Origin of the sequence: Prevotellamassilia timonensis (assembly GCF_900106785.1) — a bacterium.
In the GTDB taxonomy this organism is placed as follows: domain Bacteria; phylum Bacteroidota; class Bacteroidia; order Bacteroidales; family Bacteroidaceae; genus Alloprevotella; species Alloprevotella timonensis.
The window spans coordinates 529,234-633,808 of the sequence record NZ_LT629845.1 but is presented as its reverse complement, the minus strand read 5'-3'; the positions used below and the strand labels follow the sequence as shown (position 1 = coordinate 633,808).

The window sequence follows — 104,575 nt, the reverse complement described above, 5'->3', positions numbered from 1 at the left end:
GGCGCACCCGACAAACCCTGTGGAGTAGGCCGTGCAGATGCTAACCCAAAACTGTTGCTAAACGATACATGAAGAATGGTATGTCTATGACTCCTTTTACTTGTGCACGAAAGCATTTGATCTTTGAGTTCAACGATTCAGCTGAAGCGTTAGTCTTACGTCCGTCAAAGTAGTTCAGGATTTCATCCTCATAGAATCTGATGGTATCGCGTACGGACTTGATTTCACGCAGAGTGCAGGAAGCCACTTTCTCATACCACCCCTTGAAATTCTGTTTGGCAGTCTCCTTTGTGAGTTTCTTGTTTCTGAATATGGCTCTAAGGGAGTTGATCAGATTGTATGCTTCTTCAAGTTTTGGGTAGAGTGCGAAAAGTATCTTCGCACGCTTTTTCTGCGTTGCGCTCCACTTCTCTCGGCTCATGGACAATTGCTTGCGACATCGTGTCTGTGCCTCTACAAGAGTCTCGCCATTTTCAAGCCTTTTGGGTTCAAAGCGAGTGTTCAGCCTCATAGGCTTTCTTCCGCGCTTGCTCTTCTTCCAGTTCTTCCCATGCCTTTTCCTCATTCGCTCGCGGTAAGCCTTTCTCTGCGCTGCCAGATTTTCGAGGTATTTGCGAAACTCTGCCTTCTGTCTGTTCGCCTCCTTTACGGCTTTTCGTTTCAGGCGCAGGCGTATCTCTTCGCAGCCCTCTCCACCGCGTTTTACGACATGGAAGCAGTCACGTATGACTGTGGCTTTAGGGAATGCCTCTCGGGCTATGACACGCATGCAATCTGAGAGATCCATCGTGATATTCTCAACCATTTCACGCTTATCTGCAGGTAGTTGCATGAGAACCTTCAGTACGTCAGCAGGATTCGTTCCCTTGACTACTGCTATGATTGCACCCTTGCGACCATGGGCATCCTTGTTGTGAACGATAGTGTACAGTTCGCCCTGGAGGGAGGTCTCGTCTATGCCTTGCTCCTTACCTACGTTTTGCGGAATAAGAATCCACTTGGATGCGTGATCCTTCTGCTCCCACGTCTCGAAGTTACTCAGGGCGTCCTTGTATCTTTTGGCAAACGTGGAGCTGTTAATCATGTACGTATAACCAATCTGACGAGCGGTTATCGTCTCAGAGTCCATTCGCCCTCTTTAAAAAAAGCGCGAAGTCCTTCGCGTATCGAGTGCCCTTATGCTTCAGTTCAAACTCCTTGTCAAGGTCAACACTTCTTGTTGTGCCATCCGGCATTGTCCAACGCCTTCTTCGTATGTGAAGTACCGCCTTCTTGTCTCGGGCTGGATAGTCAAGTAAACATGATTCTTCCCCAAAACCATTGCTCACGGAATCCTTCATGTCTGGTGTGCGATTGTCGCGCTCATCCAGATAGATGTGAAGCTCTGTTGTGTAAAGAACATCCTTGTCCAGAGTACGCTGTGTTGCAAAGTCTGTCACCTCGAAATATTTAAGAACTCCTTCGGGGAGGAAATATGAGGCGAGGCCCTCATACATATTTTTATTGCCATTCTGATTCATAGTGCAAAGGTACTACTTTTGGGCAATCATGTATCGTTTGGCAACTCAGTTTTTGGGTTAGCATCTGCACAGCCCTCCACAGGGTTTGTCGGGTGCGCCCTTTCAGCGAAGTGATAGCATCAAGTTTGGCTTGACCATAGCGATGAGCCAATGAAGAACCAATAGAATTCTCATTGATTTCAACCTGCCCGACCTCTGTATCATAGAACAAAGGCTCACCTATGTGCTCTCTCCACCACTTTTCAGCAGCCCTTCGTGCAGACATTTCTTCCGTCTTCACAATTTGGTTGCTTTCTACATTCACCGCTGGAACACTCAAAAGCTGATTACCACGACTTGATTTCTCCTCCTCAGACATTTCAGCCGGATTCTTCACATTGTCCTCTCTGAAACGAACATCTTCCACATTCTCGTCAAAACGCTTCGAAGGAGCAATAATCTCGCCATTATCATCACGCGTCACAAGGTCATTCAACTTGCGGCTGTTCTCCACATTCTTATACTTGTAGCCCTTGCCATCGTCAAAGCCCCATTCACGGCTGTCATTTCCGTCCCACCAAAGCTCATTCACTGGCACCTCATCTTCTATAATGCGGTAGTCACCCTCCAACCGGTGCTCACCGTGCATCTTAGCATACGCTCTCGACGGAGTCACCCAGTCACCATTGCGCAACTTGCCCTCCTTCACCGAGCTGGGCACAGCACGATACACCTTCACCTTCACATCTTTCTCACCACGCCTTATTGCAGCCATGGCATCATTTATCGCGTTTACCGACTCCACAGCAGTAGCGTCAGTCTGCATGTACTTGCGAGGCTCATGCCAATAATTCTCGTCAACAAGCGAATACCCCAAAGCAATGTCCTCCACATTCACATCAGGAGCATTATCCTCCACATCAGCCCTGCGCGCTGCATCACTCTCATACCCTGGGTTCGACGGTGCCACCCATGCACCCACACCCTGGTAGCCGCTTTCAGTGTCATCATACCCCTTGCGGCGTGCAGCCTCGTCAAGCATCTCGCGGGCAGCAGCATCGTCACCACGCTCAACCGCCTCAAAATAACGCCTGTCAAGTTCCTCAGCCGGCAACAAACGCAACTCGTCAGCACGAGCCTTACGCTTTGCCGCCTCCTCCTCGGCACGCTTGCGGGCAGCCTCCATAACGCCACGCTCACGCATCTCAGCATCAATATGCTCCTGACGCAACTTCTCTATGTCACCATAACGTTCAGCCAACTCCTTTTGCACAGGGCGGAACAACTTGCCAAACTCCGAAAGCTTCATGCCACGGTTTGCCACACGCATCGTACGGCGTATCTCAGCCAATGCAAAATCAGCCTTATGCAAGTTGCCAGTCTCCATGCCCAACGCATAATCCTTCACCATATCCGCGCTGACACCATACCGGCTGGCAAATGCCGTGTAGTCCTCTACAGCACCCATCTCGCCAGCACCATTGCCACGTCCCAAATGCGCACTGCCGTCCTTCCTCGCAGGCTCACCACCATTAAACACATCTGCAAGCAGCGGACCAATAACATGCTCCGACAACTGAGTCGGAATGCCATTGCCCACCACCGTATGCGCCAAGTCATCAGTCTCTGGCATCTCATAGTCATCTGCCAACCCCGTCACACGAGCCAGCACCCTCGGTGTCACCTTCAACACACGGCCGTCAGGCATAATTATCATATCACCACCCTTCGTCCGCAACGTCGGCAGCAACTCATCGGCAAAAGCATGAGGTATCGAAGTACGGCTGTTACCCTGCCCAAACACATACAACGGCTTGTCTATGTGACGGTAGTCTATACCCTCACCCTTCAACCGCTCGTTAACCCACTTGGGCACACCACTCTTCTTCTCCGGCAGACCATCAATAAGGTCCGACACAGCCTCTATCCAGCCACCCTTGCGCTCACCTTCTGGCAGAGCCTCAGGCTTAGGCGGCAACTTCCCATCACGCACAGCACGCACTATCAAACGCTCACGATTAGTGTAGCCACCATAGTCCGCCGCATTATACACACCCATGTCCCAGTCATAACCCTGGGCAGTCAGCTCGTCAGTTATAATCTTCAAGGCATCACTATTCTTGTAGCCCTTCACATTCTCAATCGTCACCACCTTCGGGCGAGTCTCACCAATAAACTGCGCTGTCGACCTTGCAGTCTCCTTGTCAAGTTCCACCTCACCGCCGTCACGCTTCGCTGTCGAAAAATTCTTGCACACCGGCGACGCATGGAAATACTGCACAGGCCCGTCAATGTCCTTCACAAGTTCCTTCGGGTCCACATCACGCACATCAGCAGTCACAATATGGTTGCCAAAGTTATCCCTGTACACACCCGAAATCTTCTTGTTAAACTCCACAGCCACCTTGGGGTCAAGATAATCCTTCAACCCCTCCTCAAGCAATCCGCCACCGCTAAAGTAACTGCCCGAGCGAAGGAACGAACCATCTTTCAGCGAATATCTGATGCCATCTATTTCCTTTACATTCTCCTTCTTGACAAACTTTCTCGGGTCCACACCGTCAAGCAAATCCTTCATCACTCTGTCAGCCACCTCCTCGGCACTCGTGTAGTGAATGTGAAGGAAGTCTGCCACAGCCTTCCAGAACTTGTCTATGGCACGCTTCACACGCTGCAGCGCACTCACCGCCTCAGCCTTGCCCATCACACCATCACCCTCAGCAGCAGCCTTGCGCATCTCCTCACGAAGTCGCTCAGCGCCCCGTCGGCCCGAATACGTGGCAAGCACCTCGTCAGCAATCTCATCGTCCGTTTCAAGTTCGGGATAGGCCTTCTTCACCTCCTCCCAAACCTTGGTGCCCTTCATCAAGTCAACCACATTCTTCCACTCCTTCGCATTGTTCGCCTTCAGCGCACTCGCCCACAAGTGGGCATACTCATGCACAGGTGTCTCAGCATTCGCAATCCTCGGGTCATAGTAAATCTTGCCGCCAACAGTAAAGCCATAAGCCTCGCCATTCTTGGTCTTGAAAAAGCGCACATGGTCAGTTATCTCCGCGTCATTCTCGTTAAAGATAACATAGTTCTTCGCATCGTCCTTACGGCCGCCACTGCGATAGTCTGCTGGATATTTAATGCCGGCATAGCCAAGAGAAGAAAGGAACTTCGATACAGCCTTGGCACTGCCGAACCAGCCCTGCAACCTTCTGTAAACTCCGCCAGAATCATTTATTTCTCTACCGCCATCATACATTGTAGACCTGCTTAGCACATTGCCCTTAGCCAAGACAGGAACAAACTGCGCCTTATCATTAATTTTAATCAGGTCATACAAAATATGTTTGAACGTATAATCACGTTTAGCCATCTCCTCAATATCCGAAGAAGGCAAATCAAACAGGCCACTTATAATTCTACCTGAATCTTCCACACTTAATGGTTCATTCCATGCAAGATAGTTACTTCCATTGTCATCGGGAATTTCTACCGTGTAGAGGTTCCTTGTTTTGTCCACGACAATGGAAATATCAGAAGGATTTAGCAATGACGCGTCTTTTGCTAAAGATTGACAATATTCATCGCGTTTGCTACTATACCAATCCAACGCATCATTATACTCACTTACAACATGTCCTTCTGAAGGCTTTGCGTCTAAAAAGACTTCCAATATCTCATTGATACGTTCCTCACTAAGTCCATGCGTGTCACCGCTATATACATAATGTTCTCTTGCATTCTCGCTATTCTGAATGGCATACGTCCTGCCAATACCTTCTACCTCGGTCACATAAGTGCCCCAGCCATAAGCCTGCACACCTTCACCCTCGCCCATGTGGGTATGGTCAAAGTGGTCAAACTCAGCACCGCTGCCGTGGTACACGCGGTGCTCCTTCGCACCGTCATCGTTCGCCATGTCAAGCACACGCTGGCCATCTTCCGTGCCAATCACATCAAGACCACTGCCTTTCATGTGCTCTATCACCACATCACGAAGAACAGTCTCCTCTTTCGACGGCTTGTGCACCATCTCAACACTATGTGCCGTTTCACCACCATCACCACTCGTCAAGAATATCTGGTCCTCACGGCTCACGTCCTCAGTCTCAGCAGCAAGGCTCGCACGGCGCTCCTCCGCGCTCATGCCCATACGGCTCTCCACATTGCGGCTCTCCACCTCACCGGCAAGCGACTTATAACTGCCAAAGTCATCATCACCTACAGATGCCTCGTAAAGCCCTCTGTTCTTCTTGATGAGCTCCTTCGCCTCAGCCTCCTTGCCCTCAGCACGCAACTGCCTTATCTGCTTCGTCACCTCGGCCATCTGCTTCTTTATCTCCGACCGCACCATCGCAGGACTGCCACCTCTGGCAAAACCCTCAATCTTCTGAATAGCATGTTGTATCTCATGATTGAGAATTTCAACGGCAGGCTTAGTTAAATACCCGTCATCGTCCGTAAGCAAATAGGTATTAAGACGAATTGTTTCCTTTCCGTAGTTATATTCTCCGACTCCCTTATACCCCATATCTTCAAGAACCACGGGCATATTTTTCAATGAGGGATAGCTCGCGAATAAAGCCTCTTTATCTTTATTATCTTCAAGCAAATCATCAAGCGTTGCTTCCGTTTTTACGCTTCTATTTATAAGCTGAAGACCGTCATAAAACCTTACATCTCCAACTTCATAACGCCACTTGCCGTCTGCACCACGTTCCCAGCCAGTAGCCATCTTGATAGCCTTCGCGTCCTTCTTCTCAGCCTCCATCTCGCGAGCCACACTTAGGTTGTCAAGTCGCGTGTTCACCTCATCGGCATGGTCGGCACGCTCCGCACCCTTCTCGCCAATAAATTGCTCACGAATTTTGTTGTAATCCTCAAAAAACTTACCGCCATCGTAGGATTTCTCAACACCATTCAGTAAATTTGCAGCAGTTATAGAGTTGTTTGTATTGGGGTCATCACCTTCGGGCTTGACCAATGTTCCTGCAAGCAACTCTATTTTTGTTGCTTCATAGCTATATGCTTTCTTTGCAGGCCGTTCGCTCTTGACATCCTCCTTCAGCGTAACCTTAACCCTATACAGCTTTCCGTCCATACGTACTGCGCCATACAATCTGTGTATGGTTACATTGGGATTGACACCATTCGCTGCCGAGCGCACACCATCTTCACCCTTCTTAAAGTCCGCATGCTGTTCTGCATCTACACTTTCACGGATAACATCAGGCAACACCTTCAACACAGCCAAGTGAACGTCCTTGCTCTCACTCTTGTCAACTGCACTCTGCGACAGATATTTGTCAACGGCCGCATTACTGATGCGAATGTCGCCCTTGCCACCAGTCTCTTCACCGCTATAAGTGCGTGCTATATGCTCCTTAGCCCAAGCCTTGGCTTCAGCATAATTCTTAAAGCCATGCCCGGCCTCAGCCTCCACTACATTGACACGCGTCTCAGGACGAAGGCTCTTGCCACCGTCCATCATGCTGCGCGGGTCCACACCGTCAAGCAAATCCTTCATCACTCTGTCAGCCACTTCCTCAGCACTCGTATAGTGAATGTGAAGGAAGTCTGCCACAGCCTTCCAAAACTTGTCTATGGCACGCTTCACACGCTGCAGCGCACTCACCGCCTCAGCCTTGCCCATCACGCCATCGCCCTCGGCAGCAGCCTTGCGCATCTCCTCACGAAGTCGCTCCGCACCCCGTCGGCCCGAATACGTGGCAAGCACCTCGTCAGCAATCTCATCGTCTGTCTCAAGTTCGGGATAGGCCTTCTTCACCTCCTCCCAAACCTTGGTGCCCTTCATCAAGTCAACCACATTCTTCCACTCCTTCGCATTGTTCGCCTTCAGCGCACTCGCCCACAAGTGGGCATACTCATGCACAGGTGTCTCAGCATTCGCAATCCTCGGGTCATAGTAAATCTTGCCGCCAACAGTAAAGCCATAAGCCTCACCATTCTTGGTCTTAAAAAAGCGCACATGGTCAGTTATCTCCGCGTCATTCTCGTTAAAGATAACATAGTTCTTCGCATCGTCCTTACGGCCGCCACTGCGAAATTCTGCCGGATATTTAATGCCGGCATAACCTAACGACGATAGTAATTGCGATGCCTTCTTGTCACTGCCAAGAGCACGTTCCAACTGACGGTAGATGGCAGCACCATTCCTTGACGAAACGTCCACGCCCTTGCTTGACAACAAAGGATTAGACAACCATCTCCCATTCACCACCTCATCACCATACTTTTCTCTCAGATACTCTGTAATGCGGTCAATAGTTTCAGCTGGCACAGGCCCATTCCAATCCAAATAATTTCCACCATTGTCATCGGGAATTTCAACAGTGTAAAGGTAATTATGTGGTTCATAATCCTTTAACTGTTCCTCCCATTCCGAGATTTGAGCTTCCACTTCTGCCTTATATTCCCCTTTAAGGAAAGGCAACTGCTCCTTGGCACGATAGATATTCGATTCAAGTTCACTACGTTTCAAAGACCACTCCTCACGACTCATTGAAATTCCGTTCTTTGAACGTATCGCATACCCCTCGCCAATGCCTCTCACCTCGGTCACATAAGTGCCCCAGCCATAAGCCTGCGCACCTTCACCCTCGCCCATGTGACTATGGTCAAAGTGGTCAAACTCAGCACCGCTGCCATGGTACACGCGGTGCTCCTTCGCACCGTCATCATTCGCCATGTCAAGCACACGCTGGCCATCTTCCGTGCCAATCACATCAAGGCCACTGCCTTTCATGTGCTCTATCACCACATCACGAAGTATAGACTCCTCACGCGTAGGAGGTTGTGCAGACTTTCCGACAGCCTTTTGTTGACGCAAATCTTCTGGCAAAGCACTATACTTCTGCGTTACCATTTCATCTGCGGCATCTATTTCCTTCTTTGCCTCTACATACATCTGCTTTAGCACGGGGTCAGCCTTCATTGCTTTGCGCTCCTGCAATCCTTTTTCTGAAGTGCTTTCTGCCGATGTCGTAGCCTGAGTAGGATAATGCTCATATACATAGTCCTGTATTTTATCCCCCCATTTCTGTTCCACGTCTTCCAGATGGTCTAAAGCCTTTTCATATTCAAGGACTTCATTCCGTTCCACACTCTCGTCCTTACCCGAAGGCACAACACCATTCTTCACCGACGAGTACTCACCAAAAGGCTTTGTCTTGCGCTTGCTTGATGCAATCCACTTCTCAAAGTCTTCGAGGCTCACAGCAGTCACGTCAATTCTACGACCATTCTCCCAACCATTCTCATAGTTAGCAAGATAGTCGCTCTTTGCTTCATCAGCATCGTTGAAACCAAGCATCACCTTATGCTCGTCAAAACTGCCATCTGGGTTGTACTGGTCCACTACAAACACCTTGCGTCCGTTCCAACCATCAATGTCATTAGAGAGGAACACGTCTATATGGTCACCATCAACACCCACTGCACCACGAATGTAGCCATAAGTGTTGTTCATCTTGCTTTCCCACTGCTTGCCGTCAGCATCAGTGCCTTTACGCACACTGCCCTGCGGCTGCTCAATGGTGATGTCGAACGTACCAACTTGCACATGCCCCTTCTTATAATTGCCGGCTTCTTTCTGCGCCTCTGTCGGTTCGGTGTTCACTTCGGCTGAGGCGGTGGCTATCTTCTCACTCAACGGGGTGTCACCCTTACCCGAAGGCACAGCATCTCCTGTGCCCGACGATTTCTCACCATCGGTCACACCAACTTTAGCACCCTCTTCCGAAGGAGCCGCTACTTCCTTGCCTTCACTTACTGTTGAGCGTCCCCGCTCTGCTGTTCCTTCAAGATGTCCATCGCCTTCAGAGCTGCCTCCGAGCTGTCCATCTCCGGGTGTTCCTCCCGCAACTGCTTCATTATCGGAACTATTTCTGCCGGAACTCGGAACCGTCTTATCTGCCCGCTCGGCATTTCTATTGGAATAAAGATTGTGTTGTCGTTCATTTTCTCTTTCTTTATATGCACGTTTAATGAAAAATTGCAGCGTCGGATTCTTTGTTATGCCGTCAAGTGCCTGCTCACCTTCCACCACCATGCGGCCCACAGAATGAGCTATAACCTCATCTGCAAGCATCGGGTTAGCATTCTTACCATCTGCCTCTAACTGCTCAGCCTTTTCCTCATAGACGGTAGAGTCTGACAGCTTTTCAAGAATGTCAACCAACTCATCTTGTGAAACCTCATGCGTGTCCTCAACAGCATACACTATGGCATTCACATTCTCGGGAAACTCCGCATTATCAGCATGAGTATACTCATGGGCAAGCGTTTCAGCTACATCTTTGTCAAAATTATCACAACCTTCTACAAAATAATAAACCTTCTTATTTTCATAGTAGGCAGGCATACGCATGCCCTTTTCAAGCATTTCAACATACTTCGCCCTGTCCTTCTCGGGCACAGCCGCCAAAAAGTCCTCACGCGTCAGCAAGAACTCCGGCACAGGGTAACCATTCTCCTCAGCAAAACGCGCAATACCATCACGCATCTCACCAAGCACACGCTTACGTTCCTCACCCTCAGCAGTCTTCAGCTGCGCTGCAAGGCCGTCAAAAGCCTCACTTAATCTCCGCTCGCTGCCCTCGCCGCCTTGATGGCTCGGGCCAGCAACATCGCCTTGTTCGCCGCCTTCGCCTCCGACGCCTTGTCCGTCTGCAACCGACGGGGTTCTTCTATCGTATTCTTGTCCATTGTTTAATAACTCATTTACCTCGTTAATAATCTGTCCCTTACTCTTCACACCACCGGCAAACATGTCACCAATGCCCTGGGCAGAGTCTGCCGCCTGCGTGTTATAAAACGACAGCACCTTCTTCAGCTGCGTCACACGCCCATCGTTCATCACGTCTGCCAGCATCATCACAGCAGCATTGTTGTAGTCTGCCACCGTCGCACCATCGTCCAGCTGGAACAAGTTACCCTGTCGCGCATGCTGGCTCACATGCTGACCAAGCTTAAAACCAGCCTTGCGGGCCTTATACACCAAGTCTACAGCAGCAGCCAACTCCTTCGACAAGTCATAGCCACCACCCAGGCGGTGACAAGCCACCACCTCAGGCAAAGCAGCCATCACAGCCTTGCGCATGCTCTTCACCTCAGTAATCTGACGCACAGCATCAGGGCTGCCCTGGAACACCTTGCCCACAAGCACACCCTCAACCATAGCCTGACCGCTCTCGCTCAAACGGCCACCGTCAAACAACTGCGCCATCTCTGTCTGAGGTATCACGCCAGCATCAGCCAACTCCTTCACCACAGCAGCAGTAGCAGCATCATCAGCATAAAACTCAGCCAACGACTCATGACGCCCTATCACGTCCATCACACGGCCAAACAAAGCATCGTCCACCACCTTGCCAAGCTTCACAGCCATCTCAGTACGGCTCTGACTCTTCTGCTCACGCTGGTTGAACTTCGCAAAGGTCTCCGACGTGTAAGGCATCTCACCATCAGGCACAAACACCACACGCGGGTGCTTAAACCCTTCCACCTGCTCCGTCGTAAAACCAAACTTGCCGGCATGCCCGCGAAGATACGCATTATATTTCGCATCACTACCATTCAAAGCCGCAATTTCACCAGCCATGGTACGGCCGTTACCCGACAGCACCACACCATCACCACTCACCACAACAGGGCTTTGCAGCGCACGGCTGTCATAATCTGCCGCCATGCCACGCGTCACCTGCTGGGCCTCAGCGTCACGCTTATAGTCACGGTCATTCACCGTCTCACCATTCACGTCCACAGGGTAACCCTCAGTCTCCGCAAACCCATTCGTAGCCTGGTGCGAAGCACTCGCCGCACCACTCTCCGTCAGCACATAATGACCGGCCACCACCTCACCATTAGGCAAAGTAATCTCATCTGCACCACCATCTACCTTCGGAGCATTCTCCCACTTCTCCTTAATGGCAGGAGCCACAGCGTTACTGCCCAAAGCCTCCTGCTCGGCAGCCTTCTGCGCCATCTCAGCCTTGCGCTGCTCCTCCTGCGCCACGGCATCGTCATACAACGCCTTGTCCTTCTCCTTGCGCGCACGCCGTTCCTCAAGCAACACCTTGTCACGCTCAGCCTTCACCGCATGCCAGTAGTCCACAGCCTTCTGAGCCTCAGCCACACGAGCCTCATAGTCTGCCTTAGCCTCCTTGTAAGCCGCAATGTTAGTACCCATCTTAGGAGCCTTGCCCTTAACCTTTTCAAGATTCTTCTCAGCCTCAGCCACCTTGTTCTCCACAAAAGCATTCGCCTCCTCAGCATCAAGACCACTCTCCTTGAACACATAGTCATGACCACGCTTCGGAGTCGTCGCAAGCCAGTCCTCCTCCTGCGCCGCATTCTTCCCCTTGCCAACAACACGCATCGGCATAGGAGCATTTTCCTGCACACCAACTTGCACACTTGAAGATTGTTCCGTACCTTTGCTCTCAGAAGACAAGTCGGTTTGAGGAGTGGAAAGGCTTTCCACCTTATCCTTCGGGGATAACATAACGAGTTCGCCGCCGTTCTTCTCGGCTTGTCTTTTTATTCTGTTTAAGTTTCGTTCATCAAGCGTATACCAACCGACAATTTCTATATTATCCTTATTCTCGTTTACTTCAAGTACTACGATAGGACTTTTGTCGTCAATTTTAATGGCAACCCAATGCAGCGGTTTGTTGTTGGGTTGTGTCTGACCTACTAAATCTGTATTATATAGAGCAGCATTTAATATGGCTCTACTTTCCTCAAACGGGAACCTATGGGCGTTCCAATTCTTTTCAAAAATATTTTTCTTTATAATGACTGGCTTCCCATTCGCACCAATAGCTGCGTCCACATTCTGAGGCAAAGCAGGCAACTGCACATTACGTGTAGGAGCAGAGAAATCCTCGTCCGTCAGTTCATCTACAGACTTCACCTCCTCCACCTTCAATGTTCCATTTTCATTGACAGGATTACCCTGGTTGTCAGTTAAAACGTAATTCTTATTATCAATCAAACGTGCATCACCTTCATTGAAAGCAATGCAAATTCCAGAATATGACCAGAGTGCAGTTTCGCCTTCAACATTCTCTAAGTAAACGGTATCATCTTCTTTGTCCACGCGAAGCAGCTTATATTCATGCCCTTCGAGTTCAATTACAGAACCAACGCCAAATGCAGGAACACCATCACCTTCAGAACTACCAGCCTGAGCTGCGTTCAGGTCAGTCGTTTTACGCTTCAGCACACCGCTTTCCACCATCTGCTCAAACATGCCATCTTCATACGTCTGCTCCTTCCCGTCTGCGCCAACAGCAACAACCTTGTCGCCATCAACGCGCTTAACGGTCAGCGCATTACCATCGCTGTCTTCAAACACGTCACCAACCTTCAAACCCTCCGTTGCTACATCAGGAGCAGCCTCCGCCTTGGGTTCAAGCACCTCAGCATCACCACTCTCCAACTTCGCATCAAGCGCACTACGGGTCCAAGCAAGCTCCTTCCCGTGCTCGTCAACAAGCACCACAGTCTTCTCACCTGCCGACTTTACGTCATACTCATGCCCATTTATCTCAACACGACTGCCATCTGTGTAGGCAGGCTCCTCAACTTCCGCCTTGCCACCATCAGCAGACACATCGCCATTGGCAGCAGCATTACTCTCGGCAGCCGCATTACCCTCGGCAGTTCCCTCGCCATTGGCAGCAGCCTCCTTCGCACGCTCGTTCGCCATATACGCCTCCGACAGTGTGCTCGGGTCCGCCGGCTCACCAACATTCATTAGCTGGTCCGGACTCGTATACTCATACTTGCCCGTCTCAGCATCACACACAACAATACTCTTGTCCGACTTCGCCACATCTATGCCAGACTTGTCCGCATATTGCACCACATCGCCATCAATAACATACACATTTCTGTCACCAGCCTTCATCGTAGCTGGCACCACCTGTCCGCTGCCCTTGTGCGGTAACCCTCAGTCTCCGCAAACCCGTTAGTAGCTTTCCACCTTGTAACAATCATTCTACATCTACTAATAGGCACCAGTCCCCACTCCAAAAATATATTTTGCAGCATATTTTGCAAAAATAATCTTGATTTGCGCTTGCGTTCTCAAAATAAAGGCCGCAACTTTACAACGTAATTAAATGGGACAATTCTTCTACAAGTGCGAAAAACACACATCATAATCTAAAAATAACAGTTATGGAAATTACAACAATAAACAAAAACCTTAGATTAGTCAAGCACAACTATATAGCTAACAATAGACTATGCATTGACTATGCAGCGTTATACACCAAAAATGGTGAAGAAAGGTTCTGCGGCTACTATCATAGCATACCAACCATTGATGAAATAGACTACGAGCAGTTACATAAGCATTACGAGCAGAATGCACAAATGCCATCGTGGATAAAAGAGTAAAAATTATGAACAAAAGCAACACATGGGGCGGCAGACGCCCCAATGCAAGGCGAAAAAAAGTCGGTAATGCCGTACTATAATGCCGAATGCCGCAAGTGGCATTAGACGCAATAAAAAACGCTGCAAAAGAAGAGAAGCTTGAAGTAGGCTCATACTTAATCAAGCAACTCGGATTATGAATAAAAGCGTGACACCCCGTCACGCTTTTATTTTCTCTGCGCTTCCTCGTATTCATGTATGGCGTCAATGTATGCGCCCTCGGTCACATAAGTACCCCTGCCATAAGCCTGCGTACCTTCGCCCTTGCCCATGTGCGAGCGGTCAAAGTGGGCAAACTCCGCACCACTGCCGTGGTACACGCGGTGCTCCTTCGTACCATCATCGTTCGCCATGTCAAGCACACGCTGGCCATCTTCCGTACCAATCACATCAAGGCCACTACCATTCATGTGCTCTATCACCACATCACGAAGTATAGACTCCTCACGCGTAGGGGGTTGTGCAGACTTTCCGACAGTCTTCTGTTGACGCGGATTATCTGTCACACCTTCCTCCGAAGGCACAGCATCTCCAGTGGCCGACGACTTCTCACCATCGGTCACACCAACTTTAGCACCCTCCAACGAAGGAGCCGCTACTTCCTTGCCATCACTTACTGCTGAGAGTCCCCGCTCTGACGAGACTTCACCTCCTTCAGAGCCATTGACAGGGCGTCCGACTCCTCCATTTGCGGATTCTCCTTCAACATTCGCTCCATTATTTGAGCCACCTCTGTTGTCACCCTCACTCGCATTGTCATGCCGCTCGGCATTCTCACGGGCACGAATATTGTATTGTCGTTCATTTTCTCTTACTTCAGATGCACGTCTAATGAAAAATTGCAGTGTCGAAATCTTTGAGGAGCTTTCTGTAAGAGCAATTATCTACGCCCTTACATTCAACATACCTAACGAAGGGTATGGATCATGCTCATTGTTATGCCATCAGCGTCCTTTGAATGTTCTGCAAGGAAACGCTGCCACAATGTTTCCAATTTTATGGCGTCCTCATTACCAAGCAGACGACCAGAATGGCCACCAGTCCAATCAAAAGAAGGCATTGCTTCTTGCAAAGCCTCTGTTGTTAACATAGAAACCTCTTCCGGGTCAAGAATAACATTTGGAAGCATATCCATATAGTACACACTTCTGCCTTTGCCGCTCCAATCTTCACCCTCGTACGGTTGAGAGTCAAAAACGCCACTCATCACAATCCCTGTATTTCCTTTGCCTACCCTAACGAGGAAGAATCTGTCACCACATCTGGCCTTATCATAATCCCAAACACTCCAATTAAAATATTCTGTCAAGTTGTACTCTACGCCAAAGCAATGATCCTCAAGCGATACGCTTGATATGTCGGGATTCCACATCAAAATAAACGTGCGCTGCTTCTCATCAAAACCCTCTCCAGGATAAGTAGGTTTATAATGCAAGTCGTCGGGTTGTAAATGGCGGGCAGCGTCCATCATATCATGCACCATATCCACCGTTAACGCTTCCGTACGTCTAAATTGCATTTCGTCCAAACGTTCAAACGCGTCATTCGGCAAAATCTTCCAGATTTCCCTAAAAGGAATAAATACCGGGGGGATAGCATCATCATCCATATCTATAATTCCCAACAAATCGGCCTCTGATATGTAATTAAACTCGTCCACCTGGCCATTTCTGATACAAATTGCAGAGATAGTGAGCCCATTTTCAACATCTCCATCAGACGAAGGCATAACCATGCGAGTGCTTGTGTCTTTCCAATTTACACTATCCCATTGCATTGAACAAAGGCTGTCAAAAAGGCTATCTACGTCCTCCTTATCCACATCATCGGACAATGGGATATCAAAAGATTCAAACAAATGCGCTCCCAAGCAGAATTTGCAGAAAAGACCATACATAACAATATGCTGCCCTGTATGTTTTACTAACGCTCGGGCTGCATCAAGCCCGGCCTCTTGCTCACGTTCAATCCATTCGTCATTAAATGTAGACAAGGGTGCAATTACCTCCCCTTCATCTTCAAGGTATGCTTTGGCACCAGTCAGCTGCATTATAGCATCTATGGCTTTGACAAACAGCTGATAATCTGCCTTGGTCGAGAATGAGCAAACTCGCACCTCCAGTCCATCTTCTTCCTCATTCACCTCTATACCACGAAGTGCCTTATTGAGGAAGCCGAATTTTAGAGATGGGTATTCATTCGAGGTGGTTACAATTTCAGTTCCCTTATCTGCCACACGACGCAAAATAGCATCTGGTTCTGGAACATCTTTAGTTCTGATCTTTACACTAACGCTCATATAAATGCCGTTTTTAATATTAAACTTAGTTGAAACAAAATTCTGTTCTGCAAATATGCAACATTTCCCCGGAAAGCACAACAATAGTATCACTAATTTACTGATGTGACTATTTACTCTAGTTTGAGTTTAATACGGAACTTGAGTTATCTTACTTCGGTCGTTCAACGTGCTTACTTCGTTCGAAGTAAATGCTTACTACGTTCGGAGTAAACACTTACTACGTTCGAAGTAAGCATATATTCCGGTCGTTCCACATGTTTTCTACGGTCGATGTGGCATGACTTAGGCTTGATTTCGTGTTCTCATCACTCCCGCGCGTGCATCATTTAATTTAGAACACCTACTTATAAAAACATTCGTATAAATGCCCGTGCATAGTTTTTTTTGCGTAAGTTTGTATAGTTGTAACATTGAATGCACATTATATCCATGTCAAGACTTTAATAACAGTTTGATTATCAACAGGTCTTGAACTAATGAACTACGAGTTGTGAGGTGTTAGAGGTATACGCAACAATATTTTGTCAAACACAGAAGTTTGCGTGTCATGATGCTTTTCTGCACCGTCCGGAATGGAGTTCCTTTTTTATAATAGAAGTGCGCGCCCCCTCGCTCAAGCAGGGATAGTTACAGTCTTGAACTCTAAGCATAACGAACTGATGAAGATAATGTTAGATGTTGTACTGGCATACACACCCGGTACCCCTCACCTGCCGCAGGTGGTTGAAGATATTAAGAGCTGCGATTGCGTTAACAAACTGCTTTTGGCTTGCACCGACGAGCAAAAGGCTGACGCAGAGAAAATGGCAGACGACAAATGCGAACTGCTTGTTACAGACAATGTAACAAGTGCCAAGTTTTTACGTACAGCCGCGCAACGCGTAACGGCACAGTATGTGGCATTCTACCTAAGCAACCATACCTTGCGCATAGGCTACCGGGCGTTCGACAGAATGTTGCAAATTGCAGCTGCGTATGATACGGATAGCGAAAAAGCCCTCATGGTGTACAGTGACCGATACGATGAACAAGGTCTGCACCCTACTATTGACTACCAGGAAGGTGCTCTGAGAGATGACTTCGACTTTGGATCATTGGTGCTTTTCCGTTCAGCGGACGTGAAAAACTTTTTGAAGCACCGACGTGGCATGCAATACACTTATGCCGCAATGTATGCCTTACGACTATACGTAAGCGCCCATGGCGAAATAATACACCTAAAGGAGCCCTTGTACACAGAGTTGGAAACTGACTTGCGCACATCTGGGCAAAAGCAATTTGACTATGTCAATCCACGCAACAAGGTGGTGCAAACCGAAATGGAACGTGCTTGCATAGAGCATCTTAAGGAAATTGGTGCTTGGCTGGCTCCCGACGAATACGACGAATTGCCGAATGACAACACTCGCTACCCAGTTGAGGCAAGTGTCATCATACCTGTGCGCAACAGGGCACGAACCATTGGCGACGCCATTGACAGTGTATTAGGACAAAAGGCCTATTTTGACTTTAATGTGATTGTTGTGGACAACCATTCTGACGATGGAACGGCCGAAGTCGTTAATAAGTATCACGACAACAACCACGTGGTGCTACTCCAACCAGAACGCACTGATCTTGGCATCGGAGGGTGCTGGGATATGGCCATTCGCAGCAAATGGTGCGGAAAGTATGCCATACAATTAGATTCAGATGACTTATACTCGTCTGATGACACCTTGACACGCATTGTGGCTGCCTTTGAAGAGCAAAATGCAGCCATGGTCATTGGCAGTTACCGCATGGTAAACTTTGCACTCGAGACGCTGCCACCAGGACTGATTGCACACACAGAATGGACTGCTGACAATGGACGCAATAACGCACTCCGAATTAACGGATTAGGTGCGCCACGCGCTTTCCGCACAGACATTTTGCGCAAGATCGGATTTCCCAACACGAGCTATGGCGAAGACTATGCTCTCGGACTGGCCTTTTCAAGACATTACCGCATAGCGCGCATTTTTGACGAACTGTACTTGTGCCGCCGATGGGAGGGAAATTCTGACGCTGCACTGAGCATTGACAAGCAAAACAAAAATAACGCATATAAGGACGCGCTAAGAACTATTGAACTCAGAACCAGACGAGCCATGATCGAACGCTGGAATTCGCCCGTCAGAAAATGCGACGTTGAAGATTTCTTCAAAAAACAGCTGGACCAATGGCACGACGTGGCAGAAAGGTGTGAGCAACTCAAAACTTGCGTAAAAGTGAAAGAGTTGCCGCTTGAATATGGCACACTCAATGTACAATACAACCCGGCACGCATAGTAAGCACTGCTGCAAAAATAGATAAGGCTGCCCTAAAAAAAAGGCCTTGCTTCTTGTGCGACACCAACCGTCCTTCATGCCAAACATCTATGCCTGTACTTGGTAAGTTTCAATTATTAGTAAACCCCTACCCCATTCTGCCATTGCACCTTACAATACCAACGCGCCGGCACACTGCACAAAGATTGTCACATTTCAGCAAAATGCTTGACACAATTACATGGAACTTGCCTGGAATGTTTGTGTTCTACAATGGCGCAAGATGTGGTGCCTCTGCTCCTGACCACGCCCATCTGCAAGCAGGCCAACGAGGATTGGTACCTATCGAAAGGGATTGGAAGTTGTACGAAAACAATCTGCAACGCGTATACCCGTCACTTAAAAAAGAAGAGGCAGCCCTTGAGGATCTTGGGTATGATCCTAAGACAAGCGGCATATACTTGCTTAAAAATTATGCCTGCCCGGCCTTTGTTATACAAGGTCCGGCAAGCAACGATGTACCCTTACTTTTGCAAAAGTTGATGAGCGTTTTACCAGTTGCATCGGGTACGTCGGAACCTGACATAAACATACTGAGCTGGCGACAAGAGGGCACGCCAAACACGCCTGATCACATTGTAATGGTTGTGTTTGTACGCAAAAAACATCGTCCAAACTGTTATTTTGCAGATGGCGATGCGCAAATATTAGTTAGTCCGGGAGCTGTTGACATGGGAGGCCTCATCATTACACCACGTGAGGAGGACTTTGAAAAGATGACAGCCCACATTGCCACAAACATTCTGCGTGAAGTGGCCATTAGCAATAGCGAAATTAACAACATTGCCAAATTGCTGCATAACAAACGTGCTGACCACAAGAGTAAAGGTTGCATGACAAATGAAACCAAGGCTTTGAAATCATTGGCAAACCGTGACATCTGTGTGGGAATTTTACACGCCGAGGAAATTGACTTTGCATTAAACGGCAACTTCCAAGCCAAGGGCGAGACTGTCAGCGGTATGCAACACGTGCAGTGTACCGAGGGCGCTATTAAATGGAAAGACAACATTTATAGCGAACTCAACTTCATACCCGAGAACGACGACACGTGCTTTTTTACCCTGCGAGGCGTAACAATTGGCATTGGATTTCATTGGCAAAGACAAGAAGAGCAGAGTTTTAAGGGCAAATTGCGACTTATAGTTGACGAGGGCAAACTCGTTGTGATTAACGAACTGCCAGTTGAGGCTTATCTCGAAAGTGTTATTTCATCTGAAATGAATGCAACATCTTCGCTCGAACTGCTTAAAACGCATGCTGTGGTGTCACGCAGTTGGGTGTATAGTCAGATGTTGCATCACATGATGGGTGAAAGTGGTACCACCAACTACTTCAACTTTGTGCATAAACACGGTGAGATACTTAAATGGCATGACCGCTCTGACCACGCACTATACGATGTGTGCGCTGACGATCACTGCCAGCGGTATCAGGGCATAACTAAGTCAGCCCTGCCACAAGTGAAGAAAGCTGTTAGCGCTACAAAACATGAAGTGTTGATGTACAACGGCAGTTTGTGTGATGCACGCTTTTCAAAATGTTGCGGTGGCGTGAGCGAATTATACAGTTCATGCTGGGACAATGACGATAAGCCTTACCTGGCAGTCGTACGCGATGCTGCAGACGGTGATATACCCGATTTGACAGACGAACAAACTGCCGAAAAATGGATTAAGAGTGCTCCCATCAGCTACTGCAACACCCACGACAAGCGTTTGCTGAGCCAGGTGCTGAACAACTATGACCAGGAAACTACAGACTTTTATCGTTGGCGAGTAGAATTATCACAAGACAAAATTCGTTCACTCATTGAGGAAAAGACCGAACAGACCTTTGGCCATATTATTGCTCTGGAGCCTGTTCAACGCGGCCCTGGCGGTAGAATTATCAAACTTAGAATTGTTGGCACAGAAAACGAACTCATTGTAGGCAAGGAATTAGAAATCAGAAGAATGCTTTCCGACACCCACCTGTACAGTTCGGCTTTTGTCGTAGATACAATATATGGTGCTGACAAAGCCGTACCTACAAAATTTGTGCTTACCGGTGCCGGTTGGGGACATGGTGTAGGCCTATGCCAAATAGGCGCTGCGGTTATGGCGGACAAAGGGAGTAGTTATGACGAAATATTGACTCATTACTACAAAGGATCTGTTAAACGTGATTTGACTGAATTGTAAAATCCAGTGACTTTATGACGGGGCAAGCACCTCACCATAAAGTCACTTCCTAAGCCTTTCAATCTGCGGTTATTGATATGGACGGCGCAATGACAGCGTCTGAATGTGTACACTTTAGATTCTACCACACACCAACCATTCTTTACCCATCCCCCTCGCAAACAACCAATTATCAAACAGTAGAGGCTTCCACAAGACTATTATTTAGCCTTGTAGAAGCCTCAACTTTTGCTCATTTCTTGTGTTGATTAAGAGTCGTTACAGAGGCACAGGGACATTTACCTATATGATGTACCCATGCTTGATGGGTATTTCATCAATTCTGTTCCTCCTCAAAATCCATGTGGGCTTGTACCACAAATAGTAAATCCTCTACTGAGAAATTGCCCATGCCCTCTTTCTTGGCTTTTTTGGCCAGATGGGCAGCTATTGCCTCTTCGTCTATTTCGATGTAGCCTTCTTTGTCGGGGGTTGCATCAAGTATTCCACTCTCTGTGTAATACTCAACAATCACGTCTATAAAGTAATAGAGCAACACCTCAGTAAATACATCTTTTAGCTCTTGTGGCAAATGCTGCTTGATGTAGGCCACAGCTGCAGCGTCCTGCTGCGCATCAAGCATTAATTCTTCGTCGAGATTCATTTCAACAAGTTTTCAATTTTCTCAGCGAACTCTGACTTGGGTCCTGCACCTACATGCTTGTCAACCACCTCACCATTCTTGATAAAAAGCACAGTGGGCACATTGCGAATGCCAAACTTTGACGTCAGTTCTTCGTTATCGTCTACGTCACACTTACCTACGTTTACACGACCTGCGTACTCTTCAGCCAATTCGGCAATATAAGGCGCAATTTTTTTGCAAGGTCCACACCATGTGGCAGAGAAGTCTAACACAATGGGGAGTCCCTCTGCTAAAACACTTTCGAAGTTTGAGTCTGTAATGATCTTTTCCATTTTCTAATGTATAATTGGTTTAAGTTTTATATTGAAGCAAATATTATGCCATCAGTTAATCTGATATGTGAAGTCAACCTTTTTTAAGTAGTTTATCAACAAGCTGTCAACAGACACATGACACAACTTACTTTGTAACATCACTTGCGAATGCTCGTCATTGTCAAGTATATTAAAGAACACGTCTGTCGGACCTGGTGATTTGCGAATGATAGAGGCAAGTTCGTTGACGACCTCAAGCGTGAGTTTCTCAGTAGCCACATTGATGGTTATCGACTTGATTTTCTGATCCTTCACATCGCTCAGAAATTCTATGCGGCCTATCTTTAATTCATAAGCACCTTGTTGCCACTGTCTTTCCTCCACTCGGGCAGTAATAAACAAAGAGTTACCTACGTGAAAATAGCCACTGAACTTGGCCCAGTCTTCGCCAAAGAGTGCAATTTCCCCAGCTCCACTGTAATCCTCCAACTTGGCGATACCGTAAGGTTTGCCAGTACGGGTCTGCCCCATTCTGACATCTGTCACAATGCCACCAAGAAAGACATCTTGATTGGCGAATGCCACTTTATCCTCAAGTTGGGTCATGCGCATATTGCACACATCTTCCACTATGATGCGGTATGAATCGAGCGGGTGACCTGATATATAGATACCTATTAGGTCACGCTCACGGTTCAAGCGTTCGAGGTCGCTCCAACGCTCAACATTCTTGGGCGGCTCGGGCTTTGCTATCTCAAGCACCTCACTCGGTCCAAATAGTGAGAAACTGTTTTGAGCTTGATCGGCCTGAAATGTATTACCATAACGAACCAGGGCATCGAGGAATGTCTCACCATTTTCGCATGGCGTTACAAATTGCTCACGTGTTATGTTGCCAAAACTATCAAACGCTCCTGCAAGAGCCAAACTTTCGAGAGATTTTTTGTTGCAGGTTGACAGATTGACACGTTCGACCAAATCGTATACGGACTTATATACACCGTTTTTCTTACGTTCGGCAAGTATCTGCAACACAGCACTTTCACCTACGCCCTTTACTGCACCCATGCCAAAGCGAATGTCACCACTATGATTAACACTGAACTTGAGATAGCTCTCGTTAATGTCAGGACCAAGCGTGCTGATACCCATAGATTTGCACTCGTCCATCAACTTAGCCACCGTGTTAATATCGGCCAAACTGCGGCTCATCACACCTGCCATATATTGTGACGGGTAATTTGCCTTAAGATAAGCCGTTTGATAGGCTACCCACGAATAGCATGTGGCATGACTCTTATTGAAAGCATAGGACGCGAATGCGCGCCAGTCATTCCAAATTTTTTCAAGAACCTTTGGGTCGTGACCATTAGCCTTACCACCATCAATGAACTTGGGGTACATGTGGTTAAGCTTTTCTATAAGCTTTTTACCCATTGCCTTTCGCAGTGCATCACTCTCGCCACGCGTAAAGTTCGCAATTTCACGCGAGAGCAACATGACTTGCTCCTGGTAGACGGTAATGCCGTATGTATCCTTCAAGTATTTTTCCATACAAGGAAGGTCGTAGGTAATTGGCTCGTCACCATGTTTACGGGCTATGAAGGACGGAATATATTGCATAGGTCCCGGGCGATACAACGCATTCATGGCAATAAGGTCCTCAAAGGTTGAGGGCTGTAGCTCACGCAAATACTTTTGCATACCCGGCGATTCAAACTGGAAGGTGCCTATGGTACGACCATCGCAGTATAACTGATATGTAGCAGGGTCCTCAATGCTGATTTCATCAATGTTGAGATCGATGCCCAAAGACAGCTTGATATTTTCAAGAGCCTCCTTGATGATGGACAGGGTTTTCAGACCCAAAAAGTCCATTTTTATCAAGCCCGTTTCCTCAATCACACGCCCCTCATATTGGGTACAGTGCAATTCCTCTCCTGTTTCCTTATCCTTGGCGGTAGATACGGGTACCCAATCTGATATATTGTCACGACAAATGATAAAGCCGCAGGCATGCACGCCCGTATTGCGCACATTACCTTCGAGCATTTTTGCATAACGGATTGTATCACGTAATAAAATGTCCGAAGATGTCTCTGCCTCACGCAGTTCGGGTATGGCAGCTATCGCATTTGTCAAATTCATTTTAGGCACTTTGCCATCAGGCCCTTCTGGCAATTTATCGGGAATAAGTTTGCAGAGGTTATTTGATATTGACAGAGGCAGTTTCTGAACGCGGGCCACATCCTTGATAGCAAGTTTTGTGGCCATTGTACCATAGGTTATGATATGTGCCACATTGTCTGCGCCATACTTTTGAGTAACCCAATTCAGTACGCGGCCACGACCATCGTCATCAAAATCGACATCGATATCGGGGAGTGAAATACGGTCTGGATTTAGGAAACGCTCAAACAGCAAGTCGTACTTGATAGGGTCTATCTGCGTGATACCCAAGCAATAAGCAACAGCACTACCCGCCGCAGAACCACGTCCTGGCCCTACACTCACATCAAGTTCCTCACGTGCCGCACGAATGTAGTCCTGCACTATTAAGAAGTAACCTGGGAAACCCATCGCCTTCATGATATGCAGCTCAAATTTTATACGCTCTGCTGTTTCATCGTCCAACGGGTCACCATAGCGCTTTTTGGCTCCCTCATAAGCCAATTTGGCAAGATAATCAGCCTCAAGTTTTATACGATATAGTTTGTCAAAACCGCCAAGCTTTTTGATCTTCTTCATGCCATCTTCGCGGCTCATCACGACATTACCATTCTCGTCTTGTGTGAATTCGTTGAAGAGATCTTCTTCGGTCAAATTCTTACGATATTCCTCCTCAGTGCCAAACTCCTCGGGAATGGCAAAGTTAGGCATGATAGGAGCATGATCTATTGAGTAGGTTTCAACCTTGTCACATATTTCACAGGTAGTAGCAAGTGCCTCTGGCAAGTCGGCAAAGACTTCATTCATCTCAGCACGAGTTTTGAACCACTCTTGCTTTGTATACAACATACGTCTGGGATCTTCCAAATCCTTTCCTGTAGCCAAACAAATCAAGCGGTCGTGTGCCTCGGCATTCTCCTCATCTACAAAGTGGCTATCATTAGTGCAAATATATTTTACATTATACTTATGCGCTATGCGTAACAGTTCTTTGTTTACCTGAACTTGCAACGGATACGTTTCGCGATTGGCTCTGACTGAGGGGTCCTTGACCTCGTGTCGCATCAGCTCTAAATAATAATCATCGCCAAACACGCTCTTGAACCATTGCACACTCTTTTCAGCCTCTTCAATACGCCCTTGCATAATCATTTGCGGCACCTCACCACCCAGACATGCAGAACAAACTATCAAATCTTCATGATACTTCTCCAAATCCTTGTGATCCGTACGCGGACGCATATAAAAGCCATCAACCCACGATCGAGATACCAACTTTACAAGGTTGTGATAGCCGTGCTCGTTTTTGGCCAAGACTATAAGGTGCCAGCCTGACTGGTCAATTTTCTCAGCCTTTAATGATTTGTCGCCACGACGCGACACATACATTTCACAACCGAAAATAGGCTTGAAATTAGCTATCGGGCGTTGTTTTTTGAGCACAGCCTCACATTCGGCAATAAGTTCGGCTTCACTTTTTCCCTCATCGGGATTTTTACCCTCCTTATCTAACTTAGGCACATAGCTACCGTCTTGCAACGAAACCAACTTCGCCTCCATATCCTTTACAACCCCCTTGGCCTTACCTATGACCTTGTTTGAGTAATTAAAGAATTCTTTTATACCCATCATGTTGCCATGATCCGTCACTGCCATGCCACGCATGCCGTCGCGTATGGCCTTATCGACCAACTTTGGCACAGCTGCCTGTCCGTCAAGTATTGAATATTGGGTATGTACGTGTAGATGTACGAAATCTTGCATATTATAATTGTAAGGAGAAAATGTTGAAACACATAAACAACCTGTGCCACACCTGCCAGCAGGAGTAGACACAGACTATTCAATTACAAAGCTACGAAAAAGACTGCAATTGCTTGCCACTTTGTAGCCATATTTGCTATCACAACAAAAGTATTTATGAAAACGCTTTGAAAGTACATAAAGTTTTTTTACTTTTGCGAATAGACTTGGGCGTCCATACCTCTGTCTTGAACAGACATGCCGTTTCAAGCAAAAACAAAGTTATCGTTACAAATCTTTATAACAAAACAAAATCATGAGAGTTATTATCGAACCCGACTACGAAAAGTTGTCAAACTGGGCTGCAGAGTATGTTATTAGCAAAATCAATGCAGCCAATCCAACTGCAGAGAAGCCTTTCGTATTGGGTCTGCCTACCGGTTCATCACCAATCGGCATGTACAAGGCATTGGTTAAGGCCAACAAAGAAGGCCGCGTCAGCTTTAAGCACGTATTGACATTCAATATGGACGAGTATGTTGGCTTGCCCGAATCACACCCCGAAAGCTACCACTCTTTCATGGCTACAAACCTTTTCAATCACATTGACTGCCCGAAAGAAAACATCCATATCCTGAACGGTAATGCCGAGGATTTGACAGCCGAATGCGCACACTACGAACAAATGATCAAGGATGCTGGTGGCATTGACCTCTTTATTGGTGGTATTGGCCCCGATGGTCACATCGCATTCAACGAGCCGGGTAGCTCACTCACAAGCCGCACTCGTCAAAAGACTTTGACTACCGACACAAGAGTTGCCAATTCACGTTTCTTTGGTGGCAAGCCCGAAGATGTACCCGCTACTGCTCTCACCGTTGGCGTAGGTACTGTTATGTCTGCCAAGGAGGTTCTCATTCTCTGCAATGGCCATAACAAGGGTCGCGCTTTGCAAGCTGCTATCGAAGGTCCCGTTACACAGATGTGGACTATTTCAGTACTCCAGATGCACGAACACGGCATCATCGTTTGTGACGAAGCTGCCTGTGAGAACATCACTCATGGCACCTACAAATACTTTAAGGATATCGAGAAAGACAATCTCTGATAACTATCAAAGATATTAACAAGCAACAAGTGTAATATTCACTCCCCTACCGGGTTGAATATTACACTTGTTTTTTATAAGTAGATTGTTCAAACCCATTTTACGAGCATCTACTTATCTGGTATCATAATGAAAGAGCACACCTCTACCCCAGCCCTCAACAATAACGAGGGTGCGGTTAATCAAATTGTATAGCTTTAGCTGGTTGGATATGCGAAACCAAATAGCTTGGAATTACAAGGGCAAGCATTGTAACCAAAAGAGTGATTACATTCAATACAACGATGCTCAACACGTCAAAGTCCACTGGAGCATAAGGCACATAGTAAACTTCTGGGTCAAGCGAGACAACATGAGTGTACTTCTGTAACATGACAACCGAAATGCCAATTACATTTCCCCACAACATGCCACGCCCTATAATAAAAGCCGCATACCATAAAAAAGTGTGACGTATACGATTGTTGGTGGCGCCCAAAGCCTTAAGCACACCTATTGTCTGCGTTCGCTCTAATATCAAAATAAGCAATCCGCTCACCATTGTAAAGCCTGCCACACAAATCATTATCACCAATATGACCATGACATTCAGGTCAAGCAAATTTAGCCACGAAAGTACGGAGGAGGTCACAGGATTGTCCTTCACACTTAATACTGCATACGACCTCTTAAAGCGGTCTGTATGTCCGCCGACCTTCTTGGCCAAAATATACTGAACCTTGTCAAGATCATCATAACTTCCAAGGCGGATCTCAAAACCACTGCTTTGTTCGGGCAGCCATCTGTTCAGTTGGTTTACCGCGTACATGTCAGCCAAAACGACATTGTTGTCAAATTGCTTCATATAGGTATTATATATACCTACAACCTTGAACCGTCGCTGCTTGATGGTATTTGAAAAATAATAACTGTAGACCTTGTCTCCAACCGACAACTTCAGTTTATTGGCGATTGTTTGAGAAATGACGATTTCATTTTTGGTCTCGCTGTCCGAAAAATGAGGCAAACGCCCCGACACCATATAATGCTTGATAAAGTTCAAATCATATTCGCCAGCAACTCCCTTGAGCAACACACCTGCAAAATCTGATTGGGTCTTGAATATACCCATTTTTTGCGAAAAACGCTGTACAGATTCTACACCTGGAGTCTGCTTGATCTGATTTATCAATTTTTCGTCTGTTACCACAGGAAAGCTTTCAGGCGAGCTCAAAGAGTTGGGTTCTATCACCTCTATATGGGAAGTGAAACCTGCTATTTTTCCACTCACCTCATGCTGAAAGCCCCTAACAAAACAGACCGACACAACCATCACCGCCAACCCCACTGCTATGCCAGCAGTAGCAATGCGCAAAGCCGGAGGCGATGCCTTGCGCACCCCTCCAGTATTTTTATCACTGTTCTTGAAAAAACGTTTTGCTAAAAATAACGAAAGCATTATTTGCCCCAATTATGATTGTAGCTACACAATGGCGAACCTGGCCAAATAACTAAAAGGCGACGTTACGATTTACCCAATAGCCACATTGCCGCGCCCAAACCATTTTACAGCATAATTACACTTCACGTCCAGGATACGCCTCAATAGCCTTGCGCAACACAACAAGCGCCCGTTGCAGGTCTGCCTTGTTGAGCACATAAGCTATACGCACTTGATTGCGTCCAGCCCCAGGGGTAGTGTAGAAACCTGCAGCCGGAGCCATCATGACAGTTTCACCCTCGTATTGGAAATCTGTCAAACACCAGGCACAGAACTTTTCAGCATCATCTACTGGTAATTTTGCCACAGTATAGAAAGCGCCCATTGGTATAGGCGAGTATACACCCGGTATGCGATTCAGGCCATCAATCAAGCATTTACGCCGCTCAACATACTCGTCATACACATCGCGTGCATATTCAGGGGCCGCATCTAACGAAGCCTCTGCCACGAGTTGTCCTATCAAGGGAGGACTCAAGCGCGCCTGGCAGAATTTCATAACAGCCTTGCGCACTGCCTCATTCTTCGTGATTAGTGCACCAACACGTATACCACACTCGCTATAACGTTTCGAGACAGAATCAATCAGCACCACATTTTGCTCAACACCTTCAAGGTGGCAAGCCGAAATGTATGGTGATCCCGTATATATGAATTCACGGTAAACTTCGTCTGAGAATAAATAAAGGTCATATTTCTTTACCAAATCGCGAATTTGGTTCATCTCACGACGTGTATACAAATAACCTGTCGGGTTGTTAGGGTTGCAAATCAATATGGCACGCGTGCGTTCATTGATCAGCTCCTCAAACTTCTCTACTTTAGGCAACGAAAAGCCCTCCTCTATAGTAGTGGCTATGGTACGTATACGCGCTCCAGCCGATATAGCAAAAGCCATATAGTTGGCATAAGCGGGTTCTGGTACAATTATTTCATCGCCAGGGTTCAAGCATGACATGAACGCAAAAAGTACAGCCTCCGAGCCACCCGACGTAATAATAATATCATCAGCACTCAAATGGATATTATACCCCTCATAGTAATGGGTCAGCTTTTCGCGATAGCTGCGAAAGCCCTGACTGGGGCTATATTCCAACACTTTTCGGTCGATGTGTCGCAACGCGTTAAGGCCGGCCTCAGGAGTTGGTAAGTCTGGCTGACCTATATTCAAATGATAAACATGAACGCCTCTCTCCTTAGCTTGATTGGCCAAGGGAGCAAGTTTCCTGATCGGAGACTCTGGCATCTGTATAGCTCTTTCCGATATCTTAGGCATTTTATATCAGGTTGTTTTTAGATGAATTTACGAACGAAACTGCCTTTATTTTCCCACCTTACACAAGATGTAGCCAATGTATGAAATGGGCGCAGCAAATAATATAAATAGATGTAAGCTCCATATCGGCGCTCACTAAGAGTATTCAACGTCTTCCTTACAAATACAAGAGGAAGCACAAATGCAGCCACAAGCACAATCATGCACAACGCATCAGTATATAAGTAGCCCAACGAGTACGAATTCGCCGTCAAATCGCCGAACAGACGCAGTCCTACATAACAAGCCACTGATGCCACCATCACATATAGCATGGCAGACGATACGCCATTTTGAATGAAGAACTTACGTGCACCATTGGTGAGATGATGGATTAGCTCATTCCTTTGCACACGCATGTTCGAAATGGCCGTCTTATGCGGCAAAGCCAAAATAGTCCTTGTATCTGCTGCACAGAGTATTGACAAACGATCGGCACCGACATGCAAATTGGCCAAAATAGCCTCCTCACCAAAAGGCAAACTCACACTGTCTGCAAAACCATGCTGCGCCATAAAGGCACTCTTACGCATTGCCCAATTAGTACAACCACAGTCCAAAGTCACACCTTTGTCCCATGCTGCCACCTTCTGCACAAAATGATCGACCTCATCCAATATAGCACGACGTGCCACCCACGTGCCATTGTCCTCATAATTATAATAAGCCTGCACCATATCAGATTCCTCTGATAAATTCTGAACGAAATGGTGCAGCCATTCGTCGTTTAACGGCAGAGTCTGCGCATCAAGTATCAACACCCACTCGCCGCGGGCTGCCTTTACGCCAAGCGTTATGGCTAACTTACGCACCTCTATGTATCGGGCAGTCTCAGGTACAAAAGTATAGCGCAAACTGCCAAATGATTTCTGTCCTCGTTCTACCAAGTCACGCACACACTCTGAATGCCCCTCATCCGCCAATATAATCTCGTAATCAACATCACATTTTTGCTTGAAAAGGCTTTCTACAAGCGAACCCGCACAAGATGCACAACGTTCATTCACAGGTATTATTATCGAAACAAGACCCGCCCCGCCGCCTTTTGCCTCATGCGTGGCTGCCTCGACGGCCTGCGCCTCTTGCTGCCACGAGGCATATTTATTTACTAAAGTAAAACGTCGCAAACGCAATACATACTGCAACAACAAAGCTACCAATGCCACCAAAACCAGCAGCACCAGTCTCAAATCAACGACATTCAAGTACATATCTGTCATACAACTAAACCTAAATTCAATTAAAGCATTACTTTAACTCACGACGCCTAAATTCCGAGCACACAACCGCAGTAGCGACCGCCACATTCAAGCTTTCACTCGTAGCTCGCCCTGCAGGAAACGGCGGAATATACAGCCGGTGGTTAACACAAGCCGACACTTCTCGCGATATGCCATTACCCTCGTTGCCCATTACTATTACGCCGTTATGCTCCAACGACTCGGCATACATATCCGTCCCATCGAGAAACGTGCCATATACCGCTGCTCCCGATTCGACAGTCCGCGACAGCACACAAGGCAAATCAACATAATGAACCGCCACACGCGCGATGGCGCCCATTGTAGCCTGTACCACCTTGGGCGAGTACAAGTCAGCCGTATCGCGCGAGGCAAAAATATGTTCTATCCCGAACCAATCTGCCAGCCGGATAATCGTACCTAAATTTCCAGGATCTTGCACACCATCTAAGGCCAAGCAAAGCATTTTTCCCGGCAGCCCAGCCAGTTCGTCAACATCTGTGGCAACCGTTTTTTTCTCAAATACTGCCACTACATCGCGCGGAGTACTTAAATTCGACAATTTCTTTAACTGTGCAGCATCAACGACTTCTATATCAGATACTTTAGACCTTATAGAATATGAAAGCGATGCTGAATATTCTTCGGTAGCGAACAACGTCTTACACCTCATGAAGTGCAACAAGTCCTCAACGACCTTTGCACCCTCGGCCACAAAGAGTCCACTTTCATCGCGGTACTTTTTCAAGTTCAGCGAATGTATGTCCTTGATCATCTGTTTTGTTACCACTACCGTTTATATTATATGGCCATAGCCATCGGTTTGAAAAGTCTAATTTAACCGCAAAGCTACAAAGTTATTTCTAAATACAGACATATCTTAATTAAAAATACGCATTGAAGAACTTAAAGTGCACCTACAAACACACCCACACGCCAGCCCGCGCACCAGTCAGCCCACCCGTTCGTTTATCCATATAACGCGGAACGCGTCACCCCCATTAGTGCTTACATTTGGTGGTAACATTACCTTTATCATACTACAAAAACTTTACTTGCAGAGTATCTTGCATCTTACACTAATACGTTACAACTCGCTGACTATCAATACTTTACTTAGTGTAAGATACTATCATTGCCACCTACACGCAACCTACACAACCCACACGGCACAAGCACGGGAGGAAGATATTACGACATAGGGGAACAGAAAAGTCTGTTGCTCCGACAGATTTCTCTATGTCCCTGTGGCGTATTATCTACTGCATACGTCCATGTTGACTGCGAGACAGCGAGGTTAAGTGTGTAAGATGTATGCAGGGGAGTGTAAGATACTTTGAAATCATCTTACACTCTTGAAACCACTGTATATCAACTTGTTACACACAAAAAGTGTAAGATGGCAGTAAAAGCACGCACTCTCTTTTACAAGAGGGATGTCGGGGAGGAAAGCAAATATTTGTGTACAAGTTGCACACTATGTTGATGGGTTCAATGCCTTAGTGTTACTTTTGCAGCACTTTTGTTCTTATGTCCTCCGCGTTAGCGGCAAATCTCATAACTCACGAACTATGAAACACCATAATCTAATCTCCAGACTTCATCACTTTTCTGCGCCATCACATGGCGCATATTGAAAAACGATGAGTTGCGTCATTTGATTGGGTGACGCATTGGCGAAGTCAAGAAAAAGGAGATTGTTACAAAAACATAAAGACAAAATGTTGGTGGGTACATTAAATGTTGTACCTTTGCACCAAAATAGACAGCCACATCATGAAACTGATTTTAATGACAACTCCATTCTTTTTCGTGGAGGAACATCAGATACTAAACGCCCTGTTCGATGAAGGATTAGAAATTCTGCATCTGCGCAAGCCAGACACCGAACCAGTTTACTCAGAGCGGCTGCTGACACTGATATCCGAGAGCTATCGCAAGAGAATCGTTGTACACGATCATTTTTATCTTAAAAATGAGTATGGACTGAAAGGCATACATCTCAACCACCGCAATCCCGAGTTACCACCCAAATACAAAGGACACATATCTTGCTCATGTCATACAGCTGACGAGGTTATGGCCCACAAAAAGAAGTGTGACTACGTATTTCTCTCACCCATTTTCGATAGCATATCCAAGGAGCAATATGCCTCGCATTTCACAACCGCCGACTTGCGACAACTGGCACAAAGCGGCGTAATAGACCGCAAGGTCATGGCCCTGGGAGGTGTACAGCTCGACAATATCCAAAAGGTCAAGGACCTCGGATTCGGAGGCGCAGTCATACTCGGTGACATTTGGAATCGTTTCAGCATACATTCTACACAAGATTTCAAAGACCTTATATTACACTTCCGCAAATTGCGTAAAGCCGCCGACTAACACAAAAGCTACGGCTTCAAAACCAAAGAAACACCTTTAATAACAAATCATACAACAAAAATGATGAACAACAACTCTTTTATGGTCTTTTCGGGTACAGCTTCCCGTTATTTGGCTGAAAAGATTTGTGAGGAACTTGGCTGTCCGCTGGGAAACCTCACGGTGACAAAATTTGCCGATGGAGAATTTGAGGTTTGCTACGAAGAGAGCATCCGCGGACGCGATGTGTTCCTTGTGCAAAGCACATTCCCCAACTCAGACAACCTCATGGAGCTGCTCCTCATGATTGACGCCGCCAAGCGTGCCTCAGCCCGCAGCATTTGCGCTGTGGTTCCCTACTTTGGCTGGGCTCGCCAAGACCGCAAGAGCAAACCCCGCGTGAGCATTGGCGCAAAATTGGTGGCCGACCTCTTGAGTGTAGCCGGCATCGACCGACTCATGACAATGGACCTCCACGCCGACCAAGAGCAAGGTTTCTTTGACGTACCTGTCGATCACCTCTATGCCTCAACAGTCATGCTCCCCTATATCAAGAGCTTAAATCTTAAGAACCTCTGCATTGCCTCACCCGACGTGGGCGGTTCAAAGCGTGCTGCTTCATACGCCAAATACCTCGATTGCCCCATGGTACTCTGCAACAAGAGCCGCAAAAAGGCCAATGAGGTAGCAGACATGCAAATCATTGGCGATGTTGAAGGCATGGACGTCGTATTGGTTGACGACATTGTCGACACCGCCGGCACCATCACTAAGGCCGCCGACCTCATTATGTCACGCGGCGCCAACAGCGTACGTGCCATTGCCAGCCACTGCATCATGTCTGGTCCTGCCGACGAACGCGTTCAAGCATCTGCACTCAAAGAAATGGTATTCACCGACAGCATACCCTACCGCGGCACATGCGATAAGGTAAAGGAATTATCTGTTAGCGGCATGCTTGCCGAAACCATTCGCCGTGTAATGGAGAACGAAAGCATCTCGTCACAATATCTTATCTAATAGATTTAGTGGGTTAAAGGGTTAGAAAACTTAATAGTTACTTTTACCAGTACTATAAGCCTGATTTCCTTTTAACCCACTAAACTTTTAATAACGAACTTGCCTGCTTGCCACCTTGGCATACACAAAAAAACTCCACAATATTTCCGATTATTCCGACTAAAACCATTATATTTGCACACGAAATGCGGCAGTAGCTCAGTTGGTAGAGCATGAGCTTCCCAAGCTCAGGGTCGCGGGTTCGAGCCCCGTTTGCCGCTCAAGCATAATAATCTCACATACTTTTTTGTTTGTAACACCGTCGCTATTATGGCTGTAGTTTTACTCGCAATCATGTTGGCCGGCCTTCTGATTATTGCTACAGAGCCGCTGAACCACATAAGCAAAGCAGCCGTTGCCATGTTTGCAGGCGTCTGTTGCTGGTTGCTCTACATAGCACAAGGCAACAATTTCGTATCCAGCCAACATGCAGCCGACTATGCCATCTACCTTGCCAACAACAGTTTGCAAGCCCATTCGATAAAGGATTTTATCGCGTCAAACATCTTCTTTAACTACGTAGTTAAAGGTGCCAATATCGTACTATTTTTAATTGCCACAACAAGCATTGTCGAGATACTGAACAACAATGGTTGTTTCGACTTTGCTGCAGAGTGGATGCGCACACGCAAGCCACGCAAACTGCTTTGGCTATTGTTTATATTCACTTTCGTTTTGTCTGCCAATCTTGACAATCTGGCCACAGTTGTGCTCATGCTCACCATCATGCACCCCGTGCTACAAAGTGACAAACAAAGGCGCATATATGGCACTGTCATCGTACTGGCTGCCAATTGCGGTGGTGCTATAACCGTAATTGGCGACATAACAAGCTTGCGCCTGTGGAACGACCAGCTTGTTACCCCCTCCACCTACTTTCTCACCCTTGTCATGCCAATGATAGCAGCAGCTATCACCATGCTTACATTATTGGCACGCAGTCTGCCCCCACGCGTAGAGCTATCGCTCGACCGTCTTCCATTCAGGGGCGACGACACTGTGCTTACACGCCCCCAAAGACTCTTAATGCTCCTTGTCGGCATTGGCGGCCTGTGGTTCATACCAAGCTTTCACCGCATCACACTGCTGCCCCCCTTTGTGGGTGCGCTGTGCGTATTAGCCCTCCTGTGGATAGTTAACGAACTGTGCAACCGCCAGCTACTTGGTAGCGACAAAATGGTAGCCAAGCGCATGCCTCTCGCACTGCAATATGCCAACCTGCAAAACCTATTGTACTACGTCGGCCTCACGCTCATGCTTGGAGCTGTTGCCGAAACTGGTGTACTCCAACATATCGCCACATGGCTCCTGAGCCACATTGGCAACATCTGGATACTTGGTGGCATCACTACAGTCTTGGCAAGTTTGTTCGGTAATATCCCCACCCTGTTGGCCTCTACCGAAGCTTTCGGCCATCTGAGCGGCGAATGGAGCCACCTCACCGTTTGCAATGGCACATTATGGCCACTTATCAGCTACACCACAGCCCTTGGAGGTTCCGTGCTGCTCACTGGCAGCGTGGCAGGCATGCTGCTCATGCGTATGGAGGGCATCAGTTTTGGCTGGTATCTGCGCCACATAGCGCCAAAAGTGCTGACTGGTACAGTTGTAGGTTACATCGTACTCCTTGCACAGAGCCTTGTTATGGGCTGAAATATATAGCGCAAGCAAAAGCACAAAACCAGCACTTATCTCAATAGAAACACAAAACATAAACAAAATAAAGAAAAGACATGGGTAAAATCAGATGTGTGGGTGTGCTCACCTCAGGTGGTGACGCCCCCGGCATGAACGCAGCAATCCGCGCCGTTACACGCAGCGGCATATGCAATGGCTTCAAGATAAAAGGTATTTACCGTGGCTACGACGGCTTGATACACGACGAGGTCAAACCATTTACCACCGAGGACGTCAGCAACATCATACAAACAGGTGGCACCATACTGCGCACCGCACGCTCCAAAGAGTTTCAAACCGCAGCTGGCCGCAAAAAAGCCTACGAAACCTTGCGCAAAGAATCAATCGATGCACTTGTTGTCATAGGCGGTAACGGTTCACTTACCGGCGCCATGATGCTGGCCGAAGAGTACGACTTTCCCTGCATCGGACTGCCTGGCACCATCGACAATGATCTTTATGGCACCGACAGCACCATAGGTTATGACACCACACTCAACACCATCACGCAGTGCGTTGACAAGATACGCGACACAGCTACCTCACACGAACGTATATTCTTTGTTGAGGTCATGGGACGTGATGCTGGTTTCCTTGCACAGAACAGTGCCATAGCAGCAGGTGCCGAGGCTGCCATCATACCCGAGGACACCACCGGTAGCGACCAGCTCATCGAATTTATGGAGCGAGGCATTCGCAAGAGTAAGAAAAGCTGCATCGTCATAGTTAGCGAAAGCCCCAAATGTGGCGCCATGTACTATGCAGAGCGTGTAAACAAGGAATATCCCAACTTTGATGTGCGCGTATCCATACTCGGCCACCTGCAACGTGGCGGTAGCCCCTCAGCGCGCGACCGAATACTGGCGTCGCAGGTAGGCGTGGGTGCCATCGAAGCATTAGTACAAGGACAGCGCAACGTAATGGTTGGTGTGCGCAACAACGAAGTTGTGTACGTGCCCTTTATCGACGCCGTGGGCAAACGCAAGGTTATGGACAAGAAACTCATCAAAGTCCTTGATGAACTAAGTATATAATATCCGAACAGATACCCCATATTCATAGGAGCGCTGTTAGGCACACGCCTTCAGTCAGCACCCTCTAAAAAAGCAATCGCAAAACGATTGTGGCACAAGCTTGCCACAATCGTTTTGTGATTGTTTTTTATTATTCTGAAAGATTTATCCCGAACGCGACTTACCTGTGCCTTTTTGCAAACATTGCCGCATCAGTTTTGTTGATAGTATAGCACACCTGCCATACACGACAAAGACTTTTCAGCATGTAAGATTAAGTTTTATTTTCAACGGCGTCTTAGCTTCCTTATATAAGGAACTTATGTGTATCTGCTCAACTGTAAAGTTGCTCTTCTTAAGTTTCTCTTTCTGAAATAGCTTCCATTCGTCGCTACCCACAGGTGATACAACAACTTTCGAAATCAAATCAATAAAATTGCCTATATCAGCAAATAAGTTCTTAGAAACACTTTCGTGCGTGTGTTCCTCAATCGTAAGAATACGTATTTCATTTTCGTAAGCAAAAGCATTTCGTTTAATGAGTAGCGGTGACAGCCAAGCTCTGCAATTATAGGGCGAGTGATCCCCATCTAACCATCTTAGACACGATTCTGCATGCGAAGCAATGGCTTTTTTTATTTCTTGATTTATATTGGGCTGGTCGTAATAGCGTACTTTGCCAATATAAAAATCGGTTTTAGCAGCATGTAATTGGTTTAACAACTTACGCAAATTGATAGAAACTAGCGCAATGTGCCTGTCATTTCCATAATAGCGCCACTGTGCTTCACAACAATACTGCTGTGTGAAGCAAGTGCCATACACCCTTCCTTTCAACGGATAGGGAATACTACGCTTGCCTTTTTGCGAGAATGTGGCATTTAACAACTTTCGTGGCGCACCCGACAAACCCTGTGGAGTAGGCCGTGCAGATGCTAACCCAAAACTGTTGCTAAACGATACATGAAGAATGGTATGTCTATGACTCCTTTTACTTGTGCACGAAAGCATTTGATCTTTGAGTTCAACGATTCAGCTGAAGCGTTAGTCTTACGTCCGTCAAAGTAGTTCAGGATTTCATCCTCATAGAATCTGATGGTATCGCGTACGGACTTGATTTCACGCAGAGTGCAGGAAGCCACTTTCTCATACCACCCCTTGAAATTCTGTTTGGCAGTCTCCTTTGTGAGTTTCTTGTTTCTGAATATGGCTCTAAGGGAGTTGATCAGATTGTATGCTTCTTCAAGTTTTGGGTAGAGTGCGAAAAGTATCTTCGCACGCTTTTTCTGCGTTGCGCTCCACTTCTCTCGGCTCATGGACAATTGCTTGCGACATCGTGTCTGTGCCTCTACAAGAGTCTCGCCATTTTCAAGCCTTTTGGGTTCAAAGCGAGTGTTCAGCCTCATAGGCTTTCTTCCGCGCTTGCTCTTCTTCCAGTTCTTCCCATGCCTTTTCCTCATTCGCTCGCGGTAAGCCTTTCTCTGCGCTGCCAGATTTTCGAGGTATTTGCGAAACTCTGCCTTCTGTCTGTTCGCCTCCTTTACGGCTTTTCGTTTCAGGCGCAGGCGTATCTCTTCGCAGCCCTCTCCACCGCGTTTTACGACATGGAAGCAGTCACGTATGACTGTGGCTTTAGGGAATGCCTCTCGGGCTATGACACGCATGCAATCTGAGAGATCCATCGTGATATTCTCAACCATTTCACGCTTATCTGCAGGTAGTTGCATGAGAACCTTCAGTACGTCAGCAGGATTCGTTCCCTTGACTACTGCTATGATTGCACCCTTGCGACCATGGGCATCCTTGTTGTGAACGATAGTGTACAGTTCGCCCTGGAGGGAGGTCTCGTCTATGCCTTGCTCCTTACCTACGTTTTGCGGAATAAGAATCCACTTGGATGCGTGATCCTTCTGCTCCCACGTCTCGAAGTTACTCAGGGCGTCCTTGTATCTTTTGGCAAACGTGGAGCTGTTAATCATGTACGTATAACCAATCTGACGAGCGGTTATCGTCTCAGAGTCCATTCGCCCTCTTTAAAAAAAGCGCGAAGTCCTTCGCGTATCGAGTGCCCTTATGCTTCAGTTCAAACTCCTTGTCAAGGTCAACACTTCTTGTTGTGCCATCCGGCATTGTCCAACGCCTTCTTCGTATGTGAAGTACCGCCTTCTTGTCTCGGGCTGGATAGTCAAGTAAACATGATTCTTCCCCAAAACCATTGCTCACGGAATCCTTCATGTCTGGTGTGCGATTGTCGCGCTCATCCAGATAGATGTGAAGCTCTGTTGTGTAAAGAACATCCTTGTCCAGAGTACGCTGTGTTGCAAAGTCTGTCACCTCGAAATATTTAAGAACTCCTTCGGGGAGGAAATATGAGGCGAGGCCCTCATACATATTTTTATTGCCATTCTGATTCATAGTGCAAAGGTACTACTTTTGGGCAATCATGTATCGTTTGGCAACTCAGTTTTTGGGTTAGCATCTGCACAGCCCTCCACAGGGTTTGTCGGGTGCGCCNNNTTGGCGCACCCGACAAACCCTGTGGAGTAGGCCGTGCAGATGCTAACCCAAAACTGTTGCTAAACGATACATGAAGAATGGTATGTCTATGACTCCTTTTACTTGTGCACGAAAGCATTTGATCTTTGAGTTCAACGATTCAGCTGAAGCGTTAGTCTTACGTCCGTCAAAGTAGTTCAGGATTTCATCCTCATAGAATCTGATGGTATCGCGTACGGACTTGATTTCACGCAGAGTGCAGGAAGCCACTTTCTCATACCACCCCTTGAAATTCTGTTTGGCAGTCTCCTTTGTGAGTTTCTTGTTTCTGAATATGGCTCTAAGGGAGTTGATCAGATTGTATGCTTCTTCAAGTTTTGGGTAGAGTGCGAAAAGTATCTTCGCACGCTTTTTCTGCGTTGCGCTCCACTTCTCTCGGCTCATGGACAATTGCTTGCGACATCGTGTCTGTGCCTCTACAAGAGTCTCGCCATTTTCAAGCCTTTTGGGTTCAAAGCGAGTGTTCAGCCTCATAGGCTTTCTTCCGCGCTTGCTCTTCTTCCAGTTCTTCCCATGCCTTTTCCTCATTCGCTCGCGGTAAGCCTTTCTCTGCGCTGCCAGATTTTCGAGGTATTTGCGAAACTCTGCCTTCTGTCTGTTCGCCTCCTTTACGGCTTTTCGTTTCAGGCGCAGGCGTATCTCTTCGCAGCCCTCTCCACCGCGTTTTACGACATGGAAGCAGTCACGTATGACTGTGGCTTTAGGGAATGCCTCTCGGGCTATGACACGCATGCAATCTGAGAGATCCATCGTGATATTCTCAACCATTTCACGCTTATCTGCAGGTAGTTGCATGAGAACCTTCAGTACGTCAGCAGGATTCGTTCCCTTGACTACTGCTATGATTGCACCCTTGCGACCATGGGCATCCTTGTTGTGAACGATAGTGTACAGTTCGCCCTGGAGGGAGGTCTCGTCTATGCCTTGCTCCTTACCTACGTTTTGCGGAATAAGAATCCACTTGGATGCGTGATCCTTCTGCTCCCACGTCTCGAAGTTACTCAGGGCGTCCTTGTATCTTTTGGCAAACGTGGAGCTGTTAATCATGTACGTATAACCAATCTGACGAGCGGTTATCGTCTCAGAGTCCATTCGCCCTCTTTAAAAAAAGCGCGAAGTCCTTCGCGTATCGAGTGCCCTTATGCTTCAGTTCAAACTCCTTGTCAAGGTCAACACTTCTTGTTGTGCCATCCGGCATTGTCCAACGCCTTCTTCGTATGTGAAGTACCGCCTTCTTGTCTCGGGCTGGATAGTCAAGTAAACATGATTCTTCCCCAAAACCATTGCTCACGGAATCCTTCATGTCTGGTGTGCGATTGTCGCGCTCATCCAGATAGATGTGAAGCTCTGTTGTGTAAAGAACATCCTTGTCCAGAGTACGCTGTGTTGCAAAGTCTGTCACCTCGAAATATTTAAGAACTCCTTCGGGGAGGAAATATGAGGCGAGGCCCTCATACATATTTTTATTGCCATTCTGATTCATAGTGCAAAGGTACTACTTTTGGGCAATCATGTATCGTTTGGCAACTCAGTTTTTGGGTTAGCATCTGCACAGCCCTCCACAGGGTTTGTCGGGTGCGCCAAGATTGTGGTGTTTCATTGTTTGTAAGTTATGAGATTTGCCGCTAACGCGGAGGACATAAGAACATAAGAACAAAAGTGCTGCAAAGGTAACACCAAGACATTGCACCCCACAAAAAAAGTGTACAATTTGTACATAAATATTTGCCCCCTCCCCGTCTGCCTACATGTAAAAGAGTGCGTGTGCTTTTACTGCCATCTTACACTTTTTGTACATAACAAGTTGATATTCAGTGGTTTCAAGAGTGTAAGATGATTTCAAAGTATCTTACACTCCCCTGCACACATCTTACACACCTCACCCCGCTGCCGCGCAGTAGGTTTGGACGTATGCGGTGGGATATACGCTACAGGGGAGCAGAAAAATCTGTCGGAGCTACAGACGTTTCTGTTCCCCTATGCCGTGATATCATTCTCCCGTGCTTGTGCCGTGTGGCAGCGTGTAGGTTGTGTAGGTTGCGTGTAAGTTGCATTTGTAGTATCCTACACTGATTAAAGTATTGATAGACAATGAGTTACGGCTTGTTAGTGTAAGATGTAAGATACTCGGCAAGTAAAGCTTTTGTAGTATTGTAAAGGTCCCGCTACCACTAAACGCAAGCACCAAACGCTACCACTAAACGCTACCTCTAATGGCGACGCGTCCCGCGTCGGGCATTAATGAAAAGGCTTATACACTAAACTAAGGCTCAGCTCTAAATACACGCAAGTCTGTAAACCTTTACCTTGATGCCCGACGCGAGATGCGTCGCCCCCATTAGAGGTAGCGTTTTGTGATAGCGTTTAGTGATAGCGTTTAGTGCATGCTATCGTTTTCCCATACGCAAATTATGTTTCTTATGTCCTTTTGTCATTATAGTTCCGCGTTAGTGGATAGCTGTGAACTAAATTTGTCATAGGTGCCACGTGACAAGTCTTGGCGAAATTTGTGCTTTATTCCCAGACTTCGTCAACGTGTCACCCAATCAAATAACGTAACTCATTGATTTCCAATACGCGCTATTCCATGACACAAAGAAGTGATGAAGTCAGGACACAAGAGCATTCCTTGCACCGCCTGTCGCATTTGCAAGGAATGCAATTTTTCAATAACTTTGCAGCAAACAGAATATCATGACAACAGAAGAATATTTCTACTTAGATCATTATCTTGAGCATTATGCTATAATATTCGGAAATAATGACATGAAATCATTATTTAACGAAGTTGACGAATACCAGTATTTCCTATTTAAGAATAGACATAATATGCCTTTTGAAGAAGGCAAAAGTAAAGTTGAATACTTCTACAACAAGGCTCAACCTTTTGATTATTGGCCAAAGCCTACTTTTAGAATAGACGACCCCAAACCTTTTGCCTAGCTCCTCATCGTTAAATGTTGCAGCATAAATATTCCCTTAGAACAAATTATTATGAGCAAGATTGATTACTATCAGATAGCCTTAGATAAGGCTAAAGAAATGGGATATGACATTGTGCGCCCTGCTGGAGAACGTGATGGGTGGAAGTATTTTAATATCGTAAAATCATGGCTAATTGGTCATAAAATAGGTCTCCCTAAATTTCTAAAGATTTCCACAAATGGGAATGACATAGCTATGGCCGAAGGCTGGGATGAAATAGGATGGGCTATACATCAAGCAAAAATATTAAATGCTCATTGATATATTGTTCAAGACGTTTATATTGAACATCATTTTATCAACTTTCAATATTCCTATAGTTTTAACATCACCTAAAGCACTAATATTTAAGGAGTCACCGATTTGTGCATCATAAATTAAAAGTTTATTATCAAAGGCTCTTTCTGCTGTAAACACATGACCTTTCCATTCATCGTAATTTATCCCCATGTGATAGTGTTCTGTTACATGCATTTGCTTTGAAGCACTGTTTGATAATTTGTCAAGTCTTGTATAATATCTGTCGTTGTGTTTTAGCGCTTTACCAGCCCAGCAATAATTTTATATATAAAACGGGCATTTCGAGTTTATTACGATTAAGAAAAAAAAGCCCGAAGTCCAGTTTCGCGGGACTTCGGGCATGATAATTATGCTATTTGGAGTTTAACAACAGGGCCAATATACCCCCTTAGAACTGCGACGCTATCAAATAAGTCAATAGCGATGCTACGTAGGCAAACATTGTTGTGTAAACGGCTGTAAATGTAGCCCATTTCCAACCACCACTTTCATTTTTAATTGCCGTAATTGTAGCCACACAGGGAAAATAGAACAGTATAAACACCAAGTATGCAAGAGCTGAAGCTGGCGTCATATTCTGCCGCAATACTTGAGACAGGTGCGTATCAGTTGAAGCACTGTCGGCATCTACATCTTCACCGGCATACATTACGGCCAAAGTACTTACCACCAGTTCTTTAGCACCGACACCAGACAATATACCAACACTCATTTTCCAATCGAAGTGCATAGGCTGCATGACAGGCGCTACAAACTGTCCTATTCTTTGCAAATACGATGGTGGTGTTTGTGTTTCTGCTACCGTCACTTCATGTTGCGGTGATGCTGCAGCACGACCGTTCTCAACAATTTCAGTACTCTGCGTTGGCACTACATTGTCCGTTTCGGTTGAATGTGGGAAATAGCTCAAAGCCCAAATAATAAGAGAGAACACCAAAATAATACCGCCCATTTTCTGCAGATACTGACGGCCTTTTTCCCAAGTATGAATGAGTACAGATTTGGCAGTCGGCATACGGTAAGGAGGCAACTCCATAACAAAGGGCAAATCCTCACCCTTCATTAAGAAACGACTAAACACTCGGGCCATCAATATAGCTGCCAAAATGCCCAAGGCATACAATCCCAGCATAACCCATGCGCCGTAGAGCGGAAAGAATGCGCCAACCAGCACCACATATATAGGTATGCGCGCAGAACACGACATAAATGGCGTAATCAGCATTGTGATAAGTCGGCTTTTCGGGTTTTCGATCGTACGCGTAGCCATTATAGCTGGCACATTACACCCAAAGCCCATTACCATTGGTATGAACGACTTGCCATGCAACCCCATGCGGTGCATGAGTTTGTCCATGATAAAAGCCGCTCGTGCCATATAGCCAGAGTCCTCAAGAATCGAGATAAACAAGTAAAGTATCATGATATTAGGCAAGAACACTATCACGGCTCCTACCCCACTTATTGCACCATCGACAATCATGTCCTTCAGCACGCCATCAGGCATGGCATACTTTACAAAAGCCGACACTTGACTCACCAACCAGTCAATCCAGTCCATCGGGTAAGCACCAACTTGAAAAGTAATGTAGAAAATAAGGAATAATACTGCAAAGAATAACGGAAATCCCAAATAGCGATTCGTCACCACCGCGTCAATCTTTTCCGTAACAGTTTTACCAGGCCTCCCAACATGAGGTTGGAATGTTTCCTTCAATGCACCTTGTATAAATCCATATTTTGCATCGGTTATGGCATTATCGGGCGTGTCGTGCAATGTGTCCTTGATGCGCTTGGTCTCCTCAAAGCGCACAGCCACTAATTCGTCGTGCTGCGGCAAGGTCTCTACCAAGTGCTGAGCCTCACTGTCTCCTTCAAGGAACTTGATAGCCAAATAACGTGTAGAATACTTTGATCGAAGATCCTGATTTTTCTGAAAAACATACTTTATACGATCAATACTATGCTCAAGCTCCTTACCATGGTTGACGTGTATATGGCGCTCAAGTGCCGTATCGCCCATATTTTCGTACACAGCAATAACCTTTTCAAACAAGTCGCGCACACCCTTGCCTGTACGTGAAATGGTCGGTACCATGGGCACCCCTAACAGACTGCCAAGTTGCTTGTAATCAAGCTTGTCGCCACTATGCTGCAACTCATCATACATATTAAGAGCTATCACCATTCGCTGGTGCATGTCAATAAGCTGTGTCGTCAGGTACAAGTTGCGCTCAAGATTTGAGCTGTCCACTACGTTTATCACAATATCGGGCGTATCGTCTATCAAGTGGCGTCGTACATAAAGCTCTTCGGGCGAATAAGCCGACAATGAGTATGTGCCAGGCAAGTCTACCAAGCGGAAATGATAGGTTTTGTCCTCAAAGCCCTCAGCATCTTTCTGGCTACAAGTGCTACCTATGCCACATGAAGCGCAATTATCAGCACACTGGCCCAAATTATCATGAAAGATCTCCATTTCGCCCTTTTCATTGCGGCGCACCTTAACGGTCATATCCATAAAGCCCTCTTTGGCATCAACCGTCACGCCACTATAGTTTCCTACGTGTTCATGTCCACCCGAAGCCATGTTGAATAATGAAGTCTTGCCACAATTAGGGTTGCCGACCAAGGCCACATTGATAACACGACGCTTGTCTGCCGCCATGCTTTCCATACGACGTGACAATTGCATACGCACTTCCTCGCTTTCGTCCGAACCTGATTCGAGCGCTTTCAAATTCTCACCGTGGCGCAGGCGGGCATCATTCACGGCCTCGGTTTCGCTAATAACCTCAACGAGTTTTGCCTCTTCACGACGCAGCGAAATTTTGTAACCCATAATTTCGTATTCAATGGGGTCGCGCAAAGGAGCATTAAGTATAACCTTTACCGTTTTACCTTTCACAAATCCCATTTCAACAATGCGTTTGCGAAAACCGCCGTGTCCGGCTACTTTCACTATCACGCCCCTTTCACCGGTATGTAAATCAGAAAGTTTCATCAATAATTTATTTTATTCTTTATTCAAGATGCAAAAGTACAACCTTATGCACAAAAAAGCAATACCCACAAATAGGTAATCATGCGTTTACTTACAAGCTATTTCGCTTGCTTCAGCCTCCTCCCCCCGTTTTACAGACATTAGGAAGGATGCTACATAAAATATTGAACAATTTCAAGCATACCATAACGCCCCGATGATGCAGAGAATGTGAAAAGCACTGACCTAACTATCTTCAGTTTCATGCTTATCATTCTATCTGCATCATCGGGGCATTTCGTTTTCATTAGCATGCTCACGCCATCACGCAAGCCCTACTGCTATTCTTCACTCTCCTCCTCTACCACACGAGTAACCTTACGCTTTACTACAGCGCCTGTAGCCAGGGCCGCACCCTTAAAGATTTCATTTTTGCGATCTATAGTAAATGAACGGAATTTGCCTGAAACACGGGCGAGTTTGGTTCCGTTCTTGGTGAGAGCAGCTTCGTCTGTTATCCAATTCTCCGCACGACGGTCATCGTTAAATTCACCAGCTGTCACTTCGGGGTCATAACGGTAGTGCAAACGACGCATTGTCACATCAAATTGCCCATCAGTCACATGGAAAACGAGTTGATAATAAAAACGCACACGGTGTATTTGCCAATTTGTACGCTTAAAATACATGTATTCCTCTATGCTGGCAGCTATTATGCCGCTATCCGGACTGACCTCGGTTATACGTGCCTGCGGCAACTGTTCCTCGCCATCAACCAATTCGCGCTGCACATAATTGCGCAAGGAATCCATCAATGCAGCCTTCGACTTGTTCTTTACATAATATGTTTTGTCAAACTGCACATAGCCATTGACCACAGGCACAGCACCTGTTAAGTAGATTGAGGGATTTACTCTGCCACGCGAATTTTGTGCCATAACACACGATGGCAACAGCATGAGCATAAAATAAAGAAGTACTTTTTTCATAACCTTATTAACTTGTTTGCCTTGCAAAGTTAACGCAAGCATACTTACACGCAAAACAAAAGAGCGAATAATTTAGCAACGGACAAAAAACCAGCACACAAATAAATCCCACCTCCTTGCAAATACAAAGAGATGGGATTTTATATTTGGTCTTCAAAAAGATGACAACCTAACGTAATTACTTGCTCAAATAAGCATCAATCTGCTGTGCAGCCTTGCGTCCGCCAGCAATGCAGCGTACCACCAAACTTGCACCTGTTGCAGCATCACCAGCAACGAATACGTTTTCGGCGAATTTGGGCTGTTCGGGACGAAGGAAGCCCATGGCAAGAAATACGATGTCACATTCAATAGTCTCCTTTTTACCCGTTGGCACCATGATTGGTCTGCCACCATCGGGATTAGGTTTCCATTCAACCTCTTCAACCTCGGCACCGCACACACGATTGTCCTTTGTTCCTATAAACTTGTTGGTAGTGAGCAACCAACGGCGCTCACACCCTTCCTCGTGGCTTGACGATGTTTTGAGCACCACTGGCCACTGTGGCCAAGGCGTATTGGGATTTGAGCCAACTGGTGGTTTGGGCATAATTTCGATTTGTGTAACGCTAACTGCACCTTGACGATGCGACGTTCCTATACAATCCGAACCTGTGTCGCCACCGCCAATTACGAGTACACGTTTGCCCTTGGCCGTAACACGTTCCTTGGCTGAGAATGCTTGCCCAGCCAGCACACGATTTTGTTGTGACAAAAGTTCGAGTGCAAAATGCACGCCTTTCAAGTCACGTCCAGGCACCTTCAAATCACGCGCAGTGGGAGTACCCGTACAAATGCAATAAGCATCGTAGCCTGCGGGCAACTTTTCAACGTCAACCGGAGTGTTGGTCTTAAACGTGATGCCTTCTGCTTGCATCACTTTGATACGGCGGTCGATGACCGTTTTCTGCAATTTGAAGTTAGGAATGCCGAAACGTAACAAACCGCCAGGATATTCATCCTTTTCATAAACCGTTACCTCGTACCCACGATGATTTAGCTGGTTAGCCGCAGCCAAGCCCGCAGGACCCGAACCGATAACAGCCACCTTTTTGCCGTTGCGCTCAAACTTGCGCGGCTGTACGTACCCCTCGCGAAAAGCTGCTTCGATAACAGAGCATTCATCCTCGCGAATGGTGACGGGGGCATTCATAGACAACTTAAGCACACAACTTTTTTCGCACAATGCCGGGCAAATGCGGCCCGTAAATTCGGGAAAATCATTCGTAGCGGTAAGTATTTCGTATGCCATCTTCCATTCACCCTTGTAAATGGCATCTTGAAATTCGGGCGGACGATTGCCAAGCGGACAAGCCCAATGGCAAAAAGGCACACCGCAATCCATGCAGCGCGATGCCTGCAAACGGCGGTCACTTGTATTAAGTGTTTGTTCAACTTCACCAAAATCGGCTATACGCTCATGAATAGGACGATAACCTGCATCTTGACGAGGAACAGTGAGAAAAGCTTTAGGATTTCCCATGATTTTATCGTATATATTTTTGCCCTCGAAAGATTACTTCACTTGAAGGCTGAGGCGAACTGGCATGACCTTGCTTCACTGCAGCAACAGCCATGGTCAGTTTGCCTTGTATATTGACATATTATGTTAATAATCTCTTTGTACTTCAGCAATCTTTTGCTGCAACTTGCGCATCTGTTCCTCTGCAAGCACACGCTTGTACTCAATGGGAGTAACCTGAATAAAGTCGTCAACATAACGATTCCAGTCGTCGAGCATGGTACGAGCCAACTGCGAGCCTGTGTAAAGGTAGTGCTGCCTGATCAGTTCGTGCAATTCCTTGCGTGAAGCGGAGTCCTCTATGAGCGAGAGTTCTACCATTTCCATGTTGCAGAAGTAGTCGAAATTGTGGTTCTTGTCCCAAACGTATGCCACACCACCACTCATACCAGCGGCAAAGTTGCGACCTGTCTCACCAAGCACTACTACACGTCCACCGGTCATATATTCACAACAGTGGTCGCCGACTCCCTCAACTACGGCAATTGCGCCAGAGTTTCGTACAGCAAAGCGTTCACCGGCCATACCATTGATGTAGACTTCACCACTCGTTGCACCATACAACAATGTATTACCTGCAATGGTGTTGGCCTCGGCATTGAAACTTGAACGTACTGGCGGCATAACAGCGATGCGACCACCACTAAGGGCCTTGCCAAGGTAATCATTAGCTTCGCCCTCAAGTTTGAAATTGATACCATGCGTAAGGAAAGCGCCAAAACTTTGACCTGCTGAACCCTTGAACTTTATATTGATAGTTTCGTCGGGCAGACCATTCTGACCATACTTAGATGCTACCGCACCTGAAAGCATGGCACCTACCGAGCGATCTGTATTGGCTATGGCATACTCGAGCGACACCTCCTTCTGGTTATCAATAGCTTCGGCAGCAGCCTTTATGATAGCTTGGTCGAGCACGGTGTCAATATTGTGATGCTGTGCTGTAACGTGGTGTATGGCAGCAGTACTATCTATACGATGGAGCAAACGGCCGAATTCGAGCGTCGATGCCTTTGAACCATCATTTGGCTTGCGCACACTGATAAGGTCGGCGCGGCCAACAATGTCGTTAAAGTGGCGGTAGCCCATTTCTGCCAAATACTCACGCACCTCCTGTGCAAGAAAACGGAAGTAATTAACCACGTACTCGTAATGACCACGGAAATGTTCACGCAATTCGGGATTTTGTGTGGCCACACCAACAGGACAGGTATTTGCATGACACTTACGCATCATGACACAGCCCAACACGATCAGCACTGTTGTACCGAAAGCAAACTCTTCGGCACCTAACAATGCCATGGCTATGATATCACGGCCTGTTTTGATTTGTCCATCAGTCTGCAAGCGCACCTGACCACGCAAGCCATTTAATACAAGCGTTTGCTGCGTCTCTGAAAGTCCAATTTCAGGCGATATACCAGCATAACGCATCGAAGAGGCAGGTGATGCACCGGTACCACCCTCGGCGCCAGAAATAACTATCAAGTCAGCCTTAGCCTTTGCCACACCGGCAGCAATGGTACCAACACCGCTCTCGGCTACGAGCTTAACACTGATCTGGGCCTTCGGATTGACATTTTTCAAATCGAAGATGAGCTGTGCCAAATCCTCAATTGAATAAATATCGTGATGAGGCGGAGGAGAAATCAATGAAATACCCGGTATAGAATGACGAGTTTTGGCAATAATCTGGTTTACCTTATAACCTGGCAACTGTCCGCCTTCACCCGGCTTTGCTCCCTGAGCCACCTTGATTTGAATTTCTTCAGCATTTACCAAATATTCTGTGGTTACGCCAAATCGGCCTGAGGCAATCTGCTTTGTCTTGCTGCTTAACGATATGCCGTCAAACTGTTCGTGGAAGCGTTCATTATCCTCGCCACCCTCGCCAGTATTGCTTCGAGCGCCCAATTTATTCATGGCCAAGGCCAAAGCCTCATGAGCTTCCTTGCTGATGGCACCAAACGACATGGCACCAGTCACAAAGTGTTTTACGATATCATCAACCGATTCTACCTCGTCAATTGGAATAGGATTTTTCTTGAACTCAAAGAAATCACGCAAGAATATGGGGCTTGGCTTCTCATCAACCGAACGGGTAAATTCTTTGAATTTCTTGTAGCTTCCCAAACGTGTAGCCAACTGCAAAGTCGAAATAGTTTCAGGATTCCAAGCATGCTTTTCGCCATCCTTGCGATAGCTGAACAAACCGGCATACGGAAGCAAGCCTTCCAATTCACGATCTGCATAGTCGGGGGCATAACCCTCATCGTGAAATTTTGCGTAATCACGGGCTATTTGGTCAAGATGCACGCCACCCACTGTACCTGCCGGTGTACCGAAATAGGTGCGCAGCAGTTCATCGCTCAAACCAATGGCCTCGAAAATTTTGGCTCCACGGTATGAGCGCAAGGTGCTGATACCCATTTTTGAAAGAACCTTGTACAGACCCTTACAAATAGCCTTTATATAGTTTTTCTCTGCTGTTTCGTAATTCATCTGCACCTCGCCGCGCTTTACCAAATCGTCAAGTACAGCAAAGGCCATATAAGGATTGATGGCACTTGCGCCATAGCCAATAAGCAAGGCTGCATGCATCACCTCACGCGTTTCACCGCTCTCAACCACAAGCGCCGTCTCCATACGTTTTTGTACCGATATAAGGTAATGATGCACGGCACTAACCGCGAGCAAAGATGGTATGGCAGCATGTGTTTCGTCTACACCGCGGTCTGAGAGTATGATATAATTTATGCCATCATTCACGCTCTGCTCCGCCATGTGACAAAGATTGTCGAGAGCCTCCTTCAAACCTTCAGCACCCTTCGATGCTTCAAACACCATTGGCAGTTTGATGGTGTTAAATCCCTTATAGCGAATGTTACAAAGAATATCGAGCTGACGGTTTGTCAATATAGGCTGAGGCAAACGTACCATTTTGCAATGGCTCTCATTGGGCGACAGAATATTCATGCCCACTGCGCCTACATACTCCGTGAGCGACATGACGAGTTCCTCACGAATCGGGTCTATGGCCGGATTGGTAACCTGGGCAAACTGTTGACGGAAATAATTGAACAATGACTGCGGACGATCTGATAGCACGGCAAGCGGTGTATCATTACCCATAGAGGCTATCGGCTCGCTGCCATTAGTGGCCATAGGGGTGATGGTGCGCTCCACGTCTTCGCGTGTATAACCAAATATGCGCAAGTGCTTGTCAAACTGCTCAACCGTGTTTTCTACCTTTCGGCCACTCTTCAGCATATCAAGTTCTATACGATTTGCCGACAGCCACTGACGGTAAGGGTGCGCCGTAGCCAAACGATCCTTCAACTCGCCATCATAATAAATATTGCCCTCCTGCGTATCTATCAGCAGAATTTTGCCAGGTTGCAAACGGCCCTTTTCCTTTATTTCAGAAGCCTCAAAACCTATCACGCCTGCCTCTGACGCCACCACCATGGTGTTATTCTTGGTTATTAAATAACGAGCCGGACGCAAACCATTGCGGTCAAGCATACCGCCCGCAAAACGGCCATCGCTGAACAACAATGCAGCTGGGCCGTCCCACGGCTCCATCAAAATAGAATGGTATTCATAGAATGCTTTAAGATCCTCAGAAATAGGGTTCTTGTCATTAAAGCTCTCCGGCACCAGCATGGCCATGGCATGAGGCAAGCTTAAGCCCGACATAACCAGGAACTCGAGCACATTGTCAAGCGAAGCCGAGTCGCTCATGTTGGGTTGTATGATGGGGCGGATATCCTTTATATTGCCAAGCGTTTGAGTTGAAAGCACAGACTCACGTGCTTCCATCCACGCACGATTGCCACGAATGGTGTTAATCTCGCCATTATGCGCCAACAAGCGGAAGGGCTGTGCCAATCCCCATGTAGGGAACGTGTTTGTAGAGAAACGTGAGTGAACAATTGCAAGTCCACTGGTAAAGTAAGGCTGTGTCAAATCTGGGTAATACTCACGCAACTGCGTAGAAGAGAGCATACCCTTATACACAATATTCTTTGACGAAAGCGAACAAATATAGAAGTTCTTATTATCAATACGACGCTCTACCTTTTTACGAACGATGTACAGTTTGCGTTCAAGAGTTTCGGGAGTTGCACCCGTTATAAACACTTGTTTTATTGCGGGTTCAGTAGCAAGTGCCTCCTCGCCCAATATGTCAGAATTGGTAGGAACAGTGCGCAAATGCATGAGCGATAACCCCTCACGCTCTATTTCTTCAATAAAAATACTGAGTATCTGTTCTTGCTCTGCGGCATCCTTTGGCAGAAAGACCAAGCCAGTACCATAATTGCCCTTTTCAGGAACAGGTATGCCTTGCAGCAAAATAAACTCGTGAGGTATTTGCAGCATGATGCCCGCACCATCACCAGTTTTGTTGTCTGCGCCCTCGGCACCGCGGTGCTTCATGTTTTCAAGAACCTTCAAAGCAGAATCAACCAATTCATGGCTTTTTCCACCATGAATGTTGACTATCATGCCTACGCCGCAAGCGTCGTGCTCGTTCTCAGCGCAATAAAGCCCTTCGTTAAAATCGTCTTGTTTATGCATAGCGTCCTCGTATTGTGTTTTTATGCGTGTGACTTATTCATATTGTTGTTACTTGCCTATATTACAATGCAAAATGCCAATGGTTCGCGCTTGATTGCATGGCATATTTGCTTGTCATCATGCAAAGATAATGACTTATCTTTCAAAATAACGCATTATGCACGAATATTTTTCATAATAACAGATATTATACATACAATAATTACATTTTGTAAGATAAAATGCACAATATTCGCATTTATGTCATACAATACTGCTCAAGCGTATCAGCCATTATGATGCGTTCCCAAGCAGTTGCTTGACATATCTGTAACCGCAAGTTCGGAATGGCATTGTAATATACACGAGACTTAATAGAATACTAACATGTATATTACAATACCACTCCGAACTTGCGGTTACACATAAACATATTTCTTACCAAGAGAAATATTAAGCCTTCAAGTCCCTTTACAAGCTGGAACATGCTCTACCGAGTTTTACCAGACATTCGGTAAATTCATTGGCGAACAAATCTCAACATTCGTTTTTCGGTCAACAAGACCTACCAACACATTATAGTTATATAAGCAGTAAAGGAAACACAACAGCCTCTACTTTACAGCATGGTGCCTTTTCTCTTCCTGCTGCTCTACCTCCTTTACCTTACGGAACAAGTCGGAAGCAAATATGAAATTGTTGAGTAATTCATTGCTTGATGACACGACATCATCTTTTGTCCCCTCCCACTCATTGTGTCCTTGATAGATAAACAAAATGTGCTCACCAATGCCCATAACAGAGTTCATGTCATGCGTATTGATTATTGTGGTTGTGTTAAACTCTTTGGTTATGTCATGTATCAACTCGTCAATAACCAAAGAGGTTTTAGGGTCCAGACCAGAATTTGGCTCGTCGCAGAACAAGTATTTGGGGTTCAGGGCAATGGCTCGCGCAATAGCCACACGCTTTTGCATACCGCCCGAAATCTCACCTGGATACTTTGCACCGGCATCTGTTAAATTGACGCGATCAAGACAGAATTGTGCACGACGTACACGTTCCTTATAACTGTCATTTGAAAACATGTCGAGTGGGAACATCACATTCTCGAGCACCGACATAGAATCGAACAACGCCGCATTTTGGAAAATCATACCCATTTCACGACGTAGCATGGCACGCTCGCGCTTTGTCATCTGCATAAAACTGCGGCCATCGTAAAGCACATCGCCCTCGGTGGGCTCAAACAAACCCACAATGTTCTTAATCAGCACTGTTTTGCCCGAACCGCTTTGACCAATGATAAGATTAGTCTTACCACTGTCAAATGTTGAGGTTATCCCTTTCAACACCTCCTTGCCATCAAACGACTTATGTAAATTCTTAATTTCAATCATGAGAGTAATTGTGTAAGGAATAAATCAGAAAACAATATGAGCATAGAGCACGACACCACGGCATTGGTGCTTGCCTTTCCCACCTCAATACTTCCACCTTCGACATTGTAACCATAAAATGAAGACACACTGGAAATGATAAATGCAAAGAACAGCGATTTAATCACGCCCATCCAGAAAAACCATTGTGTGAAAGAGTGCTGAAGACCAGCCGTTAAATCGGACGGTGTAATGATATGGCCAATATAAGCTGTGGCATACGCACCTATTATACCACTAAAGGTGCTGAACACAACCAAGAGTGGCATGATAGTGACAAGCCCCGTGATTTTGGGCAAAATCAAGAACGAAGCCGGGTTGACCCCCATTATCTCCAGTGCATCAATCTGCTGCGTAGTGCGCATAGTACCTAATTCGGAGGCGATGTTTGACCCAACCTTGCCCGACAAAATAAGACACATGATACTCGATGAGAACTCAAGCAACATGATTTCGCGTGTGACATACCCCGACACCCATAGCGGCATCCAAGGACTCTGTATGTTCAACTTTATCTGAATACAAATCACTGCACCAATAAAGAACGATATAAGCAATACAATACCTATGGAGTCGACACCAAGCTGCACCATCTCCTTTATATACTGCTTTAAGAACATACGCATGCGTTCCGGGCGCGAAAATGTTCGTCCCATCAACATGAGGTAACGCCCGAAGGCATTCAAGAACTTTGCTATTATCATCTTATTATCTTCTTTTCGTTTTTGCTTCTTATATCTCTACTAATCCCCAGTTTTGCGCAGCGCTTCCGGTCTTAAGTTTCCGTTGGCATCGAACAGCCCATAAGTTGTACGCAGTACGCGGAACTCTGTACGACGGTTCAAGGCATTACAAACTTCTTGTTGGTCTGCCGGCAACTTTAATATGTACGGCACACTCAATGTGTCGTTTTCATGTAAGAAGGGATAAGTTTCCGTCAGCTTTTTATTCACCACCTTTGGCATTTCTTTGCCATACCCCTTTGCGGTCAAGCGGTCAGACGCTATACCATGTCCTGTCAAGTAGCGCACCACGCTCTCTGCACGTCGCTGCGACAATTTCAAGTTGTACTCCGCATTACCGCGATAATCGCAATGAGCCGCAAGTTCGATTGTCACATTAGGATTTTCATTAAGCATTTTAACCAATCGATCAAGCGCCTCGCGCGAATTATCGGTGAGGGTGGCCTTGTCAAACTCATAGAACACATTACGCACCAACACGGGAGAACTGATACTCGGCAATGGAAATTGCAACACATGCTGCTTTTCAACCTCAGTGGTGTCGGCACGCAACTCGTTGCAAACGTTCAGATATCCTTGACACGTGGCCAATATCAGATAGCTAACCCCTGGTTTGAGAGGTTTCACAAATGAACCATCAGAAAGGACGCCTATCTTTTCGTTTGTACCATCACTGCCTACCATATATACGACGGCCGCAGGCAATTCGTACCCATCTTGCTCATACACCCAGCCTTTTACACTCTGCAGTACCTCAGGATATGAGAATTCATATATTTTGTCCCAACCTCGCCCACCAGTTGCCCGGTTTGACGAGAAAAAGCCCCTATTATGTACGCCCTCGAATGTCATGCCAAAGTCGTCGCCATTTGAATTTATAGGCGAAGGCAGATGCTCAACCTTCCATTCGTTTGATATGGTGTCCTCCTTTGCACGATAAATGTCAAGGCCGCCCATATTACTGATGTGTCCGTCACTTGAGAAATATAGCTCGCCTGAGGGACGGCATGTCGGAAAACATTCGTTGCCAGCTGTATTGATGGCCGGACCGAGATTTTCTAAGCGCCCCATGCCATGCTTGCCACCAATTTCTATACGCCACAAATCTAAACCGCCTTGACCACCCGGCATGTCCGACGAGAAATACAACCATCGTCCATCAGGAGAAACTGCGGGGTGTGCAAACGAGGACAGCGTGTCATTAGAAATCTTGACTTGCACAGGCTTGCTCCATTTGGCATCAGTACGCTGCGAGCTCCAAATTTCAGCCATTCGGGGATAAGAAGGATCGGTGCGACACACTGTAAAATACATCGTTTTTCCGTCCTGTGTAAAGGCACAAGCACCTTCGTCGTTCTCGGTATTTACATCTCCCTCCACAGCCTCAGCCACTTTCCACTTGCCTTTTTCGTCTTTCTTGGAGAAAAATATGTCACCGTTCTTAATGCCTGTAATGCTGCTAATATCCCCCTTTGCCTGCTGACGCGTTGACGTAAAATACAACTGTTGCGCATCAACGCCCATATAAGCCGGACTAAAGTCAGAACGCGAACTATTAAACAAAGTAGCCAGCTTGACACTATAAGCCGAACCAATCTGTTTGACAGAGGGAGCAGTAAGGCAATCGTTAATACCTTGTTCTGCGCGCAAATCGCCAGGAAAGGAATCGGCATAAGCCCTATAAGCATTTTCCGCTCCCTTATAATTGCCCTGCAGACGAAGCATGTCGCCCAAATGCAAATAGGTTAAAGTATCTTTTACACCATAACGAACAGCATTTTGAAATGCACCGACTGCTCTGGCCACATTGCCATAGCGTCTGTAAGCATCACCCATCTTATAGGCTACGAACCCACGTCTTTTCTTGTCTGTAGCCGGGGTTTGCCCATAAGCCCGTTTATATTGCGCTGCAGCTTCGGCATATTCGCCAAGTGCAAGTGCGGCATCGCCCCTCTTTATTGATTTCTCCGCACTGCCACACCCTGACAATACCATCAGCAGAAAGATGCAGCATAAAACTGCGCCTATTATATTGTTTTTGTATTGTTGCATTATTTATGTCGTATGAAATTTATGCAAAGATAGTGCAAGGTGAGCGCAAAGATGCAAGTTTACTTGCAATCTTTGCCGAACCGCAGCCTATCTAATGCAAAGATAGTGCAAGGTGAGCGCAGAGATGCAAGCTTACTTGCAATCTTTGCTGAACTGCAGCCTATCTAATGCAAAGATAGTGCAAGGTGAGCGCAGAGATGCAAGTTTACTTGCAATCTTTGCCGAACCGCAGCCTATCTTATGCAAAGATAGTGCAAGGTGAACGCAGAGATGCAAGTTCACTTGCAATCTTTGCCGAACCGCAGCCTATCTTATGCAAAGATAGTGCAAGGTGAACGCAGAGATGCAAGTTTACTTGCAATCTTTGCCGAACCGCAGCCTATCTTATGCAAAGATAGTGCAAGGTGAACGCAGAGATGCAAGTTTACTTGCAATCTTTGCCGAACCGCAGCCTATCTTATGCAAAGATACAACAACTAACTCAGTTGATATGAAAAATGATTTCATTTTTCGCTCATTACACCATTTATACAGCAAATAAGAACATGAGAAATGAGACATTGGTACACAATATTCGCCTACATTCAGATCAGAACTTTAGCTTTCCGATTATGCGGAGTGGCATACTTACCATGTGAAGTGTAGACATACTATATGCACGCGGACACATAATGTCGTTTACCTTCTCGTTTTTTGTTTATGACATTTTTGTCTACACTCTGCACTTTTGCGCATAATACAATGATATTCAATATGTTATACGGTGTATACACCAAGTCTTTTCATATACACTCTTGTCTGCACCAGTCAACAGATAAAGTTTATTCGCTTGTACCAGGGCGCCGAAACAGCATAGGGGGAGAGAAACTCCTGTTAGTCCGACATTTTTTTCTATCTCCCTATACCGGAATGACACGCTGCCAGTGCAAGAAACTGCACATGGCAGTGCAGACAGTGCAGACGCCAATATTTCGAGTGCAGACAAGTGTAGACAACATCATCGAAGTGCATACAAAAACGCTATCTACACGCCATAACGCACTCATATTCAAGCATTTAAGAGCTTTAGTGCAGAGTGCAGACAATTTACGCAAAAAGTGCATGTAATATAGATAACGTGGTGCAAAGGAGTGTGACACCTGCACATTTTTATTGACATTACTTATACAACACTCCCTTCGTCTTTATTATCATCAACGTGCAATATAGTTTTGCTCATGCGCACCATTATATTGATCCACAGTCCATTTATTTCACACCACATACTCACTTAGGACATACGGATACTGAAGGGGAAAATGCCCAAAAAAGCATGGCTTTGTTTTGTTTATATGCTTCGTTGATGTAATTTTGCACAATTAAAAGGACGAGACACACATTTTGCAAGTTTCGAACCAAGCATTTAATAAAACAACATAACATGGAACAACAAACCACAGGCACAGTCAGCTCCAACGACAGTGCACAACCCTCTAATGTGGCAGACGGTCAGCAACCCACTAATGGAACCGCTGCTCAAGACATGGCTCAAGCACCAGCTTTACAGCCAAAGAACAACAAAAAACGAAATTGGATTATCGCAACGATTGTCATTTTGCTACTTATTATAGGTGGCGCATCGTACTATATCATTTCGAGCAATGCCGCATCGCAAGAGGAAATGGCATACGAAGTGCTCGAAAACAATGACAACCCGCAAGACTACAGAGATTTCTTGGAAAAATACCCGAACAGCGAGCATGCCAACGAAGTGCGTCAACGCTTGAACACACTTGAAGCAATGCTTTCAAAATGGCAGAGTATTTCCTTGTCTGACAACGTAAATGACTTCATAAACTTTAAGAATACATACTCAGATATACAATACGGACGCCTGTGCGATATCAAAATAGACTCACTTGATTACATCACAGCTCAGAAGCTCGGTACGCCTGAGGCATTTCAACGCTATCTTGACGCACACCCCGACGGCCGATATGCCTCAGAAGCCTCAATTGCCCAAGGCACATTGCGCGACCAAGAAGTTAGCGATGATGAGCGTATACAGATCATGAACATCGTGACGGATTTTTACAATGGTTTTGCAGCACAAGACGAGAGCAAGATATGTACTAACATTGCCTCGACAATGAAAACATTCCTGCACCAGCACAATGCAAGTAAGGCGACCGTACTCAGCACTATTCAAGGTATGTTTAATGAGCACATTCAGAGTGTTCAGTTCACTGTCAACCGCGACTTCCAAATAAAGAAGAACAGCAACGGAAGCTACATCGCCACATTCAGCGTGGACCAACATATTGAACGGGACAACGAAGGCAAAACCTTCGGACAATACAAATGTTCGGCCGAGATTGACCCGCAACTGCTGATTACCTCTCTGACTATGGACGAGATATCAAGACAATAATTATTTTATTACTCTAAAACATTACACTTAACATGCTGACTATCAACTCTTACGAAGAATTTGAAAAATATCTTGGACAAGAACTTGGCAAGTCTGACTGGCTTGAAATTGACCAAGACCGCATTAACGCATTTGCCGATGCCACACTTGACCACCAATGGATACACGTTGACCCCGAAAAGGCCAAGAACGGCCCATTTGGACAAACTATTGTACATGGCTATTTGACTCTGTCATTGCTGCCCTATATGTGGGAGCAAATCATCAAGGTGAACAATCTCAAGATGATGGTAAACTATGGCATGGACAAGATGAAGTACGGCCAGGCCGTGTTGAGCGGCCAAAGCGTGCGCCTGGTGGCAACATTGCACAGCATAGCCAACTTGCGCGGCATCTGCAAGGTGGAAATCAAGTTCACCATCGAGATAAAAGACCAAAAGAAGCCCGCGCTGTCTGGCATCGCGACATTCCTTTATCACTTTAACTAAGGCGAGGAACGCTTTCATCAATGCTGGTGGTCTGTATTATGAACACACATCTTTAAGCAAGATATCTGACATTCATAATCATCAGGCCACCAGCATTTTCACAAATCCGCTCACCTTGGCAGTAGCACTGCTCCAACTTCAGATACAAAAGTCCCGTACCTTTACCATATTGAACTGACACAAAGCGACCCACCATTTGAACACATACTTATGGACACATACTTGACGATAACGTCATCAGCCGAATACCAACTGACCGAAAAGCGCTCTCGTTTTTTGGGATTTGCCATGCACGTTGAGAGCGAAGATGAAGCCAAGAGCATCATAGCTGCATATAAAAAGAAATATTACGATGCACGGCACGTTTGCTACGCTTACGTCATTGGCGACGATGGCAAAACGACACGCGCAAACGATGATGGTGAACCGAGCGGAACCGCTGGCCGCCCCATTTTAGGCCAGATCGTGTCACACAACCTTACATACACCTTAGGTATTGTGGTAAGATATTTTGGTGGCGTAAAGTTAGGCACAGGGCCATTAGGAGTTGCATATAAAACCTGCATGGGCGAAGCACTAAACCTTGCCGAGTGTGAAGAAAAGATTATTACTTCGACCTTGATTGTGTCAATTCCCTACACCGACGCTGACACCGCCATGCGATTTATACGCGAAGCTGGGGCCGACATTACGCAACGCGACTATGACCTTCAAGGCACAATTCTCACGGTTTCTGTGCGACAAGACGATGAATGCGCCCTTCGAGACAGGCTCTCCAAAATACTGAGTCTGAAGTTTGTTGAACAAGACTAACTACGTACAACGTATATGCAGATCAGACAAATCACGAAACAGAGTATCGACCAGGCTATTGCATTGTACACTGAAGCATTCCCTAAGATTGAGCGACGTCCCGTTGCCCAATGGCTGGACCTGTGGCAAACACGCAATCATTTTCGCATAATAGAAATATTGTCAGATGATGTGTTTGCAGGCTTTATTTCATATTGGGATTTCGAGGATTTTATCTATATAGAGCATTTTGCAACCTCTAAGTCGCTACGCGGGAACGGCATTGGCGGAAAGGCTATTGATACGTTCAAACAATCTTGCCAAGGCAAACCTGTCGTATTGGAAGTGGAAATGCCCACCGACGACATCAGCAAGCGCAGAATAACCTTTTACAACAAACATGGGTTCACATTGTCCGAACTCCCATATATGCAGCCTGCATACAGACCGTGTGACGCTCCTATCGAACTCCGTATCATGAGCACGGACCCGGTCTTTACAACAAAAGGGTTCGACAAGGTCACTGGCACCATACACCGGCACGTTTATGGCGTAAAAGTAAAATAAATTCAACACACGTTTTTCTGTATCAAACAATATTCGTAATTTCGCAGCGAAATAAGACCTTGGTTTCTATAATTTTGTCACACACCCCGCCACATGGCAACAGGCATTATTATACGAAGCACAAAAAAATATCAAAACAACATGTATAGAACAAACACTTGCGGAGAACTACGCATTGGCAATGTCGGACAGGAGGTAACACTGGCCGGCTGGGTGCAGCGTAGCCGTAAAATGGGTGGCATGACCTTCGTTGATCTGCGTGACCGCTATGGCATAACACAGCTCGTATTCAACGAAGAGACAAATGCAGAACTCTGTGCACAAGCTAACAAATTGGGACGCGAATATGTCATTCAGGTAAAAGGTACCGTGAATGAGCGCTACGCCAAGAACGAAAAAATACCAACTGGCGATATCGAAATTATTGTCAGCGAAATGACGGTTCTCAACGAATCGCTTGTTCCACCATTTACCATCGAAACGAACACTGATGGCGGTGACGACTTGCGCATGAAATACCGCTATTTGGATTTGCGCCGTGAGAATGTTCGTGCAAACCTGGAATTGCGTCATAAATTCTGCATTGCTGTACGTAATTTCCTTGACTCGAAGGGATTCCTCGAAATCGAGACGCCTGTACTTATCGGTTCTACGCCCGAAGGCGCACGCGACTTTATCGTCCCCTCACGCATGAACCCCGGTCAATTTTACGCATTGCCGCAAAGTCCGCAGACGCTGAAGCAGTTGCTCATGGTGGCAGGAATGGATCGCTACTTCCAAATAGCAAAGTGTTTCCGCGATGAAGACTTGCGTGCCGACCGCCAACCCGAGTTCACCCAGATAGACTGCGAAATGTCTTTTGTGACACAAAACGACATTCTGAATACCTTCGAAGAAATGGCCAAGTACCTCTTTAAGGAGGTCCGCCATTACGATTTGGGCGATACGCCATTTATACGTATGCCTTGGCATGAAGCCATGCGACGCTTCGGATCAGACAAGCCCGATATGCGATTTGGTATGGAGTTTGTTGAACTGAAGGATACATTGGGCGGAACAGGAACGTTTGGCGTGTTTAACGATGCCAAATACATTGGTGGTATCTGTGCCCCAGGTTGTGCACACTACACACGCAAGCAACTTGATCAACTTACAGACTTTGTCAAGTCGCCACAAATCGGAGCTAAGGGCTTGGTTCACGCTAAAGTAAACGAAGATGGCACGGTAAAGAGTTCTGTTGACAAATTCTACACGCCCGAAGTGCTTGAACAACTCAAACACAAGATGGACGCCAAACCTGGTGATCTGATTTTGATCATGTCTGGCGATGATGCCATGAAGACACGCAAGCAGCTTTGCGAATTGCGACTTGAAATGGGCGAACGCCTTGGTTTGCGCGACAGAAACAAGTTTGCTCTGCTTTGGGTTGTTGACTTCCCCATGTTTGAGTGGAGCGAAGAAGAAGGCCGTCTGCTGGCAATGCACCACCCATTTACAGCACCCCGTCCACAAGACGTGCCACTGCTTGACACTGACCCGGCATCAGTATTAGCAGACGCATATGACATGGTGTGCAATGGTGTTGAAGTTGGCGGTGGTTCTATCAGAATACATGACGCCGTGCTCCAAGCCAAGATTTTCAAGGTGCTTGGCTTCACCCCCGAACGTGCACAGGAGCAATTTGGTTTCTTGATGAATGCTTTCAAGTATGGTGCACCACCTCACGGTGGTCTGGCCTACGGACTCGACCGCTGGGTTTCACTCTTCGCCGGTCTCGACAGCATACGCGACTGCATTGCGTTCCCCAAGAACAACTCGGGACGTGACGTTATGCTTGATGCGCCATCGAGAGTAGACCAAAAACAACTTGACGAGCTGTTGATAGACGTACGTCCACAAACGAAATAACAACAATAAGCCTAAATCCCACTTTTTACCGCAAGTAAAAGTGGGATTTTGTTTTTTACTATTGAAAATGCAGCGTATATCTGTATATTTCATATAAAAAACATTGAAGCGCGTCCGCAACACAATATTTATTTGTACATTTGCACCAAATTTGGATTATGAATAAGATAGTTCTCATCATATATTGCAGCATAATAGCATTCTTCGCGTCTTGTGCAGACTATAACCGCGTGGTCAAGACACAAGACTATGAATACAAATATGAAGTGGCTAAGCAATACTATGCCGAAGGCATGTACAATCGTGCTGCGCTCCTCATACAGGATATTTTGTCTGTGCTTAAGGGCACAGACCAAGGTGAAGAATCCTTGTATCTGTCAGGTTTGTGCAACATGAAAGCACATTCATACGATGCTGCTGCTACTATTTTCAGAAAATACTACCAAACATACCCTAAGGGTAAATATGTAGAAGAAGCGCGCTTCAATTGTGGCAAATCGTTATACATGATTACGCCCGAACCGAAGCTTGACCAAACTGAAACATTTCAGGCTGTTACGGAATTCCAAAATTTCATTGAGAACTTCCCGTCAAGCAAATTACGTCCGCAAGCACAAGATCTCATTTTCAAGCTACAAGACAAATTGGTGGAGAAAGAATACCTTTCGGCAAAGCTATACTACGACCTTGGAAGCTATATAGGTAACGGCAGCAATGGTAATTATGGCGCTTGTATCGTTACAGCAGAAAATGCCATTAAGGATTATCCGTACACAACAAGACGAGACGATTTTGCCATATTGATACTGAGAGCCAAATTCAAATTGGCACAATTCAGTGTAGAGAGCAAGAAAGAAGAACGCTATCATAATGCTATTGACGAATATTATGGGTTCGTAAATGAATACCCTGAATCGAAGTATATGAAAGAGGCAAAAGACTTGTTCAACAAAGCCAAGAAATACGTTCAAACGACTGATAACACTGACGAGGACGCAAGTAATGCCTCTACAAAATAAAAACAAAGCAAACTAAAGATATAAAATGGATTACAAGAAAAGTAAAGCACCAACAAACACAGTTACGCACAATTTGATGGACTTTTGCGACGGCACAAACAACATCTACGAGAGTGTTGTCATCATGTCTAAACGCGCCAATCAGATTGCTGTGCAGATGAGAGACGACCTGCAGCGTAAACTGAAGGAGTTTGCCTCGACTAACGACAATTTGGAAGAGACCTTTGAGAACCGCGAGCAAATCGAAATCTCACGTTATTACGAGAAATTGCCAAAGCCTACACTGATTGCTGCGGACGAATTCTTGCATCACAATATCTACTTCCGCAATCCTGCTAAGGATAAAGACAACTTGAGCACCGAAGCATGATACAACGTATTCAAAGCATATACCTCGTATTGGCCGGATTATTTCCGGCCTTTACGTTTTTTGTTCCCGTTTGGGCTTTTTATGGCGCAAAAGAATCTTTCAACATCAGCAGTGTAGGCTACTATCCTGCCTGCTTGCCTGAGATTGTTGGAAGACATCCATACGGAATGGCATTTTTCGCCATTGCGAGCATTATTGCTGCCGTAACCGCCATATTTACCTACAAGAACAGAAAGAAGCAGATTAAAATCACCAACCTTGCCATGGCAAGCAATTTGATGTGGTATATCAGTTTTGCTGCATACATATTATCTGTACAAAGCAGAACTGCAACAAGTTTGCATTTTGAATTGGGTTGCCTATTTCCTGTTCTCGCTATTATTGTACTTTATTTAGCAAAAAGAGCAATCAAACACGACGAAGCCCTGATTAGGGCTGCCGACCGCATAAGATAAAGAACTTTCAAACTGCGGAGACACCCTTACTCATATATAAGAAATCAGAACAACATACTATCCTATAATCTTATGTCATTAAACAAAGTCATGCTTATTGGCCACGTTGGAAATGATCCAGAAATCCGCTATTTGGATCAGGGCGTATGCACAGCACAACTCCGATTGGCTACAAGCGTTCCAGGCTACACCCTACCCAATGGAACCAATGTGCCAGAGCGCACAGAATGGCACAACATCTATCTGTGGAGGCGGTTGGCTGAAATTGTGGAGCGTTATGTACATAAAGGCGACAAATTGTACATCGAAGGTGAACTGCGCTACAGATCGTATACAGACAAGAAAGGCGTTACACGCAGAACGGCCGAGATTTGGGCATCAAACCTGGAAATGCTGACGCCGCGAAGCCAAACAAATACAGCGCAACAAGGTGACAACACCACACAGCCCACGCAAAGCAATCCGTTCCCTGCCTCACAAAGTCAAAACGGTAATACCCCACCCCCACAAAAGTGCCCATTCTAAAAGACAAGAAGTGCTGAACTTACAAGAATTTATAGACACAGATATAGAAAGACTCGCATCGACAATGCTTGACAATTTAGCAGCAAACGAGGTGCGGGTCTTTTTATGGCATCACAAGCTCTCGCGACCGGACATTCAGAAATATGCAGACATTTGCGTTTCTGCCGAAGAAAAAGGTGGGCTATCGAATATATGTGACAAAAGGTTTGTTGAAAAGGTGTCTGTCAGGGTTATCCTGTACAAGCTACTTGGAAAAGGCGTAAGGATTTGCTACAACGAAAATGGAGCACCTTACTTGTCGAATAAACAATACCATATCAGCATATCACATACTGATGGTCACTTTGCGCTCAGTTTCTCACACAGGAAGCATGGCATTGACATCGAAAGATGGAACAGTACGGCGAAAAGGGTTTCAAAAATGTTTGCAACGGAACAAGAAGTTGCAGCTTTAGTTGATACGAGGACCATCACTGATGAAGACGAAAAAGCCTTTTGCACCATTTGGAGCGCCAAAGAGGCTATATACAAAAGCCATGATTTAGAGGAATTATCTTTCAGAGATGGTATCTTATTGAAAAAAGACGCTTTTAGCAATCTTATAGCGAAAGTCTCATATAAAGAAGCAACTTTTCATGATACCATAGGATACCGATTGCTACCTGATTGTGTACTTACAATATGCCTACCGGCCTCAGTTTAATTATATTTGAGTAACTTTGCAGTAGAAATCAGCATAACTGCTTACATAATACATAACAGAAATAACATAAAACAAAATATGATTACCGTTTCCAACTTAGCAATTCAATTCGGCAAGCGAATACTTTATCAAGACGTCAACATGAAATTCACCAATGGCAACATCTATGGTATTATAGGTGCCAATGGTGCTGGCAAATCGACCTTGTTGAAAGCCATTTCTGGAGAACTTGAGCCTAACAAGGGCCGTGTCGAAATGGGACCAGGCGAACGCCTTTCTGTGCTCAGCCAAGACCACTTCAAATACGACGAGTTCACTGTGCTTGACACTGTACTCATGGGACACACTACCATGTGGAAAATCATGCAAGAGCGCAATGAACTTTATTCTAAAGCAGACTTCTCTGATGAGGACGGCATTAAAGTTGCTGAACTTGAGGACAAGTTTGCACAAATGGGCGGTTATACAGCTGAAAACGATGCTGCCACACTGCTTAGCGGACTGGGTATCAAGGAAAAATTGCACGGCAAATTGATGGGTGAACTTAGCGGTAAGGAAAAAGTACGTGTCATGTTGGCACAAGCCCTTTTTGGCGAACCTGACAATCTGCTGCTTGATGAGCCTACCAACGACTTGGACTTGGAAACTGTAGAATGGCTGGAAGAATATCTCGGCAACTTTGAACATACCGTGCTCGTCGTTAGCCACGACCGTCACTTCCTTGACCAGGTTTGTACTCACACTGTCGATATTGACTACGGAAAGGTTACATTGTTTTCCGGAAACTATTCTTTCTGGTACGAATCTTCGCAATTAGCCTTGAGACAGGCACAAAATCAGAAGCAGAAAGCAGAAGAGAAGAAGAAGGAACTGGAAGAATTCATTCGTCGTTTTTCTGCGAATGTGGCTAAAAGCAAACAAACCACGAGCCGTAAGAAGATGCTTGAGAAGCTTAACGTGGAAGAGATTAAGCCCTCTACGCGTAAGTATCCTGGCATCATATTCCAGATGGACCGCGATCCAGGTAACCAAATTCTTGAAGTAAAAGACTTGAAAGCAACTCTGGAAGATGGCACCGTATTGTTTGACAAGCTCAACTTTACTGTTGAAAAAGGCGAAAAGATTGTGTTCCTTAGCCATGACCCTCGAGCCATGACCGCACTTTTCGAAATAATCAATGGCAATGCAAAACCTGCCAGTGGCTCATACAAATGGGGCGTTACCATCACAACTGCCTACTTGCCTCTTGATAACACGTCATACTTCAATACAGACATGGACATGCTGACATGGTTAAGCCAGTTTGGCGAAGGCAATGATGTATATTTTAAGGCATTCCTCGGACGTATGTTGTTTAAGGACGAAGACATACAAAAGAAGGTGAATGTGCTTTCGGGTGGTGAGAAGATGCGCTGCATGATTGCACGTATGCAACTGCGTAATGCCAACTGCCTTATTCTTGACACGCCGACCAACCACCTTGACATGGAAAGTATTCAAGCCTTCAACAATAACCTCAAATTGTTCAAAGGCAACATTCTTTTCTCAAGCCATGACCACGAGTTTATCAATACCGTTGCTAATCGCATCATCGAACTGACTCCTAATGGCAGTATAGACAAATTGATGACTTACGAAGATTATATCCATGACGATAGAGTTAAAGAATTAAAAGAAAAACTTTACAATACCGCCGATTAAGACCAATGGCATAATTGTTGCATGAATGAATAAAAATATTCTGAGACAATCATGAAAATGGAAAATAAAGAACATAAAGAAGTTGAAGAGCAGGCAAAAGAGACACAAACTCAAAATGCTACTGAAACTGAAAAGGAACTGACTGATGCTGAAAAGCTGGAAGCAGCCAACGAAGAAATAGCGCAATTAAAAGACAAATATCTACGACAAGTTGCAGAGTTTGACAACTATCGCAAACGTACGCTGAAAGAGAAAACCGAGTTGATTTTGAATGGTGGCGAAAAAGTGCTTAGTGCACTGCTACCGATTTTGGACGACTTTGACCGCGCTATAGCAAATATCCAGAAAAGCGATGACGTCAATGCACTTAAAGAAGGCGTTGAACTCATTGCCGGAAAGCTGAACAAGACACTTGCATCGCAGGGGCTTCAAAAAATGGATACCATTGGCAAACCTTTTGATACAGACTATCACGAGGCTATCGCACTTGTACCTGCACAAGACGAAGACAAGAAGAACCTTGTTATGGATTGCGTGCAGCCAGGCTACATGCTCAACGACAAAGTTCTTCGCCACGCAAAAGTGGTAGTAGGCAACTAAATAATTGTGGCCGAAGCAAATAAATCAAAACAACAAGTCTATCCACCCAAGTTGTCAAAATGGCTGACGAGAAAGATTATTATAAAATATTAGGAGTAGAGCGCACTGCTACTGCTGACGAAATTAAACGAGCTTACAAAAAAGTTGCCATTAAATATCACCCTGACAGAAATCCTGGCAATAAAGAAGCTGAAGAGAAGTTCAAACAAGCTGCTGAGGCGTATGACGTCTTGCGCGATCCAGACAAACGCGCCCGATACGACCAATTTGGTGCTGACGGCGTCAATGGTGCTGGAGGCTTTGGCGGCTTTGGTGGACAAGGCATGGACATCAACGACATTTTCAGCGCTTTCGGAGATATATTTGGCGGACATGGATTTGGTGGCTTTGGCGGTGGCAGCAGAAGTGCACAACCAAGACAATACAAAGGCGCAGACATGCGCATGAAGGTAAAACTCACCTTAGAGGAAATTGCAACCGGTGTTACCAAAAAATATAAGATGAAGAAGGACATTACATGTCCTGAATGCGGCGGCAGCGGTTGTGAAAATGGATCTAAGCCTGAAACATGCCCAACATGCCATGGACAAGGCTATGTAATACGTACACAACGTAGTATGTTTGGCCTAATGCAATCTCAAGAAGCCTGCCCTACATGCCATGGTGAAGGTACTGTCATTAAGCACAAATGTACTCATTGCCATGGTGACGGCATCATTAAAGGCGAAGAGATTGTTGAATTTAATATTCCAGCTGGCGTTGGCGAGGGTATGATTGTCAACATTCCTCGCAAAGGTAATGCTGGCATGCACAATGGCGTTCCTGGCGACATTCAAGTTGTTATTGAAGAAGCACCGCACCCTGAGTTTATCAGAGACGAAACGGACTTGATTTACAACCTACTTTTAACAGTGCCACAAGCTGCTTTGGGTGATACCATAGAAGTGCCGACACTTACAGGTAAAGCGCGTATTAAAATCGAACCTGGGACACAACCTGGAACAGCTTTAAGATTACGTGGAAAAGGCTTGCCTGCTATTAAAGGCTATGGCAGCGGCACAGGAGATATTGTCGTAAATATCAGTGTTTACATACCTGAGCATCTTGATAAAGACGAAAAATCTAAAATTGAATCGCTCAATGATAGCAAACACATTCAACCGACCGACAACATTAAAAATAAAATATTCAGAGCCTTTAGAAATTATTTCAACAAATAGTACACATCATGACGGGTTAGCAAGCACAACAATGCTTGCTTGCCCGTCGTTTCTTGTATACGGGAACATGCTCAACCATCATGACATACGAAGAAACCATACAATATTTGTTCAACTCCGCCCCACTCTTTCAACATGTTGGCGGTGCGGCATATAAAGAAGGATTGTCAACAACTCACATACTGGATGCACACTTCAATCACCCACACAACCAATATAAAACAATTCACATTGCTGGTACAAATGGTAAAGGCAGCTGTGCACATACCATTGCAGCCATATTACAGCATACAGGACTAAAAGTTGGTTTGTACACCTCACCACACCTAGTAGACTTTCGAGAAAGAATACGTATTAATGGTGAAATGATGCCCCAACAATATGTCATAGACTTCGTTGAAGAAGAACGCTCATTTTTTGAACCGCTTCACCCCTCTTTCTTTGAACTAACGACTGCATTAGCTTTTAAGTATTTTGCAGAGCAACATGTTGACGTTGCTGTGATTGAAGTGGGATTAGGAGGCAGACTTGACTGCACCAATATCATAAACCCGATACTGTCAGTAATAACAAATATCAGTTTTGATCACACACAATTTCTTGGAAGCACTTTAGCTCAAATTGCAAGCGAAAAAGCCGGCATCATCAAGCATAAAGTGCCAGTAATTATCGGCGAATGCAATGCTGAAACACGTTCTGTATTTGAACATAAAGCTCATGAGGTGGAAGCCCCCATATTATTTGCCGAAGATAACAAAGAAGTACTGAGCAGCGAGTTTAGCGATTTGTACGGACACAAATTGCGACATTACACTACGCGCAGTTTTGGCGACATCTACGGAGAATTAACTGGTGAATGCCAAATTAAAAACGCGAATACCATTTTGTGTACTCTACACAGCCTGTCAAAAATATTCTCTGTCACACACGAAGATATCACTTACGCATTCGAACATGTATGTGAAATGACAGGTCTGCGCGGACGCTGGCAGATATTGCAAGAGCACCCAACAATTATATGCGATACCGGTCACAACACTGGCGGGTGGCAATATCTGGCACACCAACTGGCACAAATTGCCACATCTGGCAACAAGCTGCACATTGTATTCGGCATGGCCTCAGATAAAGATATCGAAAGAGTGATGAGCACACTACCCCATGAGGCATGCTATTATTGGACAAAAGCAAGTGTTAAGCGTGCTACAAGCGAGCAAACGATAGCAAACATTGCAACAAAATACGATTTGCATGGTAAAACATATAGCAATGTGGCCGAAGCCTATGAAGCCGCCGTCAATAACGCATCAACAAATGATTACATCTACGTCGGAGGCAGCAGTTTCATTGTAGCAGACTTGCTACGTTACAAACAAACTGCACTCCCGCATGAAGAAAACACATAAAAAGCTATCACGAGTAATTATAAATTTCTAATTTTACAGCGATATAAAATAAAAACCACCACACTATGAACAAGAAAAGTAGCTTAGTGACAATAGCCAACCTTTCAAAAGAAAAGATAATGTATCTCCTGCAAATGGCACAGGAGTTTGAGAAACGCCCTAATCGAAAGATTTTAGACGACAAGGTGGTTGCGACCCTTTTCTTCGAGCCGTCAACCCGAACTCGTCTCTCATTCGAAACGGCTGCCAATCGTTTGGGAGCAAGAGTCATTGGATTTACAGACCCCAAAGTAACGAGTTCTTCAAAAGGCGAAACACTGAAAGATACAATCATGATGGTGAGCAATTATGCCGATGTCATAGTAATGCGACACTATCTTGAAGGAGCAGCCCGCTATGCGAGCGAAGTATCACCTGTGCCTGTTGTCAACGCAGGAGATGGAGCGAACCAGCACCCATCACAAACGATGCTTGACCTCTATAGCATCTACAAAACACAAGGCACACTCGAAAACCTCAACATATACCTCGTTGGCGACTTGAAGTATGGACGTACTGTCCACTCACTCATCATGGCCATGCGCCATTTCAACCCCACATTTCACTTTATTGCCCCGAAGGAACTTGCCATGCCCGATGTATACAAGATTTATTGTCGTGAGCACGGCATAAAGTTTGTAGAGCATGAGGATTTTAACTCTGAGGTTATCAGCAATGCAGATATTCTATACATGACACGCGTACAACGCGAACGTTTTACGGACTTGATGGAGTATGAGCGTGTTAAAGACATTTACATTCTGCGTGCATCAATGCTGAAAGACGCACGTCCGAATATGAAGATTCTACACCCGCTGCCAAGAGTAAATGAAATAGCCTATGATGTCGACAACGATCCACACGCTTATTATTTTGAACAAGCACGTAATGGACTATACGCACGTCAAGCCATCATTTGCGATGTTTTGGGAATAACTTTAGACGACATAAAAAAATAAAACAACCACAGTACACAATATGAAACGCCAAGAACTTATGGTCGCCGCCATCAAAAACGGCACCGTCATAGACCACATACCCTCCAACAAATTGTTCCAGGTAGTTAGACTTCTGCACCTTGAGGACAAGAATGTAGAATCTGAAGTGATGATTGGCTACAACCTGCCAAGCAAAAAAATGGGCAACAAAAGCATCATTAAAATTTCAGAGAAATTCTTTACCGATGCAGAATTAAACGTACTCAGCGTGGTTGCACCCAATGTCACCCTATGTGTTATACGCGACTACGAGGTTGTTGAAAAGAAACGTGTCACCCTGCCACAGGAAATTATCGGAATCGTTAAATGTGGAAATCCAAAGTGCATTACCAACAACGAGCCGATGTCCACACACTTCCATGTAACAGACAGCAAACACGGCATCATACAGTGCAAGTATTGCGAAAAAGAGCAAAAGCTGGACACGATCAAACTCGTATAATTCATGCAAAACAAAATTGACTGGAAGCCGGGTACTATGATATACCCGCTTCCAGCCCTTCTGATATCGTGTGGCACCACGCCTGATGAATACAACATCTTTACCGTAGCGTGGTCTGGAACCATTTGCACGAACCCTGCCATGTGTTACATTTCCGTGCGTCCCGAACGATACTCCTACGATATCATCAAACGCAACATGGAGTTCGTCATAAATTTGACAACAGAGCAACTTGCCAATGCAACAGATTGGTGCGGTGTAAAATCGGGCAGAGATTACAACAAATTTGAAGAAACCGGTTTAACTCCTGCACCATCACACGCCATTAAAACCCCAATTGTTGCTGAATCTCCATTAAGTATTGAATGTCGCGTAAAAGAGATCGTACATCTTGGCTCACATGATATGTTTATAGCCGAAGTAGTGAATGTACAAGCCGATGCCAAATTCCTCGATGAACAGGGCAAATGGCATTTGGATCAAAGCAACCCCTTGGTCTACTTACACGGAGGCTATTATGCACTTGGAGATTTTATCGGCAAATTCGGATTTTCCGTAAAAAAGGACAACTAATAAAATACACACATATAAAGTTTAACCCAAAACCAAACATTATGAAAGACCCCGAAATTTTTGCTCTGCTCGAAGCAGAGCACCAACGCCAACTCCGAGGCATTGAACTTATTGCTTCCGAAAACTTTGTCAGCGACGAAGTAATGAAAGCAATGGGCTCATGGCACACCAACAAGTATGCAGAAGGATACCCCGGCCATCGCTACTATGGCGGCTGCGAAATTGTCGACCAAACAGAGACCCTCGCCATCGAACGTGCCAAAAGGCTCTTCGGTGCAGAGTATGTAAATGTGCAACCACATTCGGGAGCACAAGCCAACGCCGCAGTATTCCTTGCATGCCTAAACCCCGGAGATACATTCATGGGGCTAAATCTTGACCATGGCGGCCACCTGTCTCATGGTTCAAGAGTAAACACGTCTGGCATTCTGTACAATCCAATTGGTTACAACCTCAACAAGGAAACAGGACGTGTCAACTATGATGAGATGGAAGAACTTGCGTTACAGCACAAGCCCAAACTCATCATTGGCGGCGGCTCGGCCTATAGCCGTGAATGGGATTACGCCCGCATGAGAGCCATAGCAGATAAAGTTGGTGCCATTTTTATGGTTGACATGGCACACCCAGCTGGACTAATTGCAGCAGGATTGCTTGACAACCCTATAAAATATGCGCACATCGTAACAACCACCACACACAAAACATTACGTGGTCCACGTGGTGGCATGATACTTATGGGACACGATTTTGAAAATCCTTGGAACAAAAAGACGCCAAAAGGCGTTGTTAAAACCATGGGGCAGTTGCTCAATAGCGCCGTATTCCCCGGCATACAAGGTGGCCCACTCGAACACATTATTGCAGCTAAAGCCGTAGCCTTTGGCGAGGCCTTGCAACCAGAGTTCAAAACCTATGCCATGCAAGTAAAAAAGAATGCTGCCAAATTGGCAGAAGAACTAATGGAACGCGGATTTACCATCGTGAGCGGTGGCACAGACAATCACTCAATGCTCGTAGACTTGCGTTCAAAATACCCCGAACTGACAGGCAAAGAGGCAGAGAAGGCACTTGTACAAGCAGATATTACTGTCAACAAAAATATGGTGCCATACGACAGCCGTTCGGCCTTTCAAACATCAGGCATTCGTTTAGGCACACCAGCCATTACAACACGAGGAGTAAAAGAAGACTTCATGATAATATTGGCCGAACTGATCGAAACTGTACTAAACGATCCCACCAATGAGACCAATATTCAAACTGTACGTTGTAAAGTGAACGAAATGATGAAAGAATACCCGCTCTTTGCATGGTAGTATATCTCACTCCAATCATTCTTAGAAGGAGGGATAGAAAAAAAACACACAACACTTGCCATTTCAAACAAGTTGTTGTACTTTTGCACATAGAAAATCAATCCATATAGTTATTAAAATTACTCATCAATTATGGTAAACTACAAAGAACTTGGCTTGGTGAACACTCGCGAGATGTTCAAGCGTGCCATCAACGGTGGTTATGCAATCCCCGCATTCAACTTCAATAACCTTGAGCAGCTTCAGGCTATCATCAAGGCCTCTTCAGAACTCAAGTCACCGGTAATCCTTCAGGTTTCTAAGGGTGCCCGTAACTATGCTAACGAGACTCTGCTCCGTTACATGGCTGAAGGTGCAGTTGAATATGCTAAGGAACTTGGTTGCCACCATCCCGAAATCGTACTTCACCTTGACCATGGTGATAGCTTCGAACTCTGCAAGAGCTGCGTTGACCTCGGTTTCTCATCTGTAATGATCGATGGTTCTTCACTTCCCTACGAAGAGAATATTGCCCTTACAAAGAAGGTTGTAGAATATGCACACCAGTACGATGTAACTGTTGAAGGTGAACTTGGTGTATTGGCTGGCGTTGAAGACGAAGTAGCTTCAGAAGTATGCCACTATACAAAGCCTGAAGAAGTAATTGACTTTACTTCAAAGACTGGCGTTGATTCACTCGCTATCTCAATCGGTACTTCACACGGTGCTTACAAGTTCACTCCCGAGCAATGCACACGCGACCCGAAGACTGGCAAGCTCGTTCCTCCTCCCTTGGCATTCGACATCCTCGATGCTATCATGGAGAAGCTCCCCGGTTTCCCCATCGTACTTCACGGTTCTTCTTCAGTTCCTCAGGAATATGTTGACATCATCAACGCAAATGGTGGTAAACTCCCCGATGCAGTTGGTATACCCGAAGAACAACTCCGCAAGGCTTCAAAGAGCGCTGTTTGCAAAATCAACATCGACTCAGACTCACGTCTCGCCTTCACTGCTGCTGTACGCAAGGTATTCAACGAAAAGCCCGGTGAATTCGATCCCCGTAAGTACTGCGGTCCTGCACGTGACCTCATGGAACAAATGTACAAGCACAAGATCACTGACGTGCTCGGTTCTGACAACAAACTCGCTAACTGCGACTAATCAAGCAATAGCCTAATAGACTATTGTAAAAACTATAGGAAGTAAGCTAATCTCTTATATATAGGTAAGAGATTGCTTACTTCCTATTTTTCTTTTAATTGTATTAAGCCAGTCCCCTGCCCTTCCCTATAAAATCTCATCAAATTGGAAAGGCAACAAGTCACTGACACTTTCGAAGATACAAACTTCACGCCCACCATATAGTAAGACCCTAATCGGCAGCTTTGCCCTCGTTTGTGCCTCGATTAGGGCTTGGCGGCAAACGCCACACGGAGATATGGGCGAATGCACAAACTCACCAGACACGCCACGCGCTGCTATAGCTATAGAACAAATAGCATAATCCGGATATTTTGAATTAGCATAAAACATTGCACATCGTTCGGCACAAGTTCCTGCACCGAAAGCAGCATTTTCTTGATTGCTACCTTGTACAATTTCGTTGTTAGACAAACGTACCGCAGCCCCTACACTAAAATTAGAATATGGAGCATAACTCGAGAATGTAGCTTTTTTGGCTGCTTCAACGAGTTCCGCATCAGATTTTTCAAGTTCGTCAAACGAACATGTAACATACTTTATGTTTAGCACTCTACTTTCCATAACAAATTAGTAATATGATAATTGCTTAATACAAACTTACAAAATACTTCTGAACCGAACAGACGATTAGCTTAAAAACTCCCACATTTTTGCTCTCAACACTTAGCATAATGTATGGTACATTGCTAAAAAATCGTTTCAAATAGTGCTTTCATACTGAAATACTTGTCAGAAACAGCAAATGGCACTAACTTTGCACCAGATAAAACGATAAACTAAACTAAGATTAGAAAACCGCTCTCCGAAACGCGGAGGGCAACAAAGACGCTAAACAATGGAAAAGAACAAGATGATTGTAATGCTTAAATACCGCATTCAGCGCTATCAAGCTATGGGCAATGGTGCCATGTGCCAAAACCTTATCAGTGAGTTGAACAAAGTTCAAGAAACAAATCGTTCAATGGTAAAAGCAAATTAACCAAGAACTAAAAAGAAAAATCATACAAATGAGGATCAGTTCCGACCAAACAGGTTGTTACTGATCCTCTTTTTTCATATATACACAGACCAAATGTAACACGTAATTGCAAATACATCTACAAAATCAGTCTGCTCAATCAAAGACAATAGCCACGTTTCAAGCCTAAAGACTTAAAACGTGGCTATATTAGATCTATCGTTTTGTCACAATATAATCACAGGCACTTAGAAGTCAGCAGACTTTGGAGTACGTGGGAAAGGTATGACATCACGAATATTCTGCATACCAGTAACAAACAATATCAAGCGTTCGAAGCCCAAACCAAAGCCTGAGTGAGGGCACGTACCAAACTTGCGGGTATCAAGATACCACCACATATCCTTCATTGGAATATTAAGTTCGTTAATACGTGCCATCAACTTGTCATAGCTCTCTTCACGCTCTGAACCACCAATAATCTCACCTATCTGTGGGAACAATACATCCATGGCGCGTACAGTCTTGCCATCGTCGTTCATCTTCATATAGAAAGCCTTGATTTCCTTAGGATAATCCGTCAAGATAACAGGCTTCTTGAAATGCTGCTCTACCAAGTAGCGCTCGTGTTCGCTCGCCAAGTCTACACCCCAATATACGGGGAACTCAAACTTATGACCTTGTTTTACAGCATCCTCCAAGATTTTGATACCATCGGTATAAGTCAAGCGTACGAAATCGTGATCAACAACAAAATTTAGACGTTCGAGCAGAGTCTTGTCTATCATCTTGTTGAGGAACTCCAAGTCGTCCTTGCAATTATCAAGCGCCCAACGCACACAATATTTAATGAAATCTTCCGCCAAATCCATATTGTCGGTGATATCATTAAAAGCCACCTCTGGCTCAATCATCCAGAACTCTGCCAAGTGACGCGGAGTGTTTGAGTTTTCAGCTCTGAACGTAGGACCGAAAGTATAAATAGCACCGAGAGCTGTTGCGCCAAGTTCACCCTCAAGCTGACCACTTACAGTAAGCGAAGTAGTTTTACCAAAGAAGTCATCACTATAGTCAATCTTGCCATCCTTATCCTTCTTCAAGTCATACAAGTTCTTCGTAGTAACTTGGAACATTTGGCCTGCACCCTCACAGTCAGAAGCTGTGATTATCGGCGTGTTAAAGTAGAAGAATCCATGATCGTGGAAATACTTATGTATGGCGATGGCCATGTTATGGCGAATGCGGAACACAGCTCCAAAAGTGTTTGTACGCAAACGCATATGAGCGTGTTGACGCATATACTCAAAAGACTGTCCTTTCTTTTGCATAGGATAGTCTGCACCACAAGTGCCAAGCACCTCAATCTTAGTGGCCTGAATTTCAACACTTTGTCCTGCACCCTGGCTTTCAACCAATGTACCCTCTACGCTCAAACAAGCACCTGTTGTGATAAGTTTGAGCATCTCTGCATCAAACTTTTCCACATCAGCAACAACTTGTACATTCTTTATGGTACTACCATCATTCAAGGCAATAAAGTTAACCGATTTACTGCCACGACGGGTACGAACCCAACCCTTGACACATACCTCTGCGCCAAAATCTTTACGGCTGAGTAAGTCTATGATTTTAGTTCTTTTCATTGTCTGTTATTCAAAAGCCCCCATACGGAGCATTTGCACTTCTTTTTCAGTTAAATAGCGCCAATCGCCACGACGTACATTTTTCTTAGTCAAGCCTGCGAAATACACACGGTCAAGTTTAACCACATGATAACCCAGACTTTCAAATATACGACGCACAATACGATTCTTGCCACTGTGAATTTCTATGCCGACTTGTTTCTTGTCTGTAGGCGAAGCATATTCAATAGCATCTGCCTTGATATCACCATCTTCGAGCGTAATGCCTTCTGCTATTTGGTGAATATCGGCAGCCGACACATTCTGATCGGTAGTAACGTGATATATCTTCTTTTTCAAGAATTTAGGGTGAGTCAACTTTGAGGCCAACTCGCCATCATTCGTCAGCAATAATACACCTGTGGTGTTACGGTCAAGGCGACCTACAGGATATATGCGCTCATGGCAAGCATTGCTCACCAAGTCCATCACTGTTTTACGGTTCTGCGGATCATCACTGGTTGTCACATAGCCTTTGGGTTTGTTGAGCAAGACGTAAACCTTCTTCTCTATTTTAACCACATTGTCATGAAACTTCACTTCGTCAGAGCGCAACACCTTTGTACCGAGTTCTGTTACTACCTGTCCATTTACGCTAACCACGCCAGCCTCAATATATTTATCTGCGTCACGACGCGAACATACGCCAGCATTAGCCAAATATTTGTTCAAACGCACAGGCACTGTCGGATCGTAGTTTTCCTCCTTGTACTCCATACGCTTTTTGTTCGAATACTTTGCGTGAGGGTCGTAATTACCACGACGCTGCTGTTGAGAACGTCCATTTCCGCCACCATAGAATGAGCCATTACCTTGGAAACGGGGACGATAACCGCCCTCTGATCCATTGCCGCGGAAATCTCCGCCTTGTGCAGTGCGCGGACGATAGCCATCAGCTTGCTGATAGCCACCATTTTCGCCCTGGCCATATCGAGACTTTCCGCCACGATAACCACCTGTGCGCGGTTGGAAACCACCTTCGTCATTCGAATTATAACGCGGACGATAGCCCCCACCCTGACGTTGACGATTTTGGTAGCCACCATTGTCACCACGGTTACCGTACTGACGATTTTCGTCAGAAGCATAGTAGCCATTATTGTTATAACGTGCACGATAGCCGCCTTCACCACGCTGCTGGCCATAATTGCTACCACCAGCAGGAAATGAACCACGACTGAAACGTGGACGGCCACCACCAAAGCGATTGCCATTTGCACCACCTTCACTCTGCGACTTGTAGCCATCACGGCTATGGTCGCCACTCTTGTAATAATCTTCGCTCATAATTGTAAGATTGTTTTGTTGAATAACCGTTGACTGACTTAGGAACTGACGCATTAATTGGCACTCTGGCTATTCCTATTCATAGGAAGTAACGGATTAGCCAAAAGTATAATGAACATGGCGAGCTTTCTTGCGGCCATTTCCAAGCCTGACAGCCCATCTTTTCATCAAAATCGCCAGTCTATCTCGTCAACGCGTGTTGATTATATTTACTGCATTCTCACGAACACATAAAACGAACTCAAGGTGCGGCACACCATATTCATGGGCATCGCACCTAAAGTTTGTTGTTTTCTTAGATACCAGTATAGTTATGAGGTGTTATAGCACGCAACTCAGCTTTAACAGAGTCGCTCACATTCAATCCCTCTATAAAATTATGTATACGTTCTTCAGTTATTGCCTCGTTAGTACGAGTCAGAGCTTTCAAAGCCTCGTATGGGTGTGGATAAGCTTCACGGCGCAAAATTGTCTGAATGGCTTCTGCCACCACAGCCCAGCAATTATCAAGATCACGCTTGATGCTTTCCTCATGCAGCAACAGTTTGCGCAAGCCCTTCAACGAACTTTGGAAAGCTATCAGAGAATGTCCCATCGGCACACCGATATTACGAATTACCGTAGAGTCTGTCAAATCTCGTTGCAAACGACTTACCGGCAATTTGCGGCTAAGATGCTCAAATATGGCATTTGCGAGTCCTAAGTTGCCCTCTGAGTTTTCAAAGTCAATCGGATTAACCTTGTGAGGCATTGCGCTCGAACCAACTTCGCCCTTCTTGATGCGCTGCTTGAAATACTCCATTGACACATACTGCCAGAAGTCGCGATCCATATCAATTACAACCGTATTGATGCGTTTCATTGCATCGAACAAGGCTGCCATGTTGTCATAGTTGCTAATCTGTGTGGTATACTCTTCACGCTCCAGGCCGAGCTTTTCGCTTACGAATTTGGCGCCAAAAGCTTTCCAATCAAATTCTGGATACGCCACATGGTGAGCATTAAAATTGCCCGTCGCACCACCAAATTTTGCAGTCATGGGACAAGCCTTCAGCAGGGCAATTTGACGTTCCAAACGATAAGCGAACACCTTCACTTCCTTGCCCAAGCGAGTTGGCGAAGCCGGTTGGCCATGAGTTTTGGCAAGCATTGGTATATTCTTCCACTCTTCTGCATAGGCATTGAGTTGGTCTACGAGCTCCTGCAACAAAGGTAAATACACCTTATAAGTGGCGTCCTTCAGCATCAAGGGAAAGGAAGTATTGTTGATATCCTGTGATGTAAGGCCAAAATGAATAAACTCCTTAAAGGCATCCAAGCCACCTATTTCATCAAATTTCTCCTTAATAAAATACTCAATAGCCTTTACATCATGATTGGTTACGCTTTCAATCTCCTTTACACGCGCAGCATCGGCCTCTGAAAAGTTTTGGTAGAAGCCACGCAATTTATCAAACAAATCATGCGGGAATGCAGCCAACTGAGGCAAGGGCAATTCGCACAAAGTGATAAAATATTCTATCTCCACACGCACACGATATTTCATCAAAGCGTATTCAGAGAAATAAGGAGCCAAAGCTTCTGTTTTTGAACGATAACGCCCGTCAATCGGCGACACAGCTGTCAGTATATCCAAATCCATGATGTATAACCCTAAGGTTCTTTTAGTTAGTAATACTTTTCAGTCTGCAAAGATAATGCAAACTGAATGTTGCACAAAACGAAAAAACACTTTTTTCATTCCATGCAACATCAGGTATATAATGAACGGTCTGCTTTAAGGACCGACCAACATTATCGAGCACCTACAAGTATACAGAGTGACGATAGTCTTAAGAATGTGGCTTTGTACCACTACACACAATTATTTGTCAATTTGTCTACACTCTGCACTTTCGCAGATTATTCATTGAATATCAACAGTTTCAAGAGTGTAGACAAGTACAAAATTCATCTACACCATTATCTACACTATCTGCACGGAAGGATGCAGTCCGGCACTACCCTTTCACCACACCCTTTACATATTCAGATGCAAATCGGTTCACTTACACATTTGTTATACCAAACAGACAGTCTGTTCATTTCACACACACGCACAAATCTGTTACGCCACCGGCATTTTACGATATAGGGAGAGCGGATTTTCTGTCGGAGCAACCAAATTTTCGCTCCCCCTATACCGTAAAACGCGAGTGGCAGTGCAGACAAAAGTAAGTGGTAGTGCAGGCAAAATTCACCGTTATATACACTCGCTGAGTGCTTGATTATCAAAAAGATACAAGCAAAAGTGCAGAGTGCAGACAAAATAGCAAATATCAAAATATGGTACACATAAAAAGGCCTATTCAAGGCTAAAAATTTGGCATCCTCACCTCCTTAAAATTGATCCACTTTATACGCATTTCTTTCCGAAACAAAGGAAATATCTGCGACTGGATAAAGCACTTTCGATGCAAAAATAATTTTGAACGTCTATATAACGTGATTATTTTGCTAAATTTGCACCTTGAAATAATGAACAGAGTCATGTCCACACACAATACGAAAGAAGAATTTGAGCAAGCAATGCAAAAGTGCAGGGAACTTTTTGTAAAGAAACTGCACGACTATGGCGTTGCATGGCGCATTATGCGGCCCGAAACCATGACAGACCAGCTATACATCAAAGCAGCACGCATACGCTCGCTGCAAATAAAAGGCTGCTCTAAAATAGACGAAGGCATCGTGCCCGAGTTTATAGGCATTGTCAACTACAGCATCATCGCGCTCATACAACTTGAGTTAGGCGTAGCTAACACTGAAGACATAAGCAATGACAAGGCTACCGAATTGTATGATGCTCAAGCGAAAAAGGCACTTGAGCTTATGCTCATGAAAAATCATGATTACGACGAGGCATGGCGTGGTATGCGCGTAGAATCGTATGCTGACTTGATTTTCATGAAAATTCTTCGCACCAAGCAAATTGAGGATTTGAATGGGCGTACACTCGTGAGCGAGGGCATTGCCGCCAACTACATGGACATGATGAATTACGCCGTTTTCGGACTGATTAAGTTGATCATTGAAAAGTAAAGTTGCTACATATCTGCAAATCATAGCGCATTCGCTCTGCCGCATTGTGTTGTGTGTCACGTTCATCTTTTCAGGTTTTGTAAAGGTGGACGACCCTATGGGTATGGCTCACAAGCTTCATGCCTATGCCACAGCGGTTGGGCTGTCGCTAACAGACGACTCTGTATTGCTGCAATTCGGGGCCGTGTCACTCGGTGTTGTCGAATTTATTTTAGGCATATATCTGCTGATAGGTGTTCATCGGCGTCTTACTACCATTGTCACCGCCCTTTTCATGCTGATATTCACAGCCATCACGGTATGGATTTACATCGATAATCCAGTGGCGGACTGTGGCTGTTTTGGCGATGCCATCACACTCACCAACGGACAGACATTGGCTAAAAACATTGTATTGCTTTCCGCAGCAGTTTATCTGTCATGTTATCCACAAAAAATCCGCAGGTTTATTTCAGCTCGCAACAACTGGGTCATATCCATTTACTCATGGATATATGCCATAGCGCTTTCACTCTATACGCTGCATTACCTGCCCATTATAGATTTTTCGCCATATACTAAAGGAGCAAACATCAAAGCGGCCTTTGAAACAAACGACCCTGACGGCGCAAGCAACAAACTTGTCAATTTTTATTTGGCCGACCAAAAGACTGGCGACGACGTAACCTTTGACATACTTCAACACAATGGCTACACCTTTTTGCTCACTGTGCCATCTACAGTTACTGCTGATGATGGGTGTTGCGACCGCATAAACGACCTACACGACTATTGCCGCGACAACAACATACCATTTTATATGGCCACCTCGTCAACAGGCAAGGATTTGACCGAATGGATTGACCATACCGGGGCAGCCTACCCCATATTGCTGGCCGAGGACACCGAACTGAACACAATGGTGCGGTCGAACCCTGGGCTCATGCTGCTGCACAATGGCATTGTTGTAAAAAAATGGAGCAACAACGACCTACCCGAAATAGACAATAGCGGGGCCAGCATAAACGGCATAATTGGCGAACCCAACTACAACCCCATATTGGTGCTCATATTGTGGTTCATCATTCCACTGATAATTGCAGTAGTGGCGGACTCGCTTTGGATTGGACACAAATTTTACAAACATCATATCTACGTTAAACGTTTTCAATTAAAAAGAATCATGAGAAAGAAAATTGTTGCAGGTAACTGGAAAATGAACAAGAACCTGCAGGAAGGTATTGCACTCGCAAAGGAGTTGAACGAAGTGCTCACTGCTGACAAGCCCAACTGCGGCGTAATCATCTGCACACCGTTCATTCACCTTGCCTCTGTAGCTGGCATCATCGACCAGGACATCATCGGCCTGGGTGCTGAAAACTGTGCAGACAAGGTAAGCGGTGCTTATACTGGTGAAGTTTCTGCCGAGATGGTTAAAAGCACTGGTGCCAACTACGTAATCCTTGGTCACAGCGAACGTCGTGCTTACTACCACGAGACTCCCGAAATCTTGAAGGAGAAGGTTAAATTGGCTCTTGCCAACAACCTCGACGTGATTTTCTGCATTGGCGAAGTACTCGAAGACCGCGAAGCTGGCAAGCAGAACGAAATCGTAAAGGCTCAGCTCGAAGGTTCACTCTTCGACCTCACTGCAGAGGAATTCTCACACATCATTTTGGCTTATGAACCCGTTTGGGCCATCGGTACTGGCAAGACAGCCACTGCTGACCAGGCTGAGGAGATGCACGCTTTCATCCGCTCTACCATCGCCGACAAGTTCGGTGCCGAAGCTGCCGAGAACGTTTCTATTCTTTATGGTGGTAGCTGCAAGCCCTCTAACGCTAAGGAGATCTTCTCTAAGGTTAACGTTGATGGTGGCTTGATTGGTGGCGCTGCACTTAAGGCTGCCGACTTCAAGGGCATTATCGATGCTTGGAAGGCTTAATAAACACTGATGTGCAAATGTGCAAATAAATGAAGGCTGGCACCAAAGGTGCATTGTCCTTCAAGTATTTGCACATTCGCACTTTTTACAAAACGCAATAATATATGAAATCTTTACTCATCATCATAGGCTCTTCTCTGTTGTCGATGCACTGCTTTGCACAAAAAACCTACACAGAGAAACTGCGCCAAAATGAAGCGGGCAAAGGTACTGTTATCATTAACCATTCGCCCGAAATAGACGAGGTGGTTAACGCCAAAACGAGCGAACACAACACAAAGAAAGCGACTCCTGTCAAAAAAGACGACACACACACAGGGAGCGCCGCCACGAAGGTCACACCTAAGAACACAGGACACAACGAAGCTGAACACGCTCACAACATTGCTGGTAAAGACACGAGAGCAACAACTCATGCCAATGACAGAGCAGAAAGCCAGCATAGAACCACGGGAAGGAAAGACACACCTAAACGCGAGAACGAAGGCTCACATTCATACGTTTCGCGTGCAAGGCACAAAGCGCGAGGTTTCCGTATTTGCATATTTACGGGCGGCAACTCACGCGCAGACAAGCAAAAAGCCATTCAAATGGGACGGAAGTGCCGCGAAAAATTTGCAGAACTTGCCGTATATCCAAGTTTCGAAGCCCCACGTTGGGTGACGCACGTCGGTGATTTCAAAACCAGACAAGAAGCGCAAAAATACGTAACAAAAATTCGACGCGCACACTTTACGTACGAAGTGCGGATTGTTGCAAGCGAGGTCAATGTTCCCTACTAAACAAAACGGTCAAAACTCAAATATGGAAGACAATAGCAAACAGGAGCAACTACAATATCACTATCACGAAATATTAAAACTGCTTGGCGAAGACGTTAATCGCGAGGGCCTTGTCAAAACCCCACTGCGAGTAGCTAAAGCCATGCAGACGCTCACACGCGGCTACGAAATGAATCCCGAAGCTGTGCTGAACTCTGCAAAGTTCAGCGAGCCGTACAATCAAATGGTCATTGTGAAAGATATCAACTTTTACTCTTTGTGTGAGCACCACATGCTGCCTTTTTATGGCAAAGTACATGTGGCATATATTCCTAACGGCTACATTACCGGCTTGTCTAAGATTGCCCGCGTGGTTGACATCTTCTCACACCGCTTGCAAGTGCAGGAACGCATGACCAAACAAATAAAGGACTGTATCGATAAGGCGCTCTCACCCTTAGGCGTGATGGTTGTAATTGAAGCACGCCACATGTGCATGCAAATGCGAGGTGTCGAAAAAGACAATTCGGTAACAGTCACATCAGACTTTTGCGGCGCTTTTAATCAAGCCAAAACACGCGCAGAATTCCTACGACTTATCGGCAAAAACGCTTAGCCAATAGTGCGGCCATGCAATAAAGTACTGTCCTATTACAATAAAACACGACATTAAGCGTTATAACATTTATGATAGAATACATCAAAGGAACCGTTGACGAGATAACGCCGACCAAAGCCATACTCGAAGCATCGGGCATAGGTTATGCGCTCAACATCTCGCTCAACACCTACACGGCCATTCAAAACAAGAAGGAAGCTAAACTATACGTTTACGAAGTTATACGCGAAGACGCATACCTGCTCTTTGGATTTGCCACACGCATTGAACGCGACTTGTTTGAACTGTTGCTTGGCGTTTCAGGCATTGGTGGGCAAACCGCACGCATGGTGTTGTCGGCCTTTACACCAGCCGACTTGGCAAACATTGTACAAACTGAGGACGTACGCAGTTTGAAGGGCGTCAAAGGCATTGGCCCCAAGGCTGCACAACGCATTATTGTGGACCTAAAGGACAAGGTTGCATCATTTATTGGCACATCAGGCAGCACATCAGCAAGTGGCGAACAATCTGTCAGTGCATCATCACCGCTTGTCGAAGAGGCCGTACAAGCCTTGACGGTGCTCGGCTTTTCACCGGCACCCACACAAAAGGTGGTCATGCAGATTGTGAAAGAAGCTCCTGACACGCCAGTAGAAGGCATCATTAAAAAGGCCTTGAAAATGCTTTGATTACACCAATCGAGCTTTGTGCGCATTCATTACAGCGCAGTGAACAGGCAGGCTGTTTCGGATTATGCAGAGAATGATGTATTCTACATGCAACGAAGTCAAGTCTTTCTACACCATTCTAAATCAGTAACTGTTGAAACAATTTTTCTACATATTGCTGTTTGTACTGGCCTCTGCAAGCATAGGGGTTGGGCAAGCAGCATTTATGCGTTATAACATACAAAACGCTCCGTCAAGCGCCACTCAAGTTGGGCAAGAACCTCAGGCAACGCAAGTTCAAGCCAACGACACATTGCCCAAGGTCAAAAAAACAACCATCACAACGCTTGCCGACACAGCACATGCAAGCATCGACCTGCACGACCCTGAAAACCTAAAAACTGAGGCCGATTATGACGACGAGACTGGAGGTTACCGTTTTGGCACGAAATTGGGTGATGAATACATAGGCACACCCTTTTCGATGACATGGCAAGAATATCAGGATCTTGCCATGAAGCGCTCTATTGCGCAATATTATCGACAAAAGAATGCAGAGGAGTTCAAGCAGAAAGGCAAAGACAAGTTCGACTTTACAGACATGCACTTTGATTTAGGACCAATGAACAAAATATTTGGCCCTGGGGGGGTGCGTATCAAAACACAAGGTTCTGCTGAGCTTAAAATTGGAGCGAACACACGTTTTACAGACAATCCAAGCCTCTCGGAGCGCAACCGCAAGGTTTTTGGTTTTGACTTCGACGAGAAAATAAATCTTAGTTTGAATGGAAAGGTCGGCGACAAAGTCAACATGGACTTTAATTATAACTCCGAGGCCACCTTTGATTTTGACACACAGAATCTGAAACTGCGCTACGAGGGCAAAGAAGACGAAATCATTAAACTCGTAGAGGCTGGTAACGTAAGCATGCCTACAAACTCTTCTTTAGTTCGTGGGGCAAGTTCACTTTTTGGCGTACGTACAGACATGCAATTTGGCAAACTTAAATTGTCCACCGTTGTAGCGCAAAAGAAGTCGGCATCGTCAACAGTTAGTTCAAAAGGTGGGGCTCAACTCACTACATTTGAGTTCTCGGCAGACGCTTACGACGAGAACAGACACTTCTTTCTGTCACATTATTTTCGCGACCACTACGATGAAAATATGAAGCAATTGCCTAACATCACATCTGGCATTACCATCAAGCGCATCGAAGTATGGGTAACGAACAAAACCGGTGCCACAACCGACACCCGTAACATTGTGGGTTTCACAGACTTGGCAGAACACGACAGCATTTCGAACAATGCGTGGATTGCCGGAGGTGACAAACAACCATCTAACAACTCAAACTCACTATACAACACACTAAACAACAATTTGAGTGCTGCCCGCGACATATCGGCAGCTACCACAACCCTTGACGCAGCAGGCATGGTGGGCGGCGTAGACTACGAAAAGTTGGAATCTGCCCGCAAATTGTCTGCTTCGGAATACACTTTGAACAGCGCACTGGGATATATATCACTCAAACAAACCCTGCAAACTGACCAAGTGCTGGCCGTTGCGTATGAATACACCTTCCGCGGGCAAACATACCAGGTGGGCGAATTTTCATCGGACCGCAAGGATAACAAGGAGGTGTTGTTTGTAAAAACGCTGAAAAACACCGCTTGTACACCAGCGATGGGTAACTGGCATTTGATGATGAAAAATGTCTATTCGTTGGGAGCGACATCTGTGCAAAAAGACAAGTTCAAGCTCGACATCAAATTGCTGTCAGACACTACTGGGGTATACTTGAGCTACATTCCCGAACCCGGCATAAAAGATAAGAAAATCCTGACATTGGTAGGTCTTGACAGACTTGACAATAACAACAAAATCGGCCCGAATGGTACCTTTGACTACGTTGAAGGTTACACCATCGATGCCTCAAGCGGACGCGTATTCTTCCCCGTTGTCGAACCTTTCGGTTCATCATTGGCCAAAGCCATTGGCAACGCAGATGTGGCACGCAAATATGTGTTTCAAGAGCTCTATGATTCAACTCGCACCGTAGCAAAACAGATTGCTGAGAAGAACAAATATCAAATTACCGGGCAATACAAAGCTACACGCAACGACGAAATACAGTTAGGAGCCATGAACATTCCACGTGGTTCGGTTATTGTTACGGCTGGCGGTCAGACCCTTATGGAAGGCTCTGACTATACAGTAGACTACAACTCAGGCGTTGTACGTATTCTCAATAAAAGCATTCTGGACGCTGGTACAAACGTTAATGTCAGTTTGGAGAGCAACACCGACTATGGTATGCAACGCAAAACCATGTTCGGCATGAACTTTGAATACGACTTTAGCAAAGACTTCCAATTTGGTGGTACCTTCATGCATCTCGGCGAGAAACCCATTACGACAAAGGTTTCTATGGGGGCAGAGCCGCTCAACAATACGTTGTGGGGGCTTAATCTGTCGTGGAAGAAGCAAAGCCAGCGCCTTACCGACTGGCTTAACAAATTGCCGTTCATACATTGTACAACACCATCAAGCATTAATTTCTCTGCCGAATTTGCCCAACTCATAGCTGGTAAGAGCAGAGGGGCACAAGGCAACGCCTCATACATTGACGACTTTGAGAACTCGAAGAACGAAATTGATATTTCCAATCCTAAGGAATGGAACCTCTCGAGCGTACCTTCTATGTTCCCTGAATCAAAATATACCAACGATGTGCGCTATGGCTACAACCGCGCTCTGCTGGCATGGTATTACATCGACCCACTCTTTACACGACGCTCGTCAAGCCTGACACCAAGTCATATCAAAAATGACCTGGCACAGATTTCAGACCCTGATGTTCGTGAGATATATAAGAGTGAACTCTTCCCCAACAAAAGCGTAAATATGCAAGAGTCAAACACACTGAATGTGCTGAACCTTGCCTACTACCCCAACGAGCGTGGTCCTTACAATCTCGATCCGACACTCGACGCCAACGGACATCTGCTTAACCCCGAAAAACGTTGGGGTGGCATGATGCGCAAACTTGAGACATCTGACTTTGAGGCCGCCAACATTGAGTACATAGAATTTTGGATGTTAGACCCCTTCATGAAGGCACGCGAAGCCGGAACAACATTCAATGGCGACCTTTACTTTAACTTGGGCGAAATCAGCGAAGATGTGCTCAAAGATGGCAAAAAGTTCTACGAGAGCGGATTACCCATTGACGACGACCCTACACAATACACCGAAACTGTGTGGGGACGTGTGCCAACACAAAACACAGTAACCTACGCGTTTAACACCTCAAGCGGCTCAAGGGCCAAACAAGATGTAGGCTTCAATGGTTTGTCGTCGGAAAACGAAAAAAACTACCCAGCCTATGCCGCATTCCTCGCTGCCATACAACCCAAAGTCCGCCCCGAGGTTTACGATTCTATTCTGATGTCCCCCTCTGCCGATAAATACCACTATTTCAGAGGCAGCGACTACGACCGTGAACAACGTTCAATACTCGACAGATACAAGTATATAAACAACCCCAACGGCAATTCGGTAGACGCCGAGAACTCGCCAGAGAAATATAGCACAGCCTACAAAACACAACCTGACGTTGAGGATATTAACCAAGACTTTACCCTCAACGAATACGAGAAGTATTACCAGTACAGAGTACACATCTCTGAAGACGCGCTGCAAGTAGGACAGAACTACATCGTGGACAAACGAGTTACAAATCAGAAAACACGCGATGGTAAGACTAAAGAGTATACATGGTATCAATTCCGCATTCCTGTTGACCAATATGAGAAACGCGAAGGCGGAATATCAGACTTTTCGTCTATTCGCTTCATGCGTATGTTCATGACAGGCTTTAGCAAGCCCGTCGTGCTGCGCTTTGCAACCCTAAATTTGGTGCATGGCGAATGGCGGTCGTACGAGCAAGCACTCTATCAAGGCAAGAGCCCCGAAGCAACGGGTACACTTGAGGTAAGTGCAGTGAATTTTGAAGAGAATAATGCCAAGGAGCCTGTCAACTACATCATGCCCCCCGGCATCAGCCGCGTAGTCGACCCAGGACAAACCCAAATATTACAAAACAACGAGCAAGCCCTGTCATTGACAGTCAAACAATTAGGCAGTGGTGACGCCAGAGCCGTGTACAAAAACACGAACCTTGACCTGCGTCGCTACAAGCACATTCAAATGTTTACGCATGCCAACTCTCTGATTGGTGAAAACGAAGTTGAAGACGGCCAGACTGCCATTTTCGTCCGCCTTGGTTCGGACTATAAGAGCAATTTCTATGAATATGAAATTCCTCTGAAAATAACCCCCGCCAAGCACTATAATGACAACACATCAGAGGCACGTATCGTATGGCCGAACGATAATATGCTCGACATCGATCTGACCCTGCTTACCAATGTCAAGAACAGTCGAAATAAGCAAAAAGCCCTTGGACTGGCCACCTACGCCAAAGCCTATTCCGAATACGACCCAGAGCGTCCCGCAAACAAAGTGACAGTTATGGGTAACCCCTCGTTGGGCGAGGTGCGCACCATCATGATTGGCGTGCGCAACAACTCTCGCACAATACAAAATGTGGAAGTTTGGGCTAACGAACTACGACTGCAACAATTTACGAACAAAGGCGGTTGGGCAGCACGTTCGCAGCTTAACATTCAATTGTCTGACCTGGCAACAGTCAATCTTACCGGACATATCGAAACCGAAGGCTTTGGCGGTCTTGAAGAGACTGTCAGCCAGCGCCGAGACGACAACCTTTACGAATACAGCGTTACAACCAATGTAAACGCCGGCAAGTTCCTGCCTGAAAAAGTCAAGCTCAATGCACCTATCTACTATTCATATTCGAAGCAGCGCACATCACCTCGATACAACCCGCTCGACACGGACATGGAGCTAAAGGAAGCACTTGACGCGCTGTCTACAAAGGAGCAAAAAGATTCACTGAAAGACATTGCAGAGAATGTCATAATAAACAAGAACTTCAGCATATCTGGCGCCAGGTTTAACATTTCGACAAAATCGCACCCTATGCCCTACGACCCTGCAAACTTCACATTCGGCTATGCGTACTCTACACGCAACACTACTGGTGAAACAACTGCATGGGAGAAAGACCAAAATTGGAAATACACATTCAACTATAACTGGGCACCAAATCTCAAGACTTTTGAGCCGTTCAAAAAGAGCAAGAGCAAATCAAAATGGTTCAAAATACTTAAAGATCAAGGTTACAACTTCCTGCCACAAAATATCGGCTTCAACTCCGACATCACACGCTCTTACTACGAATTACAAGAGCGCGACATGGAGAATCTTGACAACAATTCTCTGCCACTCAGTTGGTCAAGCGACTTCCTGTGGAACCGCACGTTCCAGCTAAGATGGGACTTGACCAAAAACATTCATGCCAATTTCTCATCTGGCACAAATGCAGAAATCGAACAACCTTATACTGCTGTAAACAAGGACCTCTACCCCGACCGCTACACAGCATGGAAAGACTCTGTTTGGCAAAGTATCAAGCACTTGGGCAGACCTCTGACATATCAGCAAAACTTTGATTTCTCTTGGAAATTGCCTCTTAACAAACTTCCATTGTTTGATTGGCTAACAGCCGATGCTGCCTACAATGCGACCTACAATTGGGCACGAGGTTCAGAACTCGAAGACGGCTCAACCCTGGGCAATACCATTGCCAATTCAAGAAACATCACAGGTAACGGGCGTATCAATTTTGAGACACTCTACAACCATGTGCCGTTCTTGAAAAAAGTAAACCGCAAGTATGCCCAAACGCCAAAAGACAAAAAGAAAGGAGACAATACAAAGAAGAATTTTCAGAAAGAGCTAAAGCTGCTTTCCGACACAACGCAAGTGCTGCAACACAATCAACGGTCTAAAAAGCTGAGAGTTACAGCACTACGTCCCGACGGCACACGCTATCCCATACGCTACAAGGTGGTTGACAACAATAAGATTTTGATACTGTCACAAGACACCGCACGCATCAAAATAACCGTTACCCCCAAAAAACGCACCGAAGACCAAGGCTGGTACAAAGCGCTGCAAATGGGCACGCGCTTCCTGATGATGGTACGTAATGTGAGCGTAAACTACACAAATAGGTTCAACATGAACATTCCAGGCTTCATGCCTCAAATTGGCGATGTCTTTGGTCAAGGCAAAAATGCTGGCATGTTCGCGCCAGGCCTCAACTTCGCCTTTGGTGCTACCGACGAGGGATATGTTCGCAAGGCGGCAGAACGCGGTTGGCTGCTCATGGCCGATAGCGTCACAACACCCGCCACCTCTAACCTGACAGAGTCATTACAGTTACGCGCCACACTCGAGCCTTTCCGCGATGTCAAGATAGACTTGAATGCCTCGCGCAACAGCACACGCAACCGCAGCATACAATTCATGTTTGACGGAATGCCTACCACCCAAACGGGTTCTTTCAGCATGACAACCATCTCTATTGGCAGCGCATTTGAGAAGGTGGGCTCCCCCGACAAGGGTTACAAGAGCAAAACCTTCAGCAAGTTTGTCAGTTCACTCGATAGTTATCAAGCACGTGTTGAAAAACAATTTACAGGTGCCCCCTACCCTGCCAATTCGCAGTTGGCAGGACAAACCTTCGACCCTGCCAACGGAACCGTTAGCCGCTATGCCCCCGAGGTCATGATACCCGCATTCCTCAACACTTACACTGCAGGAAACACCGGGCTCGACATATTCCCTGCCATGCTGAAATTGTTGCCTAACTGGAGCATTACGTATGGAGGATTGTCAAAGTTGCCCAAAATGAAAAAGGTGTTCAAGAGCTTCAATCTTAACCATTCATACAAAAGTGTATACTCTGTAGGCTCGTACAACACATATACAAGCTATCAAGAGTATATGAACGGCTTTGGATTTGTCAACGATGTCACCTCTGGCAACCCCATACCCAGCTGCATGTATGATGTGACAACCGTCAGCATCAACGAGAGTTTTTCACCTCTCATTGGCATAGATATGACATTCCAGAACAATCTGACAGCAAAAGTCGAAATGCGCAAGACCCGCGTACTTACCCTGAGCATGACCTCACAACAGCTGACCGAGACACGCTCAAACGACTTTGTTGTAGGACTGGGTTACAAGATTGCAGACCTCAATTTGTTTGCGCCCAAAAAGACCGTACGCAGCAAATCAAAGAACAGCAGCCAATCAAAAAAGACTACAAGCGCCAACCGTGGCTTTGCTAACGACCTGAATTTGCGTCTGGACTTTACATTCCGCAATCAGAGTGCGCTCAACCGCGACATTCTCACCCAATTGTCGCAAGCCACCAGTGGCAACAAGGCAGTGCAAGTATCCTTCTCGGCCGATTACGCCTTGAGCAAGTTACTCACGCTGACAGCCTATTATGACCGGCAAATGAACAAGCCGTTGCTCACCTCAAGCTCGTACCCCGTTACGACACAGGACTTCGGCGTCAGCATCAAGTTCATTCTCAACAGATAAGTAGGTGTTCATAATTATTTTTACATTGAAAGTGCGTTATCGGGACGCAGATGTTTCCTTCGGGTGAGGGAACATAGCGGGCTATGTGACCGAGGCTGAAGGGAACAGATGCGCCTCGAGAACGTGCTTTCAATGTGAAAATAGCATCTACTAATTGTATAAAATAATTTTGAGCACCTACTTAAAACATCTCTTAATGAAAATATTCAGATTTCTGCCAAACAATATAAATACCGGAGCCACGTTATATAAAGATATGGGCGTTGCTACCATACCCGACACGGCACTGCTCATTCAAAAGCGGCCATTCTTTATTCCCGATTTCACCCAGCAATGTGTGGCACAACTCTGTGTGTGTGCACGCATCAACCGTTTAGGGCGCAGCATCAACGAGCGTTTTGCGCAACGTTATTACAATGCCGACGAAATGTGCTTAGGTGTACACTTCATAGCACAAGACCTGCTTAAAGAATTGCAGTGCAACAACAAGCCCTGGGATCTTGCCATTGGCTTTGACAATGCCGTTGCAGTAGCCGAAGGCAAGCAAACCATGCCCATGTCAGACAGTCTTAAAGCAACTGTCGTGTTAAACGACATGAGCCACACCACCATGTTCACTCGCAATCTATTGTGCAACGAATTCGATCATCAGATAGCTCAAATCAGCCAACACTACACCATGAAACAGGGCGATTTGTTACTCATGCCGCTGAACATAGAACTGGTAGAAGTGCACATCGACGACCACGTCAGCCTCTTGCTGAACGACCAGCCACAACTTGCGTTCAACATCAAATAAAGTGATGCCTGCATTTTACAACGAACCCCAACCGCAATGAACATAAAAAAGAACCTCATATTAGCCACCATATCATTAGCCTCGGCCAATGCTTATGCACAAGACTACGTCAAGACGGCACAATTCAACCTTGGCAAATTGTTAGAGACTGACACCATCAGTTTCAGGTTAGAATACCCAGAATACGAAAGGTTGTCCTCTGCATCAGTCAAACAACTGCAAGCCCAAGGTTTTGAAGCACAAAATGAGGTGGACTTTCATATTACACGTTCTATCAGTCGTGGCGACGTCATTGCAGATGTCACCTATATACCCGTAGTAAAACGTCACAACGCGTGGTATGCTATAAAAAACTATACGCTGCAGCCCACCATTCAAGGTCCCAAAGTATCAAGCGCTACACGTCGCATATTCCAAGCCACAACTGATGTATACAAATCTGAGCGCTACGCCAAGCAATCAGTACTGGCCAAAGGCAAATGGGTTAAAATGTATGTGGACAAGGAAGGCATATACCAACTTACCGACGAGCAGCTCAAAAGTGCAGGATTTGCCGACCCGTCGAAAGTAAAATTATACGGTTATGGCGGGCGACTGATACAAGAGAACTTACCCTTCGAGGGCACCGACGCGCTCATAGACGACCTTAACGAGGTACCTCTGTACCGCAGAAACGGTTCCGTGCTATTCTTTGCCGAGGGGCTGACCTCATACAAGAGCAACACACAATTCAGCAACAACACCTTTTCAAAACACAGCTACTATTTCCTGACTGAAGCTGAAGGCAACGACAATGCGCCACTACAATTTGGCACACTCGACCACGCCACATCACAAGCCACTGAAACAAGCATCGTAACAGCGCACGCACTCCTTAACAACGAAACGTGTGTGTGGTATGGCGGCGGACGTAATTTTTACGACAGCAACGACCTGCAGAGCGGACATACATTCAAAATAAAACTCCCTGGCAATATCACCACAAGCGATGTGCAGGTAGTGTACGATGTAACAGGTGCATCAGTAGGGTCGTCATCATACTTCACCATTACAGATGCCGACACCCAAAAACAATATGCCAAGCAGAACCTCGGTTCAACAAGCGAGGGAGAAGAGGCACGCGGCTATCACAGCAGTTTCAAAGCGCAATTTGGCACCGAAGCCAAATTAAAGATACAAACACCCGCTGCAGGCAAACTCAACTACCTGTATCTCAGCTACCAGCAAGCCCTGTCGGTAGCCAACACCACTACATTCAGCGGCAATGCGCAAGATCCGGCCACCTTCGTCATAAGCGATGCCGATGCCAACACACGCGTGTGGCAAATTGGCGATGCGCAAAATGTATGCGCCGAACTACCCGGCCAACTCGAAGGCAGCACCTACAAAGCAACTGCCGCTAAAGGGAACGCGCGTTTTGTTATCGTCGATATTAAAAAGAGCTACGACAGCCCCACCATTGTCGGTTCAGTCGACAACCAAAATTTGCATGCCGACAGCAACATTGACTACATTATTATTGTACCCGCGTCAGGCACACTTACAGCCCAAGCCGAACGGCTTGCCGATTTTCACCGAGACAAACAAGGCCTGCGTGTCAAAGTGGTACGTGCCGACCAAATCTACAACGAGTTCTCGTCAGGCACCCCCGATGGCAGTGCCTACCGCCGCTACATAAAGATGCTCTACGACCGGGCAGACAGCATGGCAAACGCGCCACGTTACCTTTTGCTCTTCGGTAATTGTGCTTACGACAACCGAATGATTACAACCGAATGGAAAAAGCACAATCCCGACGACTACTTGCTGGCCTACGAACGCAGCGACGAAGAGAACAAAGTTGGTGCCTACGGTATTGGCACCATTCACGACTATGTAACCGACGACTACTACGCCCTGCTCGATGACGGCGAAGGCAACAACATCGCGTCTGAAAAGATCGACCTCGGTGTGGGACGTTTCCTTTGCACAACCGAGGACGAAGCAAAAATCTTGGTCGACCAAACCATAACATACATCACCAACGAGCATGTCGGCCCATGGAAAAACCGCATGTGGGCCATAGCCGATGTTGGCAATAACAACCTCCACATGAGCGATGCACAAAGCGTATGCCAACAAACAGCCCAATCGGCAGACAAGGGTTTTATGGTACGTCGCATATACCCCGATGCCTATAGCGTAGTGAGCGAAGCCAAGGGCAACACCTACCCCGAGGCAACAAGCAAGCTGAAAAGAGCCATGCAACAAGGTGCACTCATATTCAACTACAATGGCCACGGCAGTCCAAAGCGCATTTCCAACTACTTTCTGCTCGATCGCGACGAAATGAGCAGCAATGTGAGCAGCGCGCTGCCTATATGGATTTTTGCTTCATGCGAAATCACCCCCTACGACCAACAATCCGATGGCGACATGGGGCGCAATGCCATCTACAACCAACAAGGGGGGGCCGTTGGCGTACTTTGCGCGTCGCGCTCGGTCTACGCCAACTACAACCGGTCGCTTAACAAAGGCTTTATAAAATATCTGTTTGCAAAGGACGGCAACGGCAAGCGATACACCATTGGCGATGCCCTGCGCTTGACAAAAACCGAACTTGTGTCGAGCAACGGAGGTAACACCATCGGCTACGACAGGAGCATCAACAAAATGAAATACGCCTACTTTGGCGACCCCGCTGCCGAACTCAAGTATGCCGATGCCGGTGTCAAGATAGACAGCATCAACAGCCAATCAGCCACTACAAGCAATATAGCCCAACTCGAAGCTGGCAACGTGGTAAGTTTCACTGGTCACATTGGCACCGCAACAAGTTTGGAACGAACCGACACGGCCTTTAGCGGCACACTCTATGCCACGCTTTTTGCCCCGATACAAAAAATCACCTGCAAGGGCCAGGGCAACAGCAGCACCGTCACACCGCTCACCTACACCGACTACACCCAAATACTGTTCGAAGGCAGCGTACCTGTCAACAACGGGCAGTTCACCATCAAGACAAGCATACCGCGCAGTGCCCCCCTCAGCACCGCCACACCGCTTTTGTCGCTCTATGCAGTCAGTGCCGACAAGCAACAGGAACTGTGCGGGCAATTCAGCAAATTCAACATCAGCAAGAGTGCTGCCAACGAAGGTACCGACAGCATCGCACCCAAAGTGTTCATATATATCGACAACCCCGACTTCCCCGACGGAGGGCGCATTGGCACCGAAGCCACACTCTATGCCACTGTTACCGACTCGAGCGGCATATCCATGATGACAGGCAGCATGGGACACGACATGACACTGTGGTTTGACAACGGAAGCAAAAACAGCATCAACGTCAACGACTACTTCACCTTCGAGCAAGGTTCATACATGAGCGGCACACTCACCTATCCACTAACGGCACTCACACCAGGCAAACACACCGTCTACTACCGGGTGTGGGACGTAAATGACAACAGCACCCTTGCGCAACTCACATTTAACGTAATCGAAAACGGCCAGTCAGCGTTCGGCGTTTATGCCACGAGCAATACACCCGAAAGGTCAACCACCTTCGTCACCACGTTTAACGACCTCGACCCAAGCGTGAGCCACATGGTACAAACCGAGGTGTACAGCATAGCCGGCTACCGCGTATGGCACCAATCAACCGAAGCCGCTGCCGGCACAACCAACGTGTCTATACCATGGCAACTCAACGATTATGCCGGCAACAAGCTGCCCGCAGGTGTTTACCTTTACCGCAGCAAAGTATCAGGAAAGGACACAAACACCCAAAAACTTATTATCCGATAAATGGCCTACATACAAACAAGCAAACAACACAACTATAACATGCGACATACCTCACACAAACCAAGCAATAAAATGCACGCCCACCTGCTTGCAGGCAGTGCCTTGCTGATAGCAAGCATACTACCACAGACATTGCGAGCCGACGACGAAATACGCGACCAGTTCAACCCTGTACGCACAGCCGTCACATCACTCTCTATTGCCCCCGATGCCCGAGCCGGCGGTATGGGTGATGTGGGTGCGGCAACCGACCCCGACGTCAACTCACAATACTGGAACCCTGCAAAGTACCCCTTCAACATCTCACGTGCAGGATTTGCAATAAACTACACCCCATGGCTGCGCAAACTGACCAGTGGCATCGCCTTGCTCAATGCCTCCGGCTACGTGCGTTTGGGCGATTATCAAGCGCTCAGTGCATCGCTGCGCTACTTTACGTTGGGCGAGTTCACGGTATCAGGCGATGAAAGCATGAGCGTCAAGCCGTATGAACTGAGTGTTGATGCGGCCTACTCACGTATGCTTAGCGAGAAGTTCTCGGCCGCGGTTGCTCTGCGCTACATTTATTCAGACATCAACGGCCACTACGACGACAACTCCACTGGCGGTTCTGCCTTTGCAGCCGACATTGCACTCTACTACAACACCTACTTAATGATGGGGCAACGCGAGTGCCAGTTAGCCTGGGGTTTGAACATCAACAACATTGGTAGCAAGATATCCTATGGTGACGACCGTTCATACTTCATACCTACCAACCTGCGCCTCGGTCTCAGCTACATGATACCGCTCAACGAGTACAACCGCATCGGGTTCTCTGCCGACATCAACAAGTTGCTCGTGCCCTCCATGCCATTGCAGCGTGCCGACGAAAGCAATGAGGACTACGAGGAGCGCCTTAACAGCGAATACTATAACAAGTCTTCCATCGGAGGCATATTTTCATCATTCGGCGATTCGGAAAGAGGCTTCAAGGGCGAAATGGAAGAGATACAATGGAGCGTCGGTGCCGAATACACCTACAACGACAAGTTCACGCTGCGCGCCGGCTATCATAACGAGAGCAAATGGCAGGGCAACCGCAAGTACGCCACAGTCGGTGCCGGTTTCCGCATGAGCGTAATGTCTATTGATGCCGGTTATGTGATTGCCACCTCTGCCTCTAACCCACTCGATCAAACCCTGCGTGTGTCACTGGCATTCGACATGGACGGCATACGCGATTTATTTGGAAAACGCCGATGAAAATACGAGTTGGAATGGGATACGATGTACACAAACTCGTACCCGGCCGCGCCCTGTGGTTAGGCGGCATAAAGATTGAACACGACCTCGGTCTGCTCGGACACAGCGATGCCGATGTACTGATACACGCCATTTGCGATGCGCTGCTTGGTGCTGCCAATCTGCGCGACATAGGTTATCACTTTCCCGACACCGACCCAGCATACAAGGGTGCCGACAGCAAAGTGCTACTGGCACAGACCATCAACATACTCAAGGCCGAGGGGTGGCAAGTGGGCAACATTGATGCTACAATATGTGCAGAACGCCCCAAAATCAACCCACACGTGCAGGCCATGAAAGAATGCTTGTCACCAATTATGCACATCAGCACAAACGATATCAGCATTAAAGCCACTACCACCGAAAAACTTGGCTTCACAGGTCGCGAAGAGGGCATTTCTGCTTATGCCGTGGTGTTGATCGAAAAGGTCTGAGCATTGAACAATGTGCTAATATGTTAATGTGTTAATATGCTAATGGGCTGACGCCGTAGCGTTGCAAATAGTAACGCTACGGCGTCAGCTATATTTGCACATCTGCACATTTGTGAGCACTGCGAGCTAATGTCACCGTAAAACTCTCTTGTAATTAATTGCAGTCCGGTAAAAACAATATTTGTCATTTTGTCTACACTCTGCACTAATAGCACCTAACATACTGATAATCATTAGCTATCGTGCGTGTAGACAACCCCATTTTCTACCTACACACTGCCTGCACTTTTTGATGATGCTTATCATGCTTTACTGTGGCGGCATAGCGTGCAACCAGCATAGGGGGAGCGAAAAACCTGTCACTCCGACAGGAAACACGCTCCCCCTATGCCGTACGTCCCGTGTGACACAACCATTAAAAACATCTGCACAAACAGGCAAAAAACGTCTGGCAACCTACATGGTGCAAACAGTGCATACAACAATCATGATGCGGGCAGCGTGCAGACAATAGTGCACACAAAGTGCAGATTTGTCTACACGCCGTAACACGCTGATATTCAATGTTATACAAGCAAAAGTGCAGAGTGCAGACAAAATCACGAAAAGTCGTGTGGGACATAATCCCGAACATCTTTGCACGCATATACTACACCACACGAGGTTGCTTTCTCACACCGCCACCGCACCCACATGGCCACACCTTTTTGGCAAACGCTTGCATACAATAATGCCACAAGTCAAAAGGACCAGGCACCTGTCCCACAACAACATATAAATACGGCAAAAATAAAATCTTCGTGCTGATAGTAAATACCGGCAACGAAAATTGCAGTAATGTATACATTGTTTTCAAGAAAATTGTTATACCTTTGCTAAAGTAAAACGATACAGAGCGCGCCCCAATGCACATAGCACTTGCGTGCCGCCCACGTTTCTAACCTCTATGCAACCACGAAAGCGATGAAGGAAGAATATAATCTGAAAAAGGCTCTTAAGGAGTACTTCGGCTTTGACACATTCAAAAGCAATCAAGAGGATATTGTTAAATCTCTGCTTGAAGGCCATAATGTATTTGTACTTATGCCTACAGGTGGAGGCAAGTCATTATGCTATCAGCTGCCGTCACTGCTCATGGACGGCACAGCCATAGTCATATCTCCGCTTATTGCCTTGATGAAGAACCAAGTCGATGCCATCCGACACATGAGCCAGGAGGACGGCATAGCCCACTATATCAATTCATCGCTTAACCGCAACCAAATAGAGCAGGTAAAGAATGACATCACAAATGGGGTTACAAAACTGCTTTATGTGGCACCCGAAAGCTTGACCAAGGAAACTTATGTCGAGTTTCTGAAAACGATCAAGATTTCATTCTATGCCGTTGACGAGGCTCATTGCATCTCGGAATGGGGGCACGACTTCCGTCCCGAATACCGCAAAATACGCCCCATCATCAACAACATTGGTAATGCACCCGTGATTGCACTCACTGCCACTGCCACCGAAAAGGTGGCTACCGACATCAAAAAGAGTTTGGGCATAACCGATGCCATAACCTACAAGAGTTCGTTCAACCGTCCGAACCTCTACTACGAAATCCGCCCTAAAACCAAGGATATTGACCGCAATATAATCAAGTTTATCAAGCAAGGCGGCACACGCAGCGGCATTATATATTGTCTGAGCCGCAAAAAAGTAGAGGAGTTGGCCGAGGTGTTGCGAATGAACGACATTAAAGCTGAAGCCTACCATGCAGGATTGGATCCGGCCACACGTTCAAAAACACAAGACGACTTTTTGATGGAACGCATCAACGTCATAGTGGCCACCATCGCCTTTGGCATGGGTATAGACAAACCCGACGTAAGGTTTGTCATACACTACGACATACCGAAGAGCCTGGAGGGTTACTATCAAGAAACCGGACGTGCCGGACGTGATGGCGGCGAAGGCAAATGTATTGCTTTTTACTCGCGAAAAGACCTAAAAAAATTAGAGAAATTTATGGAGGGCAAGCCTTTGGCTGAACAAGACATTGGCAAACAACTCCTAAAGGAAACCGCAGCCTACGCTGAAAGTTCGTTATGTCGCCGAAAACTATTACTACACTACTTTGGCGAGACCTATGACAAGGACAACTGTGGCAACTGCGACAACTGTTTACACCCTAAAAACAAAGTGGAAGCTAAAAAAGAATTGTTGAAAGTGCTGGAAGTTATCTCTGCAACGAAAGAGAACTTCTGTGATGATTACATTAAGGATATATTACTCGGCAATCGCACCGAAGAGATTAGCGATTACCATCACGACGAACTCGAGGAGTTCGGTTGCGGTGAGGAAGTTGATGAACGCATTTGGAATGCTGTTATCAAGCAAGCACTCATATCTGGCTATCTTGACAAGGACGTCAACAACTATGGCGTGCTGAAAATCACCGAAAAGGGACGCAAATTCATGACGAAGCCGCAATCCTTCGAGATTATCGAAGACCGCGACTTTGAAGAGGAGGCAGAAGCAGAATTGCACGAAGAATCGGCATTTTCCGTTGACCCGGCCCTGTTTACCATGCTCAAGAATCTGCGCAAGAAGATGTCGAAAGAGCAAGACATTCCACCTTACGTCATATTCCAAGACAATTCACTCGAGGCCATGGCCACCTTCTACCCTCAAACTCTTGAGGAGTTGCAGAACATTCCTGGTGTGGGAGCTGGAAAGGCCAAGAGATACGGCACCGAATTTTGCAAACTCATCAAAAAGCACTGCGAGGACAACGACATTGAAAGGCCCGAGGATTTACGCATACGAACCGTGGCCAACAAGTCGAAATTGAAGGTTAGCATCATTCACAGCATCGACCGCAAAGTGGCGTTAGACGACATAGCCGTGGCCAATGGCATTGAATTTGACGAGCTACTCGACGAAATTGAAGCCATTGTATACTCTGGCACCAAAATAAACATTGACTACTTTATCAATGAAATGCTTGACGAAGATTTGGTAGACGACATCTATCAATACTTCAAAGAAAGCGAAACTGATGACCTTGATGCCGCTCTTGACGAGCTTGGCGATGACTACAGCGAGGAGGAAATTCGCTTGGTACGCATCAAGTTTATCTCTGAAATGGCCAACTAACCACACATGGCCGCACTCTACAATAATTACACTACCCGATTATGACAGAAATTAAAGATAGCGAAAGCACTGAGAAGAAGAGCTTGAACTTTATTGAGCAAATTGTGGCCAACGACCTGCAAGAAGGCAAGAACGGGGGCCGCCTGCAAACACGTTTTCCACCCGAACCCAATGGCTACCTGCACATTGGCCATGCCAAAGCCATTTGCATGGACTTTGGCGTAGCACAAAAGTTTGGAGGTGTGTGCAACCTGCGTTTTGACGATACGAACCCCCAAAAGGAGGACACTGAATACGTCGAAGCCATCAAGCAGGACATTGAATGGCTGGGCTTCAAATGGGGCAACATTTATCATGCCTCTGACTACTTTCAAAAGCTGTGGGATTTTGCCGTCCGTCTCATCAAGGAGGGCAAGGCTTACGTTGACGAACAAACCAGCGAGCAGATAGCAGCCCAAAAAGGCACCCCCACTCAACCGGGTGTGGAGAGCCCCTACCGCAACCGCCCCATAGAGGAGAGTCTCCAGTTGTTTGAAAAGATGAATTCAGGCGAAATACCCGAAGGTGCCATGGTTTTGCGTGCCAAAATCGACATGGCAAATTCCAACATGCACTTTCGCGACCCGATTATTTACCGCATCATCAACAAAGAGCACCACCGCACTGGCAACAAGTGGAAAGTTTACCCCATGTACGACTTTGCACACGGCCAAAGCGACTACTTTGAGGGCGTAACACACTCTATCTGCACATTGGAGTTTGTACCCCACCGTCCGCTCTACGACCACTTTATTGACGAGCTTAAGGAGGGTAAGGACCTTGA

The 104,575-nt window shown here is 46.1% G+C and carries 71 protein-coding genes and 1 tRNA gene (1 of these 72 cut by a window edge); 42 read left to right on the top strand and 30 right to left on the bottom strand.

The genetic code is table 11. From position 1 onward, the window contains the following. Positions 1–40: 40 nt before the first annotated feature. The 3 genes from BQ5453_RS11185 to BQ5453_RS11175 are packed head-to-tail and all read right to left on the bottom strand — an operon-like array spanning position 41 to position 13,443. Complete coding sequence (locus tag BQ5453_RS11185) at positions 41–1,084, bottom strand: transposase (RefSeq protein ID WP_074027632.1); 1,044 nt, start codon at positions 1,082–1,084, stop codon at positions 41–43. Positions 1,085–1,118: 34 nt separating this feature from the next. Continuing rightward, a complete protein-coding gene (locus tag BQ5453_RS11180) occupies positions 1,119–1,496 on the bottom strand; it encodes an ISAon1 family transposase N-terminal region protein (protein WP_143033257.1) in 378 nt (125 codons plus the stop codon). 4 nt (positions 1,497–1,500) lie between these two features. Further along, the gene (locus tag BQ5453_RS11175) at positions 1,501–13,443 is read right to left on the bottom strand and encodes a DNA cytosine methyltransferase (RefSeq protein ID WP_143033389.1); all 11,943 of its coding nucleotides are present in this window, start codon (positions 13,441–13,443) and stop codon (positions 1,501–1,503) included. A 257-nt stretch (positions 13,444–13,700) separates the two neighbouring features. On the opposite strand from BQ5453_RS11175, the gene BQ5453_RS11170 reads away from it, so the two are divergent. Beyond that, positions 13,701–13,922: a hypothetical protein gene (locus BQ5453_RS11170; RefSeq protein ID WP_071123264.1), complete on the top strand. Its 222-nt coding sequence runs from the start codon at positions 13,701–13,703 to the stop codon at positions 13,920–13,922. A 206-nt stretch (positions 13,923–14,128) separates the two neighbouring features. Here BQ5453_RS11170 and BQ5453_RS11165 read toward each other — a convergent pair whose 3' ends face one another. The 3 genes from BQ5453_RS11165 to BQ5453_RS11155 all read right to left on the bottom strand — a co-directional run bounded on the left by BQ5453_RS11165 (position 14,129) and on the right by BQ5453_RS11155 (position 16,260). Then, the gene (locus BQ5453_RS11165; protein ID WP_071123263.1) at positions 14,129–14,545 is read right to left on the bottom strand and encodes a hypothetical protein; all 417 of its coding nucleotides are present in this window, start codon (positions 14,543–14,545) and stop codon (positions 14,129–14,131) included. Between the two features lie 29 nt (positions 14,546–14,574). After that, positions 14,575–14,766, bottom strand: a complete 192-nt coding sequence (locus BQ5453_RS11160; RefSeq protein WP_071123262.1) for a hypothetical protein — start codon at positions 14,764–14,766, stop codon at positions 14,575–14,577. Between the two features lie 102 nt (positions 14,767–14,868). Further along, positions 14,869–16,260, bottom strand: coding sequence for a hypothetical protein (locus BQ5453_RS11155; protein WP_071123261.1), 1,392 nt, complete (start codon positions 16,258–16,260; stop codon positions 14,869–14,871). Between the two features lie 662 nt (positions 16,261–16,922). Here BQ5453_RS11155 and BQ5453_RS13855 point away from each other — a divergent pair. After that, a complete protein-coding gene (locus BQ5453_RS13855; protein WP_161942420.1) occupies positions 16,923–20,798 on the top strand; it encodes a DUF4922 domain-containing protein in 3,876 nt (1,291 codons plus the stop codon). Between the two features lie 316 nt (positions 20,799–21,114). Here BQ5453_RS13855 and BQ5453_RS11145 read toward each other — a convergent pair whose 3' ends face one another. The 3 genes from BQ5453_RS11145 to dnaE are packed head-to-tail and all read right to left on the bottom strand — an operon-like array spanning position 21,115 to position 25,670. Further along, the gene (locus BQ5453_RS11145) at positions 21,115–21,441 is read right to left on the bottom strand and encodes a hypothetical protein (protein WP_071123260.1); all 327 of its coding nucleotides are present in this window, start codon (positions 21,439–21,441) and stop codon (positions 21,115–21,117) included. Continuing rightward, a complete protein-coding gene (gene trxA, locus BQ5453_RS11140; RefSeq protein ID WP_022101993.1) occupies positions 21,438–21,755 on the bottom strand; it encodes a thioredoxin in 318 nt (105 codons plus the stop codon). Before trxA ends, BQ5453_RS11145 begins: the two co-directional genes overlap by 4 nt. Positions 21,756–21,806: 51 nt before the next feature. After that, a complete protein-coding gene (dnaE, locus tag BQ5453_RS11135; protein ID WP_071123259.1) occupies positions 21,807–25,670 on the bottom strand; it encodes a DNA polymerase III subunit alpha in 3,864 nt (1,287 codons plus the stop codon). A 295-nt stretch (positions 25,671–25,965) separates the two neighbouring features. Between dnaE and nagB the strand changes: the two genes are divergently transcribed. Beyond that, complete coding sequence (nagB, locus tag BQ5453_RS11130) at positions 25,966–26,757, top strand: glucosamine-6-phosphate deaminase (protein ID WP_022101991.1); 792 nt, start codon at positions 25,966–25,968, stop codon at positions 26,755–26,757. A gap of 178 nt (positions 26,758–26,935) precedes the next feature. On the opposite strand, the gene BQ5453_RS11125 is transcribed toward nagB, so the two are convergent. The 4 genes from BQ5453_RS11125 to BQ5453_RS11110 form a co-directional block, all read right to left on the bottom strand. Continuing rightward, complete coding sequence (locus BQ5453_RS11125) at positions 26,936–28,195, bottom strand: ABC transporter permease (RefSeq protein ID WP_071123258.1); 1,260 nt, start codon at positions 28,193–28,195, stop codon at positions 26,936–26,938. 118 nt (positions 28,196–28,313) lie between these two features. After that, positions 28,314–29,513, bottom strand: a complete 1,200-nt coding sequence (locus BQ5453_RS11120) for a pyridoxal phosphate-dependent aminotransferase (protein WP_071123257.1) — start codon at positions 29,511–29,513, stop codon at positions 28,314–28,316. 17 nt (positions 29,514–29,530) lie between these two features. Next, positions 29,531–30,772: a glycosyltransferase gene (locus tag BQ5453_RS11115; RefSeq protein WP_083361220.1), complete on the bottom strand. Its 1,242-nt coding sequence runs from the start codon at positions 30,770–30,772 to the stop codon at positions 29,531–29,533. A gap of 28 nt (positions 30,773–30,800) precedes the next feature. Next, a complete protein-coding gene (locus tag BQ5453_RS11110; protein ID WP_071123255.1) occupies positions 30,801–31,583 on the bottom strand; it encodes a TrmH family RNA methyltransferase in 783 nt (260 codons plus the stop codon). 986 nt (positions 31,584–32,569) lie between these two features. Between BQ5453_RS11110 and BQ5453_RS11105 the strand changes: the two genes are divergently transcribed. From BQ5453_RS11105 to pfkA, 5 genes are all read left to right on the top strand, one after another. Beyond that, positions 32,570–33,178: a thiamine phosphate synthase gene (locus tag BQ5453_RS11105; RefSeq protein WP_071123254.1), complete on the top strand. Its 609-nt coding sequence runs from the start codon at positions 32,570–32,572 to the stop codon at positions 33,176–33,178. 60 nt (positions 33,179–33,238) lie between these two features. Further along, positions 33,239–34,177 carry a ribose-phosphate pyrophosphokinase gene (locus BQ5453_RS11100; protein ID WP_071123253.1) on the top strand — a complete coding sequence of 313 codons (939 nt, stop codon included), beginning with the start codon at positions 33,239–33,241 and terminating at the stop codon, positions 34,175–34,177. Positions 34,178–34,364: 187 nt separating this feature from the next. Further along, positions 34,365–34,437, top strand: a tRNA-Gly gene (locus BQ5453_RS11095). Between the two features lie 49 nt (positions 34,438–34,486). Continuing rightward, positions 34,487–35,869, top strand: coding sequence for an SLC13 family permease (locus BQ5453_RS11090; RefSeq protein ID WP_071123252.1), 1,383 nt, complete (start codon positions 34,487–34,489; stop codon positions 35,867–35,869). Positions 35,870–35,949: 80 nt separating this feature from the next. Then, positions 35,950–36,927 (top strand): 6-phosphofructokinase, encoded by a 978-nt coding sequence (gene pfkA, locus BQ5453_RS11085; protein WP_022102483.1) that lies wholly within the window; start codon positions 35,950–35,952, stop codon positions 36,925–36,927. 240 nt (positions 36,928–37,167) lie between these two features. On the opposite strand, the gene BQ5453_RS11080 is transcribed toward pfkA, so the two are convergent. The 5 genes from BQ5453_RS11080 to BQ5453_RS11060 all read right to left on the bottom strand — a co-directional run bounded on the left by BQ5453_RS11080 (position 37,168) and on the right by BQ5453_RS11060 (position 40,921). Next, positions 37,168–37,794, bottom strand: a complete 627-nt coding sequence (locus BQ5453_RS11080) for a DUF2971 domain-containing protein (RefSeq protein ID WP_161942419.1) — start codon at positions 37,792–37,794, stop codon at positions 37,168–37,170. A 47-nt stretch (positions 37,795–37,841) separates the two neighbouring features. Next, on the bottom strand, positions 37,842–38,885 hold the full coding sequence (locus BQ5453_RS11075) for a transposase (RefSeq protein ID WP_074027632.1): 1,044 nt from the start codon (positions 38,883–38,885) through the stop codon (positions 37,842–37,844). 34 nt (positions 38,886–38,919) lie between these two features. After that, entirely contained in the window at positions 38,920–39,297 is a 378-nt protein-coding gene (locus BQ5453_RS11070; RefSeq protein ID WP_143033257.1) for an ISAon1 family transposase N-terminal region protein, read from the bottom strand. 168 nt (positions 39,298–39,465) lie between these two features. Further along, positions 39,466–40,509, bottom strand: coding sequence for a transposase (locus tag BQ5453_RS11065; RefSeq protein ID WP_074027632.1), 1,044 nt, complete (start codon positions 40,507–40,509; stop codon positions 39,466–39,468). Positions 40,510–40,543: 34 nt separating this feature from the next. Further along, positions 40,544–40,921: an ISAon1 family transposase N-terminal region protein gene (locus tag BQ5453_RS11060; protein WP_143033257.1), complete on the bottom strand. Its 378-nt coding sequence runs from the start codon at positions 40,919–40,921 to the stop codon at positions 40,544–40,546. A gap of 1,235 nt (positions 40,922–42,156) precedes the next feature. Between BQ5453_RS11060 and BQ5453_RS11055 the strand changes: the two genes are divergently transcribed. Both BQ5453_RS11055 and BQ5453_RS11050 read left to right on the top strand, forming a co-directional pair. Then, positions 42,157–42,405, top strand: coding sequence for a hypothetical protein (locus BQ5453_RS11055; RefSeq protein WP_071123250.1), 249 nt, complete (start codon positions 42,157–42,159; stop codon positions 42,403–42,405). A gap of 51 nt (positions 42,406–42,456) precedes the next feature. Further along, the gene (locus tag BQ5453_RS11050; protein ID WP_071123249.1) at positions 42,457–42,708 is read left to right on the top strand and encodes a hypothetical protein; all 252 of its coding nucleotides are present in this window, start codon (positions 42,457–42,459) and stop codon (positions 42,706–42,708) included. Here BQ5453_RS11050 and BQ5453_RS11045 read toward each other — a convergent pair. From BQ5453_RS11045 to porE, 8 genes are all read right to left on the bottom strand, one after another. Continuing rightward, positions 42,694–42,897 carry a hypothetical protein gene (locus BQ5453_RS11045; RefSeq protein WP_143033385.1) on the bottom strand — a complete coding sequence of 68 codons (204 nt, stop codon included), beginning with the start codon at positions 42,895–42,897 and terminating at the stop codon, positions 42,694–42,696. The two genes, BQ5453_RS11050 and BQ5453_RS11045, sit on opposite strands and share 15 nt — an antisense overlap. Before the next feature lie 238 nt (positions 42,898–43,135). Next, a complete protein-coding gene (feoB, locus tag BQ5453_RS11040) occupies positions 43,136–45,751 on the bottom strand; it encodes a ferrous iron transport protein B (protein WP_071123247.1) in 2,616 nt (871 codons plus the stop codon). A gap of 320 nt (positions 45,752–46,071) precedes the next feature. After that, a complete protein-coding gene (locus BQ5453_RS11035; RefSeq protein WP_071123246.1) occupies positions 46,072–46,719 on the bottom strand; it encodes a DUF4468 domain-containing protein in 648 nt (215 codons plus the stop codon). A 178-nt stretch (positions 46,720–46,897) separates the two neighbouring features. Then, positions 46,898–48,241 carry a glutamate synthase subunit beta gene (locus BQ5453_RS11030; protein ID WP_071123245.1) on the bottom strand — a complete coding sequence of 448 codons (1,344 nt, stop codon included), beginning with the start codon at positions 48,239–48,241 and terminating at the stop codon, positions 46,898–46,900. A 126-nt stretch (positions 48,242–48,367) separates the two neighbouring features. Then, the gene (gene gltB / locus BQ5453_RS11025) at positions 48,368–52,861 is read right to left on the bottom strand and encodes a glutamate synthase large subunit (RefSeq protein ID WP_071123244.1); all 4,494 of its coding nucleotides are present in this window, start codon (positions 52,859–52,861) and stop codon (positions 48,368–48,370) included. A gap of 593 nt (positions 52,862–53,454) precedes the next feature. Continuing rightward, the gene (locus tag BQ5453_RS11020; RefSeq protein WP_071123243.1) at positions 53,455–54,240 is read right to left on the bottom strand and encodes an ABC transporter ATP-binding protein; all 786 of its coding nucleotides are present in this window, start codon (positions 54,238–54,240) and stop codon (positions 53,455–53,457) included. Beyond that, positions 54,237–54,983: an MlaE family ABC transporter permease gene (locus BQ5453_RS11015; protein ID WP_022102670.1), complete on the bottom strand. Its 747-nt coding sequence runs from the start codon at positions 54,981–54,983 to the stop codon at positions 54,237–54,239. The genes BQ5453_RS11020 and BQ5453_RS11015 overlap by 4 nt, the downstream gene beginning before the upstream one ends. Positions 54,984–55,022: 39 nt before the next feature. Further along, positions 55,023–57,074: a PorE family type IX secretion system protein gene (gene porE, locus BQ5453_RS14710; RefSeq protein WP_071123242.1), complete on the bottom strand. Its 2,052-nt coding sequence runs from the start codon at positions 57,072–57,074 to the stop codon at positions 55,023–55,025. Between the two features lie 1,420 nt (positions 57,075–58,494). Here porE and BQ5453_RS11000 point away from each other — a divergent pair. The 19 genes from BQ5453_RS11000 to BQ5453_RS10910 all read left to right on the top strand — a co-directional run bounded on the left by BQ5453_RS11000 (position 58,495) and on the right by BQ5453_RS10910 (position 75,752). Then, positions 58,495–59,484, top strand: coding sequence for a flagellar basal body-associated FliL family protein (locus tag BQ5453_RS11000; RefSeq protein ID WP_071123240.1), 990 nt, complete (start codon positions 58,495–58,497; stop codon positions 59,482–59,484). Positions 59,485–59,516: 32 nt separating this feature from the next. Then, a complete protein-coding gene (locus BQ5453_RS10995) occupies positions 59,517–59,972 on the top strand; it encodes a MaoC family dehydratase (protein ID WP_071123239.1) in 456 nt (151 codons plus the stop codon). 210 nt (positions 59,973–60,182) lie between these two features. Continuing rightward, positions 60,183–60,785, top strand: coding sequence for an IMPACT family protein (locus BQ5453_RS10990; RefSeq protein WP_071123238.1), 603 nt, complete (start codon positions 60,183–60,185; stop codon positions 60,783–60,785). Positions 60,786–60,800: 15 nt separating this feature from the next. Continuing rightward, positions 60,801–61,331, top strand: a complete 531-nt coding sequence (locus BQ5453_RS10985; RefSeq protein ID WP_071123237.1) for a GNAT family N-acetyltransferase — start codon at positions 60,801–60,803, stop codon at positions 61,329–61,331. 141 nt (positions 61,332–61,472) lie between these two features. Continuing rightward, positions 61,473–63,239 (top strand): aspartate--tRNA ligase, encoded by a 1,767-nt coding sequence (aspS, locus tag BQ5453_RS10980; RefSeq protein ID WP_071123638.1) that lies wholly within the window; start codon positions 61,473–61,475, stop codon positions 63,237–63,239. A gap of 158 nt (positions 63,240–63,397) precedes the next feature. Continuing rightward, positions 63,398–64,258, top strand: coding sequence for an outer membrane protein assembly factor BamD (locus BQ5453_RS10975; protein WP_071123236.1), 861 nt, complete (start codon positions 63,398–63,400; stop codon positions 64,256–64,258). A 25-nt stretch (positions 64,259–64,283) separates the two neighbouring features. Then, positions 64,284–64,628 (top strand): DNA-directed RNA polymerase subunit omega, encoded by a 345-nt coding sequence (locus BQ5453_RS10970; RefSeq protein ID WP_022102682.1) that lies wholly within the window; start codon positions 64,284–64,286, stop codon positions 64,626–64,628. Next, positions 64,625–65,083 (top strand): DUF4293 domain-containing protein, encoded by a 459-nt coding sequence (locus tag BQ5453_RS10965; protein ID WP_071123235.1) that lies wholly within the window; start codon positions 64,625–64,627, stop codon positions 65,081–65,083. Before BQ5453_RS10970 ends, BQ5453_RS10965 begins: the two co-directional genes overlap by 4 nt. A 72-nt stretch (positions 65,084–65,155) precedes the next feature. Further along, the gene (locus BQ5453_RS10960; RefSeq protein WP_022102684.1) at positions 65,156–65,608 is read left to right on the top strand and encodes a single-stranded DNA-binding protein; all 453 of its coding nucleotides are present in this window, start codon (positions 65,156–65,158) and stop codon (positions 65,606–65,608) included. A gap of 10 nt (positions 65,609–65,618) precedes the next feature. Continuing rightward, positions 65,619–66,311, top strand: a complete 693-nt coding sequence (locus BQ5453_RS10955) for a 4'-phosphopantetheinyl transferase family protein (RefSeq protein ID WP_235860080.1) — start codon at positions 65,619–65,621, stop codon at positions 66,309–66,311. 78 nt (positions 66,312–66,389) lie between these two features. Beyond that, positions 66,390–68,012: an ABC-F family ATP-binding cassette domain-containing protein gene (locus BQ5453_RS10950; protein WP_022102686.1), complete on the top strand. Its 1,623-nt coding sequence runs from the start codon at positions 66,390–66,392 to the stop codon at positions 68,010–68,012. A 51-nt stretch (positions 68,013–68,063) separates the two neighbouring features. Further along, positions 68,064–68,612 (top strand): nucleotide exchange factor GrpE, encoded by a 549-nt coding sequence (locus BQ5453_RS10945; RefSeq protein WP_022102687.1) that lies wholly within the window; start codon positions 68,064–68,066, stop codon positions 68,610–68,612. A gap of 59 nt (positions 68,613–68,671) precedes the next feature. Further along, positions 68,672–69,832, top strand: a complete 1,161-nt coding sequence (dnaJ, locus tag BQ5453_RS10940) for a molecular chaperone DnaJ (protein ID WP_071123233.1) — start codon at positions 68,672–68,674, stop codon at positions 69,830–69,832. Positions 69,833–69,912: 80 nt separating this feature from the next. After that, positions 69,913–71,238, top strand: coding sequence for a bifunctional folylpolyglutamate synthase/dihydrofolate synthase (locus BQ5453_RS10935; protein ID WP_071123232.1), 1,326 nt, complete (start codon positions 69,913–69,915; stop codon positions 71,236–71,238). A gap of 65 nt (positions 71,239–71,303) precedes the next feature. Then, positions 71,304–72,236 carry an aspartate carbamoyltransferase gene (pyrB, locus tag BQ5453_RS10930; RefSeq protein ID WP_022102691.1) on the top strand — a complete coding sequence of 311 codons (933 nt, stop codon included), beginning with the start codon at positions 71,304–71,306 and terminating at the stop codon, positions 72,234–72,236. A gap of 19 nt (positions 72,237–72,255) precedes the next feature. Then, entirely contained in the window at positions 72,256–72,717 is a 462-nt protein-coding gene (gene pyrI, locus BQ5453_RS10925; RefSeq protein ID WP_022102692.1) for an aspartate carbamoyltransferase regulatory subunit, read from the top strand. A 3-nt stretch (positions 72,718–72,720) separates the two neighbouring features. Then, a complete protein-coding gene (locus tag BQ5453_RS10920) occupies positions 72,721–73,290 on the top strand; it encodes a flavin reductase family protein (protein WP_071123231.1) in 570 nt (189 codons plus the stop codon). Positions 73,291–73,331: 41 nt separating this feature from the next. Continuing rightward, on the top strand, positions 73,332–74,609 hold the full coding sequence (gene glyA, locus BQ5453_RS10915) for a serine hydroxymethyltransferase (RefSeq protein ID WP_394365349.1): 1,278 nt from the start codon (positions 73,332–73,334) through the stop codon (positions 74,607–74,609). 132 nt (positions 74,610–74,741) lie between these two features. Further along, the gene (locus BQ5453_RS10910; RefSeq protein WP_022102695.1) at positions 74,742–75,752 is read left to right on the top strand and encodes a class II fructose-bisphosphate aldolase; all 1,011 of its coding nucleotides are present in this window, start codon (positions 74,742–74,744) and stop codon (positions 75,750–75,752) included. 126 nt (positions 75,753–75,878) lie between these two features. Here the strand turns inward: BQ5453_RS10910 and BQ5453_RS10905 are convergent, their stop codons facing one another. After that, a complete protein-coding gene (locus tag BQ5453_RS10905) occupies positions 75,879–76,355 on the bottom strand; it encodes a cytidine deaminase (protein ID WP_071123230.1) in 477 nt (158 codons plus the stop codon). 274 nt (positions 76,356–76,629) lie between these two features. Between BQ5453_RS10905 and BQ5453_RS14495 the strand changes: the two genes are divergently transcribed. Next, positions 76,630–76,773 (top strand): hypothetical protein, encoded by a 144-nt coding sequence (locus tag BQ5453_RS14495; protein WP_022102697.1) that lies wholly within the window; start codon positions 76,630–76,632, stop codon positions 76,771–76,773. A gap of 227 nt (positions 76,774–77,000) precedes the next feature. On the opposite strand, the gene asnS is transcribed toward BQ5453_RS14495, so the two are convergent. The 3 genes from asnS to purB all read right to left on the bottom strand — a co-directional run bounded on the left by asnS (position 77,001) and on the right by purB (position 81,363). Further along, a complete protein-coding gene (gene asnS / locus BQ5453_RS10900; protein WP_022102698.1) occupies positions 77,001–78,395 on the bottom strand; it encodes an asparagine--tRNA ligase in 1,395 nt (464 codons plus the stop codon). A 6-nt stretch (positions 78,396–78,401) separates the two neighbouring features. Beyond that, positions 78,402–79,721, bottom strand: a complete 1,320-nt coding sequence (locus BQ5453_RS10895) for a pseudouridine synthase (RefSeq protein ID WP_071123229.1) — start codon at positions 79,719–79,721, stop codon at positions 78,402–78,404. Between the two features lie 295 nt (positions 79,722–80,016). Continuing rightward, a complete protein-coding gene (gene purB, locus BQ5453_RS10890; RefSeq protein ID WP_071123228.1) occupies positions 80,017–81,363 on the bottom strand; it encodes an adenylosuccinate lyase in 1,347 nt (448 codons plus the stop codon). A gap of 887 nt (positions 81,364–82,250) precedes the next feature. On the opposite strand from purB, the gene BQ5453_RS10885 reads away from it, so the two are divergent. From BQ5453_RS10885 to BQ5453_RS10825, 12 genes are all read left to right on the top strand, one after another. Then, positions 82,251–82,799 (top strand): DUF1599 domain-containing protein, encoded by a 549-nt coding sequence (locus BQ5453_RS10885; RefSeq protein WP_143033382.1) that lies wholly within the window; start codon positions 82,251–82,253, stop codon positions 82,797–82,799. Continuing rightward, the gene (gene tpiA, locus BQ5453_RS13850; protein ID WP_235860079.1) at positions 82,789–84,723 is read left to right on the top strand and encodes a triose-phosphate isomerase; all 1,935 of its coding nucleotides are present in this window, start codon (positions 82,789–82,791) and stop codon (positions 84,721–84,723) included. Before BQ5453_RS10885 ends, tpiA begins: the two co-directional genes overlap by 11 nt. A gap of 104 nt (positions 84,724–84,827) precedes the next feature. Further along, positions 84,828–85,505: a hypothetical protein gene (locus tag BQ5453_RS10875; RefSeq protein ID WP_071123226.1), complete on the top strand. Its 678-nt coding sequence runs from the start codon at positions 84,828–84,830 to the stop codon at positions 85,503–85,505. 22 nt (positions 85,506–85,527) lie between these two features. Beyond that, positions 85,528–86,100, top strand: coding sequence for a GTP cyclohydrolase I FolE (gene folE, locus BQ5453_RS10870; protein WP_071123635.1), 573 nt, complete (start codon positions 85,528–85,530; stop codon positions 86,098–86,100). Positions 86,101–86,171: 71 nt separating this feature from the next. Then, positions 86,172–86,774, top strand: a complete 603-nt coding sequence (gene ruvA, locus BQ5453_RS10865; RefSeq protein ID WP_022102706.1) for a Holliday junction branch migration protein RuvA — start codon at positions 86,172–86,174, stop codon at positions 86,772–86,774. A 133-nt stretch (positions 86,775–86,907) separates the two neighbouring features. Further along, positions 86,908–94,302, top strand: coding sequence for a T9SS outer membrane translocon Sov/SprA (gene sov, locus BQ5453_RS10860; RefSeq protein ID WP_071123225.1), 7,395 nt, complete (start codon positions 86,908–86,910; stop codon positions 94,300–94,302). A gap of 196 nt (positions 94,303–94,498) precedes the next feature. Next, positions 94,499–95,101 carry a hypothetical protein gene (locus tag BQ5453_RS10855; protein ID WP_143033381.1) on the top strand — a complete coding sequence of 201 codons (603 nt, stop codon included), beginning with the start codon at positions 94,499–94,501 and terminating at the stop codon, positions 95,099–95,101. Between the two features lie 36 nt (positions 95,102–95,137). After that, the gene (gene porU, locus BQ5453_RS10850; RefSeq protein ID WP_071123223.1) at positions 95,138–98,890 is read left to right on the top strand and encodes a type IX secretion system sortase PorU; all 3,753 of its coding nucleotides are present in this window, start codon (positions 95,138–95,140) and stop codon (positions 98,888–98,890) included. Between the two features lie 72 nt (positions 98,891–98,962). After that, positions 98,963–100,135: a type IX secretion system outer membrane channel protein PorV gene (porV, locus tag BQ5453_RS10845; RefSeq protein ID WP_071123634.1), complete on the top strand. Its 1,173-nt coding sequence runs from the start codon at positions 98,963–98,965 to the stop codon at positions 100,133–100,135. Continuing rightward, positions 100,132–100,611 carry a 2-C-methyl-D-erythritol 2,4-cyclodiphosphate synthase gene (gene ispF / locus BQ5453_RS10840; protein ID WP_022102712.1) on the top strand — a complete coding sequence of 160 codons (480 nt, stop codon included), beginning with the start codon at positions 100,132–100,134 and terminating at the stop codon, positions 100,609–100,611. Before porV ends, ispF begins: the two co-directional genes overlap by 4 nt. 963 nt (positions 100,612–101,574) lie before the next feature. Continuing rightward, complete coding sequence (gene recQ, locus BQ5453_RS10830) at positions 101,575–103,752, top strand: DNA helicase RecQ (RefSeq protein ID WP_071123221.1); 2,178 nt, start codon at positions 101,575–101,577, stop codon at positions 103,750–103,752. Positions 103,753–103,793: 41 nt separating this feature from the next. After that, on the top strand, positions 103,794–104,575 hold the beginning of the coding sequence (locus BQ5453_RS10825) for a glutamine--tRNA ligase/YqeY domain fusion protein (RefSeq protein WP_071123220.1). 922 nt of this gene lie beyond the right edge of the window; only the first 782 of its 1,704 coding nucleotides appear in the window; it begins with the start codon at positions 103,794–103,796; its stop codon lies beyond the right edge, outside the window.

Coding starts and splice junctions, on each gene's coding strand:
- purB (WP_071123228.1), bottom strand. CDS start 81,363: ATGGATTTGGATATACTGACAGCTGTGTCGCCGATTGACGGGCGTTAT.
- pyrB (WP_022102691.1), top strand. CDS start 71,304: ATGAACAAGAAAAGTAGCTTAGTGACAATAGCCAACCTTTCAAAAGAA.
- BQ5453_RS11100 (WP_071123253.1), top strand. CDS start 33,239: ATGATGAACAACAACTCTTTTATGGTCTTTTCGGGTACAGCTTCCCGT.
- BQ5453_RS10905 (WP_071123230.1), bottom strand. CDS start 76,355: ATGGAAAGTAGAGTGCTAAACATAAAGTATGTTACATGTTCGTTTGAC.
- BQ5453_RS11065 (WP_074027632.1), bottom strand. CDS start 40,509: ATGATTAACAGCTCCACGTTTGCCAAAAGATACAAGGACGCCCTGAGT.
- BQ5453_RS11035 (WP_071123246.1), bottom strand. CDS start 46,719: ATGAAAAAAGTACTTCTTTATTTTATGCTCATGCTGTTGCCATCGTGT.
- BQ5453_RS10950 (WP_022102686.1), top strand. CDS start 66,390: ATGATTACCGTTTCCAACTTAGCAATTCAATTCGGCAAGCGAATACTT.
- BQ5453_RS11020 (WP_071123243.1), bottom strand. CDS start 54,240: ATGATTGAAATTAAGAATTTACATAAGTCGTTTGATGGCAAGGAGGTG.
- asnS (WP_022102698.1), bottom strand. CDS start 78,395: ATGAAAAGAACTAAAATCATAGACTTACTCAGCCGTAAAGATTTTGGC.
- BQ5453_RS11000 (WP_071123240.1), top strand. CDS start 58,495: ATGGAACAACAAACCACAGGCACAGTCAGCTCCAACGACAGTGCACAA.
- BQ5453_RS11090 (WP_071123252.1), top strand. CDS start 34,487: ATGGCTGTAGTTTTACTCGCAATCATGTTGGCCGGCCTTCTGATTATT.
- BQ5453_RS10990 (WP_071123238.1), top strand. CDS start 60,183: ATGGACACATACTTGACGATAACGTCATCAGCCGAATACCAACTGACC.
- BQ5453_RS10855 (WP_143033381.1), top strand. CDS start 94,499: ATGAAAATATTCAGATTTCTGCCAAACAATATAAATACCGGAGCCACG.
- BQ5453_RS10995 (WP_071123239.1), top strand. CDS start 59,517: ATGCTGACTATCAACTCTTACGAAGAATTTGAAAAATATCTTGGACAA.
- BQ5453_RS11055 (WP_071123250.1), top strand. CDS start 42,157: ATGACAACAGAAGAATATTTCTACTTAGATCATTATCTTGAGCATTAT.
- feoB (WP_071123247.1), bottom strand. CDS start 45,751: ATGAAACTTTCTGATTTACATACCGGTGAAAGGGGCGTGATAGTGAAA.
- BQ5453_RS11105 (WP_071123254.1), top strand. CDS start 32,570: ATGAAACTGATTTTAATGACAACTCCATTCTTTTTCGTGGAGGAACAT.
- BQ5453_RS10985 (WP_071123237.1), top strand. CDS start 60,801: ATGCAGATCAGACAAATCACGAAACAGAGTATCGACCAGGCTATTGCA.
- gltB (WP_071123244.1), bottom strand. CDS start 52,861: ATGCATAAACAAGACGATTTTAACGAAGGGCTTTATTGCGCTGAGAAC.
- BQ5453_RS10910 (WP_022102695.1), top strand. CDS start 74,742: ATGGTAAACTACAAAGAACTTGGCTTGGTGAACACTCGCGAGATGTTC.
- folE (WP_071123635.1), top strand. CDS start 85,528: ATGGAAGACAATAGCAAACAGGAGCAACTACAATATCACTATCACGAA.
- aspS (WP_071123638.1), top strand. CDS start 61,473: ATGTATAGAACAAACACTTGCGGAGAACTACGCATTGGCAATGTCGGA.
- BQ5453_RS11030 (WP_071123245.1), bottom strand. CDS start 48,241: ATGGGAAATCCTAAAGCTTTTCTCACTGTTCCTCGTCAAGATGCAGGT.
- BQ5453_RS10960 (WP_022102684.1), top strand. CDS start 65,156: ATGTCATTAAACAAAGTCATGCTTATTGGCCACGTTGGAAATGATCCA.
- BQ5453_RS11180 (WP_143033257.1), bottom strand. CDS start 1,496: ATGTATGAGGGCCTCGCCTCATATTTCCTCCCCGAAGGAGTTCTTAAA.
- BQ5453_RS11185 (WP_074027632.1), bottom strand. CDS start 1,084: ATGATTAACAGCTCCACGTTTGCCAAAAGATACAAGGACGCCCTGAGT.
- BQ5453_RS10920 (WP_071123231.1), top strand. CDS start 72,721: ATGCAAAACAAAATTGACTGGAAGCCGGGTACTATGATATACCCGCTT.
- BQ5453_RS11120 (WP_071123257.1), bottom strand. CDS start 29,513: ATGCCTAAGATATCGGAAAGAGCTATACAGATGCCAGAGTCTCCGATC.
- pyrI (WP_022102692.1), top strand. CDS start 72,256: ATGAAACGCCAAGAACTTATGGTCGCCGCCATCAAAAACGGCACCGTC.
- porV (WP_071123634.1), top strand. CDS start 98,963: ATGCACGCCCACCTGCTTGCAGGCAGTGCCTTGCTGATAGCAAGCATA.
- dnaJ (WP_071123233.1), top strand. CDS start 68,672: ATGGCTGACGAGAAAGATTATTATAAAATATTAGGAGTAGAGCGCACT.
- ruvA (WP_022102706.1), top strand. CDS start 86,172: ATGATAGAATACATCAAAGGAACCGTTGACGAGATAACGCCGACCAAA.
- BQ5453_RS11060 (WP_143033257.1), bottom strand. CDS start 40,921: ATGTATGAGGGCCTCGCCTCATATTTCCTCCCCGAAGGAGTTCTTAAA.
- BQ5453_RS11050 (WP_071123249.1), top strand. CDS start 42,457: ATGAGCAAGATTGATTACTATCAGATAGCCTTAGATAAGGCTAAAGAA.
- pfkA (WP_022102483.1), top strand. CDS start 35,950: ATGGGTAAAATCAGATGTGTGGGTGTGCTCACCTCAGGTGGTGACGCC.
- BQ5453_RS10885 (WP_143033382.1), top strand. CDS start 82,251: ATGTCCACACACAATACGAAAGAAGAATTTGAGCAAGCAATGCAAAAG.
- dnaE (WP_071123259.1), bottom strand. CDS start 25,670: ATGCAAGATTTCGTACATCTACACGTACATACCCAATATTCAATACTT.
- porU (WP_071123223.1), top strand. CDS start 95,138: ATGAACATAAAAAAGAACCTCATATTAGCCACCATATCATTAGCCTCG.
- BQ5453_RS11015 (WP_022102670.1), bottom strand. CDS start 54,983: ATGATAATAGCAAAGTTCTTGAATGCCTTCGGGCGTTACCTCATGTTG.
- BQ5453_RS11170 (WP_071123264.1), top strand. CDS start 13,701: ATGGAAATTACAACAATAAACAAAAACCTTAGATTAGTCAAGCACAAC.
- BQ5453_RS13855 (WP_161942420.1), top strand. CDS start 16,923: ATGAAGATAATGTTAGATGTTGTACTGGCATACACACCCGGTACCCCT.
- ispF (WP_022102712.1), top strand. CDS start 100,132: ATGAAAATACGAGTTGGAATGGGATACGATGTACACAAACTCGTACCC.
- BQ5453_RS10970 (WP_022102682.1), top strand. CDS start 64,284: ATGGATTACAAGAAAAGTAAAGCACCAACAAACACAGTTACGCACAAT.
- BQ5453_RS10975 (WP_071123236.1), top strand. CDS start 63,398: ATGAATAAGATAGTTCTCATCATATATTGCAGCATAATAGCATTCTTC.
- BQ5453_RS11045 (WP_143033385.1), bottom strand. CDS start 42,897: ATGGGGATAAATTACGATGAATGGAAAGGTCATGTGTTTACAGCAGAA.
- BQ5453_RS11115 (WP_083361220.1), bottom strand. CDS start 30,772: ATGACAGATATGTACTTGAATGTCGTTGATTTGAGACTGGTGCTGCTG.
- recQ (WP_071123221.1), top strand. CDS start 101,575: ATGAAGGAAGAATATAATCTGAAAAAGGCTCTTAAGGAGTACTTCGGC.
- BQ5453_RS10935 (WP_071123232.1), top strand. CDS start 69,913: ATGACATACGAAGAAACCATACAATATTTGTTCAACTCCGCCCCACTC.
- BQ5453_RS10895 (WP_071123229.1), bottom strand. CDS start 79,721: ATGAGCGAAGATTATTACAAGAGTGGCGACCATAGCCGTGATGGCTAC.
- BQ5453_RS11125 (WP_071123258.1), bottom strand. CDS start 28,195: ATGCTTTCGTTATTTTTAGCAAAACGTTTTTTCAAGAACAGTGATAAA.
- BQ5453_RS10965 (WP_071123235.1), top strand. CDS start 64,625: ATGATACAACGTATTCAAAGCATATACCTCGTATTGGCCGGATTATTT.
- glyA (WP_394365349.1), top strand. CDS start 73,332: ATGAAAGACCCCGAAATTTTTGCTCTGCTCGAAGCAGAGCACCAACGC.
- BQ5453_RS11070 (WP_143033257.1), bottom strand. CDS start 39,297: ATGTATGAGGGCCTCGCCTCATATTTCCTCCCCGAAGGAGTTCTTAAA.
- BQ5453_RS11160 (WP_071123262.1), bottom strand. CDS start 14,766: ATGAACGACAATACAATATTCGTGCCCGTGAGAATGCCGAGCGGCATG.
- nagB (WP_022101991.1), top strand. CDS start 25,966: ATGAGAGTTATTATCGAACCCGACTACGAAAAGTTGTCAAACTGGGCT.
- BQ5453_RS11075 (WP_074027632.1), bottom strand. CDS start 38,885: ATGATTAACAGCTCCACGTTTGCCAAAAGATACAAGGACGCCCTGAGT.
- BQ5453_RS10945 (WP_022102687.1), top strand. CDS start 68,064: ATGAAAATGGAAAATAAAGAACATAAAGAAGTTGAAGAGCAGGCAAAA.
- BQ5453_RS14495 (WP_022102697.1), top strand. CDS start 76,630: ATGGAAAAGAACAAGATGATTGTAATGCTTAAATACCGCATTCAGCGC.
- BQ5453_RS11145 (WP_071123260.1), bottom strand. CDS start 21,441: ATGAATCTCGACGAAGAATTAATGCTTGATGCGCAGCAGGACGCTGCA.
- trxA (WP_022101993.1), bottom strand. CDS start 21,755: ATGGAAAAGATCATTACAGACTCAAACTTCGAAAGTGTTTTAGCAGAG.
- BQ5453_RS11155 (WP_071123261.1), bottom strand. CDS start 16,260: ATGAGCGTTAGTGTAAAGATCAGAACTAAAGATGTTCCAGAACCAGAT.
- porE (WP_071123242.1), bottom strand. CDS start 57,074: ATGCAACAATACAAAAACAATATAATAGGCGCAGTTTTATGCTGCATC.
- BQ5453_RS10875 (WP_071123226.1), top strand. CDS start 84,828: ATGAAATCTTTACTCATCATCATAGGCTCTTCTCTGTTGTCGATGCAC.